At 62.0% G+C, this 115,343-nt stretch carries 77 protein-coding genes and 3 pseudogenes (1 of these 80 only partly in view); 42 read left to right on the forward strand and 38 right to left on the reverse strand.

The annotated features are described in order from the left end of the window. Positions 1-124: 124 nt before the first annotated feature. Genes GN234_RS00505 through GN234_RS00515 form a run of 3 tightly spaced genes read right to left on the reverse strand, consistent with a single transcriptional unit; the run spans position 125 to position 2,885 of the window. Positions 125-565 carry a Zn-ribbon domain-containing OB-fold protein gene (locus GN234_RS00505; protein ID WP_109753237.1) on the reverse strand — a complete coding sequence of 147 codons (441 nt, stop codon included), beginning with the start codon at positions 563-565 and terminating at the stop codon, positions 125-127. Between the two features lie 10 nt (positions 566-575). Further along, complete coding sequence (locus GN234_RS00510; protein WP_109753236.1) at positions 576-1,772, reverse strand: thiolase family protein; 1,197 nt, start codon at positions 1,770-1,772, stop codon at positions 576-578. 30 nt (positions 1,773-1,802) lie between these two features. Beyond that, complete coding sequence (locus GN234_RS00515; protein ID WP_176687611.1) at positions 1,803-2,885, reverse strand: hydroxymethylglutaryl-CoA synthase; 1,083 nt, start codon at positions 2,883-2,885, stop codon at positions 1,803-1,805. Positions 2,886-3,300: 415 nt separating this feature from the next. Here GN234_RS00515 and GN234_RS00520 point away from each other — a divergent pair, with 415 nt between their 5' ends. Beyond that, positions 3,301-3,927, forward strand: coding sequence for a TetR/AcrR family transcriptional regulator (locus tag GN234_RS00520; RefSeq protein ID WP_109753234.1), 627 nt, complete (start codon positions 3,301-3,303; stop codon positions 3,925-3,927). A gap of 19 nt (positions 3,928-3,946) precedes the next feature. Here GN234_RS00520 and phlG read toward each other — a convergent pair whose 3' ends face one another. Further along, positions 3,947-4,828 (reverse strand): 2,4-diacetylphloroglucinol hydrolase, encoded by an 882-nt coding sequence (phlG, locus tag GN234_RS00525; RefSeq protein WP_163858143.1) that lies wholly within the window; start codon positions 4,826-4,828, stop codon positions 3,947-3,949. A 147-nt stretch (positions 4,829-4,975) separates the two neighbouring features. Between phlG and GN234_RS00530 the strand changes: the two genes are divergently transcribed. Further along, positions 4,976-5,653 carry a TetR/AcrR family transcriptional regulator gene (locus tag GN234_RS00530; RefSeq protein WP_109753232.1) on the forward strand — a complete coding sequence of 226 codons (678 nt, stop codon included), beginning with the start codon at positions 4,976-4,978 and terminating at the stop codon, positions 5,651-5,653. A 24-nt stretch (positions 5,654-5,677) separates the two neighbouring features. Here the strand turns inward: GN234_RS00530 and GN234_RS00535 are convergent, their stop codons facing one another. The 4 genes from GN234_RS00535 to GN234_RS00550 form a co-directional block, all read right to left on the reverse strand. Next, complete coding sequence (locus GN234_RS00535) at positions 5,678-6,148, reverse strand: DoxX family protein (RefSeq protein WP_109753231.1); 471 nt, start codon at positions 6,146-6,148, stop codon at positions 5,678-5,680. A 101-nt stretch (positions 6,149-6,249) separates the two neighbouring features. Then, the gene (locus GN234_RS00540; protein ID WP_003200762.1) at positions 6,250-6,468 is read right to left on the reverse strand and encodes a tautomerase family protein; all 219 of its coding nucleotides are present in this window, start codon (positions 6,466-6,468) and stop codon (positions 6,250-6,252) included. A gap of 139 nt (positions 6,469-6,607) precedes the next feature. Continuing rightward, positions 6,608-8,392, reverse strand: coding sequence for an IlvD/Edd family dehydratase (locus GN234_RS00545; protein WP_163858145.1), 1,785 nt, complete (start codon positions 8,390-8,392; stop codon positions 6,608-6,610). A 41-nt stretch (positions 8,393-8,433) separates the two neighbouring features. Continuing rightward, the gene (locus GN234_RS00550) at positions 8,434-9,615 is read right to left on the reverse strand and encodes a fumarylacetoacetate hydrolase family protein (RefSeq protein WP_176687612.1); all 1,182 of its coding nucleotides are present in this window, start codon (positions 9,613-9,615) and stop codon (positions 8,434-8,436) included. A gap of 114 nt (positions 9,616-9,729) precedes the next feature. Between GN234_RS00550 and GN234_RS00555 the strand changes: the two genes are divergently transcribed. From GN234_RS00555 to GN234_RS00570, 4 genes are all read left to right on the forward strand, one after another. After that, on the forward strand, positions 9,730-10,680 hold the full coding sequence (locus GN234_RS00555; RefSeq protein WP_109753228.1) for a LysR family transcriptional regulator: 951 nt from the start codon (positions 9,730-9,732) through the stop codon (positions 10,678-10,680). Positions 10,681-10,954: 274 nt separating this feature from the next. Then, complete coding sequence (locus GN234_RS00560; RefSeq protein WP_116832715.1) at positions 10,955-12,337, forward strand: MFS transporter; 1,383 nt, start codon at positions 10,955-10,957, stop codon at positions 12,335-12,337. After that, a complete protein-coding gene (locus GN234_RS00565) occupies positions 12,334-13,074 on the forward strand; it encodes an SDR family oxidoreductase (RefSeq protein ID WP_163858150.1) in 741 nt (246 codons plus the stop codon). The genes GN234_RS00560 and GN234_RS00565 overlap by 4 nt, the downstream gene beginning before the upstream one ends. Positions 13,075-13,099: 25 nt before the next feature. Next, the gene (locus tag GN234_RS00570) at positions 13,100-13,948 is read left to right on the forward strand and encodes an ureidoglycolate lyase (RefSeq protein WP_176687613.1); all 849 of its coding nucleotides are present in this window, start codon (positions 13,100-13,102) and stop codon (positions 13,946-13,948) included. A 299-nt stretch (positions 13,949-14,247) separates the two neighbouring features. Here the strand turns inward: GN234_RS00570 and GN234_RS00575 are convergent, their stop codons facing one another. From GN234_RS00575 to GN234_RS30245, 4 genes and pseudogenes are all read right to left on the reverse strand, one after another. After that, positions 14,248-17,343 (reverse strand): efflux RND transporter permease subunit, encoded by a 3,096-nt coding sequence (locus GN234_RS00575; protein ID WP_176687614.1) that lies wholly within the window; start codon positions 17,341-17,343, stop codon positions 14,248-14,250. Positions 17,344-17,346: 3 nt separating this feature from the next. Further along, on the reverse strand, positions 17,347-18,516 hold the full coding sequence (locus GN234_RS00580) for an efflux RND transporter periplasmic adaptor subunit (protein ID WP_109753222.1): 1,170 nt from the start codon (positions 18,514-18,516) through the stop codon (positions 17,347-17,349). 101 nt (positions 18,517-18,617) lie between these two features. Next, positions 18,618-19,373, reverse strand: coding sequence for a methyl-accepting chemotaxis protein (locus GN234_RS30240; protein WP_373459192.1), 756 nt, complete (start codon positions 19,371-19,373; stop codon positions 18,618-18,620). Positions 19,374-19,523: 150 nt separating this feature from the next. Further along, positions 19,524-20,669, reverse strand: a pseudogene (locus tag GN234_RS30245) (cache domain-containing protein); the annotation flags it as partial. Between the two features lie 477 nt (positions 20,670-21,146). Between GN234_RS30245 and GN234_RS00590 the strand changes: the two are divergent. From GN234_RS00590 to GN234_RS00610, 5 genes are all read left to right on the forward strand, one after another. Continuing rightward, complete coding sequence (locus tag GN234_RS00590; protein WP_176687616.1) at positions 21,147-22,595, forward strand: APC family permease; 1,449 nt, start codon at positions 21,147-21,149, stop codon at positions 22,593-22,595. An 85-nt stretch (positions 22,596-22,680) separates the two neighbouring features. Beyond that, positions 22,681-24,102: an aldehyde dehydrogenase family protein gene (locus GN234_RS00595; protein WP_163858156.1), complete on the forward strand. Its 1,422-nt coding sequence runs from the start codon at positions 22,681-22,683 to the stop codon at positions 24,100-24,102. 11 nt (positions 24,103-24,113) lie between these two features. After that, complete coding sequence (locus tag GN234_RS00600) at positions 24,114-25,463, forward strand: aminotransferase class III-fold pyridoxal phosphate-dependent enzyme (RefSeq protein WP_109753218.1); 1,350 nt, start codon at positions 24,114-24,116, stop codon at positions 25,461-25,463. A gap of 81 nt (positions 25,464-25,544) precedes the next feature. Next, positions 25,545-26,870, forward strand: coding sequence for an alginate export family protein (locus GN234_RS00605; RefSeq protein ID WP_109753217.1), 1,326 nt, complete (start codon positions 25,545-25,547; stop codon positions 26,868-26,870). Between the two features lie 185 nt (positions 26,871-27,055). Continuing rightward, on the forward strand, positions 27,056-28,954 hold the full coding sequence (locus tag GN234_RS00610) for a trypsin-like serine peptidase (RefSeq protein WP_176687617.1): 1,899 nt from the start codon (positions 27,056-27,058) through the stop codon (positions 28,952-28,954). Between the two features lie 50 nt (positions 28,955-29,004). Here the strand turns inward: GN234_RS00610 and GN234_RS00615 are convergent, their stop codons facing one another. Next, positions 29,005-29,766, reverse strand: coding sequence for an IclR family transcriptional regulator (locus tag GN234_RS00615; protein WP_109753215.1), 762 nt, complete (start codon positions 29,764-29,766; stop codon positions 29,005-29,007). A 274-nt stretch (positions 29,767-30,040) separates the two neighbouring features. Between GN234_RS00615 and GN234_RS00620 the strand changes: the two genes are divergently transcribed. From GN234_RS00620 to GN234_RS00690, 15 genes and pseudogenes are all read left to right on the forward strand, one after another. Then, a complete protein-coding gene (locus GN234_RS00620; RefSeq protein WP_109753214.1) occupies positions 30,041-31,582 on the forward strand; it encodes an acetolactate synthase large subunit in 1,542 nt (513 codons plus the stop codon). Between the two features lie 10 nt (positions 31,583-31,592). Next, the gene (locus GN234_RS00625; protein ID WP_109753213.1) at positions 31,593-33,083 is read left to right on the forward strand and encodes an aldehyde dehydrogenase family protein; all 1,491 of its coding nucleotides are present in this window, start codon (positions 31,593-31,595) and stop codon (positions 33,081-33,083) included. 26 nt (positions 33,084-33,109) lie between these two features. Further along, positions 33,110-33,904, forward strand: coding sequence for an SDR family NAD(P)-dependent oxidoreductase (locus GN234_RS00630; RefSeq protein ID WP_092445563.1), 795 nt, complete (start codon positions 33,110-33,112; stop codon positions 33,902-33,904). 12 nt (positions 33,905-33,916) lie between these two features. Then, positions 33,917-34,957, forward strand: a complete 1,041-nt coding sequence (locus GN234_RS00635; RefSeq protein ID WP_176687618.1) for a VPS10 domain-containing protein — start codon at positions 33,917-33,919, stop codon at positions 34,955-34,957. An 11-nt stretch (positions 34,958-34,968) separates the two neighbouring features. Then, entirely contained in the window at positions 34,969-35,418 is a 450-nt protein-coding gene (locus GN234_RS00640) for a VOC family protein (protein WP_109753211.1), read from the forward strand. Between the two features lie 13 nt (positions 35,419-35,431). Further along, entirely contained in the window at positions 35,432-36,034 is a 603-nt protein-coding gene (locus GN234_RS00645) for an amino acid synthesis family protein (RefSeq protein WP_109753210.1), read from the forward strand. A gap of 27 nt (positions 36,035-36,061) precedes the next feature. Continuing rightward, entirely contained in the window at positions 36,062-36,925 is an 864-nt protein-coding gene (locus tag GN234_RS00650) for an alpha/beta fold hydrolase (RefSeq protein WP_109753209.1), read from the forward strand. A gap of 2 nt (positions 36,926-36,927) precedes the next feature. Next, positions 36,928-38,535 carry a bifunctional 3-(3-hydroxy-phenyl)propionate/3-hydroxycinnamic acid hydroxylase gene (locus GN234_RS00655; RefSeq protein WP_109753208.1) on the forward strand — a complete coding sequence of 536 codons (1,608 nt, stop codon included), beginning with the start codon at positions 36,928-36,930 and terminating at the stop codon, positions 38,533-38,535. Further along, positions 38,532-39,316 (forward strand): annotated as a pseudogene (locus GN234_RS00660) (2-keto-4-pentenoate hydratase). The gene GN234_RS00655 and the pseudogene GN234_RS00660 overlap by 4 nt, the downstream one beginning before the upstream one ends. 188 nt (positions 39,317-39,504) lie before the next feature. Beyond that, a pseudogene (locus GN234_RS00665) lies at positions 39,505-40,447 on the forward strand (helix-turn-helix domain-containing protein). A 238-nt stretch (positions 40,448-40,685) separates the two neighbouring features. Then, positions 40,686-41,354 carry a GntR family transcriptional regulator gene (locus GN234_RS00670; protein WP_109753206.1) on the forward strand — a complete coding sequence of 223 codons (669 nt, stop codon included), beginning with the start codon at positions 40,686-40,688 and terminating at the stop codon, positions 41,352-41,354. Between the two features lie 79 nt (positions 41,355-41,433). Beyond that, positions 41,434-42,240 (forward strand): ABC transporter substrate-binding protein, encoded by an 807-nt coding sequence (locus tag GN234_RS00675; protein WP_163858172.1) that lies wholly within the window; start codon positions 41,434-41,436, stop codon positions 42,238-42,240. A 12-nt stretch (positions 42,241-42,252) separates the two neighbouring features. Continuing rightward, positions 42,253-43,029 carry an amino acid ABC transporter permease gene (locus tag GN234_RS00680; protein WP_109753204.1) on the forward strand — a complete coding sequence of 259 codons (777 nt, stop codon included), beginning with the start codon at positions 42,253-42,255 and terminating at the stop codon, positions 43,027-43,029. A 2-nt stretch (positions 43,030-43,031) separates the two neighbouring features. Then, the gene (locus tag GN234_RS00685; protein WP_176687619.1) at positions 43,032-43,811 is read left to right on the forward strand and encodes an amino acid ABC transporter ATP-binding protein; all 780 of its coding nucleotides are present in this window, start codon (positions 43,032-43,034) and stop codon (positions 43,809-43,811) included. Positions 43,812-43,873: 62 nt separating this feature from the next. After that, on the forward strand, positions 43,874-45,484 hold the full coding sequence (locus GN234_RS00690; protein ID WP_176687620.1) for a gamma-glutamyltransferase family protein: 1,611 nt from the start codon (positions 43,874-43,876) through the stop codon (positions 45,482-45,484). Between the two features lie 9 nt (positions 45,485-45,493). Here GN234_RS00690 and GN234_RS00695 read toward each other — a convergent pair whose 3' ends face one another. From GN234_RS00695 to GN234_RS00705, 3 genes are all read right to left on the reverse strand, one after another. Further along, positions 45,494-46,510, reverse strand: a complete 1,017-nt coding sequence (locus GN234_RS00695; RefSeq protein ID WP_109753201.1) for an NADP-dependent oxidoreductase — start codon at positions 46,508-46,510, stop codon at positions 45,494-45,496. 98 nt (positions 46,511-46,608) lie between these two features. Further along, a complete protein-coding gene (locus GN234_RS00700) occupies positions 46,609-47,397 on the reverse strand; it encodes an SDR family NAD(P)-dependent oxidoreductase (RefSeq protein ID WP_176687621.1) in 789 nt (262 codons plus the stop codon). 80 nt (positions 47,398-47,477) lie between these two features. Continuing rightward, complete coding sequence (locus tag GN234_RS00705) at positions 47,478-48,572, reverse strand: alkene reductase (protein ID WP_109753199.1); 1,095 nt, start codon at positions 48,570-48,572, stop codon at positions 47,478-47,480. Between the two features lie 181 nt (positions 48,573-48,753). Between GN234_RS00705 and GN234_RS00710 the strand changes: the two genes are divergently transcribed. Continuing rightward, positions 48,754-49,341: a TetR/AcrR family transcriptional regulator gene (locus GN234_RS00710; protein WP_109753198.1), complete on the forward strand. Its 588-nt coding sequence runs from the start codon at positions 48,754-48,756 to the stop codon at positions 49,339-49,341. A 27-nt stretch (positions 49,342-49,368) separates the two neighbouring features. On the opposite strand, the gene GN234_RS00715 is transcribed toward GN234_RS00710, so the two are convergent. The 6 genes from GN234_RS00715 to GN234_RS00740 all read right to left on the reverse strand — a co-directional run bounded on the left by GN234_RS00715 (position 49,369) and on the right by GN234_RS00740 (position 56,210). Next, a complete protein-coding gene (locus GN234_RS00715) occupies positions 49,369-50,361 on the reverse strand; it encodes a LacI family DNA-binding transcriptional regulator (RefSeq protein WP_163858180.1) in 993 nt (330 codons plus the stop codon). Positions 50,362-50,436: 75 nt separating this feature from the next. Beyond that, positions 50,437-51,939, reverse strand: a complete 1,503-nt coding sequence (locus GN234_RS00720; protein ID WP_176687622.1) for a glycoside hydrolase family 32 protein — start codon at positions 51,937-51,939, stop codon at positions 50,437-50,439. Next, positions 51,936-53,081 (reverse strand): ABC transporter ATP-binding protein, encoded by a 1,146-nt coding sequence (locus GN234_RS00725; protein ID WP_163858182.1) that lies wholly within the window; start codon positions 53,079-53,081, stop codon positions 51,936-51,938. Before GN234_RS00725 ends, GN234_RS00720 begins: the two co-directional genes overlap by 4 nt. Before the next feature lie 31 nt (positions 53,082-53,112). Further along, on the reverse strand, positions 53,113-53,955 hold the full coding sequence (locus GN234_RS00730; RefSeq protein WP_116832693.1) for a carbohydrate ABC transporter permease: 843 nt from the start codon (positions 53,953-53,955) through the stop codon (positions 53,113-53,115). Continuing rightward, positions 53,952-54,914, reverse strand: a complete 963-nt coding sequence (locus GN234_RS00735; protein ID WP_176687623.1) for a carbohydrate ABC transporter permease — start codon at positions 54,912-54,914, stop codon at positions 53,952-53,954. The genes GN234_RS00730 and GN234_RS00735 overlap by 4 nt, the downstream gene beginning before the upstream one ends. A gap of 21 nt (positions 54,915-54,935) precedes the next feature. Beyond that, positions 54,936-56,210 (reverse strand): ABC transporter substrate-binding protein, encoded by a 1,275-nt coding sequence (locus GN234_RS00740; RefSeq protein WP_163858185.1) that lies wholly within the window; start codon positions 56,208-56,210, stop codon positions 54,936-54,938. A 169-nt stretch (positions 56,211-56,379) separates the two neighbouring features. On the opposite strand from GN234_RS00740, the gene GN234_RS00745 reads away from it, so the two are divergent. Beyond that, positions 56,380-57,936, forward strand: a complete 1,557-nt coding sequence (locus GN234_RS00745) for a carbohydrate porin (protein ID WP_163858187.1) — start codon at positions 56,380-56,382, stop codon at positions 57,934-57,936. Positions 57,937-58,059: 123 nt separating this feature from the next. Here the strand turns inward: GN234_RS00745 and kdgR are convergent, their stop codons facing one another. Further along, positions 58,060-59,010: a DNA-binding transcriptional regulator KdgR gene (kdgR, locus tag GN234_RS00750; protein WP_233459509.1), complete on the reverse strand. Its 951-nt coding sequence runs from the start codon at positions 59,008-59,010 to the stop codon at positions 58,060-58,062. Between the two features lie 154 nt (positions 59,011-59,164). Between kdgR and GN234_RS00755 the strand changes: the two genes are divergently transcribed. From GN234_RS00755 to uxuA, 6 genes are all read left to right on the forward strand, one after another. Further along, the gene (locus GN234_RS00755; protein WP_116834236.1) at positions 59,165-60,166 is read left to right on the forward strand and encodes a sugar kinase; all 1,002 of its coding nucleotides are present in this window, start codon (positions 59,165-59,167) and stop codon (positions 60,164-60,166) included. Between the two features lie 4 nt (positions 60,167-60,170). After that, a complete protein-coding gene (gene manD / locus GN234_RS00760) occupies positions 60,171-61,382 on the forward strand; it encodes a D-mannonate dehydratase ManD (protein ID WP_176687624.1) in 1,212 nt (403 codons plus the stop codon). Between the two features lie 54 nt (positions 61,383-61,436). After that, a complete protein-coding gene (locus GN234_RS00765) occupies positions 61,437-62,468 on the forward strand; it encodes a Zn-dependent oxidoreductase (protein ID WP_176687625.1) in 1,032 nt (343 codons plus the stop codon). Positions 62,469-62,538: 70 nt separating this feature from the next. Next, on the forward strand, positions 62,539-63,831 hold the full coding sequence (locus tag GN234_RS00770) for an MFS transporter (protein WP_116832688.1): 1,293 nt from the start codon (positions 62,539-62,541) through the stop codon (positions 63,829-63,831). A 17-nt stretch (positions 63,832-63,848) separates the two neighbouring features. Further along, the gene (locus tag GN234_RS00775) at positions 63,849-65,303 is read left to right on the forward strand and encodes a mannitol dehydrogenase family protein (protein WP_176687626.1); all 1,455 of its coding nucleotides are present in this window, start codon (positions 63,849-63,851) and stop codon (positions 65,301-65,303) included. A gap of 16 nt (positions 65,304-65,319) precedes the next feature. Next, entirely contained in the window at positions 65,320-66,495 is a 1,176-nt protein-coding gene (uxuA, locus tag GN234_RS00780; RefSeq protein ID WP_176687627.1) for a mannonate dehydratase, read from the forward strand. 265 nt (positions 66,496-66,760) lie between these two features. Here the strand turns inward: uxuA and GN234_RS00785 are convergent, their stop codons facing one another. From GN234_RS00785 to GN234_RS00795, 3 genes are all read right to left on the reverse strand, one after another. Further along, positions 66,761-67,474 (reverse strand): FadR/GntR family transcriptional regulator, encoded by a 714-nt coding sequence (locus GN234_RS00785; protein WP_176689536.1) that lies wholly within the window; start codon positions 67,472-67,474, stop codon positions 66,761-66,763. An 84-nt stretch (positions 67,475-67,558) separates the two neighbouring features. Beyond that, a complete protein-coding gene (locus GN234_RS00790) occupies positions 67,559-69,085 on the reverse strand; it encodes a UxaA family hydrolase (RefSeq protein WP_176687628.1) in 1,527 nt (508 codons plus the stop codon). Between the two features lie 14 nt (positions 69,086-69,099). Further along, positions 69,100-70,110 (reverse strand): zinc-binding alcohol dehydrogenase family protein, encoded by a 1,011-nt coding sequence (locus GN234_RS00795; protein ID WP_176687629.1) that lies wholly within the window; start codon positions 70,108-70,110, stop codon positions 69,100-69,102. A gap of 322 nt (positions 70,111-70,432) precedes the next feature. On the opposite strand from GN234_RS00795, the gene GN234_RS00800 reads away from it, so the two are divergent. From GN234_RS00800 to treA, 4 genes are all read left to right on the forward strand, one after another. Further along, positions 70,433-70,663 carry a hypothetical protein gene (locus GN234_RS00800; RefSeq protein ID WP_176687630.1) on the forward strand — a complete coding sequence of 77 codons (231 nt, stop codon included), beginning with the start codon at positions 70,433-70,435 and terminating at the stop codon, positions 70,661-70,663. A gap of 117 nt (positions 70,664-70,780) precedes the next feature. After that, positions 70,781-71,242 carry a hypothetical protein gene (locus GN234_RS00805; RefSeq protein ID WP_176687631.1) on the forward strand — a complete coding sequence of 154 codons (462 nt, stop codon included), beginning with the start codon at positions 70,781-70,783 and terminating at the stop codon, positions 71,240-71,242. Beyond that, positions 71,243-71,575, forward strand: a complete 333-nt coding sequence (locus GN234_RS00810; RefSeq protein ID WP_176687632.1) for a hypothetical protein — start codon at positions 71,243-71,245, stop codon at positions 71,573-71,575. A gap of 219 nt (positions 71,576-71,794) precedes the next feature. Beyond that, a complete protein-coding gene (gene treA, locus GN234_RS00815; protein WP_176689537.1) occupies positions 71,795-73,420 on the forward strand; it encodes an alpha,alpha-trehalase TreA in 1,626 nt (541 codons plus the stop codon). Between the two features lie 86 nt (positions 73,421-73,506). Here the strand turns inward: treA and GN234_RS00820 are convergent, their stop codons facing one another. The 4 genes from GN234_RS00820 to GN234_RS00835 form a co-directional block, all read right to left on the reverse strand. Next, positions 73,507-74,733, reverse strand: a complete 1,227-nt coding sequence (locus GN234_RS00820) for a zinc-dependent alcohol dehydrogenase (RefSeq protein WP_163858205.1) — start codon at positions 74,731-74,733, stop codon at positions 73,507-73,509. 144 nt (positions 74,734-74,877) lie between these two features. Then, a complete protein-coding gene (locus tag GN234_RS00825) occupies positions 74,878-75,408 on the reverse strand; it encodes a cupin domain-containing protein (RefSeq protein WP_163858207.1) in 531 nt (176 codons plus the stop codon). Positions 75,409-75,426: 18 nt separating this feature from the next. Beyond that, on the reverse strand, positions 75,427-76,386 hold the full coding sequence (locus tag GN234_RS00830; protein ID WP_116832681.1) for a sensor domain-containing diguanylate cyclase: 960 nt from the start codon (positions 76,384-76,386) through the stop codon (positions 75,427-75,429). A gap of 3 nt (positions 76,387-76,389) precedes the next feature. Further along, the gene (locus tag GN234_RS00835; protein WP_232201532.1) at positions 76,390-77,349 is read right to left on the reverse strand and encodes a response regulator; all 960 of its coding nucleotides are present in this window, start codon (positions 77,347-77,349) and stop codon (positions 76,390-76,392) included. A 444-nt stretch (positions 77,350-77,793) separates the two neighbouring features. Here GN234_RS00835 and GN234_RS00840 point away from each other — a divergent pair, with 444 nt between their 5' ends. The 3 genes from GN234_RS00840 to GN234_RS00850 all read left to right on the forward strand — a co-directional run bounded on the left by GN234_RS00840 (position 77,794) and on the right by GN234_RS00850 (position 81,401). After that, the gene (locus tag GN234_RS00840) at positions 77,794-78,486 is read left to right on the forward strand and encodes a type 1 glutamine amidotransferase domain-containing protein (protein WP_109753177.1); all 693 of its coding nucleotides are present in this window, start codon (positions 77,794-77,796) and stop codon (positions 78,484-78,486) included. Positions 78,487-78,587: 101 nt separating this feature from the next. Further along, entirely contained in the window at positions 78,588-78,890 is a 303-nt protein-coding gene (locus GN234_RS00845) for a hypothetical protein (RefSeq protein WP_163858209.1), read from the forward strand. 156 nt (positions 78,891-79,046) lie between these two features. Beyond that, positions 79,047-81,401, forward strand: coding sequence for a putative bifunctional diguanylate cyclase/phosphodiesterase (locus tag GN234_RS00850; RefSeq protein WP_218950893.1), 2,355 nt, complete (start codon positions 79,047-79,049; stop codon positions 81,399-81,401). Between the two features lie 34 nt (positions 81,402-81,435). Here the strand turns inward: GN234_RS00850 and GN234_RS00855 are convergent, their stop codons facing one another. From GN234_RS00855 to GN234_RS00870, 4 genes are all read right to left on the reverse strand, one after another. Continuing rightward, positions 81,436-81,873 (reverse strand): type 2 periplasmic-binding domain-containing protein, encoded by a 438-nt coding sequence (locus GN234_RS00855; protein WP_109753175.1) that lies wholly within the window; start codon positions 81,871-81,873, stop codon positions 81,436-81,438. 11 nt (positions 81,874-81,884) lie between these two features. After that, positions 81,885-83,117: a porin gene (locus GN234_RS00860; protein ID WP_176687633.1), complete on the reverse strand. Its 1,233-nt coding sequence runs from the start codon at positions 83,115-83,117 to the stop codon at positions 81,885-81,887. 89 nt (positions 83,118-83,206) lie between these two features. Next, positions 83,207-85,069, reverse strand: coding sequence for an ATP-binding protein (locus GN234_RS00865; protein ID WP_176687634.1), 1,863 nt, complete (start codon positions 85,067-85,069; stop codon positions 83,207-83,209). Between the two features lie 235 nt (positions 85,070-85,304). Then, positions 85,305-87,008 carry an ABC transporter ATP-binding protein/permease gene (locus GN234_RS00870; RefSeq protein ID WP_163858213.1) on the reverse strand — a complete coding sequence of 568 codons (1,704 nt, stop codon included), beginning with the start codon at positions 87,006-87,008 and terminating at the stop codon, positions 85,305-85,307. A 199-nt stretch (positions 87,009-87,207) separates the two neighbouring features. Between GN234_RS00870 and fhuF the strand changes: the two genes are divergently transcribed. After that, positions 87,208-87,897: a siderophore-iron reductase FhuF gene (gene fhuF, locus GN234_RS00875; RefSeq protein WP_163858215.1), complete on the forward strand. Its 690-nt coding sequence runs from the start codon at positions 87,208-87,210 to the stop codon at positions 87,895-87,897. 179 nt (positions 87,898-88,076) lie between these two features. Here the strand turns inward: fhuF and GN234_RS00880 are convergent, their stop codons facing one another. From GN234_RS00880 to GN234_RS00895, 4 genes are all read right to left on the reverse strand, one after another. After that, positions 88,077-89,726 (reverse strand): cyclic peptide export ABC transporter, encoded by a 1,650-nt coding sequence (locus GN234_RS00880; protein WP_176687635.1) that lies wholly within the window; start codon positions 89,724-89,726, stop codon positions 88,077-88,079. A 1-nt stretch (position 89,727) separates the two neighbouring features. Continuing rightward, positions 89,728-93,564 (reverse strand): non-ribosomal peptide synthetase, encoded by a 3,837-nt coding sequence (locus GN234_RS00885; RefSeq protein ID WP_176687636.1) that lies wholly within the window; start codon positions 93,562-93,564, stop codon positions 89,728-89,730. Next, positions 93,561-103,766: a non-ribosomal peptide synthetase gene (locus GN234_RS00890; protein WP_176687637.1), complete on the reverse strand. Its 10,206-nt coding sequence runs from the start codon at positions 103,764-103,766 to the stop codon at positions 93,561-93,563. The genes GN234_RS00885 and GN234_RS00890 overlap by 4 nt, the downstream gene beginning before the upstream one ends. Before the next feature lie 93 nt (positions 103,767-103,859). Next, a protein-coding gene (locus GN234_RS00895) for a non-ribosomal peptide synthase/polyketide synthase (protein ID WP_176687638.1) crosses the window boundary here: on the reverse strand, positions 103,860-115,343 show its 3' portion. 2,463 nt of this gene lie beyond the right edge of the window; 11,484 of the gene's 13,947 nt are visible here — the last part of the coding sequence; its start codon lies beyond the right edge, outside the window; it ends in the stop codon at positions 103,860-103,862.

Consider the following 115,343-nt stretch of genomic DNA (forward strand, 5'->3'; position numbering starts at 1 on the left):
AAACATGTTTAAGGCAATGACAGCAAAGCTGGACTCTGAAAAACAGAATCAAAGCAACGGGCTTGGAGGCCAAAAACTTGACTGTTGTTATCGATAACGCGGGTATGGCGGACGTCTAAGTTTGTTATTTCACCAATACAAACTTATAGGCATATTGCCAAGCCAAGTTGCTTTCCCGGACATGTTTTCGAATGACCATGCGTACGGGCGCACCGCTGACAACTTGCCGGGGATCGATGACGTCAACTATTTCCGAGGCAATCACCAGACCGTCATCCAGACGCACCATCGCCATGTAGCGAGGCACGGTTTCGCCATAGCCCATGGCCGCAAGTATGGGGTTCTCGGCATGGGCGCTGACTTGGATAGTGCCGGTGCGTGCGCAGCGATACGGTTCTACGTTCAACGAGTTGCACGCGCCGCAAACTGTGCGCCGAGGGAAGAAGATTTCTTCGCAATCCTGGCACCGGCTGCCTTCGAGGCGGTATTTACCGCCGTGTTCGCGCCATTCGCGCAACATGCTGGCGGTGGTCATGCGGTGAATTTGTTCAGGGTAAAGGGACATGGTCGGCTCCTTAATCGTTGGAAAGCACAATGACGCTGTTGTGCGCGGCGTAACCGCCCAGGTTTTGCGAGACACCAATACGGGCGCCTTTGACTTGGTTGTTGGACTCGCCGCGGAGCTGCCGGAACAATTCAGTAATGTGCAAAATCCCATCGCAACCGGAAGCGTGGCCGCGTCCGATGTTGCCGCCATCAGTGTTCAGGGGAAGTTGCCCATCAAGGGCTATGCCGCCTTCCAATACAAAGTCGCCTGCCTGGCCTGGACCACATACGCCCATGGACTCCATTTGAATCAACCCGGCGCCCAGCAAGTCGTAGACTTGCGCCACATCGATATCCTTTGCGGTGATACCGGCTTTTTTGTAGGCGATTTCGGCGCAGGCCAGCGAGTTGGCGGAAACCGCCATGCCGACATCTTTTGGCAGCCCCGGAAATTGCAGCGTCGGGTTGTGATAGCGCGTGCCGAAATAGTGCGATACACCGGTGTAGGCACAGCCACGGACAAATACCGGTTGGGTCGTGTAACGGTGCACAAGGTGTTCGGCAACCAGGATGGCGCATCCGCTGGCTTCACCCCAGGCCAGCATGGAGCCGCATGCTTCGCTATTTTTGAGTGTTTCGAGGGACGGGATCGGCACGCCATAACGGGTAGCCGTGGGAGTGTTATGGGCATAAATGCGCATCTGCCGCCCAAAGGTAGCCAATACATCCGCTTCGCGTCCTGCATAGCCGTACTTTTCAAAATATTCGGCGGTCGCCAGGGCGAAGGCGTCTGTGTGAGAGATGCCTAGAAAATAATCGTATTCACATTCAGTGCTGGAGCCGATGTACTCGGCGTAGTTGAAGTGGTCGGTCATTTTTTCAAAGCCGCCACACAGAACGATGTCGTATTCACCTGAGGCGACCATTTGGTGAGCCATCTGGAAAGACACCGAACTGCTGGTGCAGTTGGCCGTACTCATGAACGTGGGGGCAGGGCTGATCCCCAAGGCATCGGAGATGGTGGGGCCCAGGCCTCCGTATTCAGAAATGCCTTCACCGTGGTACCCGTAGGCAACTGCCTGGAGTTCGCGAGGGTGCATCTTGATGGCGTTGAGTGCCTGGTAGGCGGACTCGACGATCATCTCCTTGAAAGTCTGGCGAACTCTGGAACTGCCAGGTTTAGGGGTATAGGCAGCCGAAACGATAGCAACGCGTCGTGCGCACATAAAAAGGTGCTCCTTGCTGGATGATTGGAATCAGAGATAGGCCGTCAGGGCATAGTCGGGCCGCAAGTATTTGAACTCGTACTTGATCGACGTCCCGTAATCCACGTAGTACTTATCCTCCAGCAGCGTGCGCAGCGGAACGTTGGTTTTTTGATAGGCTTCGATGGCATCGGTGACGGTCAGGGCAATGGCATCGCTGCCTGCACCAAATCCATAGGAAACCAACAGGATTCTTTCGCCAGGACGCGCTTGATCGAGTACGTTGACCAAGCCCAACAAAGGACTCGCGGCTCCAGCATCGCCGACACTCTGGGCATAGATGCCAGGTTCGATTTGGGCCTTGGTGAATCCCAGGTGCTTGCCGAGAGAGTAGGGGGTCGATACCAGGTTTTGTTGGAAGACGACGTAATCGAAATCATCGGCTTGCGCATGGATCTTGGCCATCAATCCCGAGGCGGCGCGGCGAGTCTGGTCCTCGAGGCCGATACTGTTCTTGTCCGAGCCCAATCCCATTCCCGAGCGGATGTAGCGGTCCCCTTGAGGCCTGATGTTGTCAGCGACATCCGCCGCGCAAGAAAAACTTGCGTCAAAATGCGCGATCACATTTTCTGTCCCCAACAGCAAGGCCGCGGCTCCGGCTCCGGCATAGGACTCCGTCAAGTCACCGGGGGCGGTGTTGCGGTTGATCGTATCGGCGCCCACCGCCAAAGCGTTGCCCGCCATGCCCGACGCTACCAAGGCGTACGCGATCTGGAGGGCGCTGGTGCCTGATTTGCCGGCAAACTGCACGTCTGCGCAAAAGGCGTCATAGCCGCAGCCGAGCATTTCCAGGATGATTGCGGCCGAGGCCCGGGAGTCGTAAGGATTGGTGCAGGTGCCAAGATAAAGCGCTTCAAGGGAACAAGGTGGTGCCTTGTCCAGCGCGCGTTGGGCGGCGAGGACACCCAAGGTTATGACATCCTCGTCGGGTTGCAGGACGGCCCTTTCAATAACGCCCAATTGGTCCTTTACCAAGCTCAGATCGGTGTTTTTCCACACCTGGATCACGTCGTCCACCTTGAGCCGGCAGACCGGGATACCCGAGCCATAGCTCACTATTCCTACCTTATTCATGTGTACATCCTCCAGATTCCGTTCTTTCACCTGTTGGCCGGGGCCGTGACAAGCGCATGAAATATTTAGAAACTATCTATTGGTACCCGCAAAGCGATACTGGCGGTCATATGCCCGTAAATCGGCAGGTTCACCAAGCAGAACCTACCGGTCAGCATGTGAACAATGGGTTTATTCTCGTCCAATTATTATGTATGATACGAAACGTGCCGTATCGTTAAGGTCGCGTTAAAAATTTATGAATTCCTTCTCCGATTTCCTTACATAGAGGCAATAAGCACTCCAGAGGCCCGCTGCTAAGCAGAAGCTGAGATCAAATAAACATACAAAACGAAACGATCCGTTTCATTGCTTTTCGAGAGAATCCTATACCCTGAGTCTCTTTTGTCAAGCGCCATATTGGAGATTTTGAATTATGGCCCGTAAACCATCTCGGAGCTCCATTGGCTCATTGAGGAGCCCTCACACGCACAAAGCGATCATTATTTCCGCCATAGAAACCCTTAAGGAGTGCGGTTATTCGGGGTTGAGCATCGAGGCGGTGGCTCGCCGTGCCGGCGCAAGTAAACCGACCATCTATCGGTGGTGGGGTAACAAGGCAGCCTTGATCGCCGAGGTCTACGAGAGTGAAAGCGAGCAGATTCGCAAAGAGCCTGATAAAGGCTCCTTCAAGGAGAACCTCAATTTCTTGCTGCTCAATCTATGGAAGGTCTGGCGAGAAACGATTTGCGGGGAGGCTTTTCGGTGCGTCATCGCTGAGGCCCAGCTCGATCCCAGTACGCTGCCAAAACTGAAAGATGAATTCATGGAGCGGCGTAGGGAGTTGCCTCGCAAGCTGGTGGAAAATGCCATTCAGCAAGGCGAGTTACCCAAGGATACGTCGCGTGAACTGCTTTTGGACATGATCTTTGGGTTCTGCTGGTACCGGCTGTTGACTGAGCAGTTGGAGGTGGAAGCGGATATCAATGAGTTCACGACACTTCTGCTGAACGGGGTATTGCGCCCGACTTCGGCAGCGGTTCAGGGCGCCGCCGAAGCCTGATTATCGGGTGGGGTTGTCCTTACTTTGCGCCACTGAATTGCGCATGAAGGCTCGGCAGGATGCTGGCCAGGTGGTTGAACTCACACATGTCATGCACTGCAAATTCATAAGCCAGGGTTTCCAACTCCACTTCCCCCAGGCCGCTTTCTTCCAGGAGCTGGGCGGCTCGCTCGGCGCCTGGAAAACGCTGCATGGCAGGGTGGCTGCCGACCCAGTAACGGCTCGTCAGATACAAACCTTCCGGGCATTCCTTGAACAAGTGCGCCATCAACGACACAGGCACTTGTGGTTCGTGGGCCAGGCTCATCAAGGCGCTGACGCTGCCATCTATCTTGGATTCGCGATACAGATCCGGACAGAAGCCCAGCTCGCAGGGATCCCTGAAATGAATGTGCAGGTGCATGAGACGGTCGCCGACGTACTCAGAGGCGCAAAAGGTATTCCCATACAAGCTTTCCTCAAAGCTCAAGGTAGTGTCGCTGAGACGCTCGTGATGAACGCAGGGGTTTTCCACATGGGCATAAGGAAACCACAAGGTGTAGCGTTCAGCCTCCAATGGATGCCACATGAACCACCACTTGAGCATTTCAGCTGTGCAGTTGGGGAAAAACTTGCGGCTTTGCACATAAGCCATTGGCCCTGGCAGCAAGGCGTAGCCTGCCTCTTCGCTAATGAAATCAGCAGCGAGCATGCGGTTGAGGTCTTCAATACTGGGCGTCAAGGTGTCAGCCAGCGGCATGGGGCCTTGCTGTATTTTTTCGACAGCACTGAGCGGCACGCTGATCTTCGAGCGGAAAAATTCGGCGTAGGGTTTGCCTTGAATGGCCTGTTGATTGGCCAGGAACTGCTTCTGCATTGGCAATGAGAAGTAGGTGAAAGGTGTCATTACGCGCGCTTCCATGACGATATTTCCTTGATAGTGCGTGAGAAGCCGCGGCATCGGCTGCGAAGTCCTCACGCGGTGTTGTAAAGGGACAATGACGGGACCAAAATAGGTAGGCTGAAATAAAAAGTCAAATTTGAATTAGAACTATAAAGAGAGGAGCTCATGGACAATGCCATTGGCAAGCCTTCCCTGCCTCGTGCTTCGCGGCTCGATGGGCAGGCAACGCGGCTGCAGATTCTGGAAAAGGCCGGTGAACTGTTTGCCGAGCAGGGGTTGGCCAACACCACCAGCAAGCAGATTTGTGAACGTTCGCAAGCCAACAGTGCGGCGGTGAACTATCACTTCGTGAATAAAGAGGGCCTGTATCGCGCAGTGTTGCTCGAAGCCCATGCTCGGTTGGTGCAACTGGAAACGCTGGTTTCGCTTAACGAGCGGCCAGGTTCACCGCAGGACAAGTTGCGTGCGCTCATTACCGTGCTGGTCGAGCGCCTGCACAATCATCCCGATGGCTGGGCGCTGAAAGTGCTCACGCGCGAAGTGCTTTCGCCTTCTCCCGAGTTTGAGGTGGTGCTCAAGGAGCAATCGTTTCCCAAGGCACACATCCTGCGTGGCTTGCTTGGACAAATCATGAACTTGCCGGCGGATCACCCGACAACGTTGCGCAGCGCCATCAGCGTCTTCGCACCCTGTCTTTTCTTGCTTATAGCCCATCAGCCGCTAAAGCAGCATGTACTGCAGGGGTTGAGTCTCGAGCCGCAGGGCTTGATAGACCACATGATGAGCTATGCCCTAGGTGGCCTCCAGGCAGTGGCGGCGACTGCGCACGATGCTGCAAGCTGACACCGGGGCCGCCATCATCGGCGTCTACCGCTGGCGCGAGTCCAATGAATAGGCTCCGCCGCCGCGCGCGACGATGTAGAGGGCGAGAAAGCCCATCAGTACCGGAAACTCAATGCCTCGGTCTATCCAAGGCCATGTCGGTCCCAGCGCATAGCTGATTGCAAGCATTTGAATGGCGATCAGCAGGGCGACGAGTCGCGTACCCAACCCCATCGCCAGCATGATTGCACCGACCGTCTCCAGAAGCATGACCAGAAAGGCAAGCTGTGCAGCGAAAGGCAGCCCCATCACGTTCTGGATAAGGTTGATCGAGGCGGCCATTGGATCTGCCATCGAGCCGTGAGAGCTGCGCAGAGCCTTTGGTAAACCGTGGGTCAACAGGACCACGGCGAAGATAATCCGCAGCAAGGCGTACAAATAGGGTTCGAAGCTGGCGACCCGTGCAGTCACGGTGGCCTGCGCGTGGCGCAGCGACGATAAGTCTTGAGTTGTCATGGGGAATCCCTGGCAGGGTGGCTTGAAGCGCCGGCGCATGAGTTCGATACGACCCCCGACGCGAGGCGAGGGTCGATACCTCTGCGAATACTCCGAAGGCGCTATTGTCCTTTGGCGGGCAGGCCCATTTTCGCTAGCGTCAGCGTTTCATCGGCGCGTCCCCATCCGCCGTCTGCGACCTCTTCGACAAGGACCATGGTGAACGGGCGGACCCCTTCGCCGAAGTACTCGACGAACATCTCGGTGGTGCGATGGATGATTTCTTCTTTGCGGGCGTGGTCCAGGATTCCTTCGGGGAATTTGTAGTTGGCGAATGGCATGGATCGACTCCGTGGGTGTAGGAAAGATGCGGTAGGGACAACGCCCCCTGGCGCGCATCTTTCCCCTTTAGGTCCATGGAATAAATCCCTCTGGATTGTCATCAGCATTCAACATGCGTGAACAATCGGCAGCCTTGGCTCAGTGCGAATGACGCGGCTCGCCGCTACGGGCGATCACGCGCAGATGCAACGTGGCCGGCTCCAGGCAGCCCCCCGTGGACAGTTGCCCCACCAGTTGCCGGTACAGCTCCTGCCAGGGCGTTTGCGAAGGTGGGATGTTCGGCGTCCACTCGAGTCGGCGTCGGGCCATCTCGGCATCGTCGATCAGCAGGTTCACGGTGCGCGTGTTCAGGTCCACTTTCAGCCGGTCATTGGTTTTCAGCAACGCCAGGCCGCCACCCACGGCCGCTTCAGGGGACATATTGAGGATCGATGGGCTTGCCGATGTGCCGCTCTGGCGGCCGTCGCCCAGGCAAGGCAGGGAGTCGATGCCTTGTTTGATCAGCGATGCCGGAGGGGCCATGTTCACCACTTCGGCGCTGCCGGGGTAACCCACGGTGCCAACGCCGCGGATTACCAGGATGCAGCGCTCGTCGATGTCCAGCGCCGGGTCGTCGATCCGGGCGTGATAATCCTCCGGTCCTTCGAACACGATGGCCCTGGCTTCGAAACTGTTTTCTGCGCCGGGCTCGGACAGGTAGGTCTTGCGAAACGCCTCGCCCACCACCGACATCTTCATGATCGCGCTGTCGAAGAAATTGCCGCTGAGCACAATGAACCCGGCTCGGTGTTTGAGCGGGGTGTCGAAGGGGTAGATTACATCGGCGTTGCTGGTCAGGCTGCTGCGCACGATTTCGCCGATGGTCTTGCCGCTGACCGTGGCGCAGTCTTCATGCAGGCGTCCGGCTTTTCGCAATTCATGCATCACCGCGGGCACGCCGCCGGCCCGATGGAAACCTTCACCCAGGTACTTGCCCGCCGGCATGCAATTGACCAGCAGCGGCACGTCCTCGCCGATCCGTTGCCAGTCATCCAGGCTCAGCTCGACGCCCATGTGCCGGGCGATGGCAATCAGGTGCGGCGGGCAGTTGCTCGAAGCGCCCAGGGCCGAGGCGACGGCGATGGCGTTCTCGAAAGCCTGGCGGGTCATGATCTGTGACGGGCGGACGTCTTGCAGCACCAGTTCGCAGATGCGCTTGCCGGTGGCATAGGCCATCTGCCCGCGTTCGCGATAGGGTGCCGGAATGCTCGCGCAACCAGGCAGCGACATGCCCAGGGCTTCGGCCAGGGCGTTCATCGACAGGGCGGTGCCCATGGTGTTGCAGTGGCCCACCGATGGCGATGCCGCAGTGGTCATTTCCATGAAGCCTTCGTAGTCGATCTCGCCGGCGGCCATCAGGTTGCGCGCATGCCAGAGCACAGTGCCGGAGCCGATCAGCTCGCCCTTGTGGTGGCCGTCGAGCATCGGTCCGCCGGACAGGACAATCGCCGGCAGGTCGGTGGTCGCCGCCGCCATCAGGCAGGCCGGGGTGGTCTTGTCGCAACCGGTGGTGAGCACCACGCCGTCCAACGGGTAACCGTGAAGAATCTCCACCAGCCCCAGGTACGCCAGGTTGCGGTCCAGAGCGGCGGTAGGCCGACGCGACTGTTCGGCGATCGGGTGCACCGGGAACTCCATGGGAATGCCACCGGCGTCACGGATACCGGCCTTGACCCGTTGGGCCAGTTCCAGGTGATGACGGTTGCAGGGGGTCAGGTCGCTGCCGGTCTGGGCGATGCCGATGATCGGGCGTCCCGATTGCAGCTCCTCGCGGGTCATCCCGTAGTTCATGTAGCGTTCGACATACAGGGCTGTCATGTCAGCGTGGGCAGGGTCATTGAACCATTGCTCGCTGCGCAGGCGGCGTTTTGGCGTGTCAGTCATGATTCATTTCTCTCTTGTAATTAGGCGAATCGGCAAACGGTTCAGCGGGCGAGCAGTCCTCGGGCGGCCAGGTTGCGCAGCAAGGCGCCGACGCCAAAGGTCCAGGGTGTGGCGTCGCAGCTGTGGGTCACTTGATTATGCAGGCTGCCGAGCAACGGGCTGCTGATACTGACCCGGTCACCCAGTTTGTGGGTGAAACCGCTGCCGGCATGATCACGGTCTGCGGTGGGGGCGAACAGAGTACCCAGAAACAACAGGAAGCCATCCGGATATTGGTGATTGCCGTTGAGTGTCTGGCCTGCCAGGTCCTGTGGGTCACGGCTGATCTGGCTCATGGAGCTCGAGCCGCGCAGGCGGTAACCGTCCTTGCCTTGAACCTCCAGATCGACCACGCAGGCCCGCACATCATCGAGGCTGAAGCCCTCGTCAAACAGGCGAATGAACGGACCGATGGCGCAGGATGCATTGTTGTCCTTGGCCTTGCTCAGCAACAGCGCACTGCGACCTTCGAAATCCCGCAGATTGACGTCGTTACCCAGGCTGGCGCCGTGGATCTGGCCGCGGCTGTTCACCGCCAGCACCACCTCCGGTTCCGGATTGTTCCATAGCGAGCCGGGATGAATGCCGATGCGGCTGCCGCTGCCGACGGCGGAGAGGACTGGGGCCTTGGTGAAGATTTCCGCATCCGGGCCGATGCCGACTTCCAGGTACTGCGACCACATGCCCTGTTCGATGAGCCAGGCTTTCAGGCGCATGGCCTGCTCGGAGCCCGGCACGATCGAGCGCAAGTTGTCGCCGATCACGCTGTGCACGGTGGCGCGCACGGCTTCGGCTTTTGCCGCGTCACCGCCGGCCTGTTCCTCGATCACTCGCTCGATCATGCTGGCGGCGAAGGTCACGCCGGCGGCCTTGATCACTTGCAGATCCAGAGGGGGCAAAAGCGACGGTTTGGATGGGTCGGTATCGGGGCCGGTGTTGGCCAGCAGCGCCTCGACACTGGCGATGAAGGTGCCGGGTGTCTGTCTCACGGCGGCCAAGGGCGATTCTGTTTCCAGCAAATCACTCAATGTCGCAAAACGATCCGACAGATCGAACACACCGTCGCTACGCAACGCAATGGGCGAAGGCCCGGCGATCCGGCCAGGCACCCAGGCGCGGCCAATCAAGGTGCCGGCCACGCCATCGACGGGCAGGGTGTTCTCGGGAGTAAGCATCAGCGACATGGGCAGTCTTCCTGGTTCGTAAAGCTTTCAAGCTAGGGCGCGCTGTTGATGAACTCCAATGAGATATATTCAGTATCTGATAACGTCCGGTTATTGCATCGTCGAGGATTGCCCATGTCCGACCTGTCTTTCTCCAGCTTCTGCGGCTGGCTCAAATTCCGCCATCTGCTGCTGATCGATACCTTGGGGCGCACCTGCAACATGCATTTGGCGGCCGAGCAGATGAACCTCAGCCAGCCGGCCGTGAGCAAGATGCTCAAGGAAATCGAAAGCCTGCTCGGCTTCGCTCTGTTCGAACGTCGCCCCCGAAGCATGCCGCCCACCGCGTTGGGTGAACATGTGCTGCGTTACGCGCAGATCGCCTTGAACGACGCACGTTCGTTCGTCGAACAAATCAGCAGCCTGCGCGAAGGCGGCCATGGTTACCTGAAGGTCGGCGGTATCTTTGCCGCGACGGCGGTGGCCTTGCCCGAGGCGATCTTGCAGATCAAGCAACGCTGGCCCTTGCTGTCTATCGAGGTGGTGGAGCAGACCAGCAACCATTTGATGAAGATGCTTGAGGAGAAAAAGCTCGATCTGGCGGTGGCTCGGTTTACCGAGCAAAGCCAGCAACAGCGCTACGATTTCCAGCCCTTGGCTCCGGAACCGTTCTGCATCGTGGTCAATGACCGTCATCCGCTGGCGAACGCCGGGCCGACGTCCCTGCAGCAACTGGTGGACCTGCCGTGGATCCTCTACCCGGTCGGCACGCCGATCCGCGCTCGCATGGAACTGGCCTTTGCCGAGGCCGGGGTTGCGATGCCGCGCAACACCATCGATACCATTTCCATGCAGACCTTCCTCCAGGTGCTGCAACGCGGGCCCATGATCGGCATGCTGCCCAACGCCATGGTCGATCCGCTGCTCGAAAGCGGCCAGCTCAAGACCCTCGACACCCCCTTGCACCTGGTACCACAGGACTACGGCATCCTCACGCGAAAGGATGAGCCGCTGGTAGGCGCGGCACTGGAGTTCGCCGAGATCCTCAAGGACAACGCCCGCTTGGCCGCCATGCAGCCTGCTTAAGGACAAGATGAGTCTGTGGGAGCAAGGCTTGCCCGCGATGCAGGCGCCTCGTTTCCCCTCAGACCGCGTCGTCTTCATCGCGGGCAAGCCTTGCTCCCACAGATGACTCGCTACAGGTTCCATGAACTTGAGGGTTAGTTGATAACGCCTCGTTATCGACTAATCCAAAAATGCCATTGGGAAAGAATCGATTCCCGACAGTAGAGTCCTCGTTCAATCGCCGGATGATTCGCTCATTCGACGTGACCCAATAAAAACAATCAGGGGTTACCTCATGCAAACCATCTCCGAGCAGTTGCCCGCCCAGGCGCAAGCTGGCGAGCTCGATTTTGAAGACCGGACCTACCGCAAGGTCATCTGGCGGATCCTGCCCGTGTTGCTGTTGTGCTACATGGCGGCGTACCTCGATCGGGTGAACATCGGGTTCGCCAAGCTCGACATGCTCAACGAGCTGCAATTCAGCAACACCATCTATGCCTTGGGCGCCAGTATGTTCTTCTGGGGCTATTTCCTTTTCGAGGTCCCCAGCAACCTGTTGCTGCATCGCTTCGGCGCACGGTTCTGGATCGCCCGGATCATGCTCAGTTGGGCGGTGATCTCCATGGCCGTGGCCTACACCGTGCCGCTGGCGGCTTTCTTTCACATCGAATCGAGCACGATGTTCTACGTGCTGCGCTTCCTGTTGGGGATCTGCGAAGCGGGCTTTTTCCCCGGCGTGATTCTCTACCTCAACTACTGGTTTCCAACCCATCGGCAGAGCCGGGTGATGTCCGGGTTCCTGTTGGCGTTGCCAGTGAGCCTGACCCTGGGCGGCATCCTCTCCGGTTGGCTGATGAATAGCATGCAAGGGGTGCATGGCCTGTCCGGCTGGCAATGGATGCTGCTCATCGAAGGCATTCCGTCGATCATCATGGCGTTCGTGGTGATCGTCTGCCTGGCCGACAACATCGACAAAGCCAAATGGCTGAGCGTCGCGGAAAAAGCCTTGCTCAAGGCCAATCTGCAAACCGACAACCAGGGCAAGGCCACTCGTTTGAGCGAAGTGTTCTTCAACCCTCGGGTGTGGTTGTTGGTGTTGATCCTGCTGACCTTCAACACCGGCTTTTATGGCCTGGCGTTCTGGATGCCGTCGATCATCAAGAGCACCGGCATTACCAACAGTTTGCACATCGGTTTGTTGACCGCCATTCCTTACTCGGTGGCGGTGGTGGCGATGCTGCTCAACGCCCGGCACTCCAATCGCACTGGTGAGCGGCGCCTGCACGCGGCGATTCCGGCCTTCATTGGCGGTGCCGGCCTGATCCTCAGTGCCTTCTTCGCTGACAACCTGGTGTTGTCCGTGCTCTTTCTCAGCGTCTCCGCTTCCGGAATCCTCAGCCTGATGCCGATTTTCTGGACTCTGCCGGGGACCGTGCTGTCGGGCGTCGCCGCCGCAGCCGGGATTGGCATGATCAACGCCATCGGCAACCTGTCGGGCTTCACCGGTTCGATGATCACTGCGGTGGCGGAAACCCTGACGGGCAATATCAACAACGGCACCTATGTACTGGCCCTGTGTCTGTTGGTCAGTGGCGGGCTGATCCTGGCCATTCCCGCCTCGATGCTCGGCAGGACACCCAAGAGCGCCGCCACGGCAGCGCAACTGGAGGCTGCATGAGCCTACACAACAAGCGCGTACTGGTGACGGCCGCGGGGCAGGGCATTGGCCTGGCCAGCGCCGTGGCCTTCGCCCGGGCCGGTGCCGAGGTGTTCGCCACTGACATCGATATCCGTGCTCTGACGGGGATCGAAGGGATCACCGCCATGCCCCTGGACGTCACGTCGCCCGCGGCCATCAGCGCCGCCTGCGAACGCATCGGCGGGCTCGATGTGCTGTTCAACTGCGCAGGCTTCGTGCACAGCGGCAATATCCTGGAGTGCGATGAAGTGGCCTGGGCGCGTTCGATGGACCTCAATGTCACGGCCATGTATCGCATGATCCGTGCGTTCCTGCCGGGCATGCTGGCCCGTGGTGGCGGCTCGATCATCAACATGTCGTCGGTGGCTTCCAGCATCAAAGGCGTGCCCAATCGCTTCGCCTATGCGACCAGCAAGGCGGCGGTGGTGGGCCTGACCAAATCCATCGCCATCGACTTCGTCAGCCAGGGCATCCGTTGCAACGCGATATGCCCGGGCACCGTGGATTCGCCTTCGCTGCGCCAGCGCATCGCCGACCAGGCCGCGCGGCAGGGTGTCGATGAAGCAGAGGTCTACCGGCAATTCCTCGACCGTCAGCCCATGGGGCGCATCGGCAGTACTGAAGAGATCGCGCAGTTGGCGGTGTACCTGGGCAGCGATGCGTCTGCCTACACTACAGGGGCGGTACACGTGATCGATGGCGGCATGAGCCTCTGAATTTTCAATTGAGCAGGAGCACTTCATGAAACTGTTGCGTTACGGCGAAAAAGGTTCGGAAAAACCTGGGTTGTTGGATGATGACAATCAAATCCGCGACCTCTCGGGCCACGTGCCGGACATCGCCGGTCAGGCCCTCGGCCCGGACAGCCTGGCCGCGCTCGCCGCCCTCGACCCGCGCAGCCTGCCGCTCGTTGCCGGTCAGCCTCGGATCGGTGCCTGCGTCGGCCAGGTCGGCAAATTTATCTGCATCGGCCTGAACTACGCCGACCATGCGGCCGAGTCGAATATGGAGGTGCCGAAAGAACCGATCATCTTCAACAAGTGGACCAGTGCCATCTGCGGGCCGAACGACGACATCCAGGTCCCCCGCGGCTCGCTCAAGACCGACTGGGAAGTCGAGCTGGGCGTGGTCATCGGTAAAGGCGGGCGCTACATCGACGAAGCGAACGCCATGGAGCATGTCGCCGGCTACTGCGTCATCAACGATGTGTCTGAACGCGAGTGGCAGCTGGAGCGCGGCGGTACCTGGGACAAGGGCAAGGGCTTCGACACCTTCGGCCCCCTTGGGCCCTGGCTGGTGACCCGGGACGAAATCTTCGACCCGCATACGCTGGATCTGTGGCTGGAGGTCGACGGACACCGCTACCAGAACGGCAATACCCGAACGCTGATCTTCAGCGTGCCGCAATTGATTGCCTACCTGAGCCGGTGCATGAGCCTGCAACCGGGGGATGTGATCTCCACCGGCACACCGCCTGGCGTCGGCTTGGGTATCAAGCCCAACCCGGTATTCCTGCGGCCGGGCCAGACCATTCGCCTGGGGATCGAGGGCTTGGGCGAACAGCGCCAAGTCACGGTGCAGGCGGACTGATCGCTGGGCTCGCTGCCATCTTCGTGAGCCTGCTCGCTCCCACAGGGGCCTGTGGGGCAGATGAATTCTGTGCCTGTCGAAGATCAAACTGTGGGAGCGAGCCTGCTCGCGATGGCGGTGGGGCTGCTTGCATCCACACTGAATGTGCCGCCGCCATCGCGAGCAAGCTTTGCTCCCACAGATCTGACAGGTGTACGACCAGGAGAGCCAGGTCGGCTGCCAGGCCGCCATCGCGAGCCAGCTCCCACAATGGGAACGGAGTACGACCGGGAAAACCAGGCCGGCTATAAGGCCTAGCCTCACTTTGCACCAACACGCCTGACACGCTTCATCACCACCACAAAAAACACCGGCACGAACACCACCGCCAGCGTGGCGCTGATCATCCCGCCGATGACCCCGGTACCGATGGCCTGTTGGCTCGCCGAGCTGGCACCGGTGGCAATCGCCAGCGGTACCACCCCAAGGATGAACGCCAAGGAGGTCATGATGATCGGCCGCAAGCGCAGGCGTGCGGCCTGGAGTGTGGCATCGATCAGGTCGTGGCCTTCGTCGTACAGGCTCTTGGCGAACTCGATGATCAGGATCGCGTTCTTTGCCGACAGGCCGATGATGGTGATCAGCCCGATCTTGAAGAACACATCGTTGGGCATGCCGCGCAACGACACGGCCAATACCGCGCCGAGCACACCCAGCGGCACCACCAGCAACACCGAGGTCGGGATCGACCAGCTCTCGTACAACGCCGCCAGGCACAGGAACACCACCAGCAGCGACAGGCCCAACAGGATGGGCGCCTGGCTACCGGACAAGCGTTCCTGCAAGGATAACCCGGTCCATTCCTGGCCCAGGCCTGTCGGCCCCAGGGCCACCAGTCGTTCGATTTCGGCCATGGCTTGCCCGGTGCTATAACCCGGTGCCGGTTCGCCGGAAATACTCACCGCCGGATAGCCGTTGTAGCGGGTCAATTGCGCCGGCCCCTGGGTCCAGCGGGCTTGGACGAATGCGGACAGAGGGACCATCTTCCCGCTGTTGTTGCGCACATGAATCTTCAGCAAGTCCTCGACCTGGCTGCGCTGGTCGCCCTCGGCCTGGACCACCACCCGCTGCATGCGCCCCTGGTTGGGGAAGTCGTTGATGTAGGCCGAACCCACTGCCGTGGACAACACACTGCCGACGTCGGCGAAGGAAATGCCCAGGGCATTGGCCTGCTTGCGGTCGACCTCCAATTGCACCTGCGGTGCTTCGGCCAGGGCGCTTTCGCGCACATTCATCAGCATCGGGCTTTTTTCGGCGGCGGCAAGCAATTCGCTGCGGGCCTGCATCAACGTCGCATGGCCGAGGCCACCACGGTCCTGCAGACGGAACTCGAAACCGCTGGAGGTGCCCAGGCCGTCTACCGGCGGCGGCAGTACCGAGAACGCCATGGCGTCCTTGATTTGGCTCAGCGCCAGGTTGGCGCGCTCGGCGATGGACGCCGCCGAATCATCGGCGCCGCGTTGCGACCAGTCCTTGAGGGTGGTGAAGGCCAGGGCCGCATTCTGCCCGCTGCCGGAAAAGCTGAAACCGAGAATGATCGTGCTGTCGCCAACCCCCGGTTCGCCGGCGTTGTGGGCTTCGATCTGCTCCACCACCTGCACCGTCCGGTTTTTGCTGGCACCCGGTGGCAGCTGAATGTCGGTGATGGTGTAGCCCTGATCTTCCACGGGCAGGAACGAGGAGGGCAGGCGACTGAACAGCAGGCCCATGCCTACCAGCAACACGCCGTAGATCAGCAGATAACGGCCGCTGCGTTTCAACGCATAGGCCACCCAACCCTGGTAGCGGTCGCCGAATCGTTCGAAGCCACGGTTGAACCAGCCGAAGAAGCCGCCCTGGCTGTGGTGATCGCCCTTGGCGACAGGCTTGAGCAAGGTCGCGCAGAGCGCGGGGGTCAAGGTCAAGGCGAGGAAGGCCGAGAACAGGATCGACGTCGCCATCGACAGCGAGAACTGCCGGTAGATCACCCCCACCGAACCCTGCATGAAGGCCATCGGAATGAATACCGCCACCAGCACCAGGGTGATGCCGATGATCGCGCCGGTGATCTGCCCCATGGCCTTGCGCGTGGCCTCTTTGGGCGACAGCCCTTCCTGAGCCATGATCCGCTCGACGTTCTCCACCACCACGATGGCATCGTCCACCAGGATGCCGATGGCCAGTACCATGCCGAACATGGTCAGCACGTTGATCGAGAACCCCAGCGCGAGCATCGTGGCGAAGGTGCCCATCAGCGCCACCGGCACCACCAGGGTCGGGATCAGGGTGTAGCGGATGTTCTGCAGGAACAGGAACATCACGGCGAACACCAGCAACATTGCCTCGCCAAGGGTGTAGATCACCTTGGTGATCGAGACCTTGACGAACGGCGACGTGTCGTAGGGAATCTTGTATTCCACACCGGCCGGGAAGTAGCGCGACAGCTCATCCATCTTGTTGCGCACCAGGGTCGCGGTGTTCAAGGCATTGGCGCCCGGCGACAGTTGCACCGCCACGGCGGTGGAGGGCTTGCCGTTCAGGCGCGTGGAAAACTGGTATTCCTGGCTGCCGATTTCCACCCGGGCTACGTCGGCGATGCGCACCGTCGAGCCATCGGGGTTGGCCTTGAGCACAATGTCGGCAAACTCTTGCGGCGTGTTGAGCTGGCCTTTGACGACGATGGTCGCGGTAATTTCCTGGGTGCTGCGGCTCGGCAAATCCCCCAGGCTACCGGCCGACACCTGGGCGTTCTGCGCCACGATGGCGGCATTGACGTCAGCCGGGGTCAGGTTGAAGCCCACCAGTTTCTGCGGGTCGATCCAGATCCGCATGGCGCGCTCAGCCCCATACAACTGGGCCTTGCCGACACCGTCCAGGCGCTTGATCTCGTTCATCACGTTGCGCGCCAGGTAGTCGCTGAGGGCCACGTCGTCGAGCTTGCCGTCGCTGGAGGTGAGGGTGATCAGCAGCAGGAAGCCGGCGGAGACTTTGTCCACTTGCAAGCCCTGCTGTGTGACCGCTTGCGGCAGGCGCGACTCCACCGCCTTGAGGCGGTTCTGCACGTCGACCTGGGCCAGTTCCGGGTTGGTGCCTGGTTGGAAGGTCGCGGTGATGGTGGCGCTGCCCAGGCTGCTCTGGGACTCGAAATACAGTAGGTTGTCGGTGCCGTTGAGCTCCTCCTCGATCAGGCTGACCACGCTTTCGTCCACGGTTTGCGCCGAAGCGCCTGGGTAGACGGTGTAGATCTCGATTTGTGGCGGCGCCACGACCGGGTATTGCGCCACCGGCAGTTGTGGAATGGCCAAGATACCGGCCAACAGAATGAACAACGCGACGACCCAGGCGAATACCGGACGGTCGATGAAAAACTGCGGCATGGCTTAGTGTCCTGCCTGTGGCCCGGGAACCTGGGCGAGGGGAAGTGGGGTGTCATCGATCTGGACCTGGTCACCGGGCCGGGCGTGTTGCAGGCCTTCGATGACGATGCGGTCGCCGGGTTTCAAACCGTGGGTGACGACCCAGCGATCGTTTTGCGCGGCACCCAATTGCACCGGTTGCTGGCTGACCTTCTGCTCGGCGTCCAGCAGCAACACCTGGGCGACCCCGGCGCTGTCTCGCAGGATCGCCCGTTGCGGCACGGTGATGCCTTGGCTGTTGACCGCCTGTTCCAGGCGCACGCGAATGAAGCTGCCGGGCAGCAGGTCCAGGTCGGGGTTGGGGAATTCGCTGCGCAGGGTTATCTGGCCGGTGCTCGGGTCAACGCTGAGGTCGGTGAACAGCAACTTGCCGGGCAGCGGGTAAGGGCTGCCGTCGTCCTGAATCAACGTAGCCTTGGCCTGGCCCTGGCCGACCGCTTGCAAAAGCCCTGCGCGAAAGGCGCGGCGCAGGTCGTTGAGTTCGCGAGTCGACTGCGTGAGGTCGGCGTGGATCGGGTCCAGTTGCTGGATCAGCGCCAACGGCGTGCTTTCGTTCTGCCCCACCAGGGCGCCTTCCGTCACCAGGGCGCGACCGATGCGCCCGGAAATCGGCGCGGTCACCGTGGCGTACCCCAGGTTCAACCGCGCCCGCTCTACGGCGGCCTTGCTGGCAGCGACATCGGCTGCGGTCTGACGCACGCTGGCCCGGGCGTTGTCGTAATCCTGGCCACTGATCGCCTTGTCATCGATCAACTGAGCGTAACGCTGTGCCTGCAAGCGGGCCTGGAACGCATTGGCCTCGGCCTTGCGCAACGCCGCCTCGGCACTGTCCAGGTCGGCCTTGAACGGCGCCGGATCGATGCGAAACAGCACATCGCCTTTCTTCACATCGCTGCCTTCGCGAAACACTCGCTGCAAGACCACGCCGGCCACCCGCGCCCGGACTTCGGCCACTCGCGGCGCGGCGATACGGCCGCTCAGCTCGTTGCTGATCGACAGTGGCCGGGCCTGGACGGTTTCGACACGCACGCTTGCCAGCGGGGCGGAGGCTTCAGGGGTCGAGGTGCTATCACAGCCACTGAGCAGCAGTGTCCCGACCAACAGGCCCAGTGTGACGACAGGAATCTTGGACATGGTGCTTCCCCAATATTGAGCCGCCCATGGTAGGGATCCAGGCCCATGACAGGGGTGAAGCTTTGTAGGCGCTCTGTGAAATTGTGTAATCACGCAGGCCACTAAATCCGAAAATGCCCCACCAACTGCTGTTGACGGTTGGCCATGGTATGCAGCGAGTGACTTGCCTGAGAGGCTTCCTCCATTCGGCCGGTCAAGGTCTCGCTGATCCCGCGAATGTCACTGACGCGATGGCTGATGTCTTCTACCACGGCACTTTGCTCCAGGGCCGCGCTGGCGATCTGTTGGTTCATGTGTTCGATCACTGCCACGGCGTCGCTGATGTGCTGCAGCGCCGCATGGGTTTTTCCGACTTGAGCGACGCTGTCCCTGGCCTGTTCGCGGCTCAGTTGGGTGCTGTGCACGACCTCCTGGCTCAACTGCTGCAGCGCTTCGATCACCGTGCGTATCTGCTCGACCGAGTTCTGGGTGTTGCTGGCCAGATGACGGACTTCGTCAGCCACCACCGCGAAGCCGCGGCCCTGTTCACCCGCCCTGGCTGCTTCGATGGCGGCATTCAAGGCCAGCAGGTTGGTCTGCTGGGCAATGGCGCAGATCACGTCCAGCACCTGGCCGATGTGTTGACTGCTGCCGGCCAACGCCTGCACTTGCCCGAGCGTGGTCTCCAGGCGCCGGTCGAGGTGATCGATGCTGGTGACCGCATCGGCGAACAGTTCACGCCCCGAACGGCTGGCATTTTCGGCGACGGTAGCGGCATCGGCCGCCTGGTGGGAGTGGCGGGCCACTTGCTGGGCGCTGGTGCTCATTTCATGCAGGGCGGTGGCTGCCAGCTCGACTTCCCGGTACTGCGTGTGCATGCCCGCGCTGACTTCCCGGGCCACCTGCGCCGACGTATCGGCGGTGTTGCGGGTGTCCAGGGACGCTTGCTGGATATCGCGAATAATGGGCTGCAATTTGTCGAGAAAGCGGTTGAAGCCATTCGCCAGTTGGCCCAGTTCATCGTGGCGGTCATTGGGCAGGCGCTGGGTGAGATCGCCATCGCCTTCGACAATCGCATCGAGCATATGCGCTACCCTCAGCAGCGGCCGGGTCACGCCATAAGCGGTGAGCCAGATAAGCAATAGTCCCAAACCGGCAGCCAGCAAGCCCAGACCGAGGTTGAACCAGTTGGCCTGGCGATGCTTGTCGTCCAGCTGTGCCTGCATTTGCAGGGCCGGCGCTTGCACCAGCGCTTGCGGCACGCGTATCTGCAACTGCCAGGGGGTATTGGCGGGAACGGTTTGCACGGCTTGTCGAACGTCGACTGAGGTGTCGGTCACACTGCCGCTATGGCCGGCAGTTTGCCCTGAAGGGGAAAGAATGTTGATCTCGCTGTGGCCGGGGTACAGGTCGTCGGCCAGTTGGGCGGCGAGTTCCTGAAGGGTCCCGAGACTGATGTCCATGCCCACCACACCGATGATTTTGCCCTGGTCCGACAGCGGGATGGAAATGCTGCTCATCAGGGTTTTCTGGCCTTCGACTTCAATCGCGTAGGGCTCCGTCACGCAGGTGTGCCCCTGGGTCTGTGGGCAGACGTACCAGGCGTTCGCCGGCTCGCTGCCCGGCGGCGCCGTGTTGGCACTGATCTGGGCTTCGCTGAGCACCTCCTGGACCAGATGTCCGGGTTGGCTCTGCGACCAGTACAGGGCAAAGCGACCGTTTTCGTTGCCGGCCAGGCTGCGTTGGCCCGCGAAACCGGCATCGTCACCGGCCAGCGCGTCGGGCAGCAGCACGACGTAGAAGCCGAGCACTTTCGCGCGATCCATCAGGGCCTGGCGGGTCGCGCTGACCAGGTCCTGGCGCAACTGCCCTGGTGTCAGTCGCCCGTTCAGTGCCTGGGCGCGCAGTTGCAAGACCTGCTGGGCGAAACCTTCCCCATAGATCGCTGTTTCGCTGAAAAAGCGTTCCACCCGCTGACCATGAGCCAGGGCTTGCGCCTGCAGGCCTTCCAGGGCCGAGCGCCCCAGCAGTTGACCGCTTTGCTGCTTGAGCAGCGTCGCGCCTTGCTGGTTCTGATACAGGGAGGCGCCGGTCAATGCCCCGACGACGGCCAGCAGGCACAGCCCACTCAAGAGTGTGATCCGCCATTGGATAGAGAGACGAGCGAAGAACATGCTGAGATTTTCCTGCGCTTAGGGGCTTTTATTGTTTTGGGCCCAGCGCTGTCTGAGCGGTGGGCGAGGTTATCTTGCGGCAGGATGCGCCTTCCCGTTATCCCGAATCGGCAGCCGTTGTGCTCCGGCATTGGGCTAACGCGGTTCACCTGGGGCAACGACACCCCTGTGGCGAGGGGATTTATCCCCGCTGGGCTGCGAAGCGGCCCCAAATGCAGGCAACCCGGTGTATCAGACAGATTGAGTTGACTGCTCAGGGGCCGCTTCGCGCCCCAGCGGGGATAAATCCCCTCGCCACAAGGGCCGACCTGTTTTGGGGCACGGCTTCGGATGCTGCCGTTTTGGGATAGCGAAGGGTTTTGGCAAGGGCCTAGCATCGAATCCAGCGTGCAAGCAGAACAATAAGCTTTTGGAAGTCGGCGAAGCTGGCCGTCTCCGATCCAGCAACAACTGCCTCATACAATAAGGTCAAGAACAATGAGTGTATCTTTCCCGATCAGCAGCTCGACGGAGTTGAAGCGCGGCGCCCTGGGCGTCGGCTTTATCATCTTCTTTGTGATTTCGGCGGCGAGCCCCTTGAGTGTCATCGCTGGCGGTTTCCCCATTGGCATCATGTTGGGCAACGGCGCCGGCACACCGGCATTGCTGCTCCTGGCGCTGCTGGTGTTGCTGGCCTTCTCGGCGGGCTACACCGCCATGTCCCGGCACATGACCAACGCCGGTGGCTTCTACGCGTTCACCTCCCGTGGCCTCGGTGGCCTGGCCGGTGGGGCGGCGGGGGTGCTGGCGATGTTTACCTACAACATCCTTCAAGTGGGCCTGTATGGCATGTTCGGTGGCGTGGTCAGTGGCACGATGGCCAGCGTCTTTGGCCTGGACTTGCCGTGGTGGACTTACTCGCTCCTGGCAATGGCGAGCATTGCGATCCTCGGCTATCGCAAGATCGACCTGTCGGCCCGGGTCCTGTCGGTGGTGGTGGTTGCCGAGTACTTGGCGATCCTGACGCTGGATTTCGCCATTCTCAAGACCGGTGGCGACAGCGGCATCAATCTCGATTCGTTCGAGCGCAGCCATGTGTTCAGTGGTACGCCGTCAATCGGCTTGCTGTTCTGCTTCGCTGCCTTCATTGGCTTCGAGGCCACCACCATCTATGGCGAAGAGGCGAGGAACCCGCACCGTACGATTCCTATCGCCACCTACAGTTCGGTGCTGTTGATCGGTGGTTTCTATGCCCTGTCGGTCTGGTCGATGATCGTCGGCGTCGGGGCGGACAAGATCGTGCCGACCCTGCAGGCGCTCCAGGATCCCACCACCTTCATCTACGGCATGTCCGATCATTTTGTCGGCCCGTACCTGACCCAGATCATCCGCGTGCTGTTCATGGTCAGCATCTACGCCGGGTTGCTGGCGTTCCACAATGCCGCGGCTCGTTACTTCTATGCCATCGGCCGCGACGGTTTGCTGCACAGCCGGTTGGGGACCACCCATCGTGTGCACCAGAGTCCGCATATGGGTTCGGTCCTGCAAAGCCTGATCGCGGCGGTGGTGGTGCTGATTTTCGCCGCGCTGGACGCCGATCCGATCCTCCAACTGTTCGCCTGGTTCTCCAACCTGGCCACGCTGTGCGTGATCCTGCTCATGGCCCTGACCTCGGCGGCGGTATTTGTCTATTTCCGCGCGCATCCGGAACTGAAGCTGGGGCTCTGGCGCGGTCGGATTCTTCCGGGTTTTTCGTGCCTGGCATTGCTGGCGGTCCTGGCCCTTGCGGTGATTCATTTCGATGTGCTGACCGGCGCCAGCCAGCTCTTGTCCTACGGCCTTTGTGCCGTGATTCCCGCCGCGCTGATCGTCGGCGTGCTCCTCGCTGCTCGATTGCGCAAGGCTTCGCCCGAGCGGTTCATGGCGCTGGGAAGCCACAAGCTCTAAGGCGTCAAGCGACAACGTCAATCCACCCAGAAAACAAGTCCGCTGTCGTTCCGGACGGTTCGTCAGCGCGTGAAAGGAAGGTGCTATGCACGATTATCAAATGCTCATCAATGGGGCGCGGGTCGACGGTGAAAACGGCCACTTCGATGTGTTCAATCCGGCGACCGGTACCGTGTTCGCCCGCTGCCCGGCCGGTTCCCTCGCCCAACTGGACCTTGCCGTCGAAGCGGCGCAAGCGGCCTTTGTCGAGTGGCGACACAGTACTCATGAAAACCGCCGCCAGCGCCTACTGAGCATCGCTGCCGATCTTGAACAGGAAGCCGAGTCGTTGGCCCGGCTCATTGTCCTGGAGCAGGGCAAGCCACTGGAACTGGCGTTCTCCGAAGTGATGGGCGCAGTGGCCTGGACGCGTTATGCCGCCGAGCAGCAGATTCCCGTAGAGCTGGTGGAAGAAACCCCGACCCAGCGCATTGAACTGCACCGCAAGCCGTTGGGCGTTGTGGCGTCGATCACGCCCTGGAACTGGCCGTTCATGATCGCCGTCTGGCACATCATGCCGGCGTTGCGGGCCGGTAACTGCGTGATCAGCAAACCGTCCAGCCTGACCCCCTTGAGCACCCTGCGCCTGGTGGACATCATCGCGCGCCATGTGCCTCGTGGCGTGATCAGTAGCGTGACCGGTGAACAAGGTTTCGGCAGCGCGATCACCGCCCATGCCGGTATCCAGAAGATTGTCTTCACCGGCTCGACCGCCACCGGCCAAAGCGTGATGCGCGGCGCTGCCAGCAACCTCAAGCGCCTGACCCTGGAGCTGGGCGGCAACGATGCCGCCATCGTGCTGCCAGGCACGTCGGTCGAGGCGGTCGCCGAAGATATTTTCCAGGCGGCCTTCCTGAACATGGGGCAGACCTGCGCCGCCCTGAAGCGTTTGTACATTCACCAATCCCAGTACGAGGCCTTTGCCGAGGCCCTGACCCTAATCGCCAGGCGTCAGGTGGTGGGTGACGGCCTGGCGCCTGGAGTCACTTTTGGCCCGGTGCAGAACCTCGAACAGTTGGCGCTGGTGGAGGAACTGGTGGCCGATGCCCGTGCCCATGGGGCGCGGGTGTTGTGCGGCGGTGCCCGTCTGGACCGTCCGGGCTTTTTCTATCCGCCGACCCTGGTTGCCGATGTCACCGATGGGCAGCGCCTGGTGGACGAGGAACAGTTCGGTCCGGTGCTGCCCCTGATTGCCTATCAGGATATCGAGGATGTCCTGCGCCGCGCCAACGCCGGCGACATGGGCTTGGGCGGATCGGTCTGGGGACGCGACAGCGAGCAGGCACAGGCATTGGCCAGTCGCCTGGAATGTGGCATGGCCTGGGTCAACTGCCATGCGCAGATCCAGCCGAATACGCCGTTTGGCGGCAGCAAGATGTCCGGGTTCGGCGTCGAGTTCGGCCTTGAAGGGTTGCTGGAGTTCACCGGCCAGCAACTGCTGTACGTACGCAAGCGTGAAACAGAATGAGGACTGCAACCATGTACGAGCAATACAAGACAGCACAGAAGAAGTTCTGGCACCCGATGAGTTCTTCGGCGCCAGCCAATCGCTCCAAGACGTTGATCATCGCCCGTGGCGACGGTAACTACATCACCGATATCGAGGGCCATCGCATGCTCGATGGTGTCGGCGGTTTGTGGAACGTGAACGTGGGTCATAACCGGGCTTCAGTGAAGGCGGCCATCGCTGCGCAGCTGGACGAGCTGGCCTATTACCAGACCTTTGACGGCATCGCCCATCCGCGGGTGTTCGACCTGGCCGAGCGGCTGACGTCGATGTTCGCCCAGGAAAACATGGCCCGGGTGCTGTTCAGTTCCGGCGGTTCCGATGCGGTCGAGACGGCCCTGAAAATGGCCCGTCAATACTGGATCGCCAGCGGTGAGCCAGGGCGCACGCGCTTTCTGTCGCTGCGCAATGGCTACCATGGCGTGCACGTGGGCGGTACATCGGTGGGCGGCAATGGGGTCTATCACTACAACCACGGGCCGCTATTGGCCGGCTGTCATCTGCTCGATACGCCGTGGCTGTACCGCAACCCCTGGGATTGCCGCGATCCGGAAGAATTGACTGCCCACTGTATTCGTCAGTTGGAAGACCAGATCGCGCTGCTTGGCCCACAGACCATTGCTGCGCTGATCGCCGAACCGGTACAAGGCGCCGGCGGCGTGATCGTGCCGCCCGCGCATTACTGGAAGCGGCTGCGCGAAGTCTGCGACCGCCACGGCATCCTGTTGATCGCCGATGAAGTGGTCACCGGTTTCGGCCGCACCGGCTGCATGCTCGGCAGTCGCGGCTGGGGTGTCGCGCCCGACGTCCTGTGCCTGGCCAAGGGCATCACTGCTGGCTACATCCCCATGGGCGCTACGGTCTTCAACCAGCGCATCGTCGATGCCATCGAGAACGGCCCGGGTTTCAGCAGCGTGATCATGCACGGCTACACCTACAGCGGGCATCCGACCGCTTGTGCGGCGGCCCTGGCGGTGCTGGACATCGTCGAGGCCGAGGATCTGCCGGGTAACGCGGGAACAGTCGGAGCCCAGTTGCTGGAGCAACTGCAACCGCTGACCGAACGTTATGCGGTGGTGGGTGAAGTGCGTGGCAAGGGCTTGATGATCGCCGTGGACCTGGTGGCGGACAAAGTCACGCGCGAACCACTTGACCCGGCCAACGGCCTGGCCTCGCGCATCGCCGAGCAAGCGCGCCTGGCCGGCGTTTTGATGCGCCCGATCGGCAACAAAATCGTGATGTCGCCACCGCTGACCCTCACCAGCGACGAGGCCGCCCTGATGGTCGGCGCGTTGGACAGCGCGCTCGCCGATTGCCGCTAGCCTGATAGCCGGCGCAGTGTCCTGCGCCGGCTCCTGAATATAAAGACAGCCTTCAAAGGTGCACCACAAGGAGCTCCAGCCATGCGGTCTCTATCTCGTATGGATTTTTTCGGCAGTGGCCTTGCCTGTACGCTGGCGCTTTGTGCCACGAGTCAGGTTCAGGCCTATGAGTTGTATGCCGATGAAGACACTCACCTCAACGCCGACCTGCTGGCGGTGTTCGGCCATTTCAACAGTCGTAAGAACTACGACGGCACGCCCGGCGGTTCAACCTGGCGCGAAGGCTTCATCAAGTATGGCGTCAGCGGCGACCAGGGCCTGGCCGGCCACGGCACTGCCTACGGTGCGTTCAACCTGATCAGTTCCGCCACTTGGGGCGATGGCGATCCGGCCGGTAATTCCCTTGGGTCCGAGCGCACCACCAAGATCGAAGACGCTTACCTGGGTTGGCGCTCCGCCGATCTGTTCCCTGTGCTGGGGCAGGACGGTGTCGACATCTCCGGTGGCCGCCAGGTGGTCAAGCTGGGCCGGGGATTCTTGATCAACGATGACGGGCCGAACCTGGGCAAAGGGCCGGCCGATGGTCGCTTGAATCGTGGTGGGGCCTATTACCTGGCGGCCCGGCACGCCTTCGATCAAACCGCCGTGTTGCGCCTGGGCGGGCAGGATGGGTTGCATGGCAGTGTGGTATGGCTCAAGTCCGACAACCGTGCCCAGGCCGAAACCGAATTGGCCGCCGGCACGCTGGATTACACCGCCAGGGCCGGTACGTTGGGCCTGACATGGGTGCATGGCCTCGACGTGAACGAGCGGTGGGCCAGCGACTTCCAGAAGCAACGCAAGGACATGAACGTCTACAGCATTCGTGGGGAAGGCGACGCGGGTATCGACAATGCCAGCCTGGCATTCGAATACGCCTGGCAGGACAAGAACGCCGGCCCACAGAACGCCTGGTACGCCGAGGCCGGCTACACCTTTGCCGATATCGCCTGGGCGCCCAAGCTGACGTACCGCTACACCCGCTATTCCCAGAAGTGGGACTCGCTGTTCACCGGGCAGAGCACGGGTTATGGCACCTGGTTCCAGGGTGAAGTCGCGGGTAACTATGCCGGGCCATTCAACAGCAATACGGGGATCCATCATGTGGGCTTGAAGGCCACGCCATTGGAGAGCCTGACCCTCGGTGCGTTGTACTTCGATTACAACACCGTACGTAAAGACAACGCCTTGAACCTGGATGCCCGTGAGCTGGATGTGTATGCCGAGTGGGCCGTCAACGAGCATTTGATCATCACCCCGCTGATAGGCCTCTACAAGCCGGATCGGGATGCAACGACGGGGGGTAATCAAGTGACGGGCAATGGCACCAACGTGTACAGTCAGGTGACGGTGGCCGTTCCGTTCTGAAACGGGGGGGCTGGTTCCCTGAACCCGTGGCAAGCGAGCTTGCTTCCTCGCCACGGGGTAGTGTCCAGTCAGCCCCGACCATCCGTCTGTAACCTGCTCAAACCTGTCAGCTCCGACAGTAGGCGCCGAACACATTCCGCGTCATAAATCGCTCCATCGTCCATTGCGCGACCGGAGTGCCCGCCATGTCGACCCAACCGGAAAAAACGCCCGTGTCGCCGGCCATGCGCTCGGCTGTATGTGGATTGATGCTGGCCTCTGTTGGGTTGGTATTGGGTGCTGGGTCGGCGGTCGCTGGCATGCAGCCTCCGCCTTCCACCCCGATTACGCCGGGTGAAATCATCGGGGAGAGTCAGCTCGAGAAGGCTCGCTGCGTACAGCAGTCGGATCCGGCAAAGTACCGGCGTGCGCGCGCGGTGGGCAGGATCCATTCCAGACTTGGAGGTGGAACTGTCTGGCGGGTAGGGCCTGGAAACCTCGCGCTGACCAACTGGCATGTTGTTGACCAGGACGCGGGCGACCCGACCCAAATGGTGGTGAGCTTCAATTACGAAGAAACATCTTGCCATTCGGACAGTACGGCGGATGTGGTTCGGGTGCCGGTCGAGCGGATCGTGGCCTATGATCGGGATAAGGATTTTGCGCTGCTTGCCCTCGACGAGGATATCGTCAACAGCGGTGCGCTGGATTCCTTCGGTTATCTGGGCCTGAACACTCAGGTCCCGCATATTGGTGCTGACGTCTACCTTGCTGGACACCCCAGTGCTTTACCGAAGCGGGTCTCTCGCGATCACGACGACGGTCTTCCCTGCCGGGTGATCGATGTGGGTGACAACGGCCGTTACGGTTGGGTGAAATATAATTGCGATACCGAGTCCGGCAGTTCCGGATCACCCGTGATCGACGCGCCAACCAATACGGCAATTGCTCTCCACAGTGGCGGTAGTGCCTCAGCCAACTCGGGCACGCAGATGGCTGAAATCTGGCCGGACATCGCGCGGTATTTTGATGGCAAGTTGCCCGAGGGCAGTATCCCGGTGGAACAGCCGACCGTGCCGGTGGCCAAGCCGGGAGCCGTTAGCGTACAGGTGCCGGTGCGCGTGACACAGGTGGACGGGGAATCTGCGGTGGGAGGGGCGTCCGGTGAGCAGCTGTATTACCACGCCCCCGCACACACCACGATCACCGACGTGTTCTGCCAGAGCGCAACCACCAAGTGGATTGCCGAGGACGGCGACGCCGCGTCATGTACCCTGTCAAGCGCAGCAGACTGGACCACAGCACAGTCGGTGACGCTCCGCGTGGATGACACCGCCCCCGACGGCCAAATCGTCGACGGCCGGGTACGGCTACTGTCTGACACAGGGCAAACCCGCGGAGGAACCAACACCACCCTGAACGTGATGTCGCTGGACCCAGGTGACGTGGCATCGCTACAGGCACAGGCCGGAAATCTTCAGGCGGCCCCGGTGGACAGCAGGTTCGCGGAGCCGTTAACGGCGCGGGCGATAGACCCGCTGGGCGAGATTGTTGTGGGTGCGGATGTCACCTTCGCGGTCTCCGATGAAGGGGCGACAGGGACGCGCTTCGACGGGGGCGATCAGACACCGATCGTGCAGACGAACGCCGATGGTGATGCAACCTCGCCGAGGCTGGTCGCCGGCTCCGGGGTGGGCACGCTGCAGGTGACCGCCACCTCTAACGACAGAATGGCCAGGTTCTACTTGAGGGTGGTGTCGGAGGAGGGGGACCCGACGGATGATGTGGAGTCTCTGATCCTGGCAGGTGGGAATGGACAGATCGCACCAGCGGGTACCGAGTTCACTCTTGCGCTCACGGTTCGAGCCTCGAATCAGGACAGGGATCCGGTGGCGGGGGCCTGGGTCGTCTACACGATCACTGATGATGGTAGGACAGGGACCCGATTCGTCGGGGTCGATCAGACGCCGACGGTGACGACCAGCAGCAGTGGTGACGCAGTGTCATCGAAGCTGATTGCTGGTCACACACCGGGTTTCGTGACGGTGACCGCGACCTCCAATGGCAAGGCGGTGACGTTTCTCTTGGTGGTGAGTCCGAGTTGAGAAGTCGATCGAACAGAACGCTGGATAACGTCGATCTGCGTTAACCGCCGTCACATCCCGTGGGCAGCCGCAGGCGGATTCTGCATGCGTTCGGCAATCCGCCGGGTGGTGTCCATCACCATCTCAATCACGGTTTCCTGGCGCAGCAATTTGAAGTTGTGGGTGCTGCCGACCGCCGAAAGGCTGCCCACCACCTCGTCGAGCCCTGGGTTGACGATCGGCGCCGCGATACCGGTGAGCCCCAGGTTGAGTTCATCATGGGTCAGGCAATAGCCGTCCTTGCGGATCTTTTTCGCTGCCTTGGAAAAGCTGGCCCAGTCGTAGGTGCTGTCAGGGTCATTGGCCAGGTGTTCCTCGAACAGGCGTTGCAGGCGTCGACCCTTTTGAAAGGCGATCAACACCTTGGACTGCGCACCGCGAAAAAACGGCAGCGGCTGGCCGCGTCCGAATGCGAACTGGTAGGTGTCATTGGGTTCGGCGATGTAGGTGTTGATGATGTGTCCGTCATAGAAAACGCTGGCGAACACCGCCAGGCCGGTGGCTTCGGACAGCTCGTGCATCAACTCGCGGCCCGCCACGAGGATCGGGTCGTACTGGCGCATCATCCAGTCGAGTTCGATGATGCGCGGCCCCAGGCCATAGCTGCCGGCATCCACCCGCACCAGCAGGCCGGCGTCACACAAATCCTTGACGTAGCGGTACACGGTCGCCCGTGACAGGCCCATGCGCTCGGCGATGGTCTCGGGGTCGATCTTCAGCGTTGCCGGGCCGAAGAGGTCCAGCACACTCAGCATTTTGCTCAGACTGCTCATTTCGCTCCTAAAGGGGGGAATGGCGCGTAGGTGGTCGTTGGGTGAGCACTATAGGTAGCCGCGGCAGTGATGAAAAGCCCGCAGGCTCGCTCAGGAGTGCGTTGTCACGGTAACCCAATGTCTGAGAAATACAAGCTCATTTTCGGCGGTTTTATCTCAATAAAAATGCATAAATCTCAAAATATGATTTTTATGCAGAAAAACAGCTTGTTTTGTCGGTTCTCCTGTGTGATAAATCTCAGCCACTGCAAACGCTCGATCAAGAGGGCTGGAAATGAATGGTGCGCAACTGATAGTGAAGGCGGCGGTGGCGAGCGGTATCGAATACTGCTTCGCCAATCCTGGAACGACTGAAATCCCCCTGGTGGCAGCCATGGCCAGTGCGCCAGCCCTCAAGCCGGTATTGTCCTTGTTCGAGGGGGTATGCACCGGTGCCGCGGACGGCTACGGCCGGATTGCCGGCAAGCCGGCGATGACCCTGACTCACCTGGGGCCTGGCTTTGCCAATGGCATTGCCAACCTGCACAACGCGCGTCGCGCCAATACCCCGATCGTCAACGTCATCGGCGATCACGCGTCATGGCACGTCAACTACGATCCGCCGCTGGCCAGTGATATCCAGGCCCTGGCCGGGAGCGTTTCCGGATGGGTGCGCACATCGCGCACCGCATCGGGTGTAGGCGAAGATTTCCAAGAGGCCGTGCGTGCCGCCTGGCAAGCCAACGGACAGATCGCCAGCCTGATCCTGCCAATGGATCTGCAAGCCAACACTGTGCAGCATGAGAAAGCCTTCACGGCATTGCGGGCCCCGGTTCGGCGTTTTGCCGGTGACCGGATCGAGGCGGTCGCCCAGGCATTGCGTGATGGCCGGCGCCTGGTGTTTATCGTTGGCGACCAAGGCTTGTCCGTCGCCGGGCTCGAAGCGGCGGGGCGCCTGGCCCAGTTGCCGGGTGTGCGCCTGTTCGCCGAAACCTTTCCACGCCTGAGCTATCGCGGTGGTGGCCTGCCTGACCTGGATCGTCTGCCTTACTTCCCCGAAGTGGCCATTGAGATCCTTGACCAATACGACGCGGTGGTTTGCGCCGGTGTGCCGGACCCGATCAGTTATTTCGGCTACGAAGGCATCGCTTCTCGCCTGGCTGAACGTGAACGCCTGCTCTGCCTGGCGGAAGTCGGGGACGACGTCGCCGGAGCGCTCACTGCGCTTGCCGATGCGCTTGAGGCGCCGGCTTATGTGCCAACGCCAATGGGTATCGAGCTGCCACCAGGCGATGCCACGTTGACGCCCCAGTCCGTGGGTCAGGTGCTGGCCGCATCGCTGCCGGACGATTGCATCGTTTCGGTGGAAGGCGGGACGTGCGGCTATCCATTCTTCACCGCTTCGGCCCATGCCGCGCGGCATCGGGTCTTGACCAACACCGGTGGGGCCATCGGCCAGGGTATTCCGGTGGGCTTTGGCGCCGCCATGGCCGAGCGTGGCAACCAGGTGTTCTGCCTGCAATCGGACGGCAGTGCCCAGTACACCATCCAGACCCTGTGGAGCATCGCCCGCGAGCAACTGCCGGTGGTGATCCTGATCGCGGCCAACCATCGCTACGCCATTTTGCAGAACGAGCTGCGCCGCTTCGGCATGACCGAACTGGGCCCCGAGGCCTTGAGCCTGACCGTACTGGACCGTCCACGCATCGATTGGAAAGCCTTGGCCAAGGGCTATGGCTTGCCGGCCAGCACCGTGCACACCAATGGTGAGCTGCATCGGGCCCTGGCCAATGCCAAGGCCGACGGCGGTCCTTGCCTGATTGAAATGGCGCTGTGAAGGAGCGGATATGAACCCGATTCAATTGTTACCTGCCGTCGAGAAGTTCCTGTCGCAACCGGGACGCCTGTTTATCGGCGGCACCTGGCAGGACGCCGCCAATGGCCGTCGGTTTGCCGTGGAGAACCCAGCCACTGAGCAGACCCTGACTGAAGTCGCCGAAGGCGGCGAACGCGACGTGGATGCCGCCGTCGCCGCCGCCCGTGCGGCCTTCACCGGGACCTGGGCGCAGCAGTCGCCGGCCCAGCGTGGGTTGTTGCTGTTTCGCCTGGCGGAACTGCTCGACCAGCATCGCGAAGAGTTGGCGCAACTGATCACCCTGGAAAACGGCAAGCCGATTGCCAACGCCCGCGGGGAGGCGGCGAGTGCCGCCAACATCATTCGCTACTTTGCCGGCTGGCCGACCAAGATCGAAGGCAGCACGCTGCCGGTATCGCCTTCCAGTGGCGCGCCGATGCTCAACTACACCTTGCGCGAGCCAGTGGGCGTCTGTGCGTTGATCGTGCCGTGGAACTTCCCGCTGACCATGTGCGTGTGGAAGCTCGGCCCGGTGCTGGCGACCGGTTGTGTCGCGGTGCTCAAGCCCGCCGAGCAGACGCCCCTGGTTGCCATTCGCCTGGTGCAACTGATCGAGGCCGCCGGTTTCCCGGCCGGGGTGGTCAACCTGCTCACCGGTCTTGGTGTGCATACCGGCGCACCGCTGGCCCAGCACCCGGACGTGGACAAGATCGCCTTCACCGGATCGACCCAGGTGGGACGGCTGATCGCCCAGGCCGCCACCGGCAACATGAAGAAGGTTTCGCTGGAGTTGGGTGGCAAGTCTCCCAACATCATCCTGCCGGACGCCGATATCGTCCGGGCCGCCAAAGGCGCCGCCGACGGCATTTTCTACAACCAGGGGCAAGTCTGCACCGCCGGATCGCGTCTGTACGTGCACGCCAGCGTCCTCGACCAGGTGCTTGAAGAACTCCAGCGCCATGCGGCCGCCCATGTGTTGGGGCCAGGCCTGGATCCGGCCAGCAGCATGGGCCCGCTGGTCTCGGCCCGGCAATTGGGCACGGTGCGTGGCTACCTGCAGCGGGGCCAGGAAGAAGGCGCCGAACTGATCTGCGGCGGTGACCGGCCGGCTCATCTGGAACAGGGGCACTTCATTCAGCCCAGCGTGTTTCTCGACCGCGCCGAGCGTGCCTGTGTCGCCCGGGAAGAAATTTTCGGCCCGGTGCTGACCGTCATGAGCTGGACCGAAATCGACGAGCTGGTGCTACGCGCCAACGACTCGCCTTACGGCCTGGCCGCCGGTCTCTGGACCCGTGACTTGCGTTCCGCCCATCGCGTGGCTGCGCAGTTGAAGGCCGGCTCGGTGTGGATCAACTGCTGGAACGTCGTCGACCCGGCCTCGCCATTTGGCGGCTACAAGCAATCCGGCTGGGGCCGGGAAATGGGCAAGAACGTGATCGATGCCTACACCGAAACCAAAAGTGTCTTCGTCGATCTCGCCTGAGCCGAACAATCACAAGAGGAACTGCTATGGATCTGGAATTGCAAGGCCGCGTGGCGATCGTCACCGGCGGTGGTATGGGTATCGGCAAGGAAGTCGCGCGTTTTCTGTCCCAGGAAGGTTGCAAGGTGGTGATCTGTGCGCGGCGCATGGAGTTTCTCCAGCAGGCCGCCGAGGAAATCACCGCAGAAACCGGCAACGAAGTGCTGCCGCTGTTCTGTGACACCAACCAGATGTCGGCGGTGTCGGACATGGTCGAGGCGGCCCACAAGCACTTTGGCCGCATCGACATCCTGGTCAACGGCGCCGCGGCACCGTCCGGTGTGGTGCGCAACGACATCGAACATGCCGGTGACGATGAATTGCTCTCGGACCTCAACACCAAGGTGATCGGCTATTTCCGTTGCGCCAAGGCAGTGACTCCGCACATGAAGGCCGGCGGCTTCGGTCGCATCATCAACATCGGTGGCCTGACCGGGCGCGGCAGCAAGGTGCTTTCGGGCATGCGCAACCTGGCCATTGCCCACATGACCAAAACCCTCTCCGACCAGTTGGGCCCATCGGGCATCACGGTCAACCTGATCCACCCCGGTGTAGTGGATACCCCGCACATCCAGGAGCTGTACGAGCGCGAAGGGGTCAAGCAGGGCAAGACGCCCGAGCAGGTGGAGCAGGGTTACATCGACGCGACGCCGATCCGGCGCACCCTGGCGCCCATCGAAATGGGCTGGCTGATCGGTTTCCTCGCATCCCCCAAGGCCGGTGCCGTGACCGGGGAATCCATTGGCATCGACGGCGGCTTGACCCGTGGCATCTTCATTTGAGGAGCAGCAGTGATGAGTAACGGAACCCTTTTGGTCGCCACCGTAGGGCAGGCGGTAATCCGCAGCGCCGACGATGGCCGCACCTGGCATCGCCTGGGCCTGGGCCAGGACCTGGAATTCGATGCGATCACCCGATCCCTGAGTGTCCATCCGGGGACACCGGAGGTGATCTACGCCGGCACCGACGTCGGCTTGTGCATCAGCCGTGACACCGGAGGCTATTGGCAGCGGGTGGATTCACCGTTCAATGGGCAGACCGTCTGGAAGGTGGCCGTGGATCCACAGGATGCACAGCGCATTTTCGTCGGCACCGGTGCGCCTTCGCGAGCGGTGCTGTGGCGCACCCTGGACGGCGGCCAGAGCTGGGATCGTGCCCCGGTGGAGATTCCAGAGTTCTGCGATGGCGTCAGTCGTCCGCGCTTGCTGGCCTTCGCCTACGACCCGACGGATCGCAACCAGCTCTGGTTCGGCCTGGAGGAGGGTGGGCTGTTCCACAGCCGTGACGGTGGCGACACCTGGACCCGTGTCGATGACCGCTTGCTGTGGGACTTCAACTCGGACGTGCACAACATCCTGGTTTTGCCCAACCATGGGCAAAAGGTCATTGTGGTGGTGTGCGTCAACGCCGTTTACCGCAGTCTCGACGAGGGGCTGACCTGGACCGGCATCGTCGCGCGGGAAGCTTTCGGCCTGTACTACGTGCGCGCCATGAATGCCCCGATGGGCAGCGAAGATATCCTTTACCTGAGCATTTCCGACGGCACACCGGGCACGACCAGCAAGGTGCTGGTCTCCCGGGACGCCGCCCTCAGTTGGGAAGTGTTGCCACTGCCGCAGCAACCCAATTCCTGTGTCTGGGCGATTGCCTTGAACCCTGCCGACCCTCGCCAGATCGTCGCCGGTACCAAGTACGGGCATCTGTTCACCTCCGAGAACGGCGGTGACGGCTGGCAGAAGCAGTGGCGTGAATTCAGTGAAATCGCTGATGTGCTCTGGACGCCCGCCGTGGCGCAAATCAAGTCCGGGCATCAATCCATCATCAAGAAGAACTGAGGTATCGCGCGATGAAAGTCGAAGTCGTTCGTACTCACCTGTCGTTGTTCGTGAGCGACCCTGAAGTATCGGCACGTTGGTACGCCGACGTGCTGGGCATGCATGAAAGCGCCCGGGGTGAAAGCTGGATCATGATGGCGTTTGGTGCCAAGCATCACGACATCGCGTTGCTCCGCGCGGAACCCGGGGCCCACCAGGGCGGCCTGGGGTTGCAGCACTACGGGCTGGAGATCGCGGGCGACATGACCACCCTGCGCAAGCTCTACGGCATGTTGCTGAAAAAGGGCGTCGAGGTGGTGAAGATCACCGACCACGAGATCGGCAACGGCGTGTATTTCAACGACCCCGATGGCAATCGCATGGAATTTTTCCTCGAGTCCGAACACGACGATGCACGCGGCAAGGCCCGCTTCAAGGCGGCCGGGGCGCCCAGCCGCCACTTTGATCTCGACCCACTTTAAGGAGAAACGCCTGATGAAAACCGCAAATTTCGCCAGTTACCACATTCGCAAATGGTACAGCTTCGTCGAGGAAACCCTGGCCAATGAAACGGGCCAGTTGGCCGATGGTGAGCCGCTGTTCAAGTACGCCATTGGCGCCGTGATCGCCAACCCTTACGCCGGACGCTTCAGCGAAAGCCTGGCCGAGCTGATCGAGCCTTCACCGTTGTTGGGCCAGGAGTTTGGTCGGCGCATCCAGGCTCTGGCCGGCCAGCGGGAAATCGTGAGTTACGGCAAGGCGTGCCTGGTGGGCAGCCAGGGCGAGTACGAGCATGGCAATGCATTGTTGACCAATCCGGCGGCGGATCCGATCCGCGTCGCATTGGGCGGCGGCAAGTCCTGGGTGCCTTCCACGGGCAAGCGTGGCGGGCCTGGCGTGACCATCGATGTGCCGCTGGCCCACAAGGACGCGCTATATGTCCGCTCGCACTACGACAGCATTTCGCTTTCGTTCGGTGATGGTCCCTCGGCCGACGAGCTGGTCATCATCTGGGCCTTCGCCACGCGCGGGCGCTTGCATGCACGTCTCGGTGGCCTCCAGGCTGCGGACGTGAAAGGTAATGACGGCCTGTATTGAGGTGCGTTGATCGTGGGAAGCAAACGAATGTCTGCAAACAGCCAGTTCTTCACCAATCGATCCGGGATGCGCCTGCACTATCTGTCCTGGGGCAATGCGTCGGGCATTCCCGTCCTGATGCTGCATGGGTTGCGCGCCTATGCCCAGACCTGGACGTCATTGGCCAATGCACTGGGTGAGCAGTACTGTTGCTACGCCCTGGATCAGCGCGGTCGTGGCGACAGTGACTGGGCAGAAGCTTCCAGCTACCGGACCGAGGCCTATGTCAGTGATCTGGAAGATTGGGTCGCGCACCTGGGGCTTGAGCGTTTCGTCCTGGTCGGGCATTCCCTCGGCGGCACCAATGCGCTGGAGTATGCCCGGCTCAACCCCGGCCGCCTGCAAGCCCTGGTGATCGAAGACATCGGCCCCGGTTCGTCGGTCAGCGGCGACGGTGCCGAGCGCATCCGTCGCGAGATGAGCCAGACGCCGCTGTCGTTTCCCGACTGGGAAAGCGCCGCGCAATTCTGGCGCCGATCGCGGCCGGGTCTGTCTGCCCAGGGGCTGACGTCCAGATTGACCCACTCGATGAAGCAAACACCGGAAGGCATCGGCTGGCGCCATGACCAGGCCGGGATTGCCGAGGCGCGCTTGAGCATCACCCCGACCGATCTGTGGCCGGCGGTTCGGGCCCTGGATTGCCCGACGCTGTTCATCCGCGGCGCGCGTTCCGACTTCCTGCCCCAGGCGACCCTGGAGGCTATGAAAGAGGCCAACCCGCAGGTGCGCACAGCGCAAATCGCCGATGCCAGCCATTATGTCCATGACGACCAGGAGGACACCTTCAACCGTGTCGTCAGGGACTACTTGCACGACCAATGCCTACAACCACAACAACAAAGCGGTGAATAGCGATGAAGCAGGAGAAAACCCAGGTTGTCATCGTGGGCGGTGGCCCGAACGGGATCACGGCCGCTCATTACATGGGGCTGTACGGAATCGACTGCATCGTCCTTGAATTGGCTGACGGCGTCCTGCCGTATCCGCGCGCGGTGGGCATGGATGACGAGGCGCTACGGGTGTTGCAGGGTATCGGCATCGCCGAGCTGGCCGCGCGCGACATGATCTGCAACGTGCCCTTGCGTTACTACAATGCGCGAGGCGTCTGTTTTGCCGAGGTCAAACCGAGCACGGCGAACTATGGCTGGCCGATGCGCAACATCTTCATGCAACAGTTGCTTGAAACGACATTGCGCGAACAACTGGGCAAACACACCAGCGTCGAGTTGCGCCAGGGCCATGAAATGCTCGACCTGGAGCAGGATGCCGAGGGCGTGACCTTGCAGGTGCGAGATGCCGGGGGCGAGCTCTATCAATTGCAGGCGCAGTACGTGATCGGCGCCGATGGCGGACGTTCCAGCGTGCGCAAGAAACTCGGTATCGAACTGCTGGGGTTGACCCATCCACGCAAATGGGTGGTGATCGACACGGCCAACGATACCCTGGATGCACCCTACACGGCCCTGCATGCCGACCCTCAGCGTCCCTTCGTCTGCATCTATCTGCCGTATCAGCAACGGCGCTGGGAGTTCATGCTCCTGGAGGGCGAAGACGAGACCAGGATGTGCGAAGAGGCGACGATCCGGGACTTGATCCGTGGACATATCGGCGAGGCGGTCGATCAGCTGGAAATCATCCGGATCCGTGCCTACACCCATAATTCCCGGGTCGCAGCGCGTTTTGTCCAGGGCCGGGTGGCATTGGTGGGGGACGCGGCGCATATTTCCCCGCCCTGGGCCGGGCAGGGGCTCAATTCAGGCTTGCGTGATGTCGCCAACGTTGCCTGGAAGCTCGCCGCGATTCTCCAGGGGCGGGCATCGCCGGCGATTCTGGCCAGTTACGATCAGGAGCGCCGTGGGCATGCGACCGACCTCATCGCGTTGGCCGACAACATGGGGGCCGTCCTGGGGCTGACCAACCCGCTGATGGCCGGTGTCCGGGACTGGTTGTTCCAGGCCGTCAACAGCGTCGACAACCTTCGCTCGCACTTGCTGGAATTCAAGTTCAAACCCAAGGCGACCATCACCAAAGGCCTGGTGTATCACGAGCGCGCCGAGCTGCATGAGGATGATCTGGTCGGGCAGTTGTTCATCCAACCGTCTATCGAAGATGCCCAGGGCCAGCGCCGGCGCCTGGACGAAGTGTTGGGGCATTCCTATGCGGTGCTGGGGTATCGGGTCAATCCGAGCGAACAGCTCAGCGAGCAAACCGCCGCCTGGTGGGCGCGCTGGGACACACGCTTCATCCAGATCAATCGTTCGCGCAGTGGCGTGGGGCGTAACCAGCCCTTGTCTGCCAATGGCGCCATTTGCGTCGAGGACGTCGATAACCGCCTGGGCGAATGGTTTGCCAAGGTGCGTGATTGCATCGTGGTGGTGCGGCCGGATCGGTTTGTCGCGGCGATCACCACACCCGAGCGGCTCGAAGGCGTATTGCGCAAACTGGCGGAGCAACTCTCATGAGGCGCGAAGACGATCTACTGGTCCGGCTTCACGATGCCGCGCAGGCCTCACATGCCTTGCCTTCGTTGGAGCCTCAGGCCCTCGACCTGTCGGCGGGCTACACGTTGCAGCGCGAGGCATTGCGCCGGCGCCAGGCCGGTGGCGAGCGGTTGACCGGATGGAAAGTGGCCTTCGCCGGTCGCGCCGCCCAGGACCGTTTCGGTATTGATGAGCCGGTATTGGGCGGACTGACCGATGTCATGGCTGTGAAACCCGGCAGTACGCTGGCGCTTGCACGGCTGATCCAGCCCAAGCTGGAAATCGAGTTGGCGTTTGTCCTGGGGCGTACGCTGGTGCCCGGTTTTTACAGCGACGAAGATATTCTGGCCGCTGTGTCCGAGGTCGCGCCGGCGTTCGAAATTGCCGATTGCCGCTGGGAGGGCTGGCGTTTCGGCGTCGGGGCGTTTCTGGCCGACAATGCCGCTGCGGGGCTTTATTGCCTTGGCTCGCGAGTCAGGTTTCATCCTGAGCAATTGACCCACGTGACCTATCGCCTGGAATGCGACGGGGTGCCCTGCGGCGAAGGCAATGCCCAGGCGCGCGAGGACACCCCCCCCAGGCAAACCTGTGCTGGCTGGTACGGCGCTTGCTGGCCGACGGGCAGTGCGTTGAAGCGGGCCAGGTGGTGCTTTCCGGCTCTTTGTTGGCGCCCTTGGACATCAAGGCCGCCGAATACCGGTTGTACATGCTTGGCATGGAACTGGCTTTGGTTTTCCAGGCGGATGAAGACGGTCGACAGTAAGAACTGTTTACTCAAGTGAAATGATGCACGCGTGGCGAGGGAGCTTGCTCCCGCTTGAGTGCGAAGCGCTCGCCAAAATGGGTCTGCTGCGCAGCCCAGCGGGAGCAAGCTCCCTCGCCACGAGGCTACCGACTTGCTTGCATAACCGTACCAGGCAATAAGCGCAGGGCCACCGAGGAACAATGATCATGTTCGCCGAAGTTCGTACTTTCAATGATCCTCAGCAACACGCCGGTTCGATCCTGGGCTGGCAACAAGTCTACGATCAGCTCGGGCGTGGATGCCTCTCCAGCGAGCTGCGGCAGGTGTGCGCCGATCGTTTCCAGATCTTCCAGGAGGTGCTGGATAAACGGGTGGTGCAGCGTGGTTGCGCGCCAAAAAGGGCGCCTGTGCATTGCCATGTCGCTGGGCGGTGCGCCAGTGGTCCAGGGGCACCAGGTGGGCGCCCACAGCGTCGTGCTGCTGCGAGATGGCGAAGACTTCGTCCTGCACGCCCCGGAGGGTACGCACTTCTTCGCGGCCAATGTCGACACGGTACGGTTCGCCAAGCTGGCGGCCTATGAACTGTCGAGTGAACAACTCAAGCGCTTGAAAAGCGTGTCCCAAGTCAGCGTGGATGAGGTGGTACTGCGTAGGGTGCAGCAAAGGATTCACCCACTGTTTGGCCACCTTTTGGAACAGGCGGACGCCGTCAATCCCGCCTCGGAAAAAATCCTCGAGGACGTCTTGCTCAACGCCTTCCTCGACCTGTTCAGTCACGCCTCGGACGAGGTGCGTGGCCGCCGCGGCAATTTTGCCGTCAGCGCCTACCTGGTCAAGCGCTGCCAGGAACTGGTCGACGCCAGCGCAGATGTGCCCTTGAGCATTCTCGATCTGTGCGAGCAATTGCGGGTCAGTCGCAGGACCCTGCAAAACAGTTTCCAGGCGGTCACCGGGATGCGTCCGATGGAATACCTGCGCAACCTGCGGCTCAACGCTGTGCGCCGACGTCTGATCGCAACCCATGCGGCTACATTGAACGTCAGTGAAATTGCCGTGGCGATGGGGTTTTACCACCTGAGTCATTTTGCGGCCCATTACCGGGCGCTGTTCGGCGAGTCGCCGTCAGATACGCCCAGGGCACAGGCATGATGAGCCGCTGTTTGCGGTGTTACCGAAGCACCATCTTGCACCCATAAAAGGCAGCCGCTGAGCTGTTTGGTAGCACACCTGTGCGGTTCAGCCGGTAGTGGCGCTTGAGTCTGGCCGTCGTTTCCCCTGGGCAAATCCCTTCAAATCAATCCCTTGCACGATGACGCGCGAGGTTGGCACGCATTCTGCCTTTTTGAATTCATGGATAATTGGATACAAAAATGCAGAAGGTGCTGCCATGCAGTTCGCTCCGACTTACGCTGAACGCCCGCCCATGACTGCCGAAGAAGAGGCTTACAACTTCTTGCTCAATGCCATTTGTGGCGGTCGGTTACGCAAAGGTGACCGGCTGATTGCCGAGGACATTGCCAACGAGATCGGCATGAGCCGGATGCCGGTGCGCGAGGCCTTTCGCCGTCTGGATGCCCAGGGCCTGGTGACTCTGCGGCCCAATCGTGGAGCGATTGTCAGCGGCCTGGACATCGAAGAGTTGCACGAAGTCTTCGAAATGCGCAGCGCCCTGGAAGGCCTGGCGGTCCGTGTCGCGACAGCCAGAATCGGCGAACGCCAGTTGGCCGCCCTGGAGCGCTTGCTCGACGAGATGGACGATTACCGCGAGGAAAGCGCCGAGTGGGTCAGTCGTCATCGCGCTTTCCATGAATACCTGTGCAGCCTCAGTGGTCGCCCCCGTTTGTTGAAGCAGATCAGCGCGCTCTATTCCCTGATCGAAGCGCCCATGCGTCTGTGGTTGCAGCATGTGGAAAAGCCCCTGAGCGCACGCCAGGAGCACATGCTGATCCTCGACGCGCTGCGTGCTGGCGACGCCGAGAAGGCCGAGGCGGTGGTGCGTGCACACATCGAAGGCACCGTTCCTGAATTGATCGAGTTCCTGCAATCGAAAAAATAACGAGAGCAGGACACTTAGAGCCTGCCCGTGTTTTGACTTTGAGTACTGCCCGTTACTTACTGAACTGGAGTGTCTGGTCATGCATAAGCCTCGCCTGTTGGTTGCCGCTATATCCTTGGGTTTCTGTGCGCAGTGGGCGGTTGCCGCGCCCGTTGTCCCGGAGCGTTTGCTCAAGGTCGACAAACTCGTCTACTGCTCGGGCATGGATTCGCCGCCGCTGGTGTCCTTCGATGAGGCTCAGAAACCCAAGGGATTGACCGTGGACCTGGGGTTGGAAATCGCCAAGCGTCTGGGCGACAAGAAGGTGGAATGGCGGGTCATTCCCTTCTCCGGGTTGCTCCCCGCGTTGCTGGCCCGACAGTGCGACATGATCGTCGACCAGCTGTTTGACAAGCCCGAGCGCCGCGAGGTGATCGACATCGTCAACTACATGTATTCCAGCCAGGCGGTGGTGGTGCCCAAGGGCAATCCCAAGGGCCTCAAGACATTGCCGGATCTCTCCGGGCACAAGGTCGCGGTGCTCAACGGTTCCACCATCAAGACCCTGCTCGACGCCGAGAACGAAACCCTGGCCAAGGCCGGCAGGCCAGCGATGAAGCTGGTGGTCTACAACACCGACACCGATGCTTTCCAGGCCTTGCGCATCAGCCAGGTCGACGCCTACGGCACCACCGTGGAAACCGCCGGTTACTACGCCGCCATGGCGCCCGACCTGTTCGAGGAAGGGGTGCCGGCCTTCAGCCGGATTCTCACCGGCCTGGGCATTCGCAAGGACGATCCGCAACTGACCGCCGCCGTGCAGCAGGTGATCGGCGATATGCGCAGCGATGGCAGCTACAGCCAACTGCTCGGTAAATGGCATGTCGCCAGTGACACACTCGATTGAGGTGAACCATCGATGAATTTCAATTGGGATGTGTTCTGGCAGTACCTGCTGCAGCCCAGTGGGGTGTACCTCACCGGGCTCTGGTTGACCTGCCTGATCAGCGTGCTGGCGATGCTGCTGGGTTGTGTGCTGGGGCTGGCCGCGGCGTTGCTGCGGTTGTCGCGTAACCCGTTGCTGAACCTGCCGGTACGCTTCTATGTATGGTTGATGCGCGGTACGCCGCTGCTGGTGCAGATCGTCTTTCTCTACACCGCGCTGGCCGCCGGCGGGATTTTCCGCTTCGAAGACATCGACCTGTTCGGCCTGGTCATCCCTGGCAATATCCAGGCCGCGATCATTGCCCTGGGCCTCAACGAGGGTGCCTACATGGCCGAGATCATCCGCGCCGGCATTGGCGCGGTGGACAAGGGCCAATACGAGGCCGGGCGTTCCCTGGGCATGACCTTCGCCAAACTGATGCGCCGCATTGTCTTGCCCCAGGCGTTCCGGGTCATCGTTCCGCCGCTGGGCAACGAGTTCAACGTGATGCTCAAGAACACCACGCTGGTCAGTGTGATCGGCGTCCAGGAACTGTTGCTCAGTACCCAGATGGTCACTTCGGCGACGTTCCGGGTGTTCGAGCTGTACCTGGTGGTGGCGATCTATTTCCTGTTGCTGACTACATTGTGGGGCTTTTTCCAGCGCTGGCTGGAGGCCCGTTTCGGCCAGTCGGACCGGCCTTCGTCGCCACCGCCGGCCTCGACGCGGATGTTCGGTCGCAGCACCCTGAACCTGCTGAGGGCTCGTTAACCATGGCGCACAAAAGCGAAGAGCTGATTATCGAGGCGCTGGACGTCCACAAGTCCTTCGGCGAGCTGCAGATTCTCAAGGGCATCTCCCTGCAAGTACGGCGCGGCGAAGTGGTGGTTCTGATCGGTGCCTCCGGCTCGGGCAAGACCACGTTCATTCGTTGCATCAACCTGCTGGAGGACATCCAGGGCGGCCGCATCCGCGTCAATGGCCGGGCCATGGGGTATCGCGAGCGGGCCGACGGCAGCCTGGTGCGTGAGTCGGAGCGCAACATTGCCCGTCAGCGCCGGGACATCGGCATGGTCTTCCAACGTTTCAACCTGTTCCCCCACATGACCGCCCTGGAGAACATCATCGAGGCGCCGATCCAGGTGCTCGGCGTGACTCGCGCCGCCGCGTTGGAGCAGGCTCGCGGGTTGCTGCAGCGGGTCGGCCTGGCGGACAAGGCAGATCACTACCCGTCGATGCTCTCCGGCGGCCAGCAACAGCGGGTGGCGATCGCTCGGGCCCTGGCCATGAAACCCCAGGCCATGTTGTTCGACGAACCCACCAGCGCCCTCGACCCGGAGACCGTCGGCGAGGTGCTGCAAGTGATGAAGGAGTTGACCGAGGAGGGGATGACTATGGTCGTGGTGACGCACGAAATGGGTTTTGCCCGGGAAGTGGCCGACCGCGTGGTGGTGCTGGATCAAGGCGAGCTCATCGAGCAAGGGCCGCCGGAGCAGATCTTCTGTCACCCCATTCACCCGCGTACCCGGGCTTTTCTCAGTCGGGTGCTTTGACCTGTGCACGATTGTCCATCCTGGATCCGGTCAATCAATTCTTGTATTGAAGAGCCTTCGCCATGCTGAAATTTTCTGCCCACGAGTATCCTTATCCATCGCAACGCCAGAGCGTTTTCGCCCGTCGGGGCATGGTCGCCGCGTCCCAGCCCCTGGCTGCCCAGGCGGGCATCGAGATCATGCAAAAAGGCGGCAATGCCATCGACGCCGCCATCGCCACGGCGGCGGCGCTGACGGTGGTGGAACCCACCGGTTGCGGCATCGGCGGTGACGCCTTCGCCCTGGTCTGGTGCAAGGGGCAGTTGCACGGCCTCAACGGCAACGGCCATGCACCCGCCGCCTTGAGTATCGAAGCGGTCAGGGCCGCTGGTCATGAACAGATGCCGCTCTATGGCTGGACACCGGTGACCGTCCCGGGTTGCCCATCGGCCTGGGCCGAGTTGTCCCGACGCTTTGGCAAGCTGCCCTTTGCCGAGCTGCTGCAACCGGCGATCAGCCTGGCGCGGGATGGCTTTGCGTTGTCGCCGGTGGTTGCCCATCAATGGCAGATCGCGGTGAACGAGTTCACGCCCCATCGCGATACCGTCCTGGAAACCTGGTTCGATACCTTTCTGATCGAAGGCCGTGCGCCACGGGCCGGGGAGGTTTTTCGCAACCTGGCCCAGGCCCGCACGCTCCAGGAGTTGGCCGACACCCACTGCGAAAGCCTCTATCGCGGTGCATTGGCCGAGCGCCTGGACGCCCATTCCCGAGCCAGTGGCGGTTACCTGCGCGCCTCGGACCTCAGGGATTACCGCGCCCAGTGGGTCGACCCTATCCACGTCAACTACCGAGGCGTGGATGTCTGGGAGATCCCGCCCAGTGGGCAGGGCCTGGTGGCCTTGATGGCGCTGAAGATACTGGAGGGCTTCGACTTCGATCATCGTGACAGCCAGCAGACCTGGCATCGCCAACTGGAGGCGATGAAGTTGGCCTACAGTGACGGCCTGCACTACATCACCGACCCGCTGCACATGCGTGTGGCGGTGGTTGACCTGCTCAGTGATGACTACAGCGCTCGCCGGCGCGGGCAAATCGGCGAACAGGCCCAACCGCCCGTGCCCGGCGACCCCCACGCCAGCGGCACGGTGTACCTGGCGACCGCGGATGGGGAGGGCAATATGGTCTCGTTCATCCAGAGCAATTACCACGGGTTCGGTTCCGGCGTGGTGTTGCCCGACAGCGCTATCGCCCTGCAGAACCGTGGGCAGGAGTTCAGCCTCGATCCGAACCACGCCAACTGCCTGGCCCCGGGCAAGAAGACCTTCCATACCATCATTCCCGGATTTCTCACCCGCGATGGCGAGGCCCTCGGCCCCTTCGGCGTGATGGGCGGCTACATGCAGCCCCAGGGGCATGTGCAGATGGTCATGAACCTGGTGGATTTTGGCTTGAACCCGCAAGCGGCCCTGGACGCACCGCGCTGGCAATGGCTGGGGGGCATGAAGGTCGGGATCGAGCACGGGGCGTCACGGGACTTGGCCAACGCCCTGGCGCGACGGGGGCATGAGGTCCAGATCGCCAGCGACCTGACCGACTATGGCCGCGGCCAGATCATCCTGCGTGACCCGGTCAGCGGCGTGCTGTGCGGCGGGACCGAGCCTCGGGCGGATTCGCATATTGCTGTTTGGTGATGAGCGGTTTCACTCATCGGCCATTCCTGAGTGAACCTTGATGACAACCTTGCCCTTGGACCGTCCTTGTTCGACGTAGTCCAGGGCCTCGGCCGTCGCGTCGAAGGGGAAGGATCGGTCGACCACCGGCTTGAGGTTGCCGGACTCGACGAGCGTGGCGATTTCACGCAGTTGCGGACCACTGGCGCGCATGAACACGAAGGCGTAGCTCACGCCCTTTCGGCGGGCCTTGCGGCGTATACCGCTGCTCAACAGGCCCGTGATCAGTCTCAGCGGCCAGGAAAACCCCTGGGCCTGGGCGAACTGCGGGGTGGGTGGCCCCGAAATGGAAATGAGCTGGCCGCCGGGTTTGAGGATCTTCAGCGACTTCTCCAGTTCATCGGCGCCCAGGCTGTTCAACACGACGTCATAGTCCTGCAGAGCGCTTGAGAAATCCTGCTGCTTGTAATCGATGACAACGTCCGCCCCCAGCGCTTTGACCCAGGGCACATTGCCGGTGCTGGTGGAGGTTGCAACGAAGGCACCGAGGTGCTTGGCAAGCTGGATGGCGAGGTTGCCGACGCCACCTGAACCGGCCTGGATGAACACCTTTTGTCCTTTCTTCAATCGGGCTGTTTCAACCAGTACCTGCCAGGCCGTCAGGGCGGCCAAGGGCAGGGCGGCGGCTTCTTCCATGCTGACGTTCATGGGTTTCATGGCCAGGGCATTTTCGTTCACTGCAATCTGCTCGGCGAAGGTGCCGATGTGCCCGTCCGGGGCGCGGGCATAGACTTCATCACCTGGCTTGAATTGCTGGACGCGGGATCCCACACGCACCACGACCCCGGCCAAGTCATGGCCCAGCACCAAGGGAAATGAATAGGGCAGGATCAGTTTGAATTCGCCTTGGCTGATCTTGGAGTCCAGTGGATTGACGCTGGCGGCATGCACGCGGACCAGAACGTCGTGGTCACCCACTTCAGGGGCTGGTAGGTCGCCCATACGGCCACTGTTCCTGCCGTAGCGGTCGATTAAAAATGCCTTCATGGTGCTTTGCTCTCATAAGGGATGCAGCGCAGTGATCACCCGCCAGGCATCCAGGAATACCGGCGCTTTCCTTCGCGCCGGCGTCCGTTAGACGATGATCACGCCGGGTCTTGATAGCGTTCGGCAACATGGGACTGCCTGATTTGCCCGAGCAGCCCTTGGCGCGCTGCCTGCAAGGCATCCCAGCGTGCCTCTTCATGCAAGGGCGGTATGGTCACTGGCTCGCGACGATCAAAACCAACCAGCGCAGCATCGACCAGGTCACCGACTTCCATGATCTCATTCAGGGTATTGATATCGATGCCCGCGCGCTCCCATATCTCGGTACGGGTGGCCGCTGGCAGGACGGCTTGAACATAGACGCCTTTAGGGGATAGCTCCAGGCTGAGTCCCTGGGACAGAAACAACACGAAGGCCTTGGTCGCCCCATAGACCGACATCCCGAACTCCGGTGCCAGGCCAACAACGGAGCCGATATTGATGATCGCACCGTCACCCGCTTTGACCAGGCGTGGGGCGATGGCGCTGGCCAGCCGGACCAGCGCGGTGGTGTTGAGCGACACCAGGTGCGCGACGCTGTCGGTCGATTGCTCGATGAAGGATCCGGATTGGGCGGCACCGGCGTTATTGACCAGGATGCCGATGTTGGCGTCATCGCGCAGTCGGGCTTCGACGGCCGTCAGATCGCTGATCCGGGTCAGGTCGGCCTGGAGAATATCGACGGCAACGTTGTGTTCGCTGCGCAGCTTGGCGGCCAGCGCTTCCAGGCGCGCGCTGTCGCGGGCCACCAGGACCAGATCGTGTCCACGTTGCGCAAAGCGCTGGGCATAGACAGCGCCGATGCCGGTGGACGCGCCAGTGATGAGAACGGTTGTGCGAGTGTCCATGGGGCAGTCTCTTCTTCAAGGGGGTTGATGAGTGAGTCGCGCGCGCTGTCGTTCAGGCGTGCGGTCGGGTCTGGCCGGTGTTACCGCACGCTGGACTCAGCGAGCGTTGGGTAGTCGATGTAGCCCGTCGCACCACCTCCGTAGAGGGTAGCGGGATTGAACGCCGACAAAGGCGAGCCGGTTTTCAGCCGCTCCACCAGATCCGGATTGCCGATGAACGGCCGGCCGAAGGCGATCAAATCAGCCTTGTCTTCGACGAGTCGTGAGGTGGCCAGGTCCAGGTCGTAGCCGTTGTTGGCGATGTAGGTGTTTTTGAAGCGCTGGCGCAAAGCACCAAAGTCGAAGGGTGCAACGTCGCGCGGTCCGCCTGTCGCACCTTCGACCACATGCAGATAAACGATATCCAGGGCGTTGAGCTGGTCGACCAGGTAGTCGAACTGAGGCTGTGGCGCGCTGCTGGACACACCGTTGGCCGGCGAGACAGGCGATATGCGCAGGCCGGTGCGTTTGGCGCCGACTTCTTTCACGACGGCCGCGGTCACTTCCAGCAGCAGGCGAGCACGATTTTCAATCGAGCCGCCGTAGGCATCGGTACGCACGTTGGCGCCGTCCTTGATGAACTGGTCCAGCAAATAGCCGTTCGCGCCGTGGATTTCTACACCGTCAAATCCCGCAGCGATGGCGTTCGCCGCTGCCTGGCGAAAATCATTGACGATCCCGGGCAATTCGCTGATGTCCAGCGCGCGCGGCGCCGAGACGTCCTCGAAACGGTTGTTGACGAATACCTTGGTCGCCGGACGCAAAGCGGAGGGTGCCACTGGCGCGGCGCCGTTCTCTTGCAGGTCGACGTGGGAAACGCGGCCGACATGCCACAACTGCAGAAAAATTCGCCCGCCTTTGGCATGCACGGCATCGGTGACCGTACGCCAGCCGTCGATCTGCGCCTGGGTGTAGATCCCGGGTGTGTCCTGATAACCCTGCCCTTGCTGCGAAATCTGCGACGCTTCGGAGATGAGCAGGCCTGCTGACGCTCGCTGGCTGTAGTAAGTGGCAGCGAACTCGCTCGGTACAAAGCCTTGCCCCGCACGGTTACGTGTCAGCGGTGCCAGGACCACTCGGTTGGACAGCGTGAGATCACCCAGCTTATGGGGTGTGAACAGATTCCGGTCGGTCATGGCGTCTTGTTTCCGTAGGTTTGGATAAAGGATCGCGTGCAGTCTGGCGAGGCATCGACTCAGTCGAGCTCGGTCTGTTATTAGGATGATGATCGAAATCTAAGCTGTCAACGAATTTGATTACACCCGACATCTATGTATGATGCGAGCATGATTTTCGAGCAGCACGAGGGAGTGAAAAATGCGAGTGACCAAGGCCCAGGCCCAGGCAAATCGGGAGCACATCGTCAAGACGGCCTCTGTCCTGTTTCGCGAGCGAGGCTTTGACGGCGTAGGGGTGGCGGACCTGATGGCGGCCGCCGGCTTCACCCATGGCGGTTTCTACAAACATTTCGGCTCCAAGGCCGACTTGATGGCAGAAGCGGCCGCCAGCAGCCTTGCGCAATCGCTGACCGACAGCTCGGGCCTCGGCGTGCCTGGGTTCATCAATCTTTACGTGTCCAGGGACCACCGTGACGGCCGGGGCGACGGTTGCACCCTGTCGGCCCTGTGTGGGGACGCTGCGCGTCAATCGCCTGAGCTGAAGGCCACCTTTGCCAGCGGCGTGGAAAACACGCTGGCCGCACTCGAACGCCACTACGAGGCGGGGCAAGACGCGCCGCAGGAGACGATCAGGGCCAAGATGCTCGACACGTTGGCGCATGCCGTCGGTGCGATCATGTTGTCGCGCGCCTGTCCGGACGATTCCGCGCTGGCCGATGAAATACTCGAGGTTTGCCGCGCCCGGATAATCGCGGCGCTGCCGCCGTCGCCGGCGAAGCAGCCTTGATGCAAGGACACCGGGTACCGATTGACCTTATAGCGACGCCCTGACCACCAGTGGGCAATCCACGGGCTGGGCACCCGATACCTCGAGGTTCTCGATCAGGTGCCGGGCAGCCTGGCGACCGATCTCGTAGTACGGCAGTTGTACCGTTGTCAGGGGGGGGATGAACAACTCAGCGATGCCGATCATGTTGTCATAACCGAGCACAGCGACATCGTCGGGAATCTTCAGGCCACGGCCCAACAACAGCTGATAGGCACAAAAGGCAATGCGATCGTTGCCGCAGACCAGGATGTCGAATTGCGGACGGCCGTCGACGATATGCCGGTCAAGAATGGCGGCGGTTTCACCATAGGCGTCGTGATCGGAAAGGTCGTATTGCAGGAGTGCCTCGGGCGCGAGCGCGAATGTCTGGCAGGCGCGTTGCAGGCCTTGTTGGCGCAGGCGCCAGGCAACGCTCTTCCTGGGCAAATTGATGCACAGCGGGCGCCGATAGCCTTGGCTCAACGCATGCGCCATGGCTCGATGCTGTCCAGCTTCATCATCCGGCACATAACTGACCAACTGGTTGTCGTCCGCCAGGCAGTTGGCGAGCACCAGCGGTTTGCTCTTGAGTCGCTCGGGAATGCTCACCTGGCGCAATCCCATGGCGCTGAAGATCAATCCGTCAGGGCGATGCGACAGCATCAGGTCGATGTTCTGGTCGGTGGGCGGGTTGCTCAACAGGTTGAGAATGAAGACGTTCCAGCCTGCCTGCTGCGCGGTCTGTTCGATGGACAACAGCAACTCGACGGCGAATGGCGTGGTTGCAGTGTCCAACGCGAACACACCGATGGTGCGCGCCTGCAAGTTGTCGCCGCGCATCCTGCGCGCCGACAGGCTCGGTACGAATTGCAGTTCATCAATGGCGCGACGTACCCGCTGAAGGGTCTCGGGGCTCAGTTTTTCCGGCGTGTTGAGCGCGCGCGAAACCGTCATCAGGGATACGCCGGCCAGCTGTGCAACGTCTTTCACGGAAGTCATGCGAAGTGCGGCCAGTCAGGTTGACGCAGAATCATGACACAGGGCCCGGGCTTCTCGCGACTCCAATGGCGGTACTCACAGCCAGCCCGAGGCCAACGGCCACGCCTTGGGAATGGCGACGCGCCCGCCAGTGCCGTTTGCCAACAGTTTCACCCCGAGGCTGTCGGGCCGCGGATAGAGGCGGCTGCTGAGGCTGAAGCGGCCGTTTTCCTCAAACACTTCGATGGACGAGCGATCGAGAAACACCCGCAGGTGCAGTCGCGTTTGTGCCCGTTCTATCGACACGCTGCGCTGACCGCTCACCTGGGCGCCCGAGTGGCTGCGATCGAGCACCAGGCGTTGCAGTGACGCGTCGTAGTAAAGCAGGGTTTGCTCCTGATCATCGGCACTGCAGCGCAAGGCGATGCCCAGGTGGCCTTCGGTACAGTCGAGCAGATCCAGGTGCACGTGGATTTCGAGCCTGTCGCCTTTCACCTGCGGTACCCAGCGGCTGCCCGACTCGCCCCACGGCGCGATGCTCGGTAACGGCGCCTGGCGCAGCGCGACCAGTTCCCGCGCCGGAAACACGCCAAGGCGATCGCCCTGCAGTTCAAGCTCGCGGGGCAAGCCAAGCATGCCGCACCAGTGATGGGCCTGGCTCGGCATCGGGCTTTCCCACATGTCCAGCCAGGCCCACACCAGGCGCCGACCATCGGCGGCCTCCAGCGTTTGCGCGGCATAGAAATCGTGGCCGTTATCCAGTTCGATGAACGGCCCGCCGGTGAAGTGCCATTCACTGTCGAGCCGGCCAATGCGGTAGCCGGTCTGGTACTTGTTGAGTCGTTCGTAGCCAACTGGTCGCATGCCCTGGGGGGAGTACAGCAGTACGTCACGCCCGTTCAGGCGAAACAGGTCCGGGCATTCCCACATGTAGCCATCGCCCTCGTTGCCGCTGGACACGTAGTCGAGGAATTCCCAGGCGCGCAGGTCGGTGGAGCGGTACAACGGCAGCAGCGGCGTGTCGCCCAGGCGCGCGCCGGCAATCAAGTACCAATAGCCATCCGCCTGCCAGACCTTGGGGTCGCGAAAGTGCATGATCGCGGCTTGCGGTGCGTCCTCTATGACGGCGCCATGCTTGACGAACCGGACGCCGTCGACACTGGTGGCCAGGCACTGGACCTGGCGTATCAGACGTTCGTCGCCGACTTCTCCCAACCATGTGTGCCCGGTGTAGATCAGCGCCAGGGTGTCGCCACACACCACCGCACTACCGGAAAAACAGCCGTCGCGGTCGAAGTCATCCCCCGGTGCCAGGGCAATGGGCAGATGCTGCCAATGGACCAGGTCGGCGCTTTTGGCGTGCCCCCAGTACATCGGACCCCATTTGGCGTCGAAGGGGTGGTGTTGGTAGAACACGTGGTATTCGCCACGAAAAAACACCACCCCGTTAGGGTCGTTCATCCAGCCCGCGACAGGCGCCAGATGATAGTCAGGGCGATAATCGTCGATGACGCGGGACTGGGCGTCACTCAACGCCTGCTGCGCACGTTCGAGAGGAGTTGGCATGGGTGCGTTCATGGTATTCACAGACGGGGTCATAGAACGCCTGCTTTTGGCGAGCGCTGGGGGATGTCCTGTGCAAGGACTTCAATGACGGCAGGATGGCGTCTCAGGGCTGTATCGTCGGCATCGAACAGGTGCAGATTGTCGAACGCCAGTTGCAGTTCAACCCGATCGCCCACGTGCCATCCGGCGTTGACCTCGCAGCGACAGATCAAGGGTTCATCCTCGCCTGTCTCCAGGTGCACGTAGGTCTCGCTGCCCAGGTATTCGACCCCGGCCACGACGACTCCGGCGTTTCCCTGCGCGGCTATGAGCGACACGTGTTCCGGGCGAACCCCGAGGGTCAGCGGGCTGTCCGCTGCCAGGTGGGCGCTGTCGAAGGGAAGGGACGTCATCCCCAATAAAGGGCTATCGATCAGGCTGGTTTCGCCGGGAGTATGCAGGCGTGCCGGCAGAAAGTTCATCTTGGGCGAGCCGAGGAAACCGGCGACAAAACGGCTGGCCGGATGCTCGTAGAGTTCCCGTGGCGAGCCGACCTGCTCGATACGGCCGCCATTGAGCACGACAATCTTGTCGGCCAGGGTCATCGCTTCAACCTGATCGTGGGTCACGTAGATCATGGTCGAGCCCAATCGCCCATGCAGTCGGGCGATTTCGTTGCGCATCTGCACGCGCAGGGAGGCGTCCAGGTTGGACAGCGGTTCGTCGAACAACAGGATGTCTGGTTCCCGTGCCATGGCCCGGCCCATGGCGACCCGCTGGCGCTGGCCTCCCGAGAGTTCCCTTGGCTTGCGTTGCAACAGTTTGTCCAATTGCAGGATCTGCGCGGTTTTCAGCACCCGCTCGCGCAGGCTGGTCTTTTCGGTCTTGGCCAGCTTGAGGCCGAAGCTGATGTTGTCGTAGACGCTCATGTGCGGGTACAGCGCATAGGACTGAAATACCATGCCGACGCCGCGCTCGCGCGGTTCCAGGTCGTTGACCCGGCGTCCGTCGATCAGCAGGTCGCCGCCACAGATCGAATCCAGTCCGGCGATCAATCGCAGCAGGGTCGACTTTCCGCAGCCCGAAGGGCCGACGAAGACCACGAATTCACCCGCCGAGATTTCCAGGCTGACGTCGCGAAGAATGCGTGCGCCGCCCAATTGTTTGTTCACGTTGTCCAGCTTCAACTTGATCACGATGCTGTTCCTTTCTTGTCTGTGTTGGGCCTCAACCCTTTAACGCGCCGGCAGTGAGGCCGGAAACGATGCGGCGCTGGAAGATCAGCACCAGAACCACCAATGGGACCGTGACCAGCACCGACGCCGCCATCAACAGGCCCCAAGGCAGCTCATGGGGGCTGCCCCCGGAAATCAGCGCGATGGCGACCGGGACCGTGCGTTGCGAGTCGGTCAGGGTGAAGGTCAGGGCAAACAGGAACTCGTTCCAGGCGGCGATGAAGGCCAGGAGGCCGGTGGTGACCAGGGCCGGCCAGAGCAATGGCAACAGCACGCGGGTCAGCGTGACCCAGGGGGATGCACCGTCCATGATGGCGGCCTCTTCCAGTTCATGAGGCAGTTGTCCCATGAAGGTGGTCAGCACCCAGACGGTGAAGGGCAGGGTGAAAATCGTGTAGCTCAGGATCAACGCCCAGGATGTGTTGTACAGGCCTAGGGCACGGATCACCTCGAACAATCCCGACAGCACCGCGACTTGCGGAAACATCGAGACACCCAGGACCATCATCAACACCGTACCGCGTCCGCGAAACTTCACCCGACCCAAGGCATACGCGGCGGTCAGGCTGAGGAACAGCGCCAGCGTGACCACGCACAGCGCCACCACCAGCGAGTTGCCGATGGCCCGCAGGAACGAGGCCTGGTTGAGCACGGCGGCATAGTTGGAGAAATCCGGGTTATCGATCCAGTAGCTGACCTGGAACAAGGCGCTGGACGGCTTCAGCGACGTCACGATGGCGTAGTAGAAAGGGAAGACTGCATACACCAGCAAGATGCCGATCAGGCACCAGAACCCGAGACGCAGCAGGGCTTTTTTCAGCAGGCGCGGGCTCATGAGCGGACCTCCAGCTGACGGCGTCCGAGGTACAGGTAAACCATGGCGATCACCGCAACGACCAGGAACAGCAAGGTCGAGGCGGCGCTGCCGTAACCGACGTCCTGGAACTCCACCAGATGTTGGCGGGCATAGACCGACATGCTCATGGTGCTCGACGAGTTCGAGGTCAGCACATAGATGACGTCGAATACCCGCAAGGAATCGAGGATGCGAAAGATCGCCGCCACCAGCAACGCTGGCATCAGCAGCGGCAGGGTGACCCACCAGAACACTTTCACCGGGTGGATGCCGTCGACCCTGGCGGCTTCGTAGCAGTCGCTGGGCAACATCTGCAAGGCCGCCAGCATCAGCAGGGTGACGAAGGGCACGGTCTTCCAGACGTCGACGATGATCACCGCCCACATCGACAGATCCGCATCGGCGGTCCAGGCCAGGGGCGCGTCGATCAGGCCGAGGCCCAGCATCAGGTGATTGATGATGCCGAACTGATCGTTGAGCATCCATGACCAGATCTTCGCCGAGACGATGGTCGGGATCGCCCAGGGGATCAGGATCAACGCCCGCACCAGGGCGCGTCCGCCGAACTGGACGTTGAGCAGCAACGCCACCAGCAGCCCCAGGACGATTTCCAGCCCCACCGACACCACGGTGAAATGCAAGGTGTTGCGCACCGCGTTCCACCACTGTGGATCGACAAGCAGGCCTGACCAACCAGCACTGCTGTGAAACAGATAATTACTCAAGCCGACAAAGGTCGCGTCGCCGGTGTCGGCCAGGCTGGCGTCGGTCAGGCTGAACCAGAAGGTGCGCAACAACGGCCAGGCCGCCACCAGCGCCAGGCACAGCAGCATCGGGGTCAGGAACAGCCAGGCGGCGCGAACGCGACGGCGTTGTACCGGCGTTTCCCGGGTGAGCAGGTACTCGTCGTCGGGGGCGAGTGTGGTGGAGACAGACATGGTGATTTCCTTCCTTGTGGCTTACCAGTTCCGGCGTTTGATGCGCGTGAGTTCGCTTTCCAGTTCGGCCAGCGCCTGATCCACCGGCCGCTCGCCCGCCAGCACGCCATGCACTTGATCGAAGAACGCATTGGAGACCCGTGGATAGCGGTCGGCGGTGATTGAAGCGGGGCGCATGACCCCATCGTTGAGGATGCTGCGCAGTTGGCTGTAGTAAGGCATGGCCGCGAGCAATTCGGGGTCCTGGTACAGCGATTCGATCACTGGGTTATAGGCGCCAACCAGGGCGCGGTGTTTCTGCTGTTGGGCGCTGCTCAGGTAGCTCACCAGTTCTGCGGCGAGCTTGGGATTGGCGCTGTAGCGCGATACCGCCAGGCCCCAGCCGCCGAGGGTGGATGCGTGGGAACCCATCGCGCCGCCGCGGGGCAGGGGAGCGACGCCGACCTTGTCTTTAACCGCGCTGTCCTGGCTTTGCACCAGGGCCCAGACATAAGGCCAATTACGCATGAATAACGCATTGCCCGACTGGAAGACGCCGCGCCCTTCCTCCTCGGTGTAATTGAGCACGCCACGGGGGGCGATGTCCCCGACCCAGCTCTTGGCCAGGGTCAACGCCGCCCTTGAGGCCGGGCTGTTGACCACGATGTCGCCTTGCGCGTTGACCAGCCCGCCTTGGGGTTGGCTGCTGATCCACTCCAGGGCATTGCACGTCAGGCCTTCGTAGGCGCGGCCTTGGAATACATAACCCCAGGCATTGGCGTTCCCGGCATCGCGCTCGGCCTGCTGGACAGTCCTGGCGGTCGCCGTCATTTCCTCCCATGTCTGGGGCACGGGCTTGTTGTACTTCTCGAGCAGGTCCTTGCGGTAATACAACAGCCCTGAGTCGGTGAACCACGGCATGGTCACCAGGCGGCCGTTCACCGTGGCGTTGTCCACCTGGGCCTGGAAGTAACCCTGGGTAGCGTTGGCAGGCAGCACCTCGCGCAGATCCATCAAATGCTTGGCCAACATTCCCGGCCACACCATGTCGATCTGGATGATGTCGATGTCGCTGGACTGGGCGCTGAGGATCTGTTGGTAGAACGACAACCGCTCGGTCGCCGAGTTAGGCGTGGAAACCACCTCGACGCTGTTGCCGGTCTGCTTCGACCACGCCTCGACGGCTTCCTTGCAAAGCTGCAATTCAGCACCCACGGCACCGCAGGAAATCGTCAGGTTGGCGGCTGTGGAGAGGCACGGAAACCCGACACAAAGGCCGAGCAGCGCCGCTGGAAGGAGCGATTTGAGCTGTTTCATAAAGCCCTCTTTATTTTTGTTTTTAGAAAAGTTAACGTTAACATCGCCAAATGTAGCAGTGTATTTGCGATGAGGCATCCTTTTTTTCCTGAGTTTTGACAATTCAGAACCTGGGTGAAAAAGGCCGCTCACGGCAACAGAACAATAAAAACAAAACAGGGAAATCCACATGCAGAAAGCATCAAGCTGGCTACTCGCAAGCGTGCTCGGCGCCTCGGCGGCCACCTCTCAGGCCGCGACTCTGGAAGAGCGCATGGCCGCGTTCGAGGCCCGTGCCAGCGCAGCGGAAAAGCGTGCCGCCGCCGCCGAACAACAAACCCAGGCGCTTGCCAGGGAACTGCAGCAAATCAAACTCGCCGCGCCCGCCATGCAACCGTCAGTGTCCACCGCTGAGGCCCCCACGCTGGATGCACGCCTGGCCAAACTCGAAGCCCGCCAGCAAAGTACGGAAAAGCAGGGCAGTGGCCCACACCTCACTGACGGCTTCAGCTTCAAGGGCTACGCCCGCTCCGGGTTGCTGATCAATGATGGGTTGGGCGGCGGTCGTGGCGGCCCGTATACCACCCCGGCGGGCTCTGTCGGTGGCGCCGTCGGGCGACTTGGCAACGAGGACGACACCTACATGCGCATCGACCTGTCGAAAGAGCTGTACGCGCAGAACGGCACCCGCTCCAAATTCACGGTGTCCATCGCCGATGGCGTGGAGAGTTCCAACGACTGGACCGCCGAGGAAAGCAACCTGAACGTGCGCCAGGTGTTTACCGAACTCGATCACCTGGCGGCATTCAAGGGCAACTCGATGTTCGAAAATTCCACCCTGTGGGCAGGCAAGCGCTTCGACAGGGACAACTTCGACATCCATTGGCTGGACTCCGACGTTGTCTACCTGGCCGGCACCGGCGGCGGTATCTACGACGTGCAGATGAACAAGGACTGGCGCTCGAATTATTCGCTGATCGGTCGTAACTACGGGGATTTCAGCGAGGGCGGCGTCAATGCCGATGTGGAAAGCTACATCCTGACGTCCAACCAGTTTTTTGACGGTGGGCAGTGGCAGTGGATGTTCAACGCCATTGGTTCGAAGAAAAACGACTTCGGCACGCGCACCAATGAAGCGGGGCTGACGCCGGCCGATTCCGGCTTGCACAGCATGGTCGCCAATCACCAGAAAACTTTCTTCGGCCGCGAGGGCTTCTTCAAGACCGCGCTGCTCTATGGGCAGGGTTTGGGGGCTGAGGTCAAGAACATCGGCGCTGATGGCGAACTGATCGACGATGCCCGTGCCCTGCGTGTGGCGCTGTACGGCGAGACGCCCCTGGCGCCCAACTGGCGCATCGGCCCGAGCTTGTTGGCCGAGCAAAGCAAGGACCGCTACGTCAAGGGCGACGACTATCGTTGGATGACCCTGAACGTGCGGTTGGCCAACGAAATCAACAGCAATTTCGAAATGGCCTACGAGATGAGTTGGCAAACCATGCAACTCGACCCCAAGGGCTACCTGCAACGCAATGCGGTCGACGGCAACTTCTGGAAGTTCACGGTCGCCCCGACCTTCAAGCCCGACCTGGGCGATCTGCTCACGCGTCCCGAGCTACGCCTGTTCGCCAGCGTGATGAACTGGTCGTCGGACCTGGACCGGTACAGCACCACGGATTCCTTCGGCAAGACCGACTTCAACGCCGGCGGCGTCTGGCAGTACGGCATGCAGATGGAAACCTGGTTCTGAGACCCGCCAGTCGAGACCTGTGGGAGCGAGCTTGCTCGCGATAGCGGTGGATCAGCCTGGACAGGTGTTGGATGTGCCGCCGTCATCGCGAGCAAGCCCGCTCCCACAGGTAATGTGGTCCACTTAGGAAAAACGTGGACTCTGTGGCGAGGGGAGCTTGCTCCCGCTCGGCTGCGAAGCAGTCGTGAACCGGCGGTTGCGGTGTGTCTGATGCTCCGCATTCGGCAGGTTTTGGGGCCGCTGCGCAGCCCAGCGGGAGCAAGCTCCCTCGCCACGGTTGTCGACGGCTATTACCGTGCATGCCAACCCAGCTGACCTGAGATCTGTTGGGTGGCTTGCATCAGTTGCTTGACGTAGTCCTGCTTCAACTCTTCCCTGAAGCGAAAGCAGGGGGAATGAAACGCTCATCCCGCCGATCACGTGGCCAAAGCGGTCGCGGATTGGTGCCGCCAGGCAACGCATGTTGTCTTCGAACTCTTCATGATCCTCGGCGTAGCCTTGTTGGCGAACGGTCTCCAGTTCCTGCAGATACGCCTCGGCACTGGTCAAGGTATTGGCTGTGCGGCGCTCGAAGCTTTCCTGCGCAAGGTGCGCCAGCAGCTCTTCTTCTTCAAGCCAGGCCATCAGCACCTTGCCGATGCCGGTGCAGTACAGCGGTGCCCGCCGACCGATCCGCGAGTACATGCGCAGGTTGTACTTGGAGTCGATCTTGTGCACGTAGACGATGCTGCCTTCGTCGAGAATCCCCAGGTGGACGGTCTCGCCCGTCAGCTCGTTGATCCGCCGCATGCCCGGCTCCGCTTCCCGGACGATGTCGAGGTGGGGCAGGGCCTGGGCGCCCAGTTCGAAGAGCCGCACGCTGAGGCGATAGCGATCCTCGGCATCCTGCACCACATACCCCCGCGCCTTGAGCGACTGCAAAAAGCGATAAACCGTGGCCTTGGACATGTCCAGTTTGGTGGCGATTTCCGAGACGCCGCTTTCTTCCGGATGCTCGGCCAGTGCCTCGAGCACGGCCATGGTCCGGCCCACTGCCGACACCAGCTCGTTGTTTGGAATGACGCTGTTGTCCATGAAGGCTCCAACGTGAAAAGTAAAACCCAAGGATATACGCAAGCAGAACAAAACGCTGTTTCATTTTTGCTTGACGAGGCCGGAAATCTGACTAGACTCGGGCCTTGAGATAAAAATGAAACGCCGTTTTAAAAACAAGAAAGGCGCGTTGATTATGGATATAACGCTTAACCATGGCCCGGAGATCCGCTTCGCCCGTCCACTGAAGGTGGCGTTGGTAGGGGAATGCATGATCGAGATGCGTGGTGAACCGGGTGCCGCGATCATGCAGACCTTCGGTGGCGATACGCTCAACACCGCGGTCTACCTGGCCCGATTGAATCCCCGTGGCGCAGTTGCCCTGGACTACATGACGGCCGTAGGCAGCGATGCGTTCAGCGTTGCCATGCGCCGGTCCTGGCTGGATGAAGGGATCGGTGACGTCCATGTCCGCGTGATTGAAGACGCGCTGCCGGGGCTGTATTTCATCCAGACCGATCCGCGTGGCGAGCGGCGTTTCCTCTACTGGCGCGGGGAGGCAGCGGCGCGGCGCATGTTCGACGGCCCCGAGGCCGACACCCTGCTCAATGGACTGGCCGATTACGACTACGTCTACCTGAGCGGCATCAGCCTGGCGATCCTTACGCCAGAAGGGCGCCAACGCCTGATCCAGGCCTTGCATCTGGCGCGCCGAGGGGGCACGCGCATTGTTTTCGACAACAACTACCGTCCCCACCTCTGGCCCGATCCCGAAGCGGCCCGGCAGGTCTACCGCGAACTATTGCGCCTGACCGACCTGGCCCTGATCACCTGGGAAGATGACGCCATCCTGTTCGGCTACCGCGACACCGATGCCTTGTTCAGTGCTTATGCGCAGGAGGGAGTCGGCGAAGTGGCCCTCAAGCGCGGCGCCGACTCCTGCTTGATCCAATGCCCGGCAGGCCGTTTCGAAGTGCCCGCCCAGCATGTTGCCCATGTCATCGATACCACCGCCGCCGGCGATTCGTTCAACGCCGCTTACCTGGCCTGCCGCCTGCGGGGCGGCGACCCGGAGCAGGCCGCCCGCTGGGGTCATCGCCTGGCGGCCCAGGTTGTCCAGTATCGGGGGGCGCTGATTCCCCAGGCGGCGATGCCGAACATGGGCGCGTCCTCTCTTTCTTCTGTTGCACAGGTCTGACTTTATGAAAATCGTTGAAGCGCGCGTCATCGTCACCTGCCCGGGTCGCAACCTGGTCACGTTGAAGATCGTCACCGATGAAGGCCTCTACGGCATTGGCGATGCAACCTTGAATGGCCGCGAACTGGCGGTCGTCGCCTATCTGGAGGAGCACGTCCTGCCCGCGCTGATCGGCCGCGATGCCCATCGCATCGAAGACATCTGGCAGTACCTCTATCGCGGTGCGTATTGGCGCCGTGGCCCGGTGACCATGACCGCTATCGCCGCCGTCGACGTGGCACTCTGGGACATCAAGGCCAAGGCCGCGAACATGCCGTTGTACCAGTTGCTCGGTGGCAAGAGTCGCGAGCGGGTAATGGTCTACGGGCATGCCACCGGCAAGGACATCGAAGGCTGCCTGGACGAAGTCGCTCGCCATGTCGAGTTGGGCTACAAGGCCGTGCGCGTGCAATGCGGCATACCGGGTATCGCCACCACCTACGGCGTCGCCAAGCGCAGCGGCGAACGCTATGAGCCGGCCGACAGCGACCTGCCCGCCGAACACGTCTGGGACACTGCCAAATACCTCAATTACGTACCCAAGCTGTTCGCCGCCGTGCGCGAGCGCTTTGGTGATGACTTGCATATTCTCCATGACGTGCACCATCGCCTGACGCCCATCGAAGCGGGGCGCCTGGGCAAGGCCGTGGAGCCGTACAACCTGTTCTGGCTCGAAGACTGCACGCCAGCCGAAAACCAGCAGAGCTTTCGCCTGATCCGCCAGCACACCACCACGCCCCTGGCGGTTGGCGAGGTGTTCAACTCCATCCATGACTGCCGCGAGTTGATTCAGGAGCAGTTGATCGACTACATCCGCACGACGCTGGTGCATGCCGGCGGCATCACCCATGTGCGGCGCATTGCCGATTTCGCAGCACTGTTCCAGGTGCGTACCGGTTTTCACGGCGCCACCGATCTGTCACCGGTGTGCATGGGGGCGGCCCTGCATTTCGATACCTGGGTGCCCAATTTCGGCATCCAGGAACATATGCCTCATGAAGAGCACATCGATGAAGTCTTTCCCCATGCCTATCGCTTCGAGGACGGCCATTTCACGCCCGGCGATGCGCCGGGGCATGGCGTCGACATTGATGAAGACCTCGCCCGCCAATACCCCTACAAGCGCGCCAGTCTGCCAGTCAACCGTCTTGAAGACGGCACGCTCTGGCACTGGTGAAGCGTTTCCAACCCATCAAGCGGCGGGGCGGATGTCCCCGCCAGGAGTGACCCGATGAAAGCGTTCCAGGTAAGAGCACCCTTCGAGTTCGGGCTGGCCCAGGTCGACCGACCCCAGGTCGCCCATGGCGAGGTCCAGGTCGATGTGGCCTACGCCGGCATCTGCGGCTCGGACATGCACATCATTCATGGGCAGAACGCATTCGTGCGTTTCCCCCGAGTCACCGGCCATGAGTTTTCCGGGGTGATCCGGCAAGTTGGCGAAGGTGTCGAACACCTGCAAGTGGGCGACCGGGTGTGCGTCGATCCGGTGATCAGTTGCGGCACCTGTTATCCCTGCCGTATCGGCCGACCGAATGTCTGCACACGGCTGCAAGTGATCGGCGTGCATCGCGACGGTGGCTTCAGTGAACAGGTCTGCGTACCGGCCGAGAATGCCCACCGCTTGCCCGATTCGATGTCCCTCAGCCACGGTGCCCTGGTGGAGCCTTATTCCATTGCCCTGAATGTGCTCGATCGTATGCAGCCCCATCCGGGCGACAGCGTGCTGATCTACGGTGCCGGTGTCATCGGCCTGACCCTGGTGCAGATGGCCCGGGCGTTGGGGCTGACCGACATCACCGTGACCGATGTCATCGACAGTCGCCTGGAGACGGCGCGGGCACTGGGTGCGAGCCGGACCCTCAACGGCCAGCAAGTCGATGTCGAAACCACAATGCGGGAACTCACCCAAGGTGAAGGCGTGCCGTTGATTGTCGACGCCGCCTGTATCCCGGCACTGATGCCGCAGATGGTGCGCCTGGCCTCGCCGGCCGGACGCATCGGCCTGCTGGGGTTCAATGCCACGCCCAGCGACCTGGTGCAGTTGGAGATGATCAAGAAGGAACTGACCCTGGTGGGCTCACGGCTCAATAACCGCAAGTTCCCCAAGGTGATCGAACTGATCGCCAGCGGCCAGTTGCAGGTCCAGGACCTGATCAGCCATCGCGTCACGTTCGACGAAATGCCCGGTGCCATCGACCTGATCGAAAAACACCCCGAGCAAACCCGAAAGGTACTGGTGGAACTGACGAACGCCCACCACTGATCTTCCGACCTTATCGTGCCCGAGTGCGGGCACCCTCACCGAATAAACACAACAAGCGGGAGGCTCCACCATGTTTGGTCAAGGACGTAGCTTAATCATCATCATGCTGTTCCTGGCCGGGGTCATCAATTACCTCGACCGCTCGGCATTGTCTGTGGCGGCGCCTTTCATCCAGAAGGACTACGGTCTGAGTACGGGTGAAATGGGCATGATCTTCAGCAGTTTTTTCGTCGGCTATGCCGCCTTCAATTTCATCGGTGGCTGGGCCGCCGACCGTTACGGCGCCAAGACCACGCTGCTGTTGGCCATGGTCTTGTGGTCGTTGTTCAGCGGCCTGACCGTGTTGACGGTGGGCTTCGCTTCGCTGGTGCTCATCCGGATTCTGTTCGGCATGGGCGAAGGACCGCTGAGCGTTACCACCAGCAAAATGGTGAACAACTGGTACACCCCCAAGCGCAGGGCGCGGGCGATCGGCGCGTCGATGTCCGGCACGCCGCTGGGCGGGGCGATTTCCGGTCCAGTGGTGGGCTTCATCGCCGTCACCTACGGCTGGAAGATCTCGTTCATTATCATCATGCTGATCGGCCTGATCTGGGCTGCCGTGTGGTTCAAGTTCGTCAAGGAACGGCCCGAAGGCGAGGGTGCCGAGGATATACTCCGAGCCGAGGGGCAAAGCGAGCTGGCGGCACAACCGGTGTTCCCACTGCGCTTCTACCTCAAGCAACCGACGGTGCTGTTCACGTCCTTGGCGTTCTTCTCCTATAACTACACGTTGTTTTTCTTCCTGACCTGGTTTCCCAGCTACCTGACCATGGCCCACGGCCTCAACGTCAAGGACATGAGCATCGCCACGGTCATTCCCTGGGTTTTGGGTTTCCTCGGCCTGGCTTTGGGCGGCTTCATCTCCGACTTCGTGTTCAAGAAAACCGGAAAGATGATGTTCTCGCGCAAAGTGGTGCTGGTGACCTGTCTGTTGGCCTGCGCCGCTTGTATCGCCTGTGCCGGGATGGTCAAGACCCTGTATCCGGCAGTCATTCTCGTCGCCTTGGCGGTGTTCTTCCTGTACCTCACCGGGGCCATTTACTGGGCGATCATCCAGGACACCGTACCGGCGGCACGAGTCGGTGGCGTCAGCGGCTTCATGCACTTTCTGGCGAACACCTCGGGCATTGTCGGCCCGACCTTGACCGGCTTCCTGGTGCAGTTCACCGGCTCGTTCACCAGTGCGTTCCTGCTGGCGGGGTTGTTGACGGTGATCGGTGCCGTGTGTGTGGCGCGCTATGTAAAACCCCTGGCGGTGGCCAATATCGGTGACTCGGCTGCACAAGGCTCGCAACCGGCTTCGGCCCTGAGCCATCCCTGAACAGAAGGAGCGTATTGATGCCTGTTGTGAAACGAGTGCCCTCCACCGGCGCGGCACCGCAGATCGGTATTGTCCACCTGGGCTTGGGCGCGTTTCATCGCGCACACCAGGCGGTCTACCTGCAACGCCATCTCAATCGTCGTGGTGAAAGCGACTGGGGGCTGTGCAGCGCCAACCTGCGTTCCAATCGCACCTTGGTCGATCAATTGCGTGGGCAGGACGGTCGCTACCATGTTGCCGAGTTCCGCGACCGCGAACAGGTGACGCTGCGCGAGATCGGGGTCTTGCGCCAGGCCTTGTATGTGGGCGAGGGCGGCCATGACCTGGAGCTGCTATTGCAGCGCATGGCCGAGCCGCAAACGCGGATCGTTACCCTCACCGTCACCGAAAAAGGTTATTGCCTGAGCCCGTCCTCGGGGCAACTGCGCAGCGAAGATCCGTTGATTGCCCATGACCTTGCTCATCCGCAAGCGCCGCGCTCAGCGCCTGGCATTGTCCTTGAGGCCCTGCGTCGCCGTCGTACCGCCGGCATCCCGCCATTCACGGTGTTGTGCTGCGACAACATGCCGGATAACGGCCAACGCACCCGTCAGGCGGTCAGCGCATTGGCGGCGCTGCAGGATGAGAGGCTGGCGCGGTGGATCGAGCAACAGGTAGCGTTTCCCAGCTGCATGGTCGACCGCATTGTGCCCGCGATGGACGGCGAGTCCTTCCGGCGGCTGGAGCAACTGGATTGTCACGACCCGGCGGCAGTGGTCTGCGAAAGCTTCAGCCAGTGGGTGATCGAGGATCACTTTCCCCTTGGTCGCCCGGACTGGGAAGTGGAAGGCGTACAGATGGTCAAAGACGTGCGCCCGTTTGAAACGATGAAGCTGCGCATGCTCAATGGCAGCCATTCGTTACTGGCCTACGTGGGGTTGCTGGCCGGCCATGAGTCGGTGTTCGACGCCGTCAGTGACGCGAATCTGGCACGGCTCTTCGAGCGTTACATGGCTGAGGAAGCGGCGCCTACCCTGGACATGCCGGCGGGCATCGATCTTTCGCTGTATGCCCGCGATCTGAAGGCGCGCTTTGCCAATGACAGCCTGCAACATCGCCTGCGCCAGATCGCCATGGACGGTTCGCAGAAACTGCCGCAACGCTGGTTGCTCGGTGCCCGGCAGTTGCTCGACCAGGGGCGAGGTATCGGCTGTACCGCGCTGGGCATCGCGGCATGGATTCATTACTGCACACGACCTTTGCCTGGTCATCCGATGCACGTGATTGATGACCCTTTGAGTGCGACTTTTGCCGATCTGGCGGGGCGTTTCGACGGCGCATCGTTGGTGGAAGCCTTTCTCGATTTGGACGAAGTCTTTCCGGCCGCGTTGTCGGAGCGCCCGGCGTTTCGTGAGGCTGTGCAAGGTGCTTATGGCGCCCTGATTCGCGACGGCATCGACAGTTTTTTGCAGACCTTTGTCGCACCCAACTAACAAAAAGGAGAACAACATGGAACAGACATGGCGTTGGTTTGGCCCCAAAGACCCGATCTCCCTGGCGGACGTTCGCCAAACCGGTGCGACCGGCATCGTCACCGCATTGCACGAAATCCCTAATGGCCAGGTGTGGCCGGTGGAGGCTATCGCGGCTCGTAAAGCGATGATCGAAGCGGCCGGTTTGAGCTGGTCAGTGGTGGAAAGCATTCCGGTGCACGAGGACATCAAGCGAGGCTGCGGGCGGCGTGACGAGTACATTGCCAACTACCAGCAAAGCGTGCGCAACCTGGCGAGCTGCGGCATCGATATCGTGTGCTACAACTTCATGCCGGTATTGGACTGGACTCGCACCGACCTGACCTATGAGCTGGCGGATGGTGGCTGGGCGCTGCGTTTCGATCAAACCGCGTTTGCCGCCTTCGACCTGTTCATCCTCCAGCGTCCGGGGGCGCAGGCTGAATACAGCGCCGAGGATATCCAGCAGGCCAAGGCCTACTTCGAACAACTGACGCCAGCCCGACGCGAAACCCTGGTCAACACCTTGATTGCTGGTTTGCCCGGCGCCGAGGAACACTACAGCCTGGACAATTTTCGTGACTTGCTGCGCACCTACGCCAACATCGACGAGGCCAAGTTGCGTGAACACCTGGGGTATTTTCTGCGTGCGGTGATCCCGGTGGCGGAGGAAGTGGGGGTACGCATGGCGATCCATCCGGACGATCCACCTCGGGCGCTGCTGGGGCTGCCACGCATCCTCTCCACCGCTGAAGATGCCCAATGGTTGTTGGATGCCGCCCCGAGTCCGGCCAATGGCCTGACGTTCTGCACCGGTTCCTATGGTGTGCGCGAAGACAACGACCTGGTGGCGATGGCCAAGCAGTTTGCGCCGTTCATCTACTTCACTCACTTGCGCTCAACCCGCCGGGAGGCCGACCCACGCAGCTTTCACGAAGCCCATCACCTGGGTGGCGACGTCGACATGGTCGGGGTCATCAGTGCCTTGGTGGCCGAAGAGCGCAGGCGTGAGCGCGAAGGTGGCCCGCGCTTGCCGCTACGACCGGACCATGGGCATCAACTGCTCGATGACCAGCACCGCAAAAGCAATCCCGGCTACTCGCTGATCGGTCGCCTCAAGGGCCTGGCGGAAATCCGTGGTGTGGAACTGGCCGTGCGGAAACAGTTGGGCTGAGGCTTGAAAATAAACAGGGGAAATCTGTCAGGCCAAAAAGCCTGTGGCGATGCGTCAGTTACCGAGGGCTTTTGTGGCGAGGGGATTTATCCCCGTTGGGCTGCGAAGCAGCCCCAAGGATTGAATGCGATCAGCCTGACACACCGCAGTGACTGGCTTGGGGACTGCTGCGCAGCCCAACGGGGATAAATCCCCCCTCGCCACAGGTTCGGTGTGCAGTTGAGTGAGTTTGAGTGATCCACATCAACGCCCATCCACCGCCGGTCTAATCGCTCATGTCTTCCGGCCCCAGCGCCTGCAACCAACGGTTCTCCGAGCGGCTCAGATGCTGGCGCATGGAGGTCTGAGCACCGAGCACATCCTTGTTGGCGACGGCGTGCAGGATCGCCTCATGCTCGATGACGGCGGCTTCCCAGGTCAACGCGTTCTCGGAGTGCTTGCTCAGGTGTGCCGAAATAGGGTTGTGTCGTTCATCAAACAGCGCGGTGATGATCCGGACCAAAGCAGAGTTACCGCTCATTTTGGCCAGGCGCTGATGAAACCTGCGGTCGTCCTCCAGAGGGGGCTGGCCGTTGGCGATGCTGGCGCGCATGGCGTCGATACATTCCTGCAGATAGCGGTAGTCGCTTTTTTTGCCGTGCAAACAGGCCAGGACCACCGATTCGCCTTCGATCAAGGCGCGCGCCTGCATCAATTCCGACGGGCTCTCGCCCAAGGTTTCGCTCTTGTTTTTCCCGTCCGTGGACCGGGTGCGCACGTACACGCCCGAGCCCATCTTGATTTCAATGTCGCCCTCGATTTCCAGGGCGATGAGTGCCTCGCGCAGCGAAGGCCGGGAAACCCCCAGCAGTTGAGTCAAATCGCGTTCGGGAGGAAGCCTGGAGCCTGCCTTGAAGTCCTCCTGGACGATGTAGGTTCGCAGTTGGTCAGCAATTTTCTGGTACGGCTTTCGCTCAGCGGCGTTGATCGGTGAGACCATGGCAACGGTGTCCATCGGATAGTCTGCGAAGGCTACCATAGGCGCTTGATGCTGTTCATTCATGTGGGAGCGGTGGTGCGGCAATCACATCACCGCGCCAATCTGCCAAGGCACAAACTCGTTATCGCCCAAACCGTTTTCTTCACTGCAGGTGCGGCGTCCGGAAGCGGTATCGAGCATCAATTGGAACAACCGTTCACCGGCCTCGGCCACCGACTCCAGGCCATCGACAATGCCTCCGGCGTTGAAGTCCATGTCCAGCTCCATGCGTTGGAACAGGCGAGTGTTGGTGGCGATTTTCAAGGAGGGCGTGGGCTTGCACCCGTAAGTCGAACCGCGGCCCGTGGTGAAGCAGATGAGATTCGCGCCGCCCGCCACCTGGCCGGTCGCGGACACGGGGTCGTAGCCGGGCGTGTCCATGAACACCAGACCCTGGGTATCGACCGTTTCCGCGTATTGGTAGACGCCCATCAACCCACTGGCTCCGGCTTTCGCCACGGCACCCAGGGATTTCTCTAGGATGGTGGTAATGCCCCCGGCCTTGTTGCCTGGCGAGGGATTGTTGTTCATGTCACCGTCGTTGTGGCGCACGTAGGCTTCCCACCAACGGATCCGCGTCATCAATTTTGCCGAGATGTCAGCGGAGGCGGCGCGTGCCGTCAGCAGGTGTTCGGCGCCATAGATTTCCGGTGTTTCCGACAGAATGGCGGTGCCGCCATTTCGCACCAGCAGGTCTACAGCGGCGCCGAGTGCTGGATTAGCAGTAATGCCTGAGTAACCGTCCGAACCGCCACATTGCAAGCCGACGCTCAGGTGGCTGGCTGCAACGACAGTACGCTGGAGATCGTTGATGATTGGCAGCATCTGTTCGATATGGGCGATGCCACGTTGCACGGCTTCGCGAGTACCGCCGGCGTCCTGAATGATCAGGCTGGCCTTGAGCGGCGCTGGGCGATCGCCGAGCTCATCCATCAAGGGGATGAGTTGGTTGACCTCGCAACCCAGGCCGATCAATAACACGCCAGCGAAGTTGGGGTGATCGGCATAACCGCGCAAGGTGCGCTTGAGGATATCGATGCCTTCACCCGTGGCCCCCATGCCACAGCCGCTGCCATGGGTAATTGCCACGACGCCATCGACGTTGGGAAAGTCTTTCAGGCGTTCGGCAGAGAAGGCATTGGCGATGTGTTTGCACACGGTTGCCGAGCAGTTGACGCTGGAAACAACCCCGATGTAGTTGCGGGTACCAACGCGCCCATCATCGCGCACGAAACCCTCGAACGTCGCCGGCTCACCGCTGAGCACGGTAGGTATATAAACGTTCTGCACGCTCTGTTCGGCATTGGTCGTGGGCATGTCCAGGTTGTGCACGTGGACATGATCGCCAGGCTCGATGTCCTGTGTCGCCTGGCCGATGGTCTGGCCATACTTGAGTACTCGCTGGCCTGCCAGCGCCCGGCGCAGGGCGATCTTGTGGCCGGACGGAATCGGCTGCCGGGCGACCAGCGCGATGCCGTCGGCGTTCAGCTGTTGCCCTTCGGCAATATCGCCTCGAGCTACGGCAACATCATCACCGGGGGTTAAAACAAGCAAAGAAGACGGCGGGTTCATGGTGCGTCTTCCTCCTAGCACTCGATGATTGCTTTGACGACACCCTGCTTGGGGTCGAGCAAGGTGCTGAACGAATGGGCGACGTCGCTGAGTGTCAGTCGATGGGTGTTCAGGGCGGCGTCCGGGATCAATCCGTTGCGCAAGCATTCTTCCACGTGCCGGAAGTCTTCCTGGGTGGCGTTGCGACTGCCCATCAGCGTGGCTTCACGCTTGTGAAACTCCGGGTCGGAAAAGGTGATGGAGTCCCGTACCACCGAAATCATCACGTAGGTGCCGCCGTGGGCGATGAACTCGAACCCGCGCTCCATGGCCCGGGCATTGCCCGTGGCATCGAACACCACGTCGAAAAAATCGCCCTCTGTCAGTTCGGCCAGGGCCTGCTTGTCACCTTCGCCGATTTGCACGGCCGCGTGGATATCCAAGTGTTGCTTACAAAACGCAAGACGATCTTCACGGGTATCCAGGACAGTGACTTGCGCCCCGCGCAGGCTGGCGAAGATCGCCGCCGCCATGCCGATCGGCCCGGTGCCGACCACCAGTGCGCGTTTACTCGCCTGGACATTTGAGCGCCGCACAGCATGAGCGCCGATGGACAGGAACTCGATCATCGCCGCCTGATCGAGGGTAACCCCCACGGCCTTGTGTACGAATTGGTGGGGTACGCTCAGGTATTCGGTGAACGCCCCGTCGCAATGAACCCCCAACACTTGAATACGGGTGCAGCAGTTGGTCTTGCCCTGGCGGCAGGCGATGCAGGTTCCGCAGGAAAGGTAGGGCATCACGTAGACAACATCACCGATGGCGAGGTCGCTGGCGCTGTCCGGCTCTTCTACAACCCCGGAAAACTCATGACCCATGACACGCGGGTATTCGAGGTAGGGCTGGTTGCCGGTGAAGATATGCAGGTCAGTGCCGCAGACCCCGACGCGCTTGACCCGGATGAGGACCTCGCCCGGTTTCCTGAGCGGTTTTTCGCGCTCGATGGCGGTTAACGAGCCGGGTTCGTTACAGATGACAGTCAGCATGGTAATGCTCCTTGGCGGGCGCTAGGGCGTCGGAGGTCACCCAGTGGGAGAGGGGCACTGAGCACCCGAGTGGCGGGAAATCTGAACATCTGGAGATCTCTTTTTTGTTGTAGGCGGACAGCTATCCGCTCGGATGACCTTCGCCCAAAAAACTACACGCCGGAAAAAATATTGGCAAGACCAATCTAAAAAAAACAAGATTGGACTGACCAGTGTGAGATTTGTAGAGCCCTTTACTCGCACCGCCAAAATCGATGGATAAAAAGGCAAAATGGGCTGATTCTGCTGCCAAATGGCGAGTGGATTTCTATGAGGCGTTTTGATGAGCACGCAATGGAAGGAAAAAGGCTGCGGTGTTTGCCGGGGGCTATGGGAGTCCGGCCAGCATCCTCCTGAGCTTGCCGTGAGCATCGTTCTCCATTCCCGCTTGCATCGATGTTCATCCTGCGGCGCGTTCTGGGAGCAGCTTGAGCGTTATGCCGATGTCATTGGTGAGCAGCAGGCGCGGGAGTTGTATCCGGAGGCCTTCAAGGTGGAGGAGCGCCACCAGTAGATTCGAGAGGATTCATCCGGTTGAGCGAGCGAGGAGTACCCGATGAAGGATGCCTGACTACACTGGACGCGCGGTAAATGGAACAGTGCCGCAGTTGGAAGCATAAGGGAGAGCTGGATGAAAAATATATTGTTTCTGATTTTATACTTGGGCGGCGGTGTTGGATTATATCGCTGGGTCGATTTCTTGCGCCCTGTAGGAGAAGGACTTAATGGCTTTTACTCGTGGGTTTGGTTAGATTCCGGTTCTGAGCTTGCGATTCGTCAATTTCTAAGTTTTTCCTATGCAAGTTTTTTTTATTTGGTGTGGATGGCGATATTTCCTGAGCCTGCAAAAAGCTACGTCTATACAGTGGTTGGGAGTAAGGTCGTTTCCTCGTTTCTCAGAAGCATGGCGTTATTTGTTTCATGTCTTTTAATTCTCGGTTTAGTGGGGGTAGGTTTGGTGAAACGTCCTTACAGCGCATTCCATCAGTATTTTTCACTTCTGGTTACTTGTGTGCTCCTTGGTGGCTGGACTATATATCTTAAGGATTTTTTTCTGACGGCTGCGAATTACATGGGAAGAAAATATAAATGAGTGACCAGCATCGATGGATGGAATGGTGCAGCAGGTGAGGGTACGCGCGGCGGGGAGGTGGTAAAGCTGGCGCAACCGGTTGAGATTGAGGCTGCTGGGGAAACCCAATGCTGTGCGTATGAGCACGAGGGGCGTGGTGTGTTGGACCTATTGATGGATTTTCTAATTAATGAGCTGTTTTATAAAATCGGCTTTGCTTTTCTCGTTTTTATAACCGGAGGGCGATTCAAGGGTGAAAGTAGCTATTATTACTACTTGGTCTGCTTGGTGGGCTTTCTACTAGTGCTCAGTACGGTGGTGTTGATTTTCTTGGCGTGGGTGATGTGGTTCTGACGCGTACGCAAAAGTTGGCAGGGGGAAACGTTCCTGAATAGCGTCGCGAGTAGATAAACCGTTATTCTCAAGCACTCATCTGTTTAACCGCCGCAATGGCTAAGACACAATCAGATTGAGCCAAATTCACCCACCCCATTCCAACGTTGATCCAGTTGAACCGAGCTCCCTCCACCTTGTCATTCATCTGTCAGGAACGACAACATGATGGAGTTGCTTATGCGACCAATGGATTTCACCAGCCTATCCCTCGCCGCGCTGCTCTGCGCGGCTTGCTCAAGCCAACCGGCCGCGACATGGAGTTATGAAGATGCCCAGGGGCGAGCCAATCTGCCGCCCGACCAGGCCTACCCTGAGCTGTTCGAAGCGGTGCAACGCGGGCAGCTTTTCACTGACCAGAAACACTTCGTGGATGCGCTGCCCAAGCGTGATCCTGCGAAAATCCGCGCCGATTACCTGGCTCGCCGGGGCAGCGATGGCTTTGATCTGAAAACTTTCGTGCAAGACAATTTCATCGAATCCGGCGAGGCGCAAAGCCCGGCATCGAAACCTGGCGCTTCGATCGAAGAACACATCGACAACCTCTGGCCGGTGTTGAGCCGCAGCTACAGCCAGGTGCCGCAATACAGCAGTTTGCTGCCGTTGCCGCAACCCTATGTGGTGCCGGGCGGGCGCTTTCGCGAGATGTACTACTGGGATTCCTACTTCACCATGCTGGGGCTCGAGCAAAGCGGTGAGAGGGCCCGGGTTCGCCAGATGACCGACAATTTCGCCTACATGATCGATACGTACGGCCATATCCCCAATGGCAATCGCACCTACTACCTGAGCCGGTCGCAGCCGCCATTCTTTGCCTATATGGTGGAGTTGCAGGCACGTATCGAAGGCGATCAGGCCTATGGGCGATACCTGCCACAGTTGCAGAAGGAATATGCCTATTGGATGGACGGAGCCCAGACGCTCAAGTCTGGGACGGCCGCCAAGCACGTGGTCAAACTGGCCGATGGCAGTGTGCTCAATCGCTATTGGGATGCCAGCCCGACGCCTCGCCAGGAGTCCTGGCTGCAAGACGTCAAGACTGCCGAGCAGGCGCCGGACAGGCCCAAGGAGGAGGTCTGGCGTGATTTGCGTGCTGGCGCCGAAAGCGGCTGGGACTTCAGTTCTCGCTGGTTGGGCGATGGCCAGGACCTGGCGACCATCCGCACTACATCCATTGTGCCGGTGGACCTGAACAGCCTGATCTATCACCTGGAGCGCACCATCGCCAAAGCCTGCGAAACCGTCCACAACACACCATGCGTGCAGGCTTATGGGCAGCGCGCCGAACGGCGTCAGCATGCTATCGAGCAGTATTTGTGGAGTGCTGAAAAAGGCTTCTACGTGGACTACGACTGGCAGCAAAACCAACAACGCCAGCCACTCACCGCCGCTGCGCTTTTTCCGCTGTTTACCGGCCTGGCCTCCACCGAGCACGCCAATCGCACCGCCGACGCGGTACGCGAAGGCCTGCTGCGCCCCGGCGGCATCGCCACCACCCAGGTCAACAATGGCCAGCAGTGGGATGAGCCCAACGGCTGGGCACCGCTGCAATGGGTGGCGGTGGAGGGGCTGGACCGCTACCAGCAAACGGCACTGGCGCAGCAGATTGGCAGTGGTTTTTTGCAGCAGGTCCAGAACCTCTACCGCAAGGAGAACAAGCTGGTAGAGAAATACGATTTATCCGGGCGTGGCGATGGCGGAGGAGGCGGCGAATATGAGTTGCAGGACGGCTTTGGCTGGACCAACGGGGTGACGCTGAAACTGATGGGCAAGTATGGCGCAACCCCTCTCACCACCAGGCCGTAGACTGAACACTGTGGCGAGGGAGCTTGCTCCCGCCGGGCTGCGCAGCAGCCCTTGAGTTCCCCTCACCACCATGAACTCGCCAAGTCTCAAGTCAGCGCCATCGCACCATTCGGCACATCACCCTCCGGCAACGCCACGTGCGGGCTGCCCGGCGTCAAAATGACCTTCCTGCAATCCTCCTGCTTCTTGTCGAAAAGCTTGTAGCCCTCGGCGGCCTGCTCCAGCGACATCCGGTGGCTGATGATCACCTCAGGGGACAAACGACCGGTCTCGATATGGCCAAGCAGTTCGGGCAGATAACGCTGCACGTGGGTCTGGCCCATCTTGAAGGTCAGGCCTTTGTCGAACGCATCGCCAAACAGGAAACCGTGGATGAAGCCGGCATACACCCCCGGCACGCTCACCACACCGCCACGCCTGACTGCCGCGATGCATTGGCGCAGCGCCTTGCCGCTGCTGCCTTCGAGCTTGAGCGTGGCCAGTACCGTTTCGGTGGTGCTGCCCTTGGCCTCGAAGCCCACCGCATCGACCACACCGTCCACGCCGCGCATGCCTCTGGTCTGACGAATGATCGTGTCGGCAGGGTCGTCGTCTTCATCGAAGTTGATCGGAATCACGCCGTAGGTTTGCTGCGCGTAGGCCAGGCGATAGGGATGATGATCGACCATGAAGATCTGGTCGGCGCCCAGCATCCGCGCGCAAGCGGCACTCAACAGACCGACGGGCCCGGCGCCGTAGATCGCGATACTCGAACCCTTGCCGATCCCGGTGTTGGTGACCGCTTGAAACGCGGTCGGCAAGATGTCCGAGAGGAACAGGACCTTTTCGTCCGACAGGGTCCCCGGTACCTTGAACGGCCCGGTGTTGGCCTTTGGAACACGTACGTACTCGGCTTGGCCGCCCGGTATGCCGCCGTACAGATGGCTGAAACCGAAAAGCGCCGCGCCCGGTGCAATGGCCTTCTTGTTCAGGATCGCGCCACGCCCGGTGTTGGTGGTTTCACAAGCGGCGAACAGATCCATCTGGCAGAAAAAACAGCTGCCGCAGGCGATCACGAATGGAATCACCACACGGTCGCCGGGTTGCACTGCGGTCACCGCTGAACCCGTTTCCTCGACGATGCCCATGAACTCATGTCCGAAGATATCGCCGTGCTCGACGGCGGGAATTTTCCCGCGATAGAGGTGCAGGTCGGAACCGCAAATCGCCGTTGCGGTAACGCGCAGAATGATGTCGTCGCTGTCCACCAGAATGGGGTCGGCGACCGTATCGACTTTCACACTGTGGGCACCGTGATAGGTGAGTGCTCTCATGACGTCCTGCCTCTCTCGATAGTGGGTAAAGGGCAGAGGGGCGATTCCGGACGGAAGTTCAGAGAGATGACGGGCCGTGGGACTAGCGGTCGTTCAGTGCGGCGAAGGTACTTTTGGACGGGGTCTGGTAGCGCCGCCTGGGTGCTATCGCCGGCTTGTCCAATACCGGACGACAGCCCCCTCGCGCCCCTGCACCGGATCCCTGTCGGGAAATGGCAGGCTGGCGATCTTCGCCAGTTGGGCTTCGCTCGGTGCTTCACGGCAGATGTCGGCCTGTTGACCGGGAGGGTAGGCGCCGACCACCAGGAAATCCTCGCTGGCGTGCAGGTTGCAGTGGCCTGTACCGGCGGGGAGCAGCAATACGTCACCGGCTTTCACCTCGAGGACATGTCCCTGCGGACCGCCAATCATCAAGCGCGCCTGGCCACTTGCGACGCCCAGCACTTCATGGCCTTCGGTATGGTAGTGGTGATAGTTGTAAATCCCGTAACGCCATTGCGGGGGCCAGCCATTGGCGCGAAAAGTCTCTTCGATCAACGCCGCCGCATCGCCGTCCCGAACGGCGATGGCGCCGGGGTAGACGAGCACGGGCAGGCGCGGGTTGTTGGGTACCCAGCCGTTGCGTTTCAATATCAGGGCCTGCACGGAATCCGAGACTGCGTTAAATGTGCTCATTGAACCAATCTCCGCAGGCTAAACTTGCTCGTACACCGTCACCCGGTTACGCCCGGTCTTCTTCGACGTATACAGCGCCTGGTCCGCCCAGGCGATCAGGTCGGCGTGGCTGTTCGAGGGTTGGTTCAGGTCGGCCACCCCCAGGCTGATGGTGAAGCGGATGCGCTGGTCGTTGTACACCACCTCCAGCGCCTCTACGGAGTGACGCATGCGTTCGGCGAAAGTTTGCGCACCGGTGCTGTCGGTATCCGAAAGCACCACGCCAAACTCTTCACCGCCATACCGCCCGACCACATCGGAGTCGCGCGCGTGCTCGCGCAGCAGCCTGGCGACCTGCTCGATGACTTTGTCGCCGGCCTGGTGACCGTAGGTGTCGTTGACCCGCTTGAAGTGGTCGATATCTAGCATCACCAGGCTCAACGCATTGCCATAGCGCTGGTGCCGGGCATAGGCGGCCCTGAGGCTTTCCTCCCAATGGCCGCGGTTGTACAGGCCCGTCAGGCGATCGGTACTGGAGAGCTGTTGCAGTTGCGCATTGGCGGCTTGCAACTGATGCCGGTTGGTGGCGACATCGGTGACGTCATAGATCACCAGGCAGATATGCTTGATGTTGTTGTCGGGCGAGCGCAGCGGTAACAGCGTGGTGTTCTGGTACATGAATTCTTCATTGCCGGTGATCGGCTGATAGTTCTCGAACCGCACCAGATACGGCCGCTGCTCCCAGACGGTGAAGGCTGGCGTGCCGAGGGTAGCGACGCTTTCCACTTTGCGGCTGAACCATTGGCGATCGATTTCAGGGAACAGGCTGAAGATAAGCTGATTGTGGGCATCCTTTGGCTGCACCCCGGAGCGGTTCTCCATGAAGGTGTTCCAGACCTGCACGCGGTAGTCGCGGTCGAGCACCACCACACCGACATCGATGCTCTGAACCACGGCAAGCAACCAGTGAAACTCGTTCAGATCAATGGAATCGTTCATGGCTCAGTTCATCAGATAGGCGAGTTTGTGGGTCAACCGTTCGATGGAGTCCTCCGTGAACAGCAGCAATAGGTCGAAACGAATATCGTGCCCTTCCAGGCTGTAGCTGATTTCCACTGCCAGGGTTTTTTTCCAGCGCTTGCGGTTGACTCGGATCAGCTCATCGATCGCCGCGTGTTGGCCGAGAATCTGTGGGTGACCTTGAGAGAATCCCACATCGATCTGATCGGCAATGCTGGTCAGGCAAGCTCCGATCAGGACGCTGGAAAGGTCCAGCAGCATTTCCAGGTCGGAATAGTCGCTGCTCTGGCGTTGCATCAGGTGTGCGATGTCGGCGATTTCCGAGTCGTGAAACATCAGCAGGGCTTCACCCGCGATGCCACTGCCAATAAAACCCTGGCAGATAGCCGTGAGTTGCTGTGAGCTGCTGGCATCGTTCAACGCCATATGCAGCTCACCGACTTCGAGAATGTTCACATTGGGCACCGGCAGTTGCACAAAGACGCCCAAGACCTTGGCGATCAGGGCGGCTGCCTGGCCAATGGCAACGTTGACGGTCTCGCGGAACACGTCGTGAAAACTGATGGCCGCGTCCGGTGCCGAACGATTCTGCAGCGGCACCTTGCCGGGTTGGGTCAACAGTCCCACCCGGGTGAGGGTCTGGCGCAGTTCGTTTTCGTCGAAAGGCTTTTTCAGGAACGCCAGCGCGCCTAGCTCGAGCACGCGGCGTACCGCTTCATCCTGGACGTCACCGGAGATCACGATGACTTGCGCCTTCAACCCTTCGTCGCGCAAGGCGCTCAACACCTGATAACCGTCCATCTCCGGCATGGTCAGATCGAGCAGTACCACCTGGCCCAGGCCCTGGCGTATCGCGTCCATGGCCTGGCGACCATTGACGGCCTCGGTAACGGACACCGGCCAGTCCGCGGGCAGAGCACGTAGGACCTGTTTACGGGCCATGTTGGAGTCGTCACACACCACTAGGGGAATCACTGACACAAATGCACTCTTTTTGGAGTTGGATATCAGGGAAACGCTTGCATGCGTCATACCATAGGGTAGCAAAGACCCGCGAATGCACAGGATTTACCAAGAAAAACACCCGGCAGGCCGCCCGGATGGGTTGTTACGCGGTTTGCCCGGCCCCGTAGTACTCGTCCCAAAGCTCCTTCCGAAACCGGTTGCCCGGATCGAATTGCGCCCCGGTGGCATGCAACTGGTGAACTGGATGGCGTGCCGGCAAGCTCCCGAGGCTGGTAAAACGAGAGTCCCGGAAAGTTCATCGGGACCGGCCAGTTGGAAGGGGCATCGCGACGCCCACTGAACGTCTGCTCCCGGGCGACCTCTGAAAGTAGTGCAGGGTGGCGATCTCGCTGCCCGTCAACACTTGGAGGACAGGCTCATATGAACATTCTAATGGTCCTTACATCCCACGATCAGTTGGGCGATACCGGCAAGAAAACCGGGTTTTGGCTGGAAGAATTCGCTGCTCCCTATTACGTGTTTGTCGACGCCAAGGCAACCGTCACGCTTGCCTCTCCCAAGGGCGGACAGCCGCCGCTGGACCCCAAAAGCGATGAAGAGGACGCCCAGACTGAGGCTACACGCCGTTTTCGCAGCGATCCGAAGGCCCAAGCGGTACTGGCCAGTACGGTGCCGCTGGGTGAGATTGACCCCTATGACTTCGATGCGGTGTTTTACCCTGGAGGTCATGGGCCGCTCTGGGACCTGGCCGAGGACACGGATTCGAAGACCCTCATCGAAGCCTTTTATGCCGCGAATAAACCTGTGGCCGCCGTTTGCCATGCCCCTGGCGTGTTCAAGAACGTTCAAGCCCCGGATGGCCAGCCTGTGGTGAAAGGCAAGAAGGTGACCGGGTTCACCAACTCCGAGGAGGAGGCCGTGGGGTTGACGCACGTGGTGCCGTTTCTGGTGGAGGACATGCTCAAAGCCAAAGGCGGCGAGTATTCCAAGGCTGCCGACTGGGCGAGCTATGTGGTCGAGGATGGGCATTTGATCACGGGTCAGAATCCGGCTTCATCCGAAGCTGCTGCCAAAGCCCTGCTCAAGCGGCTGGTGCAGGAAGAGACGGCCTGAGGACACGCCGCTTGTCACTACTGTCATCTCTGACAGTAGTGAGGCGAGAGGCTTTCACCCTATATCTGTAGCCCCATCCTTACTTTAAAAGAGAAATGGACATGGCTACGCAAAAGACAACTCACGTAGCTGGGGATCTTGACCCGGGCTTTGGTCATGAGGGGAGGGCATTTTTCACGCTCGACCAAAGCCTCTTTGGCGGCTCATCGAAATTACTCAGTGATGGAAAAATTCTCACGGCGGGTGTCAATGCTTCAGCTTTCAAGGCTACGAAACCAAAAAATGGGCTGTGGCCATTCAACCCGACAATAAAATCCTGGCAGCAGGGGGCTCCTTGGGGGAGCCTGATAACCGCCAACATCACATTGATGCGATTGCTTGAAAATAGCGCTCTGGCCCTCTAGTAAGCCCTGGCCCTGACAGACGCAGTTTGTAGTCTATAGTTTTCACCAGACCCGGAATCCTTTCGTGTGGCCGACCAGGAGCAATTGACTCCTTGAGCCGTAACCGCGTCGGATTCCCGCAAGCCGTCAGCAGTGAAGCGATGCAGGGAGCACACCATGCCGGTCCAACGGTCGAATATACTGAGGTCGGCCACTGATATTGCCCATTCTGCAAACTCTGTTTCAGTTACCACGAACAGCCTGTTTCGGCGCGGGTTTGACCAAGCCAAAGAAATTTACATTTTATTTCCGCTGCTGGCGGTTTTCCTGTTGCTGAGCATCTGGGCGGCCACCTTGTACCTGATCAAGGTCGAACAGGTGCGCGCGCAGCAGAGCGCCGCCGCGGCGAGTGTGGAAATCGCGGCCACGTACGAAGCGCAAATTCTGCGGGCCGTGCGTGAAATCGATCAGACCCTCAAGCTCGTCAAATACACCTACGAGTCCGAAGGGGAACAAAACCCGCTGCCCAAACTCAAGGCGCGGGCGTTGTTGCCGCCGCCTTTCCTGTTTGACGTCAGCGTGGTTGATGCTGACGGCATGGTCGTCGCGAGTACGCAGCCGAGCGAGGCTGGAAGCAGGGTCGCTCAGGATGAGCTGCAAACGTTGAGGCGTGACAATGTATTGTCGATCAGTCGCCCCTGGAAAAATCCTGTAACGGGGGAATGGAAGCTGCGCTTCAGTCGGCGGCTGAATTCGGCGGACGGCGCGTTCTCCGGGATCGCGATGGTCGAGGTCGATGCGGCTTATTTCGTCAGTAGCTACGATGCCTCGAAACTCGGCAATCAGGGCACACTCGGGCTCCTCGGAACCGATGGCATCTTCCGGGTATGGCGCACCGGGGAGGTGGTATTGGCCGGTGACGCGGTCGACTACACGGCAGTGGTGCCGGACAATGAAACCACCGAGGCGGTGCTCGCGATCAATGGATGGGACGGCGTACGGCGCTACACCAGTGCCCGCCAACTCTACGATTATCCGCTGGCGATAATTGTCGGGTTATCCGAGGAGGAGCAACTGTCGGCGGTGAATCGACAAGCACACACCTATCTGTGGAGGGCGGCGGGCGCAAGCCTGTTGCTGGTATTGTTGGTGAGTCTGTTGAGCCGGATGAGCTGGCAACTGGTGCAAAGCCGTTTGCGAGCCGCCGAAGCGAAAATAGCCTACGCCGAACGCGTCGAGTACCTCGCTTATCACGACGGCTTGACGTCGCTGCCCAATCGCAGTCTGTTCAGTAAGATGTTGAGTCAGAGTATCAGCGAGGCAAGCCGTTATCATCGGCAACTGGCGGTGCTTTTCCTTGACCTCGACCGTTTCAAGCACATCAATGACACGCTTGGGCATGATGCCGGCGACCAGTTGCTGCAAGAAGTCGCACAGCGAATCACGGCCTGTCTGCGCGCCAGCGATACCGTCGCCCGACTGGGCGGCGACGAATTCGTGATATTGCTGCCAGAGCTGTCCGAGGACAAATACGTGGCGATCACCGCCCAGAAAGTCCTGTCCACCATTGCCCGGCCTTTTAACCTCCAGGACCATGAGTTCCGTGTGACCGCCAGTATCGGTATCAGTGTCTTTCCGCAGGATGGCCTGGATGAGCAGACACTCAAGAAAAATGCCGATATCGCGATGTATCAGGCCAAGCAACAAGGCAAGAACAATTTCCAATTCTATTCCGAGAAGCTGAACGCGGATTCACTGGAACGACTGACACTGGAACTGAGCTTGCGCCATGCCCTGGAGCGCCAGGAGTTCCAGCTGCACTATCAGGCCAAGCGAGATATTCGCAGCGGCCAGATCACCGGCATGGAAGCGCTCTTGCGCTGGGATCACCCCGACCTGGGCATCGTCGCGCCGATGCAGTTCATTCCGATTGCCGAAGAGACCGGTTTGATCGTGCCGATCGGCAAATGGGTACTCAAGACCGCTTGCCTGCAAAACGTTGCCTGGCAGCAACAAGGCCTGCCGCATCTGGGGATGGCCGTGAACCTGACGGCGCGCCAGTTTGCCGATGAGAATCTACTCACGGACCTCGCTGCGATACTGGCTGAAACCGGTATGGAGGCGAGTCTGCTGGAACTCGAAATCGCCGAAAGCCTGCTCATGCAGGATGTCAAAAGAGCGTTGAGTGTGTTGACCGGACTTAAACGCCTGAAGATTCGGATCGCCATTGATGATTTCGGTATCGGCTATTCTTCGCTCTCTGCCCTCAAGCAATTTCCGCTCGACTCCATCAAGATCGATCGCTCATTCATCTGTGATGTCACCAGTGTGTCGGAAGACAAAGCCTTGACCGAGGCCATTATCGCAATGGGTAGAACCCTCAGTTTGACCGTGGTTGCCCAAGGTGTGGAAACCAAGGAACAGGCCGATTTCCTACGGGAAAATGCCTGCGACGAATTTCAGGGTTTTTACTTTAACCGGCCGGTGCCCGCCGATCAGTTCACGATGTTGCTACAAGCACAGCCGGGATAGGCAAGAGGCTCGACAGCTTGAGCCACGATGATGCTCATTGCGCCTCGATCGGCAGTGCCCTGACGCTGCCGTCCACCTCCCGAGCGTCGATATAGCCAATGGTGTCGGGATTCTCGGCAACACGTTTCTTGACTTCTGCGCTGCTTGAAACCGCCTGCGGCGGTTGGCCCCGACCGGTAAAGATGATCTTTGACCAATGGGCCTTGAGCTGGGACGCGGACTTGCCGGTGAACGTTGTGTAGAACTCATCGCGGGTCGGTGAGTCTTCTGTCTGGTCAATGGGAGTCGCCTGTCCACCGCCGGGAAAACGACTGGTCTTGCCCAGAAAAATATCCGCCACCTGATTGCGCGCGAGCGTCTTCACTGGGCTCGACGTAGCGACGACCACCACCACGTCGGCCTTGACGGCAGCGCTGGCGGCGCACAGGGCGAGCCCCGCCACAGCGATTCCGATGCGTCTCACAACCCACATGGCCTGCTCCATCAGAAGACAAAATCAACAGCTAGGCTGATGACGTTGAGCGAGCCCCCCGACGTGAAGTCCGGTTGGGGATTGATCAACGGACCGACCGAGTTGCCCTTGAAGCGTGTGTGATCGAATTGCACTTTGGCGTCCATGTTCTTGGTGAAGTCCCAGCGCACGCCAAGGGATAGGGTCTGCTGCCCTTCGTTCGAGCCCAGGACGGTGTTGAGGGCACCGTTGAGCTCGGCGGCAGTGCCCGCCAGGACCGGTGGCAAGGCCGATAGTGTCAGGCCCGGGCTGGAGACTTCTGTTTCGGTCTTGGAGCGCGCGTAGGTGACATAGGGGGTGAACGCTTCGATGCGGTACCCGCCGCTGATGTACCAGGCGCTGGTCCTGCCCAGGCCGGAGCGGCTGTCGAGACGGCCCCATTCACTCATGACGAACCAGTCGCCCGGATCGTAGCTGGCGCCCACGCCGAAAAAGTCGACGGGGGTGTCATCGGAGTCGTAGCGATCGGCGATGGCGATGCCTTCCGGACCGAACTCCCTGAACGTATCGAAGAGCGAGTTGAACTGCTCCAGGGTCAAGTCGGCTTTCATGTAGGTGATGCGCGCGGTGATGGCGTCGAGCTCGGTGGTGTTGGTGATCCCCCAGAAATTTCTCGTCAGCGCCTTGCCGGCCCCGTCGGGCTGGCGGCTGTCGGTCTGGCCGTAGTGAGCCTGCACGGTGTTGGTGATTTCATCGACACGAAACCGGTAGCTGCCATCGATGCCGTCGCTGCTGGAGATCGGCATCAAGCTGTAGACCTCCATGGGCGCCCGCACCCAGGGCAGGGTGTAGCCCACTTTGCGCGTGTCGGACACCAGGAACGTCGGCAGCACGGTACGGCCAATGCGGGCGTTGAAATCCGGTGTGAACTGGTACTTGATGTTGGCCCACTCGACGAAGGGCCGGTAGCTGTTGTCGTAACGCTGCTCGGAAATGACCTGCACCACGGCCGAAAGCTGCGGGGTGACGGTGGCGGTCAGTTGGGCACCGATCAGGCTGTCGACGTCGGCGCTCCAGTTGCGCGAATGCCCTGCGCCATTGGGCTTGAAGATACTGGAGGTGAAATCGGCTCTTTTCTCGCTGGAATGGACGATCCCCACCGTGCCGAAACTGCTCAGCGAGAACATATCGGCCGCGTCAGCACTGGCGCCGCCGGCGTACAGCGTCACGACTACCAGGGCCATTGCGTTGGGCTTGTTCACCATGGGCTCAAGGTGACCTCGTTGCGTGGATGACCATTAGTCTGTTCCTTGAAACGTTGGCTGAAACTGCGCACTACCACGCAGCGAAGCGTCTAGATCGTCAATTTGAGCGTAAAGGTCGCCCCTGTTCCCGGGCCATCGCTATGGGCCTCCAGTGAACCGCCCATTTCCATGGCTGCCAGGGCGCAGCTGTGCAGACCAAAGCCATGGCCGTCCTTGCGCGTGGTAAAGCCATGGGCAAAGATCCGTGTCAGGTTCTCGGGCGCGATGCCTTCGCCGTTGTCGATGACCTTGATCACCAGGGTGTCTTCTTGGGGGATCTCGCTCTGGAGGATGATTTGAGGGGCAGACTCCGGCCGGTCATCCATGGCCCTGCTGGCGTTCTTTATCAGGTTGATCAGGATCAGCAGCACCCGGTGCTTGTCCAGTTGCAGCAAGGGTGTTTCGGTCAGGTTGCGCACCACGGTGATTCGATGCGCCGCGATGATGCCGGCGTTCATGCGCAGGGCATCCTCGATCAGTTCCTTTATCTGCACGGTTTCGGCAAGGCTGGAGGTGCCTGCATATGATTGCTGGGCGGCGACGATCTCCTTGATGTGATCAACGCTTTTGCTCAGTTGGCCGAGTTCTTCGGTCATGCTCTGTTGTTCGAGCGCCAGCGCGTCCACCAGTTGGTTCAGGTAGCTGGGCAGAAGCTTGCCTTTTTCGTCGTGGGAGATGAAATCCCCAAGGTCCTCGGCATGCTCGTTCATCATTTGTACCGCCTTGCCAAGCCCCAAGGCCTTGCTGGTGCGCAGCTTGCGGGTGACCAGGTCGGCGGAGATATTCACGCTATTGAGTACATTACCTACGTTGTGCAGGACGTTGGTGGCGATTTCGGCCATGCCGGCCTGGCGTGCGGCCGCGGCCAGTTGAGTCTGGGCTTCGGCGGCGCGCAAACGGCTTTGTGCCAGTTGCCAGCTCATCCGGGCGAGCAAGCCCACCAACAGCACCAGTACCAGGCTGCCGCCCGCGGCGCGCCAGAGATAGGTTCGCGCTTGCTGGTTCACCGCGGCCAATTGTTCCTCCTCGGACAACCCCACGATCACCGCCAGCGGCAAGTCATAGAGCTGACGGGCACTGGTGTAGCGGCGTACCCCGTCCCAGCCATTGACCGAGAGCACCGCCTCGGTGTTTTCAGTGTCCGGCACCACGGCGGCGTAGTCGACTGTATCACCGGCCAGTACCGTTTCCCCGGTGCGCCGCACGCGAAAGATGCCGTCGGTGCCCAGGAGTCCGAGCGCACCCTGGTCGCCGAGTTTCGAGGCGTCGTAGCTGCTGACGAAATAGGCGGCATCGACCTCGACCCTGGCGATCCCGGAAAGCCCGCCATCCGCCGCGTTGAGTCGCCGGCTGAAGCGCAAGCGCCATTCTCCGGTGACAGGGCTTTTCCATGGGTGACTGATGGACAGTGAGTCGCTGTGCCGCAGCGTTTGCTGCTCATCCGGGTCAGCGATGTTTTCCCGGTCGTTGACCCGGCTGCTTGCCACGAGCCTGCCATCCGGATTGACCACGCTGACGTCAAACACCAAGGCCGGCGGCAGCAAGGCCCGTTCCTGGAGGCGGCGCAGGGGATTAGGTTCACCCTCGGCTTCGTAGGTGTATTTGACCAGTTTGAGGGTTTGATCGATTTCGTGAATGGCGCGCAACATTTGCGCTTCGTAGGTGGCGCCCATCTCCAGGCTTGCCGTCGCCGCGCTCTGCTGTGCGCGGATATGTTCGACCTTGATCAGATACAGTGTCGCGATCCAGATGGCCAGCAACAGAAGCGCAGCCAGCAACGGGAACAGAATGTAGGCTTCCTTGGCCTGGTCGAAGCCGCGCCGAAACACGCCGGATTCGGTAGCGCCATCGGCCTGCGCGCGATGGACAGTGCCAGGGGCCAACCTCAGTGTCTCAGGCCGCTGGATCGGCATGATGTGCTCCCTGCATTGTTCACTACCGAAGGCTGGTGGGCCCGACACGGTTACGGCTCGAGGGGGTGTTGCTCCTGAGGGCCCGAGCGAAATCTTGGATCTGTCAGCAACTATAGACCACAAACTCTGCATGCCAATGTGCGAAGAGGGTTTCGATTGACTGGGGCACGGAGGATTTTGTGGCGAGGGGATAAATCCCCTCGCCACAAGAGGTTCAGCGTTTGTCCTGGCGGACTCACACTGCTTGCTTGACCCTTCGATGCACCCACTGCGCCTCGTCCCGCAATTCAAGGACTTGCCAATGGAAGTGCTCCAGGGAGGCGCTGTGCCCGACGCTGATCAGGATCGTGTCCGGCAGCGTCTGCTTGAGCAATTGATAGCAGCGCGCTTCGTTTGCCGCATCCAGCGCCGAGCTGCTTTCGTCGAGAAACAGCACTGTGGGACGGGCCAGCAGGGCCCTGACGAACGCACAGCGTTGCTGTTCGCCGACGCTGAGGGTTTGCGCCCAGTCCCGTTCCTCTTCCAACTGTTCGGCCAGGTGTTGCAGGCCGACTTGCTCCATGATCTGGCGCAGCGCGCCATCCTCTTCGCGGCGGGGTGGGTTGGGGTACCAGAGTGCTTCGCGCAGGCTGCCTAATGGCAGGTAGGGTTTCTGCGAAAGTGTCAGGGCCCGCTCACGGTCGTAGCCACTTGAGCCGCGAGCGTGATGCCAAAGCCCGGTAATCGTGCGGATCAGTGTCGATTTGCCGTAGCCGGACGGCGCACTGATCATCAGGCTGTCACCGGGCTTGAGGGAAAGGTTGAAGCCTTTGAACAATGGCCGACCGTTCGGTAGCCAGATGTCCAGGTCCTTGATGTCGAGGCCGCTGGCCTGCTGTTCGAGCCTGACCTGGGACTTGACCTCGACGTTGTCCAGGCGCTCCTGGAAGCCAACCAGCCGGTCGATCACCGATTTCCATTCCGACAGCTCCGGGAACACGCTCACCAGGTAGGCGATGGCCGCGTGTACTTCGCCAAAGGCCGCGCTTATCTGTGTCAGACGGCCGAGGGGAAAGGCGCCGGCAAAGAACTGTGGCGCCATGATGAACATCGGGATGACCGTCGCGCTGCGCAAGTAGAAGGTCGAGTAGCCCATGATCAGCTTCTGCTTCTTCACCAGCGCCCAGAAGTTCTCCAGCGCTGCCTCCAGGCGTTGGTTGAAGCGTTCGTTCTCCACGACTTCGCCCCGGTATTGCGCCACCGAATCAGCGTTCTCCCGCAGGCGGATGAGCGAGAAACGAAAGTCCGCTTCACGCCGCTGCTGCATGAAATTGAGGCTGGGCAGCGCGCGACCCAGCCAGAAGGCCAGGCCGGTGCCCAGTAGCGCATACAGCAGGGCGATCCACACCAGCAGTCCCGGAATGACCACCGACTGGTCGTTGAGCGGCACGCTGACGAGGCTGGAAGCCTGCCAGAGGATATGCAGGAAGGAAAACAGCGACACCACCGACGTCAACAACCCGAGGCTCAACTTGAGCGACTTGACGATAAACAGGTCGATGTCCTCGGCAATCCGTTGGTCGGGGTTGTCGACGTCGGTCTCGGTCAGCTTCAGCTTCTGGTAGCGCTGGCTGCCCAGCCATTGATCGAGCATGTTGCGGGTCGCCCAGCGCCGCCAGCGGATGGTCAGCTTCTGCTGGAAGTGGAACGCGCCCACGGTAAAGGCGGCCATGCCGATCTGCAGGAGGATGAACTGCAGGCTGCCCACGATGAAACCGTGGTAGTCCAGGGCCTGCAAGGCGTTATAGAAATGCAGGTTCCAGAAGTTGGTGAGGATATTGACGCCGACCAGGCACAGGGTCATCGCCACGGTGGCGAACAGCAGCAACAGGGCCGGGTATTTCTCCTCGGATGCCCAGAAAGGCCGCGCGAGACGCCAGAAATTGCGAAGTGTGTGCATGTGGTCTTGGTGAGCCTGGTCGCTAACGACGTTGAGTTTGCAGGGGAGGGAGGATAGGATCAGCCAATGCTAATCGTTTGCATTAATTAGGGAAAGCCACGGGAGCCCTGTTATCGAATTTCCAGAATGGCTTCACCAGGCCTGGCCGCCGATACAGCGGGTCATCCGGCAGGAACCTGGCGATCAGCCTTGCATCGCGTTGAGCCAGCTTGCCGACCCTGCGGTACTGCAACCCTTGCTGATCCGGTTTGCCTTGCGTTACCCGGGGGTGAACCGCGCTGCCGTGGTTTCACAGTGGTCGATGAACTACATGAGCATTGTCCTGCCGGCCACCTTGGCCTGTGTGCTGACGCGTGGTTGCGCGATCGAGTTCTGGGGCGAGGACGCTGTGCTGTTGCACGACGACGGCCAGCCTTCGGCGTTGGGCCTGGCCGCCGGGCTGTCGACCTTGGGCGCGGATGGCCGCGCCGTGTACTGGTCGCGGTTGGTCCATGAGCACCTGGCGCCGTTGTTCAGCACCTTGGCCGCTGCCGGTGGCCTGGCTCCGAAGATACTGTGGGGCAACTTCGTCGCCATCTGGGACGGGGCGTTCGCCAGGATGGACCCCGACCTGTCCAGGGACGGCTTCGCCGAGGCACACCAGTGGCTGGAACCGGTCACGGTCAACAACGGACGCTTGAAGTTGCGCGGCCTGCAACGCATGGTCGAATCACCGGCACCGCAGATTTGCCCATGCCTGCCCTTGCGCCGGCATTGTTGCCTGCATTACCAACTGCACGAACCGGTCGAAGGCCAACCGCCGGTACTTTGCGAATCCTGCCCCAAGCTGCACCGCCTGCCGGTGGCAGAGCAGGTGAGCTATCTGCATTACATCTATGAGGAGGGTTGAGCGCACGTTCAATCCTTACCCTCACGTGGTTTTTCTGGCACAGCAAGTCCCTGTGGGAGCGAGCTTGCTCGCGATAGCGGCGGGACAGCTTGCATCAATGCTGAATATGCCGACGCCATCGCGAGCAAGCTCACTCCCACATTTGGGCTGGGGGTTGCCCTGGAATTGTGGGCGCACTCTCAGGTGGACAGCATTTCAGCCAGGCGCGGCGCATCAGCCTGCGGAGCGACTTCGCTGAGCTTGCCATGTTCGATGCGGATCAGCCGGTCGGCCAGGCCGAAGTAGGCGTCGTCGTGGGAAATCACGATCAGTAATCTGCCACGCTCGCGCAGGTCCGGCAGGATCCGGGTGTAGAAAAAGTGCTTGAACACCGGGTCCTGGTCGGCGGCCCATTCGTCGAACAGATAGCAGGGGCGATCATCCAGGTACGCACTGAGCAGCGCCAGGCGCTTGCGTTGTCCGGTGGACAACGCCAGCGTCGTCAGTTTGCCTTCCTCGATTTTTACCTTGTGGTCCAACTGCAGGTGCACCAGATAGTCCTGGGCCTGTTTCACCAGGTGCGGGTCATCGCCATCGAACAGGTTCTCGAACAGGCAGAAGTCGGTGAAGATCGCCGAGAAGTGCTGCCGGTAATGGTGGTTGTCGTTGCTCGAGGACACTTGCTCGTCGAGCATGATGTCGCCGCTTTCCGGCCGGTACAGCCCGGTCAGCAGCAAGGCCAGGGTGGTCTTGCCGCTGCCGTTGCCGCCGGTGATGAACACCACTTCGCCGGCATTGAGGGTCAGGTCGATGGGCCCCAGGGTGAAATGCCCGTCCTCGCGCTCGCGGTAGTAGGTGTGGGTGACCTGGCGGCACACCAGGCTGCGAACCTGGGTCGGCGAGATCGTGTCGATGCTCTCGTCAGAGGTCTGCATCTGGCCTTCCAGGGCGCGGATCTTGTTCAGGGCCACGCTGGCCCGGCCGAGGGTCGGCAAGGCGTTCATCAGTTCCGACAGCGGCGTGATCATGTAGAGAATCGCCAGGATGTAACCGGTGACCAGGCTCGCGCTCAGGTCGATGAAATGCGGTGCGGCGAACAGCACCACGCCGATCAGCAGGTAGAACACCGCGTTACCCCAGTTCAGCACGAGGGCGTAGATGCTCATGCCGCGTACGAAGTCGCGACGGTATTGCTGGCTGACCGGTATCAGCAGGCGGGTGAAGAAATGTTGCCGGCGTGGGTGGTTGAGTTGCAGTTCCTTGCTGCCATCGGTGAGCAGGCGGTATTGATTGAACAACTGGTCCTTGAGCTCGCGGGCACGGGAGATCGAGGTCAGTGCCCGGCGTTGCGGCCAGTGAAAGCTCAGGCTGCCCAGGGCGATCAGCAGCAGGGTCAGGCCCAGCAGCGGCAGGCTGAGCCAGCCCAGGTAGCCGAGGCACGCGGCGATGATCCCGACATTGACCAGCAGGATCGGTACCAACTCCACCGCCTGGCTGATGGTTTGCGTATCGTCGGTGAGCATCGCCAGCAGGCGATGCTTGCCCAGGCGCTGCAATTGCGCATAGGGCGTATCGATCAGCTTGGCGCTCAGGTGCAGGCGCATGTCGTTGACCGCGGCCTGGCCCAGGCGCAGCAGGCTGATGTCGGAGATGATCCGCGACACCGCGACCAACACCACCAGGCCGGCGAAGAGCAGGCCATCCACCGGGCGCAGCTTATCGAACACCTCCAGGCTGTGGTTGATGTTGGCGATCAGGCCGGCCGCCGCGAGGCCGCAGGTCAGCCCCGTCAGGGTCGCTACCAGCAGCGCGCGCCAGGAGCGTTTAGCCATGAGTAACAACAGATCCATTTCAAACCGCTCCGTGTGTAGCAATGGCCGTGAGGCGCGCCGCCAATTGTTCATGCAAGGCGCGTTGCTCAAGAATAGTCAGGTGTTGCGCCGCGATGACCTCACGGGTCAACGGTCCACTGCTCAGGCCTTCCCAATGCGGGTCGGCGAACTCAGCCTCGGCCAGGGTATCGCTGGCCCACCAGACATGCACCGGGCAGCTCAACCGTGCGGGCTTGAACGTGGCCAGCAGATGCTGCGTATGCTGCTGGTAGTTTAGCCGCGTCTGCAAATGCTCCCAACTGTCGCCATCGAGTTGCAGGCCTTGTTGCCGTGCCCACTGGACCAACTCCGCCAGGCGTGCCGCTGGGGGCAGGGCGTCCAGTTGTTCCAGCAGCGCAGCCATGATCGGCGCCGGCAACTGGCGCAACACCGCCTGGCTGTCTGGCGTCAGTGCTTGGGAGGCCGATTCCAGCAGCACTTCGACACTGTCTTGCGGCGCTTGATGCTGGTACTGCGAGTCAATGATACCGAGGAACGCCACTTCCTCGCCCTGGCTTTCCAGGCGCGCGGCCGCGGCAATCGCGAGCAGGCCGCCGAGGGAGAAGCCCAGCAGGTGATAAGGCCCTTGCGGCTGCTGCTGGCGCAGGTGCTCGACATAAAGCGCACCGAGGCTCTCGATATCACCGCCCAGCGTTGTGCTGTCGTCGGTCAGGTAGGCCGCCTGCAAGCCCCACAGATGCCAATCCGAAAGCGGCGCCAGCAGCGTGCGGTAGTCCTGCACGTGGCCGGTGGAGGGGTGGAAGCAGAACAGGTTGGCGGCTTCGACAGTGTTGGGTGCCGACAACCGCACCAGCGGCGAGAGCTTGAGCTCGGCCTGCACCAGCGCCGCAAACGCCGAGACGCTCGGGGCGTTGAACACGGCATTGACCGTTACCGGGGCCGACAGCGCGGTTTGCAAGCGACTGGCAAGCGTCACCGCCGCCAGGGAATGGCCGCCCAGCTCGAAGAAATCATCGTCGATGCCCACCCGCTCCAGGCCCAACACCTGTGCCCAGACCTCGGCGAGCAGCGCTTCCAGCGGCGTGCGCGGCAAGGCACTGCCAACCGTGTCGAGGACTTTGTCGGCCCATTGCTGCAAGGTCTTGCGGTCGAGTTTGCCGTTGCCCATCAGCGGCAAGGCTTCGACGATCCGCAGGGTGGGCAGCATGTAGTCCGGCAAGCAATCCTGGGCCTGGCCATGCAGCCTGGCGACCGTGGTCGAATGCCCGGGTGCCAGGGTCATGAAGGCGAACAATTGCTGGCCGAGTTCGCCACGGGGAATGCATTCCACGGCCGCCTGGGCCACACCGGGAAGAGCGGTCAGTTGTGCCTGGATCTCATCGAGCTCTACGCGGAACCCACGGATTTTCACCTGGCGGTCGGCGCGCCCAGTGATTTCCAGGCTGCCGTCATGGCGATAGCGGGCCATGTCGCCAGTGCGATAGAGGCGTTCGCCAGGCAGTTGCGCCAGCTCGATGAAACGCCCGGCGTTTTGTTGCGCGTCCAGGTAACCGCGAGCCAGTTGTGGACCGGCGATATACAGCTCGGCGCTTTGCCCGGGGGCGGCCAGCGCTTGCTGCTCGTCGAGCAGGTACAGGCGCATGCCGTCGAGGCGATCGCTCAGGGGCAGGCGGCGATAATCCATGGCCGGCTCGGCTTTGTGCATCACCACGCCAACGGTGGTTTCGGTCGGGCCGTAATGGTTGAAGACCGCCAGGGCCGGCGCGAGGCTGCGAATGCTTTGCAGCAGGCGCCGCGAGCAGCTTTCGCCGCCGAGGATCAATTGCTTGCGCGGCAGCACCGCAGCGCTTTGGGCATGAATCAACCACGCGTCGAGCAACGACGGCACGATTTTCAAGTGATCGATCGGGTACTTCGCCTGCCAGGCTGCCCAGGCCTGGGCGTCCATGGCCGTTTCCTTGTCCAACAGGTGCAATTCGCCGCCGCTGAGCAGTGCCGGGAACAGCAACGTGTAACCCAGGTCGGCCGCCAGCGAAGTGACCACCGCACTGCGTTCGCCGGCGGCCAGCGCCAGGCGCTGGGACACGCTGGTGACATAACTGGCGAGCTGGCGATGCTCGACGATGACGCCTTTGGGCGTGCCGGTGCTGCCGGAGGTGAACAGCACGTAGGCCGCGTCCTGGGCTTGGATCTCGACGTCGATTGCCGTGGTAGGTGCTTGCTGCCAGGTCGCTTCATCCCGCAGGTCGAGGCTGCCGATGTCGGGCAACGCCGGGGCACTGCCGGCCGAACCGCTGAGGACGAAGGCGGGCTGTGCCTGTTGCAGGATGGCCAGGGTGCGTTGCGCCGGCTGATGCACGTCCAGGGGGACGAACGCCGCGCCGCTCTTGAGCACGGCGAGCATGGCCAGGACCATCTGTGCCGAGCGATCCAGGTACAACGCCACGCGATCTTCACGACCCACACCCTGGGCGCGCAGGTAATGCGCCAGTTGGTTGCTGCGCGCCTGTAACTGGGCGTAACTCAGTTGCCCGTTGTGGTCGCGCAGGGCCAAGTGTTCGGGGAATTGCGCGGCACACGCGTCGAAGCTCGCCGGCACACTGGCAAACGCCAGCGCCGCAGCGTCGAGTGGCGCCTGCAGGGCGGCCAGCGTCGCGGTGAAGCTCGGCGCCTGCACTGACAGCTCGGCCAGGGGCTTGCCGGGGTTGGCGAGGGCATCGAGCAGCAGCGACTGGAACTGCTCCAGCAGGACCCGGGCGGCTTGCTCGCTGTAGCGGCCCGGTAGGTGGCAAAGGTTCAGGCGATAGTCGCCAGCGATGGTTTCGGCTACCAGCAGCAGCTCCATGCCCGCCGGGATGGCTTGGGCGTCCAGCACCGTGAGTGTCGATGCCAGGCTGCCCAAGGTGTCGAGCCGATCGGGCAGATGCCCGGCCCACTGGAAACCGTACTGCGCGGCGTCGGCTGGCGGTGTCGTGCTGACAGCGCAGTATTCCTGCCATTCCGTGGCTTGCTCACAGAGTACCTGCAGGTTTGCCAGGGCCTGGGCAAACGCGCTGTCCGCCGCCGGTTGCCAGCGCAGGGGCAGGGGCTTGGCGAACAATCCCCAGCAGTCGGCGAGCTCTTCGTAGTCGTCGCGGCAATCGTGGACCCAGTTCAAGGTCAGGGCCGGGCTGTCGCCGCTGCTCAGGCGCTGCAACAGCACGCCCCAGGCCGCCATCAGCACCTGCTCGGGCGTTGCGTCGTGACGCTGGCAAAAGCTGTCCAGGGCTGTGCTCAACTGCGGATTGGCGCTCAGGCGCGTGGTCACCGGGGCGTCGGGACAGTCGCTGCGTACCTGGCGGTAGAGCAGTTCGCTGGCAGCCGGCTCATCGAGGGCCTGGCTGGCCCAGAAGCGCCGGCCAGGCTCGGCGTCTTCATCGGCCTGCAATTCGTAGAGCCAGGCGCTGTACTGGGTATAGGTCATGGCCTCGTCATCCAGCGATGGCGCATCCGTCGAGGCCAATGCCTGTGCCAAGCGCAGCAAGGTCCCGCGATCCGCGCTCAGTGCCGGCAGTTGCAGCGTCACCCGGCGCCGATCATCGCTGATCGATTGCACCTCGACGCCGATGGCGTCCGCTGCCGTGACGGTGGATTCAACCACCTGCAACGGCATCAGCAAGCCCGGCTCGGGCCGCACCCGCAGGCGCAGGGCCTCGTGGCATGCGCTCAGGGCTACGAGTCGCTGCTGCAGGCGTTCCAGGGCCAACGGGCCTTTGATTTCCAGTTCCAGGCGCACCGCTGGCAACCCCGCCAACCACTGGCTGCGTTGTTGCGGTGAGAGGGCGAAGGCTTCTTCACGTTTTTCAAAAGCGCTCATGCCTGCACCTCCACAACCGGCGACGGCTGTACTTCAGGCAGCAGCCCGGTCAATTGCTCACGACGCATCATCTGGCCCATGGCGACACAGATCTTGCGCTCGCCCTCGAAGGGGTCCCGGGCGTGAGCCACCAGCATATTGTCCAGCATCACCATGTCACCCTTTTGCCAACTGAAACGTACCGCGCAGTCCTCATAGGCCTCGCCGATCACCTGCATCACCGCGTCCTCGATCACGCTGCCGTCGCCGTAGTAGACGTTGCGTGGCAGGTGTCCGGGGCCGAACAGGCTGATCAGGTTGCTGCGCACCTCCGGTTCCAGGCAGGCAGTGTGGTGCAGTTGCACCTGGTTGAAGAACGACAGTTCCCCAGTCTCGGGATGCGCGACGATGGCCGGGCAGTGCTGGGCGATCCGCAGGTTGTCGGCCCCCAGCCATTCCCAACGCATACCCGACGCCAGGCATTGGCGTTCGACTTCCTCGCGCTGTTCGGTCTTGAAGAAGTCCTGCCAGCGCACATCCAGCTTGTCGGTGAAGTGCCGCACGTAGAGCAGCCCTTGGGTCTTGAGACGGGCGACGATGTCTTCCGGCAAACGTGCCAACACTTGCCGGCAATCGACGATGGGCGTGCAGCCGCCACGGGGTGCCGGCGTTTCGCAGTAGAACCATTGCTTGCGCGGCCACTGGGGCAGATGGGAGCTCTCGTTGTGGAAGAGAATCATGTGCTGTTCCGGGTACGGCGTGGAGTGGTAGATGTTCTTGCCGGAAGTGTTTTTCGGCAGGTCGCCGTAGGTCCCGTAGAGGTCGGGCTCGATGGCCTGGGCGAACTGCTCGAAGGCGGCGGCATCCGGCAGGTTGAAACCTCGGAACAGCAGGCCGCCGTGGGTCAGCAGCTGTGCGTTGATCCATTCCCGGGCTTGCAGCGCCCAGTGCACCGGGTCCAGGTCGCCGAGCATCGGCTCGATCACCAACGGCAAGGCTTGCCCGGCATCGAGGGTGCGGGTCCGGACTTGCTCGTGGGCCACCTGGCTCACGGCGGTTGCACGGGTCTGCTTGAGCTTGCTCAGTTTCGACTGCTTGCGTGCGCTGCGAGCCGTAGCCTCGTCCAGCGCCGAATCAGGCTGGGATGGCGCACTGGCGTTGCCGCCCTCCAGGCGCCACGACCATTGGTCCAGCGCCTGCGCCGGGGCCGCGACGATCTGCTCCAGCAGGTGCTCGAAGCCTTGTTCGAGACGCTGGATGGTCTGTTCCTGCAACACGCTGGTGCGATACACCCAGCGCACGCTCAGGCCTTGTTCTTCGTCCTCCTCGACGAACACGGCGAGGTCGAACTTGCTGCTTTCCTGGCGCGATACCAGATGTTCCACCTCAAGGTCCGGCAGGCTGGCATTGCCGCTAGGCGTGTTCTGCATGACGAACAGCACCTGCACCAGCGGGTTGACCCCCGGTGTACGCGGCGGCTGCAATTCCTCCACCAGTTTGTCGAACGGTACTTGCTGATGCTGGAATGCCGACAGGCAATCCTCGCGCAAGCGTTGCAGACGGGCATCGAAGGTTTCGCCCTCGCTCAGGCGAGCACGGATCGGCAGCACGTTGACGAAGAACCCGATGAGGTGTTCCAGGGCTGGGTGTTCGCGGTTGGCCAGGTCGGTTCCGACGATAAAGTCGTTGGCCCCGGTGGCCCGCTGCAACAGGCTGTTGAAGGCATTGAGCAGTACCATGAACAGCGTCGCCCGTTGCTCTTGCGCATAGGCCTTGAGCACTTGCGTCTGGGCCGCGGTGAAGCGTTGTTCAAGGGCCGCGCCCTGGTAGTCGGGGCGCGCCGGGCGTGGCAGATCAAGCGGCAGCGGGATCAAGGTGGGCGCGCCGTCGAGCTGGCGGCGCCAGTAGTCGATGGCCCGTGCCAGCAGGCGCTGTTGCGCTTCGCTGCGTTGCCAGTAGGCGTAGTCGGCGAACTGGATCGGCAACGTCGGCAGCACCGGTGTCGAGCCGCTGGTGCGGGCCTGGTACCCGACGATCAGCTCTTGCATCAGGATGCCCATGGACCAGGCATCGGTGGCGATGTGATGCAGCACCAGTTGCAGCACATGATCATCGCTGCCCAGGCGCAGCAGGTTGGCGCGCAACATCGGCGCCTGTTGCAGATCGAACGGGCGTGCGGCTTGTTCATTGATCAAGCGTTGCAGGGTTTGTCCCTGTTCCGCGCTGTCGAGGTGGCTCAGCTCGGTCGGCGTCAAGTCAACCAGCGGTGCCGGGCTGATGACCTGGCACGGTTGGTCGCCGTGGAGGTGGAACGCGGTGCGCAAGGATTCATGGCGCTCGAAGACCGCCTGCAAGGCCCCTTGCAGCGCCGCGATGTCCAGCGCGCCGCGCAGCCTGACGGTGGTGGTCATGTTGTAGGCGGCGCTCGGGCCTTCGAAGCGATCCAGGAACCACAACCGTTGTTGGCTGTAGGACAGCGGCAACGGTTGGTCGCGCGGCGCCAGGGCCATCTCGGTGTCGCCGTCGGCCTCGGTCCGGGCATCGCGCTGCTGATCCACTGCCTCGGCCAGTTGTTCGAGGGTGCCACGCTCGAACAGCGTGCGCAGCGGCAGGTTCACGTTCAACCGTCGACGGATCCGCGACAACACCTGGGTAGCCAGCAGCGAATGACCGCCGATGGCGAAGAAGTCGTCGTGCACACCGACCTCGTCCAGGCCAAGGATTTCCTGCCAGAGTTCGGCGAGCACTTTCTCGGTTGGCGTGCGCGGTGCCATGCCTTGCGCCTGTGCCGTCTCGCCCTGGGGTACACCCAGGGCGGCGAGGGCGCGACGGTCGACCTTGCCATTGGCGTTCAGTGGCAATTGCGCCAGGGCCAGCCAGCGGGCCGGGACCATGTAGCTTGCCAGTTGCTGGCCCAGGTAAGCGCTCAAGACCTGTTGGGCCGACTCGTTGCCCAGGTCGGCCGCTTCGTCGAGCACATACCAGGCCACCAGTTGCAACGCACCGCGGGCGTCGGGCAGAGCCAGTACCGCCGCGCTGTCCACCGCCGGGTGTTGCATCAGGCGGTTTTCGATTTCGCCCAGCTCGATGCGGTGACCGCGGATCTTCACTTGCTGGTCGCGACGGCCGAGGTATTCGATCACGCCATCGGCACGCATGCGGCCGATATCACCGCTGCGATACAGGCGCGCATCGGCCTGGAACGGGTGCGGGACAAAGGCTTCGCGGGTGCGTTGCGGGTCGCGCAGGTAGCCGCGACCGACGCCGACACCGCCGATGCACAATTCGCCGGGTACACCGATGGGAACCAGGCGCAGTTCTGAGTCGAGAACGAACACCTGGTTATTGGCGGTCGGCTTGCCGATGGGCATGTGCAGGCAGTCGTCGCCCGGGGCTTGGGTGATGGGGTAGAAGGCAACGTCGTCCGAGCATTCGGCCGGACCGTAGGCGTTCATCAACGCGATGGCCGGGAAGCGGGCGAACCAGTCCCGGGCCAGGGCCGGCGGCAACGCCTCCCCGGTGGGCAGCAGCCAGCGCAGGCTCGCCAGGGTATGATGGGGCTGGCTTTCCTGGAGCATGCCGCGAATCAGTGCCGGCACGGTTTCCAGCAGCGTCAGCCGCTGCTCCTCGACCGCATCGAGCAGGGCCACCGGGTCGTGGGCCTGGGCATCGGGAAGAATGTGCACGGTGGCGCCGAACAGCGGCGCGGCGAGGAACTGCCAGACGCTGATATCGAACGCCGGCGAAGCCGTCTGGGCAATGCGGTCGTGCTCACCCAGGCCCAGGCTCGGGACCTTGCCGAACATGTTGTTGAGCATCCCTCGCTGTTCGACCATGACGCCTTTTGGCGTGCCGGTGGAACCCGAGGTGAAGATCACATAGGCCAGTTGATCAGGGTTGTGGACGTAGCTGACTGGCGGCTGTTCACGGCCTTGCCAGAGCGCCTGGGCGATCAGGCAGGTGGGTTGCTTGTGCAGCTGCGGCAGGACGTTGTCCAGCGTCGACGTCGCGTGCTCGCACACCAGCAACAGCGGCGCTTCACCGAGGTCCAGCAGCTCCGCCAGGCGTGCGTGGGGCTGTTGGATGTCCAGGGCCTGGAACGCGGCGCCGACCTTGAGCGTGGCGATCATCATCGTCAGCAAGGTCAGGCCCCGCTCGGCGAACAGCGCCACCAGGGTTTCCGGGCCGGCACCGGCGGCTTGCAACGTGTGGGCGATGGCGTTGGCGCGGCGGTCCAGTTCGGCGTAAGTCAGCGATTGTCCCTGGCATACGGCGGCCAGGTGTTGCGGGCGGCTGCGCACTTGCTCGGCGAACAGCGCCGCATAACCGCGTTCCAGCGGGAAATCGACGGCGCTGCGGTTGCAGTCGATCTGCAACTGCCGACGTTCCGCCTCGGGCAGCATGTGCAGGCTGCCCAGGGGCGCCTGGGGCGTTTCCAGCATGCCCGAAAGCAGCTGCACCAAATGCCCGAGCATGCGCTGCACGGTATCAGTGCTGAAGCGCTGGCTGTCGTAGGACAGGCGAATGCCCAGGCGGTCGCCGGGGTACAACACCACCGTCATCGGGAAGTTGGTGTGCACCCGGTCTTCGTAGATGTCGATGCTGAAGGCATCCAGTTGCACGCTGCTGATGTCCAGCGGCGCGTTCTCGAACACCACCAGGCTGTCGAACAGCTGCTGGCCGCGCGGCACCTGGCTGCAACGCTGGATGTCCACCAGCGAGGCGCTTTCGTGTTCGCGCAGCTGTGCGTTGTGGGATAGCAGCGCCTGCAGCCAATCGGCCACTGGCGCTTCGGGGTCGACATCGATGCGCAGGGGCAAGCTGTTGATGAACAGGCCGACCATTTCCTCTACACCGGCGAGGTCCGTCGGGCGGCCGGCGACGGTCACGCCGAACAGCACATCGCGATTGCCGCTGTAGCGCGACAGCAACAGCGCCCAGGCACCCTGGATCCAGGTGTTGGGGGTCAGTTGGTATTGCTGGCACAGCTGCTGCAGACGTTGGGTCTGGGCGATGCTCAGGGTCTGGTCGAAGTCGCCGACCTGTTCCGGTGCCTGCTCCGGACGGGCCACGGGGCTGTCCACATGCAACGGCGTCGGCTCGCTGAAACCGGCCATCTCGGCCTGCCAGAACGCGTGTGCGGCGGCCATGTCATGACGTTCCAGCCAGCTCATGTAGCCGCGGAACGAGCGCAGGCGCGGACGGGCCACCGGCTCCTGGCGCACGATGGCCTGGTAGATCGCCAGCAGATCTTCCATCAGCAGGCCGAAGCACCAGGCGTCAGTCAGGATGTGATGGAAGCTGCGCACCACGGCGAAGCGTCGCTCATCGAGTTGGAACACCCGCAGGTGGGTCAATGGCGCGCAGGCCATGTCGAAACCTTGCAGGCGCTGTGCTTCGAGGGCCTGGTCCATCGCCTGGCGCTGCTGCGCTTCGTCGAGATGGCGCAGGTCCTGCCAGTCGAACGCTTGGTGGGTCTGGCGATACACGCATTGCAGCGGCTCGTGGTCGTCCTGCCACCAGAACGCGGTGCGCATCATTGGATGGCGCTGGAGGAACAGCTGCCATGCGGCTTCCATCGCCGGGCGTTGCAATACCCCGTCCCAGCTGTAGCGCTGTTGCATCAGGTAGATGCCGCTGTGGGGTTGCAACAGGGTGTGCAGGAGCATGCCCTGTTGCATCGACGACAACGGGTAAACGTCTTCGATGTTCAACCAGTCCAGCGGTTCGGCCGCCAGGGTCGCCGCTTGCTTGTGGCACAGCGGGAAGGCTTGGCTGGCAGGCCGCAGGTCGGTTGCGCTAGCGAGCCCGGCGAGGTCGTTCAGGCGTTGGGCCAGGCGCGGTGCCCAGTCGGCGGCGAGGGCGCCCTGGCTGCGCAGGTACAGGCAATCGTCCTGCCACCAGGCGTCCAGGGTCAGCGGGCAAGTCGACGTCGGCGATGGGCTTGCGGCCTCGACCTGGGCCAGGATGCCGCGTTCTTCGCGGTGGCTGTCGAGGTTGCCCAGCCAACGAATGGCGACCGCTGCCGCCGGCAACTCGCGCAGCGGTTCTTGCAGGTAGGTATTGTCCGACAGGTAGCGCAGGGCACCGTAGTCGACGCCGTGCTGCGGATAGGCGCGCATCTGCGTGGCCAGTGCCTGCAAGCGTTGCAGCAGGCTGTCGCCTGCGGGCTGGAGGAAGTACGGCACCGCCAATTCCAGAGGCCCCACGATGCGCGCCGGGTCGAGGTCGGCGACGGCAATCGGCGCAGCGACCGGCAAGCGTTCGGCGTTCGGACGGGCGCCGTGCACGCTCAGCGCGACCAGGCCATCGCCGCACAGCTCACGGCATTGTTCGGCCACGGCCGCGGCCAACAGGTTATGCCAGTCCAGTTGCAGCACCTCGCCCAGGCGCTTGAGCTCGCCCGAAGTGGTGGCCGGCAGGGCCTGCTCGATCATGCTGGCCGGCTGTTGGCCAGCGGGCAGTTGCAGCGGTTCCAGGCCGGCGTATTGCAGCCAGTGTTCCCAAGCGTCGTCCAGGGCGTCGCCCTGGGCATGGGCCTGCTGGTGCCGCGTCCATTGGGTGAAATCGCCACCGGTGTAGGACAGGCGCACCGGGCGTTGATAGCGCAACTGCGCCAGGGCCAGGTTGAGGTCCGTCAGCAGCAGCGACCAGGACGCTTCGTCCAGGCTCAGCGGATGAGCGGCCAGTAGCAGGGAATACTTGCCGTCCACTTCCAGCAGGCTGGCGTGCAGGGTTTGGCCTGCATCCAAGTCCAGTCCATCGACACCGGCCTGGGCGAGGGCTTGCAGTTGCGCCGGGGCGCAGGTTGCAAGTTTTTCGATGGTGATGACCGGGGCCTTGGCCGCGACCAGTACCCGTTGCTGCCACTCGCCCTCCGGCAGGACCTTGAGCGCCAGGCGCAGGGCCTGATGGTGTTGCTGCAAGGCGACGATAGCCTGGGTCAGCAGTTCGCTGTCGATGGCCTGGGTCAGCGCCACGCAACGCCAAGTCGCGTGCAGCGGTCCTTGTTGCAGGCGCGCCAGTTGCCCGGCGGCCAGCGGCAGGTCATAGCCATCGGCAATGGCTTGCGCGACGCCTTGGTTGGCATCGGCGCCCAGCACCCGGGCGATGTCGGCAATGGTGCGGTTCTCGAAGAGCTGACGCGGGGTGAGTTTCAGCCCCTGCTGGTTGGCGCGGGCGATGATCTGCAAGTTGATGATCGAGTCGCCGCCCAGGGCGAAGAAGTTGTCATGCACGCCGACACGTTCAAGCTTCAGGACCTCCTGCCAGATAGCGGCCAACTGCGCTTCGACCTCATTGCGCGGGGCCACGTGGGTGGCGCTGTCGTCCGTGGGTTTCTGCGGCAGCGGCAAGCGCTGTACATCGACCTTGCCGTTGCGGGTCAGGGGCAGTTCGTCGAGGGTGATGAAGTGCGCCGGCACCATGTAGTCCGGCACTCGCGCAGCGAGGTCGTTACGCAGTTTCGTGGCGGACAGCGATTGGCTGGCGACCAGGTAGGCCACCAGGCGCAGGCTGCCGTCCAGTTCCACGGCACGGACCAGCGCCTGTTCGATCAGTGGCGACAGGCGCTTGAGCTGCGCCTCGACTTCGCCCAGCTCCAGGCGGTTGCCACGGATCTTGACCTGGCTGTCGACCCGGCCGAGGAATGCCAATTGACCGTCCACTTGCCAGCGCACGCGGTCGCCGGTGCGGTACCAGCGTTGCTGATCGGCGTCGAGGTGGAAGCGTTCGGCGGTCAGGTCCGGGCGGTGCAGGTAACCTCGGGCCAGGGCGCCATTGATCAGCAGCTCACCGGATACACCGGTGGGTACCAGGCGACCCTTGGCATCCACCACTTGCAGTTGGCGGTTGGGCAGCGGGCGGCCGAGGGCAATGCTGCGCAGGCCGGCGGGCAGCTCGGTGGCAATCGCCCCGACCGTCGCTTCGCTCGGCCCATAGTGGTTGAACACTCGCAGCCCGGGGGCCAGGCGGTTGATCTGCTCCAACAGCGCCGGGCTGAGGGCGTCGCCACCGAAGACCAGCAGGGCGCGAGGCAGCAGGCGGGCATCGGGCAGCGCCTGCAACAGGCCGGCCAGGTGGCTTGGGGTGATCTTCAGCACATCCACTGGGTGTTGGTCGAAGAGTTCGGCCAGTGCCAGGGGGCTGAAACCGCTGTCTTCATCCACCAGCAACAGGCTGGCGCCGCTGCACAGGGCACCGAACAGCTGGGTGTGGCCCAGGTCGGCGGCGATGCTGGACAGCAAGCCGTAGCGGGCCGCCAGCGGTGGGTTGAGCACCGCGTGCACCGCCGTCAGGTAATCGACGATGGACTGGTGCTCGACCACTACACCCTTGGGAGTGCCGGTGGAGCCCGAGGTGTAGATCACATAGGCGGCGTCAGTCGGGCTGTGGGCCACGGCCGGTGGCGTGTCTGGCTGGGAGGCGATGGCGTCGGCCTGTTCCGCCAGCCACAGCGTCGGCGTGTGCTCGGCCAGGCCTTTGAGCAGGGGCGAGGCGGCGGCGCCGATCAGCAGTGCGGCGCGGCTGTCCACCAGCACGTCGGCCAGGCGTCCGGCGGGTTGCTTGAGGTCCAGCGGCAGATAGGCGGCGCCGGCCTTGAGGGTGGCCAGCAGGGCAACCACGAACTCGGCGCTGCGTTCCAGGGCCAGGGCCACGACGCTGTCGTGGCCGATGCCTTGGGTACGCAAATACTGGCTGAGGCGGTTGGCCTGCTGGTCCAGTTCCCGGTAGGTCAGGGCGACCTGGCGGTCCTGGACTGCCAATTGTTCCGGGTGGGCGGCCACCTGTTGTTCGAAGCGTTGGTGCAGGCAGGCAGCGGGCACCGGCAGTTGCACGCCGCGACCCTGCACGAGCAGTTGTTGGCGTTCTTCAGGGCTCAGCCACTCCAGCTCGCTGACCCGGCACTGCGCTTGTGCCGTCATGGCCAACAGGATGGCGCGCAATTGTGCCGACAGCACCGCAACCTCGGCATCGCTGAAGCGACTGCGGTCGTAGCTGATCAGGTAGTGCAGTTGTTTGTCCGGCACCACGATCAGCGACAGCGGGAAGTGGTTGCGGCCTTGGGTGTGGGTAATGCCGTCGACCTGCTGGTCGTTGCTCGGGGCACTGAAGCTCAAGCCACCGGTGTCCTGGTTGAGCGCATCGGTGACCGGGAAGTTCTCGAACACCAGGATCGAGTCGAACAGCGCCTGTTCCGCGGCGATGCGGGTCATTGACTTGAGCTTGCCCAGCGGCAGGTAGGCGTGGTGGCGCACATCGCTGTTGGCTTGCTGCAAGCGTTGCAGCCAGTCCACCAGCGTCGGTTCGTCAGCCCATTGCACGCGCAGCGGCAAGGTGTTGATGAACAGGCCGACGGTGCTGTCCACCGCCGCCAGGTTCTCCGGACGGCCGGCGACGGTGACGCCATAGACCACGTCGTCACGCCCGGCATGTTGGCCCAGCAGCAGTGCCCAGGCGCCCTGGATCAGCGTGTTGAGGGTCAGGTCATGCTGGCGGGCGAAGTGCGCCAGTTGCTCGGTTTCGCTGGCGGCCAGCAGGCTTTCCCGTTCGGCGAACGGTGCCCCTGCCGGGGCTGGCTGGCGTACGGCGAAGGTGGGCAGCGGGGTCGGCTCGCTCACGTCCTGCAACTGCTCGCGCCAGAAGCCTTCGGTGGCGGCCATGTCCTGTTCCGCCAGCCAGGCGATGTAGTCCCGGTAAGGACGGGTCGGTGCCAGGTTGGCAGGGCGGCCATGGGCTTGTTCGTAGTACAGCGCCAGCCACTCCTGGACGGCGATGCCGACGCTCCAGCCGTCCATGAGAATGTGATGGAAGGTCCAGATCAGGTGCCAGCGCTCGGGGGCCAGGCGTACCAGGCACACGCGCATCAGCGGCGAGTCATTGAGCTCCAGGGGTTGCGCCCGTTGTTCCAGCGCCAACTGTTCCAGCGCGGCCTGGGGCTCGGCGCGGTCCTGCCAGTCCAGTTCGGTCAGGGGCAATGGCACTTCCTGTTGCACCACCTGATAGGCATCGTCCAGTTCTTCCCAGAGAAAAGCACTGCGCAGCACCGCATGGCGCTGCATCAACGCCTGCCAGGCGCCGCGAAACGCGCTCAGTTGCAGCGGGCCGTTCATGTCCAGGCTCAATTGCTGGTAATAGACCCGCGAATCCGGTTCATAGACGCTGTGGAACAACAGGCCGTGCTGGGTCGGCGAAAGGGAGTAGATGTCTTCGATGTTGTTCATGCTTGCTTGGTCCATTTCAAAGTCTTGAAAACTCAAGTGAGTCGATCAAGGCGCCGCGCCGGTCTCAGACCTGTGCGGGCGCCGCGTCGCTCGCTAGCTTTGGGAATTGGGTTTGGTCTTGAGCTTGCCCAGCAGTTTGTCCAGGGACTTCTGGTTCAGAGCCTTGGCCAGCGGGAAGTCAGCGGGCATCAGCGCACCGGCCTGTGGGTCGAGGCAGTGTTCGACCAGCGCCTGCAAACGTTCCAGCAGGCGCGCGGGCAAATGGCTGTCGGCATTCGGCGTGACGCTGTGCCATTCGACACGCAACACGCCGTCCTCCAGCCAGGCCACCACTTCACGGGCATGGGTCACTCGGTTCTGCGGGGCCACGTCCGGCGGCGGGGTCAGGCTGCTGGCGCGCAACCAGCCCTCTGGCGTTTGCTCATGCCCCAGGTAGTTGAACAGCACATCACCATGGCTGGCCGGCAACTCGCCGCGCTGGCGCAACAAGCCGTAGCCCAGGCCCAGGCCGGGTACGTCACGCAAGGCTTGCTTGGCGTTGCGCACCTGATCGCCGGCGGCGCCGCTGGCGTTCACCCGCAGTGGGTAAAGCGTGGTGAACCAGCCGACGGTACGGCCGACGTCCAGTCCGGCAAACGGTGCGTCACGCCCGTGGCGCTCCAGGTCCACCACGATGTCACTGCGCTGTTCGACCTCGGCCAGGGTTGCGGCGAGGGCGGCGATCAGCAGTTCTTCCGGTTGCGTGCGGTATGCGGTATGGGACTCGGTCAGCCATTGGTGCGTGCAGCTGGCATCCCAGCGGGCCGACAGTGTCTGGCGCTCAGCGACGATGGCCATTGGCGGCTGGTTCGCGCCGGTCTGGGCACTCCAGTAGCGATGCTCGGCAGCGACCTTGGCACCATGGGCTTGCAGGTGCTCGGCCCATTGCCGATAGGCGGTGGTTTTTGCCGGCAACGTCGGGCTTTCGCCACGCTCCAGTGCGGCGTACAGCTGTTGGAAGTCTTCCAGCAACGGCGTCCAGGACACCGCATCGACCACCAGGTGATGAGCCACCAGGTACAGGCGCTGCGGTGTGCCTTCCAGCAGGGCCGCGGCGAACAGCGGGCCGTGTTGCAGGTCCAGGCTTTGTGCGACGTGTAGCAGCTGTTCCGGGTGCTCGCAGCAGGTCAGTTGGGCCGGTGCCACCGGCGCGATGTGGGCTTGCCATCGGTCGTCGACATCGGTGAAACGCAGGCGCAGGGCGTCGTGGTGGGCCACCAGCCGATCCAGCGTGGCTTGCACGATGGCCGGTTCCAGGCGGCGGTCACTGTCGGCCAGCACCGATTGGTTCCAGTGTGCGGCGTGGACCTGTTGCTGGTCGAAGAACCACTGGTGCAATGGCATCAGCGGCATCGGTCCGGTCACTTCGCCTTGTTCGGCCTGGGTCAGCAGTGCCGTGGTCACGTGGGCCAGGGCCGCCGGGGTCGGCGAGCGGAACAGATCCCGTGGCGTGAGCGAATAGCCCTGTTCACGCAAACGCGAGATCAGTTTCAGGCCAAGGATCGAGTCACCGCCCAGGGCGAAGAAACTGTCCGAGGTGCCGACTTCACGGCCGCCGGTCAAGGTTTCGCCGAGCAGTTCGCCAAACAGCTGGCAGAGCAGGCGTTCCAGGTCATTGCGCGGTGCCGCGTAGTCTCTCTGGGTGTTCGGCAGGGGCAAGGCAGCCAAGGCCTTGCGGTCGATCTTGCCGTTGGTGCTCAGGGGCAGGGCCGGGACTTGCACCCACACCGCTGGCACCATGTACGCCGGTAGTTCGGCCGCGAGCTGGGTGTCGAGGTCCGACTGCGCGGTGCTACTGCTGTAGAACGCCACCAGGCGATTATCGATGACCAGGGTGCAGGCACCGGTGATGGCCGGAAGGTTCAGCAGCGCAGCGTCGATTTCCCCCAGCTCGATGCGTTGTCCACGCAACTTGACTTGATGGTCGAGACGCCCCAGGTACTCGATGTTGCCATCGGCCAGGAAGCGGCAACGGTCGCCAGTGCGGTACAGGCGGTCACCGGCCACGAACGGGCTGGTGAGGAAGCGTTCCTCGGTCAGGTCCGGACGCTTCAGATAACCCCGGGCCACGCCGACGCCGCCGATGTACAGCTCGCCGATGCTGCCAATCGGCAGCGGTTGCAGGGCCTCGTCGAGGATGTACAGGCGCAGGTTGGCGATGGGCTTGCCGATCGGCACGATCACGTCGTCGGCCGAGCAACGCCAGACCGAGACGTCGATGGCCGCTTCGGTCGGGCCGTACAGGTTGACCAGTGCCGCCGGGTGTTGGCCCATGAAGCGCCGCACCAGGTCCACCGGCAAGGCTTCGCCGCTGGCGAAGACCTGGCGCAGGCTGTGGCAATTGACCAGGCTCGGTTCCTCGACAAAGGCCCGCAGCATCGACGGCACGAAGTGCAAGGTCGTGACCTGCTCCTGCTGGATCAACTGGCTGAGGTAGGCCGGGTCGCGATGCCCGTCCGGACGGGCGACCACCAGGGTCGCGCCAGTGATCAGCGGCCAGAAGAACTCCCACACCGAGACGTCGAAGCTGTACGGGGTCTTTTGCAGCACTCGGTCGTTCGGGCCAATCGGGAAGGCGTCCTGCATCCAGTGCAGGCGGTTCATCAAGGCGCCGTGCTCGTTCATCACGCCTTTGGGCTGACCGGTGGAACCGGAGGTGTAGAGCACGTAGGCCAGGTCGTTGGCCTCGACGCTGATCGGTTCTCCAACTTCAGCGTTTGGCAACGCCTCCAGCGTCCAGGCTTGATGCCCGGCCGGCAGGCGCGACAGCCACTGCGCCTGGGTCAAGGTGACCTTGGCATCGGCATCTTCGATCAGGAACGCCAGGCGCGTGGCAGGCAGTTCCGGATCCAGCGGCAGCCACGCGGCGCCGGCATGGACGATGCCGAGCAAGGCCACGACCATCTCCACCGAGCGCTCCATGCACACCGGCACGATGTTGTCGGTGCCCACGCCGGCTGCGCGCAAGGCCCGAGCAACGGTTTGTGCCCGCTGGTCCAGCTCGGCATAACTCAGGCGCTGGCCTTCGAACACCAGTGCCGGGGCGTTGGGGCTCAGGGCCGCTTGCTGGCTCAGGGCGGTGTGCAGGTTGGTCGGGCCGCTGTAGTGACGTTCAGTGGCGTTCCAGCGATCCAGTTGCTGTTGGTCCTGCTGTTGCGGGAACAGTTCGACCAGGGTGCGTTCCGGTGCCGCTACCAGTGCGTCGAGCAACGCACACCACTGCGTGCTCCAGCGTTGCATCGTCGTTTCGTCGAACAGCGCCGATTGGTACTCCAGCGCCAGGGTCATGTCGCTGCCGTCGTCCTGGACTTCCCAGCTCTGTTCGAACTTGGCGTCGATCACCGGCAGCATCTGCTCTTCGACGTTCAGCCCCGGCCATTGGCTGCTGTCGACGCGGCCATAGTTGAGGGAGAACAACACCTGGAACAGGGGCGTACGGTTCAGGTCGCGGTTTTGCGCGACGGCACCGACCAGGGTGGCGAAGGGTAGATCGGCGTGGGCCTGGGCGGCGCGCAGATCAGCTTCGAGGCTGGCGAGCAATCGCTCGGCCGGGGCCCGTTGGTCGACGTCGCTGCGGATCACCAGGGTGTTGACCAGGCAGGCCAGCAACGTCTGGGTTTGCGCATGGTCACGTTGATCCGCCGGGGTGCCGAGGCGGATTTCCCGCTGGCCGCTGTAGCGGGCCAGCAGCGCGCTCAAGGCGGTGGCCAGCACCACATAGCTGGTCGTGCCGCGCTGACGGGCGAACTGCCGGATGGCTTCGGCGCGCGGGGTGCCGAGGCGAACGGTCAGTTGCCGGGCGCGCCGGTCCGCTTCGGCGCCGCGTGGATGATCGAGGGGCAGATCGAGCTGGTAGTCGTCCTGGCCCAGGTGGTTTTTCCAATAGTCCAGGCTTTCACTGCGTCGGGCCTGGGTGTCCGGGTGCTGTTGCCAGAGGGCGAAATCGACGTAGTCGATCTCCAGCGGCGTCCAGGCGGGCGATTGCCCGTTGAGGCCGGCGGCGTAGGCCTGGGTCAGTTCATCGATGAGCAACTGCATGGCCCAGCCGTCGGTGGCGCTATGATGCAGGCACACCAGCAACAGGTTTTCGTCGCTGCCCTGGCGTTGCAGCAGGTGCGCACGCCAAGGCGCGGTGGCGGCCAGGTCGAACGGTGTCATCAGTTCATCCTGGGCGTTGGCGCAGGTGGTTGCCCAGTCCTGGGTCGCGACGCCAGTGACCGCGAGCACCGGACCATGGTCGTCGATCAGCAGTTGTGGCTCGCCGTCGACTTCGACAATCCGGCTGCGCAGCACCAGGTGGCGTTGGCTGACCTGTTCAAAGGCGTCACGCAAGACCTGGACCTGCAGCTCGCCGCGCAAGGTCAGGGCGAATGGCATGTGGTACTCGCGGGATTCCGGCACCAGGCGGCTGAGCATCCAGAACCGGCGCTGGGCCAGACCCAGGGGCAATTGCGCCGGGCGCGGTTGCGCGCTGATCGATTCACCGGGCATGGCCGTGCGCAGATGCTCGGCCAGGGCCGCGACCGTCGGTTGGGCGAACACCAGCGACAAGGGCAGGGAAACCCCAAGACGTTCACGGACCCGGCTGACCAGGCGGGTAGCCAGTAGGGAATGGCCGCCGAGTTGGAAAAAGTTGTCCTCGATGCCGACTTGCGAACAGTCCAGTACTTCGCTGAACAGTTCGCAGAGCACGGTTTCAGTGACATTGCGCGGCGCGGTGCGCGGCTGGTCGCTTTGGCTCTGGGGCAGCGGCGTGGCGGCCAGTGTCTTGCGGTCGAGCTTGCCGTTGCTGTTGAGCGGCAGGCGCTCGAGCTGCACGAACAGGCTTGGCTGCATGTGCGCGGGCAGGCTGTCACTCAAGTCGGCACGCAGGGTCGCTTCATCGGCGTCACCGCACCAGAAACTTACCAGGCGCTGGTCGAGCAACAAGGTGGCGGCGTCGCGCACACCGGCCTGGGCCAGCAGCGCAGCGTCGATTTCCCCCAGCTCGATGCGTTGTCCACGCAACTTCACCTGATGGTCGAGACGTCCCAGGTACTCGATGTTGCCATCGGCCAGGAAGCGGCAGCGGTCACCGGTGCGGTACAGGCGATCACCGGCCACGAACGGACTGGCGAGGAAGCGTTCCTCGGTCAGGTCCGGACGCTTCAGATAACCCCGGGCCACGCCGACGCCGCCGATGTACAGCTCGCCGATGCTGCCAATCGGCAGCGGTTGCAGGGCTTCGTCGAGGATGTACAGGCGCAGGTTGGCGATGGGCTTGCCGATCGGCACGATCACGTCGTCGGCCGAGCAACGCCAGACCGAGACGTCGATGGCCGCTTCGGTCGGACCGTACAGGTTGACCAGTGCCGCCGGGTGTTGGCCCATGAAGCGCCGCACCAGGTCCACCGGCAAGGCTTCGCCGCTGGCGAACACCTGGCGCAGGCTGTGGCAGTCGACCAGGCTCGGCTCTTCGACAAAGGCACGGAGCATCGACGGCACGAAGTGCAGGGTGGTGACGCGTTCCTGCTGGATCAACTGGCTGAGGTAGGCCGGGTCGCGATGCCCGTCCGGACGGGCGACCACCAGGGTCGCGCCAGTGATCAGCGGCCAGAAGAACTCCCACACCGAGACGTCGAAGCTGTATGGGGTTTTCTGCAATACACGGTCGTTCGGGCCAATCGGGAAGGCGTCCTGCATCCAGTGCAGGCGGTTCATCAAGGCGCCGTGTTCGTTCATCACGCCTTTGGGCTGGCCGGTGGAACCGGAGGTGTAGAGCACGTAGGCCAGGTCGTTAGCCTCGACGCTGATCGGTTCTCCCACTTCAGCGTTCGGCAACGCATCCAGCGTCCAGGCTTGATGCCCAACGGGCAGGCGCGACAGCCATTGCGCCTGGGTCAAGGTGACCTTGGCATCGGCATCTTCGATCAGGAACGCCAGGCGCGTGGCAGGCAGTTCCGGATCCAGCGGCAGCCACGCGGCGCCGGCATGGACGATGCCGAGCAAGGCCACGACCATCTCCACGGAACGTTCCATGCACACCGGCACGATGCTGTCGGTGCCCACGCCGACTGCGCGCAAGGCCCGGGCGACGGTTTGTGCCCGCTGGTCCAGCTCGGCATAGCTCAGGCGCTGGCCTTCGAACACCAGTGCCGGAGCGTTGGGGCTCAGTGCGGCCTGTTGGCTCAGGGCGGTGTGCAGGTTGGTCGGGCCGCTGTAGTGACGTTCAGTGGCGTTCCATTCGACCAACTGACGCTGACGTTCTGCCGTTGGCAGCGGTGTCCAATCCCCGAGGCGGGTCTGTGGCGCATCGAGCATGGTTTCCAGCAGTTGTTGCCACTGTTCCAGCCAACGCCGGGCCGTGGTTTCGCTGAACAGCGCGGCGCGGTATTCCAGCAACACCGACAGCACCTCGCCGTCGTGCACTTCCCAGTTCAGGTCGTACTTGGTGGCCTGGGCGGTCACCGCCCGTTCGCTGACCTGCAACTGCGGCCATGGCTGGCTCGACGAGTCAGCGTTCTGCATGGCGAACAGCACTTGGAACAGCGGCGTCTGGCCGAGGCTGCGTGAAGGCTTCAAGTGCTCCACGACCTGGTCGAACGGCACATCCTGATGCTGCTGGGCATCCAGCACACGGTTGCGTACCTGGCCCAGCAAACCTTCGAAATCCAGCGTCGGATCGAGGTCGGCACGCATGACCACGGTGTTGACGAAGCAGCCGATCAGCGGTTGCAGCTCGGCGAATGGCCGCTGGGCCACCGGGCTGCCGATTCGCACGTCGCGCTGGTTGGCGTAGCGGCCCAAGAGCAGTTGCGCCGCACCGAGCATGAGCATGTACAGGGTGGCACCGCGTTGCTGGGCGAACTGCCGCAGGCGTTCCACCAGCGCTGGCGGCAACTGCAATTGCACCGCGCCCGCCGCTGGGGCGAGCTGGTTTGGACGGCCCTGTTCGGTCGGCAGGTCCAGCAGGTAGTCGCCGTCTTCCAGTTGGTCGCGCCAGTATTGCAGCTGACTGCTGAACGCGGTCTGTTGGCCGGGTTCGCGCTGCCAGAGGGCGTAATCGGGGTATTGCAGCGCCAGCTCTGGCACCGCCACCGGGGTGCCCTGGCACTGGGCGGTGTAGAACCGTCGCAGTTCATCCAGCAGGTTCTGGCTGGAGGCGTCATCGATAGCGCAGTGGTGCACGCTGAGCAACAACAGCGACTGGATGCCGTCGCGGTGTTGCAGCAACGTGGCACGGACGGGCACGTCGGCGGCGAGGTCGAAGCGGCGGCCGGTTTCCGCGTGGATCGCTGTGTCGGTCAGTTGCTGCCACTGCGCGTCGCTGCTCGCCTCCAATACTGTAACTCGCAGAGTGAGATCGACCTGCGGTTCGACCACCAAGCGCAACTCGCCATCGGTATCGCGCACGATGCGGCTGCGCAGGATTTCGTGGCGCTGGACCACGCTGTTCAGGGCCGTTTGCAGGGCCTGGACATTGAGTTCGCCGTCCAGCTGCACGGCGCTGACCACGTTGTACTCGCCACCGCCAGTGCTCAGTTGTTCGAGGAACCACAAGCGTTGCTGTTCGAACGACAGCGGCAGGCGCGCCGGACGTGCCGCCGGGACGAAGGTTGCCGCCGGGGCTTGCAGCGGATCACCCAGCAGCGCGGCCAGGGCTTCGAGGGTCGGGTGTTCGAACACCGCTCGCAGCGGCGGCACGCTGGCGAACTGTTGGCGCAGGCGGGCAAACAGCGTGGCCGCCAGTAGCGAGTGGCCGCCGAGGTAGAAGAAATGGCTGTCACGGCCGATTTGCGCCGACGGCAGGTTCAGCAACTCGGCCCATAGGGCGGCCAGTTGCTGTTCGGCGGCGCTGCGAGGTGGGTCGAGGGCGTCTGGCGCGGCTTGGATGTCCGGGGCCGGCAAGGCCTTGCGGTTGAGTTTGCCGTTGTCGGTCAGCGGCAGCTCATCGAGCAGCACGAACGCCGAGGGCACCATGTAGTCGGGCAGGGCGGCACCAATCGCTTTGCGCCAGGCATGGATGTCGGCCTGCTGGTCGCATGTCACGTAGGCCACCAGGCGCTTGTCGCCGGGCACGTCTTCACGGGCCAGCACCACGGCCTGGCGCACGCCTGGCTGGGCGCCGATCAGGGTTTCTATTTCCCCCAGCTCGACGCGGAAGCCACGGATCTTCACTTGATGATCCATACGGCCCAGGTATTCGAGCTGGCCGTCGGGCAACCAGCGCACCAGGTCGCCGGACTTGTACATCCGCGCGCCTGCCACGGATGAGAACGGGTCTTCGATGAACACCTTCGCGGTCTGCTCGGCGCGGTTGAGGTAGCCCAGGGTCACGCCGGCACCGCCGATGTGCAGTTCCCCCGGGACGCCCACCGGCATCGGGTTGAGGAAGGCATCGAGCACGTAGGTGCGTACGTTGGCGATGGGGCGGCCGATGATCGGCCGCAGCGGGAAGTCATCCACCGCGCAGCCGGTAGCGTCCACCGTGCATTCGGTCGGGCCGTAGGTGTTGAAGAAGCGGCTGCCGGTAATCGACGGCAGGCGTTGCCACAGTTGCGCGTCCACCGCGTCGCCACCGAACAGCACGAAGCGCGGCAGGTACACCTCGCCACGGCGAACGCCGTCGCTTTCGAGCAGGGCCTTGAGCTGTGCCGGGGTGCACTCGAAGGCCTCCAGGCGAGTGTCGCGGAAGAATCCGGCGAGGGCCTCGGGGTCGTAGCGCACCTCTTCCGGGGTCAGGTACAGGCTGTGGCCGTCGAGCAACAGGATCAGCTCGGCTACCGAACTGTCGAAGGCGAACGAGTAGTTGAAGCTGGTGCGCATCGGCTGGTCGGTGTAGCGGCGATACAAGCCATGGATACGCGCCCAGGCCAGGTTGACCACCGAGCCGTTGGTCACCAGGGTGCCCTTGGGCTTACCGGTCGAGCCGGAGGTGTACATGATGTAGGCCAGGTCTTGCGGCCCGGCCAGTGGAGTCGGGTTGCTGTCCGGTTGGTTGGCGAACAGAGCGGCGTCGCTGTCCAGGCGCAGGCGTGGCAGGCCGGCCCCCAGTTGTTCCAACAGGCCTTGCTGGCCGAGGAACAGCGCCGGTTGCGCGTCTTCGAGCATGTACGCCAGGCGATCCACCGGATAGGTCGGGTCCAGCGGCACATAGGCGCCACCGGACTTGAGAATGCCCAGCAGGCCGACCAGCAGTTCCAGCGAGCGCTCGACACACAGCGCCACCGGGCGGTTGGCAGCGACGCCACGGCTGCGCAGGTAGTGCGCCACCTGGTTGGCGCGCCGGTTCAGTTCGCCGTAGCTCAGGCTGCGGCCTTCGAAACACAGGGCGTCACGTTCCGGGGTGCGCTCGGCCTGTTGTTCGAACAACTGGGCGAAGGTCAGGTGCGTCGGCACCGGCATCTCGGTGCGGTTCCACTCGACCACGGTGCGTTGCCACTCCGTGTCCATCAGCAGTGGCAAGGCGGCGACCGGGCGCTGTGGCTCGGCGAGCATGTGTTCGAGCAAATGCTCCAGGCGGGCGAGGGTCTGGCGGGCGCTGTCGGCGACGAACAGGTCGAGGGCGAACATCAGCTCCAGTTGGATCGGCGCATTGGCCGGGCACAGCACGTGCAGGTCCAGATCGCATTCAGAGTGGCGCAGCGGCGTGTCCAGCGCTTCGAATTCCAGCCCGGGGAAGCGCAATCGCGATTCCATGGCCAGTTGTTGGGCGACCATTACCTGGTACAGCGGCGCATGGCTGAGGCTGCGTGGCAGTTGCAGGCTGTCCACCAATTGTTCGAACGGCAGGTCCTGATGCAGCAGGCCATTGCGCAGGCGCTCAGCCACTTGTTTGACCAGGGCGGTGAAGCCGGCTTGCGGCTCGAAGTCGGCGCGGATCGCCAGGTTGTTCAGCAAGATGCCCAGCAGCCCTTCGGTGCCAGGCTGTTCACGGTGGGTGACCGGGGTGCCGACCAGTACCGTGGCATCGCCGCTCAAACGGTGCATCAACACGGCAAAACCGGCGAACAGGACGGTGAACGGTGTGGTGCCGAGGCGACTGGCAAAGGCTTGCACCCGGGTGCTGAGGTCGGCGCTGAGTTCACGCTGCACGATCCCGGCGCGGTAGCTTTGCACCGATGGCCGTGGATGGTCGGTGGGCAAGGCCAGCAGCGGGCTGGCGTCGCTGTCGCGGCGGTCCAGGGTGGTGGTCCAGTAATCGAGCTGGCGCTTGAGTTCGGCGCCTTGCAGGTGTTCGCGCTGCCAGAGGGCGAAGTCGGCGTATTGCAGCGGCAGGGCCGGCAGTTCGGCGGCGGCACCGTTGCAACGGGCTTCATAACCCAGGGCCAGTTCGCGCAGGGCGATGGTGGCCGACCAGGCGTCCGAGACCAGGTGATGCAGGGCGATGCCGAGTACGTGCTCGCCCGGCGCCAAGCGCAGCAAACGCGCACGCAGCAGTGGTGGGCGGGTCAGGTCGAACGGTTGCTCGAAGGTGTCTTGCAGGGCATTGAACTGCGCGCCGGCGCGGGCGGTGGCGGTCAGGCTCGACAAGTCTTCGAAGGGCAGCGCGATGTCCAGTGTTGGGCTGATACGCTGGCACGGCACGCCGTCGACGCTGTGGATGCCGGTGCGCAGGATTTCATGGCGCACCAGCAGATCGTTCAGGCTGGCGTGCAGCGCCTCGACATTGAGTTCACCATTGAGGTGCAGGGCGAACGGGATGTTGAACAGGGTGGTGCCCGGCGTCAGTTGCTCGATGAACCACAGGCGTTGTTGCGAGAACGACAACGGCAGCAGCGGCGGACGTGGCTGGGCCTTGGGCACGCTGGTCGCGCTGGCTTGCGGGGCGGCGGCCTCGGCCAGGCGTGCGCCGATGGCTTCGGCCAGCAAGGCCACGGTCGGCTGTTCGAACAGCACCCGCAACGGCAGGTCGAGCTTGAACTGGGTGCGCAGGCGGGCAACGATCTGGGTCGCCAGCAGCGAGTGCCCGCCGAGGGTGAAAAAGTTGTCTTCCACGCCCACCGTGCCGCGCCCCAGGACCTCGGCCCAGATCGACGCCACGCTGGTTTCCAGCGCGTTGCGCGGGGCGATGCTCTGCTGGGTGTCGGCCTGCCAGTCCAGCTCGCGGGCGGCGAGGGCCTTGCGGTCGACCTTGCCGTTATTGTTCAGGGGCAGTTTGTCCAGGCAGACGAAGGCCGCTGGCACCATGTATGGCGGCAGTTGGGTGCGCAGGTGTTCGCTCAGGCCGTCGCTGTCCAGGGTCTGGTCATGGGCCGACCAGTACGCCACCAGCCAGGCTTCGCCGACGGTGTTTTCCCGCAGCAGGACGGCGGCCTCGCGGACGTTCGGGTGCTGGGCGAGACGGTGTTCGATTTCCGTCAGTTCGATCCGGTGCCCGCGCAGTTTCACCTGCTGGTCGCGCCGGCCCAGGTATTCGATCACCCCGTCGGCACGCCAGCGTCCCAGGTCACCGGTGCGGTACAGGCGACCTTCGAGTTGAGGATGGTCGATAAACGCCTCGGCGGTGCGTTGCGGGTCGTGCAGGTAGCCGCGGCCGACGCCGACGCCACCGACGCA

The organism is Pseudomonas bijieensis (assembly GCF_013347965.1).
GTDB classification, from domain to species: domain Bacteria; phylum Pseudomonadota; class Gammaproteobacteria; order Pseudomonadales; family Pseudomonadaceae; genus Aquipseudomonas; species Aquipseudomonas bijieensis.

What these genes read in the sequence shown, in the direction of transcription:
- GN234_RS00620 (WP_109753214.1), top strand. Translation starts at nt 30,041, where the DNA reads ATGAATGGTGCGCAACTGATAGTGAAGGCGGCGGTGGCGAGCGGTATC.
- GN234_RS00610 (WP_176687617.1), top strand. Translation starts at nt 27,056, where the DNA reads ATGTCGACCCAACCGGAAAAAACGCCCGTGTCGCCGGCCATGCGCTCG.
- GN234_RS00710 (WP_109753198.1), top strand. Translation starts at nt 48,754, where the DNA reads ATGCGAGTGACCAAGGCCCAGGCCCAGGCAAATCGGGAGCACATCGTC.
- phlG (WP_163858143.1), bottom strand. Translation starts at nt 4,828, where the DNA reads ATGGAAGCGCGCGTAATGACACCTTTCACCTACTTCTCATTGCCAATG.
- GN234_RS00505 (WP_109753237.1), bottom strand. Translation starts at nt 565, where the DNA reads ATGTCCCTTTACCCTGAACAAATTCACCGCATGACCACCGCCAGCATG.
- GN234_RS00595 (WP_163858156.1), top strand. Translation starts at nt 22,681, where the DNA reads ATGCACGATTATCAAATGCTCATCAATGGGGCGCGGGTCGACGGTGAA.
- treA (WP_176689537.1), top strand. Translation starts at nt 71,795, where the DNA reads ATGCGACCAATGGATTTCACCAGCCTATCCCTCGCCGCGCTGCTCTGC.
- GN234_RS00670 (WP_109753206.1), top strand. Translation starts at nt 40,686, where the DNA reads ATGCAGTTCGCTCCGACTTACGCTGAACGCCCGCCCATGACTGCCGAA.
- GN234_RS00560 (WP_116832715.1), top strand. Translation starts at nt 10,955, where the DNA reads ATGCAAACCATCTCCGAGCAGTTGCCCGCCCAGGCGCAAGCTGGCGAG.
- GN234_RS00720 (WP_176687622.1), bottom strand. Translation starts at nt 51,939, where the DNA reads ATGACCCCGTCTGTGAATACCATGAACGCACCCATGCCAACTCCTCTC.
- GN234_RS00675 (WP_163858172.1), top strand. Translation starts at nt 41,434, where the DNA reads ATGCATAAGCCTCGCCTGTTGGTTGCCGCTATATCCTTGGGTTTCTGT.
- GN234_RS00845 (WP_163858209.1), top strand. Translation starts at nt 78,588, where the DNA reads ATGGCTACGCAAAAGACAACTCACGTAGCTGGGGATCTTGACCCGGGC.
- GN234_RS00705 (WP_109753199.1), bottom strand. Translation starts at nt 48,572, where the DNA reads ATGACCGACCGGAATCTGTTCACACCCCATAAGCTGGGTGATCTCACG.
- GN234_RS00740 (WP_163858185.1), bottom strand. Translation starts at nt 56,210, where the DNA reads ATGAAACAGCTCAAATCGCTCCTTCCAGCGGCGCTGCTCGGCCTTTGT.
- GN234_RS00690 (WP_176687620.1), top strand. Translation starts at nt 43,874, where the DNA reads ATGCTGAAATTTTCTGCCCACGAGTATCCTTATCCATCGCAACGCCAG.
- GN234_RS00820 (WP_163858205.1), bottom strand. Translation starts at nt 74,733, where the DNA reads ATGAGAGCACTCACCTATCACGGTGCCCACAGTGTGAAAGTCGATACG.
- GN234_RS00870 (WP_163858213.1), bottom strand. Translation starts at nt 87,008, where the DNA reads ATGCACACACTTCGCAATTTCTGGCGTCTCGCGCGGCCTTTCTGGGCA.
- GN234_RS00510 (WP_109753236.1), bottom strand. Translation starts at nt 1,772, where the DNA reads ATGTGCGCACGACGCGTTGCTATCGTTTCGGCTGCCTATACCCCTAAA.
- GN234_RS00835 (WP_232201532.1), bottom strand. Translation starts at nt 77,349, where the DNA reads ATGGCCCGTAAACAGGTCCTACGTGCTCTGCCCGCGGACTGGCCGGTG.
- GN234_RS00730 (WP_116832693.1), bottom strand. Translation starts at nt 53,955, where the DNA reads ATGAGCCCGCGCCTGCTGAAAAAAGCCCTGCTGCGTCTCGGGTTCTGG.
- GN234_RS00635 (WP_176687618.1), top strand. Translation starts at nt 33,917, where the DNA reads ATGAGTAACGGAACCCTTTTGGTCGCCACCGTAGGGCAGGCGGTAATC.
- GN234_RS00800 (WP_176687630.1), top strand. Translation starts at nt 70,433, where the DNA reads ATGAGCACGCAATGGAAGGAAAAAGGCTGCGGTGTTTGCCGGGGGCTA.
- GN234_RS00735 (WP_176687623.1), bottom strand. Translation starts at nt 54,914, where the DNA reads ATGTCTGTCTCCACCACACTCGCCCCCGACGACGAGTACCTGCTCACC.
- GN234_RS00755 (WP_116834236.1), top strand. Translation starts at nt 59,165, where the DNA reads ATGGATATAACGCTTAACCATGGCCCGGAGATCCGCTTCGCCCGTCCA.
- GN234_RS00795 (WP_176687629.1), bottom strand. Translation starts at nt 70,110, where the DNA reads ATGCTGACTGTCATCTGTAACGAACCCGGCTCGTTAACCGCCATCGAG.
- GN234_RS00555 (WP_109753228.1), top strand. Translation starts at nt 9,730, where the DNA reads ATGTCCGACCTGTCTTTCTCCAGCTTCTGCGGCTGGCTCAAATTCCGC.
- GN234_RS00655 (WP_109753208.1), top strand. Translation starts at nt 36,928, where the DNA reads ATGAAGCAGGAGAAAACCCAGGTTGTCATCGTGGGCGGTGGCCCGAAC.
- GN234_RS00885 (WP_176687636.1), bottom strand. Translation starts at nt 93,564, where the DNA reads ATGAGCGCTTTTGAAAAACGTGAAGAAGCCTTCGCCCTCTCACCGCAA.
- GN234_RS00865 (WP_176687634.1), bottom strand. Translation starts at nt 85,069, where the DNA reads ATGCCGATCCAGCGGCCTGAGACACTGAGGTTGGCCCCTGGCACTGTC.
- GN234_RS00715 (WP_163858180.1), bottom strand. Translation starts at nt 50,361, where the DNA reads ATGACTTCCGTGAAAGACGTTGCACAGCTGGCCGGCGTATCCCTGATG.
- GN234_RS00590 (WP_176687616.1), top strand. Translation starts at nt 21,147, where the DNA reads ATGAGTGTATCTTTCCCGATCAGCAGCTCGACGGAGTTGAAGCGCGGC.
- GN234_RS30240 (WP_373459192.1), bottom strand. Translation starts at nt 19,373, where the DNA reads ATGCACACGCAGTACCGGGAAGTCGAGCTGGCAGCCACCGCCCTGCAT.
- GN234_RS00685 (WP_176687619.1), top strand. Translation starts at nt 43,032, where the DNA reads ATGGCGCACAAAAGCGAAGAGCTGATTATCGAGGCGCTGGACGTCCAC.
- GN234_RS00640 (WP_109753211.1), top strand. Translation starts at nt 34,969, where the DNA reads ATGAAAGTCGAAGTCGTTCGTACTCACCTGTCGTTGTTCGTGAGCGAC.
- GN234_RS00615 (WP_109753215.1), bottom strand. Translation starts at nt 29,766, where the DNA reads ATGAGCAGTCTGAGCAAAATGCTGAGTGTGCTGGACCTCTTCGGCCCG.
- GN234_RS00570 (WP_176687613.1), top strand. Translation starts at nt 13,100, where the DNA reads ATGAAACTGTTGCGTTACGGCGAAAAAGGTTCGGAAAAACCTGGGTTG.
- GN234_RS00625 (WP_109753213.1), top strand. Translation starts at nt 31,593, where the DNA reads ATGAACCCGATTCAATTGTTACCTGCCGTCGAGAAGTTCCTGTCGCAA.
- kdgR (WP_233459509.1), bottom strand. Translation starts at nt 59,010, where the DNA reads ATGGACAACAGCGTCATTCCAAACAACGAGCTGGTGTCGGCAGTGGGC.
- GN234_RS00840 (WP_109753177.1), top strand. Translation starts at nt 77,794, where the DNA reads ATGAACATTCTAATGGTCCTTACATCCCACGATCAGTTGGGCGATACC.
- uxuA (WP_176687627.1), top strand. Translation starts at nt 65,320, where the DNA reads ATGGAACAGACATGGCGTTGGTTTGGCCCCAAAGACCCGATCTCCCTG.
- GN234_RS00680 (WP_109753204.1), top strand. Translation starts at nt 42,253, where the DNA reads ATGAATTTCAATTGGGATGTGTTCTGGCAGTACCTGCTGCAGCCCAGT.
- GN234_RS00805 (WP_176687631.1), top strand. Translation starts at nt 70,781, where the DNA reads ATGAAAAATATATTGTTTCTGATTTTATACTTGGGCGGCGGTGTTGGA.
- GN234_RS00775 (WP_176687626.1), top strand. Translation starts at nt 63,849, where the DNA reads ATGCCTGTTGTGAAACGAGTGCCCTCCACCGGCGCGGCACCGCAGATC.
- GN234_RS00545 (WP_163858145.1), bottom strand. Translation starts at nt 8,392, where the DNA reads ATGACTGACACGCCAAAACGCCGCCTGCGCAGCGAGCAATGGTTCAAT.
- GN234_RS00630 (WP_092445563.1), top strand. Translation starts at nt 33,110, where the DNA reads ATGGATCTGGAATTGCAAGGCCGCGTGGCGATCGTCACCGGCGGTGGT.
- GN234_RS00530 (WP_109753232.1), top strand. Translation starts at nt 4,976, where the DNA reads ATGGACAATGCCATTGGCAAGCCTTCCCTGCCTCGTGCTTCGCGGCTC.
- GN234_RS00580 (WP_109753222.1), bottom strand. Translation starts at nt 18,516, where the DNA reads ATGTCCAAGATTCCTGTCGTCACACTGGGCCTGTTGGTCGGGACACTG.
- GN234_RS00600 (WP_109753218.1), top strand. Translation starts at nt 24,114, where the DNA reads ATGTACGAGCAATACAAGACAGCACAGAAGAAGTTCTGGCACCCGATG.
- GN234_RS00880 (WP_176687635.1), bottom strand. Translation starts at nt 89,726, where the DNA reads ATGGATCTGTTGTTACTCATGGCTAAACGCTCCTGGCGCGCGCTGCTG.
- GN234_RS00520 (WP_109753234.1), top strand. Translation starts at nt 3,301, where the DNA reads ATGGCCCGTAAACCATCTCGGAGCTCCATTGGCTCATTGAGGAGCCCT.
- GN234_RS00515 (WP_176687611.1), bottom strand. Translation starts at nt 2,885, where the DNA reads ATGAATAAGGTAGGAATAGTGAGCTATGGCTCGGGTATCCCGGTCTGC.
- GN234_RS00765 (WP_176687625.1), top strand. Translation starts at nt 61,437, where the DNA reads ATGAAAGCGTTCCAGGTAAGAGCACCCTTCGAGTTCGGGCTGGCCCAG.
- GN234_RS00830 (WP_116832681.1), bottom strand. Translation starts at nt 76,386, where the DNA reads ATGAACGATTCCATTGATCTGAACGAGTTTCACTGGTTGCTTGCCGTG.
- GN234_RS00605 (WP_109753217.1), top strand. Translation starts at nt 25,545, where the DNA reads ATGCGGTCTCTATCTCGTATGGATTTTTTCGGCAGTGGCCTTGCCTGT.
- GN234_RS00855 (WP_109753175.1), bottom strand. Translation starts at nt 81,873, where the DNA reads ATGTGGGTTGTGAGACGCATCGGAATCGCTGTGGCGGGGCTCGCCCTG.
- GN234_RS00550 (WP_176687612.1), bottom strand. Translation starts at nt 9,615, where the DNA reads ATGTCGCTGATGCTTACTCCCGAGAACACCCTGCCCGTCGATGGCGTG.
- GN234_RS00790 (WP_176687628.1), bottom strand. Translation starts at nt 69,085, where the DNA reads ATGAACCCGCCGTCTTCTTTGCTTGTTTTAACCCCCGGTGATGATGTT.
- GN234_RS00700 (WP_176687621.1), bottom strand. Translation starts at nt 47,397, where the DNA reads ATGGACACTCGCACAACCGTTCTCATCACTGGCGCGTCCACCGGCATC.
- GN234_RS00745 (WP_163858187.1), top strand. Translation starts at nt 56,380, where the DNA reads ATGCAGAAAGCATCAAGCTGGCTACTCGCAAGCGTGCTCGGCGCCTCG.
- manD (WP_176687624.1), top strand. Translation starts at nt 60,171, where the DNA reads ATGAAAATCGTTGAAGCGCGCGTCATCGTCACCTGCCCGGGTCGCAAC.
- GN234_RS00535 (WP_109753231.1), bottom strand. Translation starts at nt 6,148, where the DNA reads ATGACAACTCAAGACTTATCGTCGCTGCGCCACGCGCAGGCCACCGTG.
- GN234_RS00825 (WP_163858207.1), bottom strand. Translation starts at nt 75,408, where the DNA reads ATGAGCACATTTAACGCAGTCTCGGATTCCGTGCAGGCCCTGATATTG.
- GN234_RS00695 (WP_109753201.1), bottom strand. Translation starts at nt 46,510, where the DNA reads ATGAAGGCATTTTTAATCGACCGCTACGGCAGGAACAGTGGCCGTATG.
- GN234_RS00540 (WP_003200762.1), bottom strand. Translation starts at nt 6,468, where the DNA reads ATGCCATTCGCCAACTACAAATTCCCCGAAGGAATCCTGGACCACGCC.
- GN234_RS00650 (WP_109753209.1), top strand. Translation starts at nt 36,062, where the DNA reads ATGTCTGCAAACAGCCAGTTCTTCACCAATCGATCCGGGATGCGCCTG.
- GN234_RS00575 (WP_176687614.1), bottom strand. Translation starts at nt 17,343, where the DNA reads ATGCCGCAGTTTTTCATCGACCGTCCGGTATTCGCCTGGGTCGTCGCG.
- GN234_RS00890 (WP_176687637.1), bottom strand. Translation starts at nt 103,766, where the DNA reads ATGAACAACATCGAAGACATCTACTCCCTTTCGCCGACCCAGCACGGC.
- GN234_RS00565 (WP_163858150.1), top strand. Translation starts at nt 12,334, where the DNA reads ATGAGCCTACACAACAAGCGCGTACTGGTGACGGCCGCGGGGCAGGGC.
- GN234_RS00645 (WP_109753210.1), top strand. Translation starts at nt 35,432, where the DNA reads ATGAAAACCGCAAATTTCGCCAGTTACCACATTCGCAAATGGTACAGC.
- GN234_RS00785 (WP_176689536.1), bottom strand. Translation starts at nt 67,474, where the DNA reads ATGGTCTCACCGATCAACGCCGCTGAGCGAAAGCCGTACCAGAAAATT.
- GN234_RS00860 (WP_176687633.1), bottom strand. Translation starts at nt 83,117, where the DNA reads ATGGTGAACAAGCCCAACGCAATGGCCCTGGTAGTCGTGACGCTGTAC.
- GN234_RS00770 (WP_116832688.1), top strand. Translation starts at nt 62,539, where the DNA reads ATGTTTGGTCAAGGACGTAGCTTAATCATCATCATGCTGTTCCTGGCC.
- GN234_RS00850 (WP_218950893.1), top strand. Translation starts at nt 79,047, where the DNA reads ATGCCGGTCCAACGGTCGAATATACTGAGGTCGGCCACTGATATTGCC.